The organism is Mycobacterium szulgai (genome assembly GCF_002116635.1).
GTDB lineage: Bacteria > Actinomycetota > Actinomycetes > Mycobacteriales > Mycobacteriaceae > Mycobacterium > Mycobacterium szulgai.
This window is the reverse complement of sequence record NZ_LQPW01000134.1, coordinates 1-105,844: the sequence shown is the minus strand read 5'-3', so window position 1 is coordinate 105,844 and position 105,844 is coordinate 1. Positions and strand designations below refer to the sequence as shown.

Genomic DNA, 105,844 nt, shown 5'->3' with positions numbered 1-105,844 from the left:
GCGGTGCGGCCGCCGGCCAGCCCGGTTTGGGTGGCCATAGCGGCAACGGCATCCCCGACGGCCATCCAGGCGCTGACGCCAAGGCGGGAGGCGTCGGCCCGAACGGCACCGCCGGGCACTCCGGAATTCCTGGCTAACCCGCTCGAAAAGGCCTTGAACAGGGCATTAGCGGTTACCAACGTGGTTAGAGTTCGGCGCTACTAAAGGCTCACCTACGACGTGAGCCGGAACCCTGCGCCGCCGTCGTGCGATAGACACTCCAGCTATCGCGCGCGGCCACACCGGCGTCGACGTCCAGCATCGACGCCGAGCCGGTTCTCGAGCCTGCCGTTACGTTGTAGTCGCTCCTCCGGCGGCGGGGCCGCCGGCCACTGCCCGGGCACTGTCGCGAAGCAGCACAAACCGCTCGTAGGTGCTGACCTTCCGCTGGATTGAGCGCAACAGCGGTGCGGCCCGCTCGTCGCGGATGTTGGTCGCAAAGTCGAGCCCGGATCCGACTACGTCGCTGGCCCAAGATATTTCGGTAAGAAACAGCGCGCGCGCCCAGTCCAGGTTAGACAATGGCACTCTTCCGCCGATGGCGTCCTTCAATCGGCCTATCAGCGCGTCGAATTCGCCGGTTGTAGACAAGCCGACGAGCGGAGCCATCAGCGTGTCGGCCCTAGCCGCCGAACCCCAGTATTCGTTGAGTCCATGGAGCATGAGCAAGCGCTCATCCTCGGTGAGATCGATAGCGACGAGATCAGATTCAGTCATGAACATTCCAGTCTTTGCTTTAGTTCGCCACAATCTTTGCGTTGTCGCGGAGCCTGCCGTTACCTTGTAGTCGCTCCTCCGGCGGCGGGGCCGCCGGCCACTGCCCGGGCACTGTCGCGAAGCAGCACAAAGCGCTTGTAGGTGCTGACCTTCCGCTGGATTGAGCGCAACAGCGGCGCGGCCCGCTCGTCGCGGATGTTGGTCGCGAAGTCGAGCCCGGATCCGACTACGTCGCTAGCCCAAGATATTTCGGTGAGAAAGAGCGCGCGCGCCCAGTCGAGGTCACAGAGGGGCTCCCTGCTTTCCACACTCTCTATCAGTCGCTGAAGTAATGCGCGAAATTCTTCAATGGTGGACAAGCCGACGAGCGGAGCCATCATGGGCATAGCCCGGTGCGCCGAACCGCGATACTCATTGAGACCGTGAATGATGAGCATGCGCTCATCCGCACTGAGGTCAACCGCGCCAAGTTCTGATTCAGTCATGAACATTCCAGTCTTTGCTTTAGTTCGCCACAATCTTTGCGTTGTCGCGGAGCAAGTTGTACCGCCGCGGGGTTACGGTCTTGCGCTGGACCGAGCGCACCAATTCCACCGCGTCCTCATCGCGAAATCTGGTCGCGAAGTCAAGACCGGAACCGACTAGATCACTGGCCCAGGAGATTTCGGCGAGAAACAGCGCACGCGACCAGTCGAGCTCGGAGAGCGGTTGTCCGTTGTCGATGGCCTCGAGCAATCGCCACACCAGGGCGCGGAATTCGTCATCGCTAGAAGCGCCGAGCGATGACGAGAGGAAAGGTACGGCCCGTTTTGCCGCCCCGAAGTACTCGTTCAAAGCTTCGACCATGAATCGGCGTTCATCGTCATCGAGATCGATGGCGACGAGGGGAATGTCGGTCACGAGTGAGTGTCTCCTCTCAGAGGCTCGTAGAGTCACTGTGCCCCGGTAAATTCATCGAGATCGGGCAGTTCGTCTTTGCCGAAAACCGGCAGGCCGTGGTGACTGTGAGGCGGCTGCACTGGGTGCGGGATGGATTCAGGCGGCAGCGGACCGCCGCCGAAACCCCGGGGAAGCGGTTCCACCGGAACCGGCGCGGGTCTGCCGGGTGGCTCAACCGGCCGTGGCGCAGTAGTACCTGCCGCGCGCGGAAACGCATCCTGAAGTTCGCCGCGCGGTATCGAGGTGACCCTAATGGGCACCTTGTCGTCCACGTACGCTTGAAACCTCTTCGGCCGGTATACCGTTCCGGCATCAAGTGCTTTCGGATCGCGAATTATGAGCACGTTCGTTTTCGGATCGTAGAGAGCGGGCGCCCCGTCCGAGGTGCGCCCGATGACGAGACTGCCTGGGTCCTCGAAGTTTCGCCGGAACATGTCTTTGACGATGTCAGCCAACTCCTCCCTCGTCGCTCCTCCCCAGAATTCTCCGAGGTGCTTGTCAGCATGCCCGTAGGCAATCTTCTCCGCGGCCCTAGTCAGCGGATCACTACTCCAGCCACCGGGTGGAGGTTGCGGCTCGACTTTCGGCCGTTGTGGAATCGGAGTGCGGAAGTCAACCGGGCGTACCGCGGGCTTGGGCCCACCGTGCTGGAAAGTGATACTGGCGATTCCGGCGACGGCACCGGTGATACGAGCTGCGATCTGTCGGTCCAAGCCGACCAGTTGCCTGCGCGCAAATCAATGTCGGCTAGTAGCGCCTCCGCATCGGCTCGCCGGGCCGCTTGTTCGGCAGCTGTGCTCCAAACCAATTGATCGGTCAACGACAGGTCTTCGCCGACCACGAAGCCCGCAGCATGGGCATCCTCGACCGCATACTGCATACGGGAGCGGGATGCATACAACTCCGTCGCAGCGATGCGCGCAACTTTGACCGCCATCACCAGCTGCTCGCGCACCCCGCTGACGATCGCTTCATCGGCGAAGGTGCGAGACCGCAACCTCTCAGCGGCTTCACCCTGCCAATCGATCGATACCGAATCCCGCCGAATTTGGTCGAATGCCGCATAGCACCGCGAGCCGGCGTCCTGCCAATAAGCGGCCGCATCAGTGAGATGCTCGATGGGCCAAGACATCAGCTCGGAAAGACTCGGAAGCGCACCTACAACCGCCATAGCTAGGCGTCCCCTACAACTACCGTGGCCAACTCGTCAGCAGCGCTCAGTTCATTGCGGACATAGCGGCTATCGGCCTCGGCGACTTCCAAAGCGCGGGCGCGCGCCTGAACGACCAGTGCTGTCTTAAAAGCCGCGATGTCGGCGTTGGCAGCCCTCACCGCAGCCGAACTGGCCTGGCACGACAAGCCCAACAGGGACGGGGACGTACCACCGCTCAGGTCGCCGATAAGTGCGTGCCAGCGACTCGACATCACCTGCAGCGCAGTGGTATCGACGCGCAACACTTGATTCACGCCAGGGAGCGTAAATGTCGCGGTCCGCTTGCGCTATTCACTAATGGCTCGCCGGCAACGTCAGCCGGAACCGTGCGCCGCCATCGTGCGGTAGGCACTCCAGCTCGCCACCGTGTGCACGGGCCAGCGCCCGCGCGATCGGCAAGCCCAGGCCCGCCCCGCCGTGATCGCGGGCACGTCCGGCATCCAGGCGCACCAAACGTTCGAAGATGCGGCCATGTTCGCCGTCGGGGACGCCGGGCCCGGTATCGGTAACGGTGAGTTCGACGGCAGCCCCCCGCGTGCCCAGATCGATGATGATGGCTCCACCCGGCGGCGTATACCTGCGGGCATTGTCGAGCAGGTTGGACAGAATCTGGGCCACCCGGGTGGGATCGGCCGCGACCGTCAGGTTGGTCAGGCCAGTTCGGGCAACGCTTAGCTGCGGTGCCAGCATGGCCGTTCGCTGCACCTCGGCGTCGACGATCGCGCCCAGGTCGGTCTGTCGAATATCCAGTGGCAGCCCCGCATCGATCCGGCTGAGATCGAGCATGTCGGCGACCAGCCGTCCGGCGCGCCGGGCGTCGGATTGCAGCAAGCTAGCGCGCCGGTATTGACCACGCGCCTCGGGATCGGACTCGTGCTGACCGGCGCTCGCAGCGAGTTGTTCGGCAGCGGCCTGGATGCCCGCGATCGGCGTGCGCAACTCGTGGGCCGCGTCCACCAGGAACTGCCGGGTCGCGGCCTCGGCGCGTTGTGCGGCTTGCGCAGCCTGCTGGGCACGTAGTTCGGAGTGTTCCAGCGCGTCCAGCATTCCATCGAAAGCTCTTGCGGCACGGCCAAGTTCGGTGTCGGTGCGATCTGGACGCAGGCGGCGACCGCGATCGCCGGTGGTGATGTCTTGGGCCAGCGCGGTGAGCCGGTCCAGCGGCCGCAGCGCGGCCCGGCTGACCGCGACTAACAGCACGGCCGCCACTATCAGGGTCACCAACCCCGCGGCGAACATCAGTTGCCGCAGTTGACGGGTTACTTGAGTGGTCTGTGTGGTGTCGGCGACCAGGATGACTCGGGAACCCTCCGGCAAATGATGCACCACAGCGGTTGCCGTGGCGTCCGGCGGCAATCCGGGTGGCGGCCCCGGTGGAGGTAGCGGCGGCGGGCCGGGTGGCCGGCCCGGTGGAAGCGGAGGCGGGTAGCCGGGCAACACCGGAACGGCTGGGCCGGCCTGGGTATCGGGACTGATGCTGCGATCGCCGTAGGTGTTGCCGTCGGCGGTGACCAGGAGCGCCCGCACACTGCCGCCGTTGAGTTGAGCGGCCAGCAACTCGGGTGGCGTGTTGGCGGCGCTCAACGCATCCGCGCGCGATGTGGCCGCCAGCAGCCGATCGTGCAGACTTCGCCGGGCCTGCAATCCCAGGCTCACGTCGATGGTGAAACCGAGCACCACCAGCAGCAGTGCCAACAGCGCAATCACCATCAGCACCACCCGGCGCTGCAGCGACGGGGTGCGAGTCGCCGACTCCGGCGTCATGAGCGCTGCGGTTGCAATCGGTAGCCCAGGCCGCGCACGGTGTGCAGAATCCGCGGCCCGTGCGCCTCGAGCTTGCGTCGCAAACTGCTGACGTGGACCTGCACCAGGTTGGGGTCATACGCGTCATATCCCCACACCGCGTTGAGGATCTGGCCGGCGCTGACGATCCGGCCGCGTTGCTCCACCAGGAAATGCAGCAACCGCAATTCGGTGGCGGTCAAGTCCAACCGGTGTCCGTCGCGCGCGGCCACACCAGCGTCGACGTCCAGCATCAGATCGCCCATTTGAATCACTTGCGGCAACCGGCCCCGACGACGCAACACCGCCCCGACCCGCGACACCAGTTCGGCGAGTTCGAACGGTTTGACGACGTAGTCGTCGGCTCCGCCGTCGAGGCCCCGTAACCGGTCCGGCAGACCGTCGCGGGCGGTGATCAACACGATGCCGATGTCGGCCCACTCACGGATGACGTCGATGAGCGCGAAGCCGTCCCGGCCGGGCAACATCACGTCGAGCACCACCAGGTCCGGCCGCATCCCTTCCAGAACTTCTTCCAGTCCTGTTCCATCGCAGCGCGTTTCGGTGTGATAGCCACCATCGGCCAACGCCTCGCTGACCATTTCACGGATCGTCTCGGAATCCTCGACGACCAGAACCCGGGGTGCACCGACACTGAATTGATCGACGCGAGCGCCGGCCGACCGTGCGCGCGAACCATCGGTCATGGCTTCATTGTTAACGCCTTGTTCTGAGATATGCCTGAAGCAGGCTAGTTTCTTCATTACTCAAGTCCGACGACGTGGGGATAGACATGACTTCAGGTAACACCAACCCGCCCCCACCACCCATTTCCAGCCGGCGCCATTCCACCGGGGTAGTGGTCGGTGCGGGGGTACTGGGGTTGGCGATCGGCGCGCTCGTCACATTCGTATTGACCGGGCTGACTCTGAAGGTTCGCGTCGAGCTGCCCCCGCCTCCCTACCCGCAATTGTCAACGGCGCCGGTGAGCTATCCCCCGCCCCAACCCGGCCCGTCGACAACCGCACCCATCCCCGCTCCGGGTGGCTTGCCGGCACCGCCGGCGCCGCCGTTGCCGCCGCGCTGACTGGATCTTCTTCAGATCCACTTCAAGTTCGCTCTCTACGGTCACCTGCATGACCACGGAAAACACCGATACCAATCCGAATATCGGCACCCCGGCCGCAGACCAAGGCGCCGTCGCCAATCCCGCACCGGTCATAGCGCCAGACCGTCCGCGCCGCCGACACTCCACATCCGCACTCGTTGGTGCTGGAGTGGGCGGCGTGATCGTCGGCGCACTCGGTAGTGCGGCGACGTCGCTTTTCCTGTGGGTTTTCGCGTTCGGGCCGCCTCCGCCCCCGGGCCCGATGGGTCCGGGTGGGCCGCAGATGGCCTGGCATCACGGGCCGCCACCCGGAGTGGGCATGCCGCCAGGACCCATGCAGGGCGGACCGCCTCCAATGCCCGGTGCCCCGGGAGGCCCTGCGTTCCGGTTTGGCCCGCCCCCGGGCATGCCCGGTGCTGGCCGTCCGCCCATGGCACCGCCGCCGGGAGCACCTGGTCAGGGACCTGGCGGCCCGGCAGCACCGGCGCCGACGCCACCGGCTAGTACTCCAGGAACTCCAGGAACCCCGGGAACGCCACCCAGGTAAGCGCCCGAGGTGAACGCTTGTTTATGATTGTAAACATGCGTTCACCTCAATCGGACGATCGAACAGCGCGAGCACGGATCCGCGACGAGGCGCTACGGCTGTTCGCTGAACGCGGTCCCGCCGCGGTCACGATGCGCGACATCGCGGCCGCGGCGGGCGTGTCTGCACCCTTGTTGATCCGGCATTACGGCTCAAAAGATGGGTTGATCGAGGCGGTCGACGCACACGTCGTCGCGACCTTCGAGGCGCTGCTGACCAACATCACCGAGCAGACCGCCGGGCTCGACCAGGACGCAGTGCCCAGCCTGCTCGACGGCCTGGCCACCCTTTTGCCGCCGGAGTCCGCGATTCCGGCGTATCTGAGCCGGATGCTGATCGAGGGCGGTCCGGCAGGATCGGCCCTCTTCGAGCGCCTGTTTCGGCTGAGTGAACAAACTCTCGACGAGATGGTTGCCGCCGGAACCGCAAGTGCCGGATCGGATTCGGCGGTACGGGCGGCCTTCCTGCTGGTTAATGATCTGGCGGTGCTGACGTTGCGCCCCCGGTTAGCCGAAGTACTCGGCGTCGATCCGCTTTCGGAGGCGGGAATGCGGCGCTGGGCCGGCGAGGTGTTCGCGATCTACCGCGACGGCCTCGTCAGCACCTGACGTACGGAATAAGGGAGGCAAGGATGTCACGATTGGCTACGACCGGCGCACGGCTGCTGCGGTCCCGTCCGCTCGTGCGCGCCCCGATCTGGATCTATAAGGCGCGCGCCGGCGCGCTGCTCGGGTCTCGGACATTGATGCTCGAACACATCGGTCGCAAGTCGGGTGCACGACGCAATGCCGTTTTGGAAGTCGTCGATCACCCCGCTCCCGACACTTACGTCGTGGCGTCGGGCTTCGGACGAAAAGCTCAGTGGTTCCGCAACATTCAGGCCAACCCGCGCGTGCGCGTCTACGCCGGCAGCCACCGGCCCGTCCCGGCCACCGCACGGGTTCTCGATCAGGAACAGGTCGACCGCGTACTGGCGAGCTATCGCAGCCGCCATGCTGGTTGGTGGGAACGGTTCAAACCAGTGCTCGAGCAGACGCTCGGTACTCCGATCACCGACAGTGGAGCGCCACTGCCGATGGTCGAGCTGCGCCTGGTCTAGTGGCGATCGCAAGCGCGGCGCAGCCGGGCGCCGCGGGTCGCCACCATCGAGACCAGTGGCGATCGCAAGCGCGGCGCAGCCGGGCACCACTAGTCGCGCTCGGGCCCTTGCACCGTCATCAGCGCATACGTCGTCAGAAATGACGCCGCGGGAAGGGCATTGACCACTTTGTCGCGCACCCGGATGTGCGCGGCCACGGCCAAGACGAAGTACAACGTCAGCATCGCCGTGGTCAACCTGGCCAGTAGAGGGAACCGGCCAACCGACAACAAACCGATCGCCGAGAAGACCTTTACCACGGGCAGGACCGGGCGGACGGCTTCCGGAACTCCCAGATCGTCCAAGGTCTTGGCGATATACGAAAGCGGTATCGCGCATGCCACCGCATCGCCGACCTGAAAAACAGCAAGTGCCGCATAGGTTTTCGGTGAAGTCAGAGCGCTCATCGGCGAAGCCTATTGACTCAGCTCGGGCGGTGCTCCAAAGGCGCCATCGACCGGTTTGCGGGAGAACACGTCTGTCTTTGCCCCACTGACGGGCGGGGTCTGGGCGATCGCGGGATCGGAGTCCGTGGAAAACCAGTCGGCGACCTCGGCATCGTCATCGTCGGAGGCATGCTTTGGGACGTCATCGACCGGCGACGGCTCGAACCGGAATACACCGTCCTCACCCGGTGTGCCGAGCAGCCGGGTGAACCCTTGCAACGCCGCACTGAAATCGCTGGGAACTACCCACACCTTGTTTGCGTCACCGCGCGCCATCTCCGGCAGCGTCTGCAGGTACTGATAGGCGAGCATTTCCGGGGTCGGACGACCGGCCTTGATCGCGGCAAACGTCTTTTCAATGGCCTTGGCCTGCCCCTGGGCCCGCAGATAAGCGGCCGCTCGTTCTCCCTGCGCGCGCAGCACCCGGGACTGCCGGTCGGCTTCGGCGCTCAGGATCGCGGCCTGCTTGGCCCCCTCAGCGGCCAGGATCTGGGACGTCTTCTGACCCTCCGCCTGCATGATCGCCGCCTGCCGGGTGCCCTCAGCCGTCAGAATCATCGCGCGCTTTTCCCGGTCGGCCTTCATCTGCTTTTCCATCGAGGCCTGAATCGACGGCGGCGGGTCGATGCTGCGCAGCTCCACACGCGCGACCCGCAGGCCCCACCGGCCCGTCGCCTCGTCGAGCACGCCACGCAATTGAGCGTTGATCTGGTCACGAGAGGTCAGCGTCTGCTCCAGCGTCATGCCGCCGACGACGTTACGCAGCGTGGTGGTGGTGAGCTGTTCCACGCCCACGATGTAGTTGCTGATCTCATAGACGGCCGCCTGCGGGACCGTGACCTGGAAATAGACCACGGTGTCGATGTTCAGGGTCAGGTTGTCCTCGGTGATCACCGGCTGCGGCGGGAACGACACCACCCGTTCGCGCAGGTCCACTCTCGCGCGGACGCGGTCGATGAAAGGCACCAACAACGTCAGCTGGCCGCTAACCGTGCGGCTGTATCTGCCCAGCCGTTCGATCACCGCGGCCTCGGCCTGCGGGATAAGCGCAACCGATTTAGCCACCACGACGATCGCAAAGATCACCAGGACGGCCAGCAACACTAAACCAGCTACCGCACCTTGCACGGGAGTTCCTTTCTCGAAGCACTATCCGTTTTTGAAGACCACGGCGGTGGCGCCGTCGATGTGCACGACGGTTACCTGCTGGCCGGGCTCGTATACATCACCCTCGTTCAGCGGGCGCGCTGTCCACACCTGACCGTCGAGCTTCACCTGGCCCTCATCGCGGGCCACCCGATCAAGCACCAACGCGTTCTTGCCCTCCAGCGCCTTGACTCCCATCAGGACTCCCTTGGCCGGAGTCAGCCGTCTGCGCAACGTGGGCCGCACCAGTACCAGCAGCAGCAGCGAGACGATGAGAAATACCAGCCCGTCAGCCCATACCGGCCAATCCATCAACCAGCTGCTTCCGGCCGCCGCCAGGGCACCGCCGCCGAGCATCAACAAGAACATGTCGCCGGTGAGCGCCTCCGCACCGGCCAGCACCAACGCCGCGATCAACCAAATCAGCGCCACGGACATGCGCACAGGATACGCGTGATCCGCCACGATGGCGGCGAGCAACTACACTGCGAGATCATGTGGTGTCCCAGTGTTTCGCTGTCGATGTGGGCCAACGCCTGGCTCGCGGGCAAGGCTGCGCCCGACGACATTTTGGACGCGCTATCTCTTTGGGCCCCAACACAATCCGTGACCGCATACGACGCCGTGGCTGCAGGTCACACCGGACTGCCGTGGCCCGACGTGCACGACGTCGGCACCGTGTCACTATTGCAGACCCTGCGTGCCGCAGTGGGACGCAATGCGCTGTCCGAACCGGGACGGCTGCGCGGGACGATCAACGTCGTATTGCCGGTGCCCGGCGACGTCCGTGGGCTTTTTGCCGGAACGCAGTTCGAGCGCGACGCTCTGGCCGCAGGTGAGGCGGTGATCATCACCAATCCTGATGATCCCGGCAGCGCAATCGGGCTTGTCCCGGAGTTCTCCTACAGCGATCTCGACGAAACCGACGCAACCGCCGACGGGGAGCTGAACCTGCCCGAATTGTCCGCTCTGTCTTGGATCGTGTACTCCCTGCCCGGCGCGCCGGTACTCGACCACCACGAACTCGGCGATGCCGAATACGCACTGCGGTCAGCCGTTCGCTCGGCGGCCGATGCGTTGAGCGCCATCGGGCTGGGATCGGCAGCCACCGATGTCGCCAATCCGCGCGGCCTGGTCGAACAGCTGCTGGAATCCTCACGGCAACACCCGATTCCCGACCATGCCCCATCGCGCGCAATGCGGGTGCTCGAGAACGCCGCACACGTCGACGCGATTATCACCGTCAGCGCCGGGTTGAGCCGATCACCCGGCTCGAATGTGCTGCAATCCGCCTCGCAAGGTCAGATTGCCACCGATGCGCTCCGGCCGCTGACCGCCGTGGTGCGCTCGGCACGGATGGCCGCAATCACCGCGATCCTGCACTCGGCGTGGGCCGACTGATCTCGGCTTCTCGCGCCACGCAGTGCGGCGGACGACACGGCTGGCCGTCCACACTGGCAAGGCAGCCGGGCACCGGATCGTGGCCTTGCACCCGCAAAGGCTCACGCCCGTAACGCAGTTCGTCGACCAAATCGGCGGCCAGGCGGGCGAACCGCCGATCGGCATTGGGTGTCCCGGCCCGGGCGAACTTCATGTCCAGGGCCTCGGCCTGCAATCGCAGTTCGTGGTCGAGGTCCCACACCACTTCGATGTGGTCGGCGACAAATCCTATGGGACAGACGATTACAGCATCGGTGCCCGCGTCGGATAACGCCTGGAGGTGGTCGGCAACATCGGGTTCCAGCCACGGGACCTGCGGCGGCCCCGAGCGAGACTGCCAGACCAAGTCGTATTCGGCACAACCGGCAGCGGCGGCGACCAGCCTTGCGGCATAACCTACTTGGCGGCTGTACAGATTAGGGCCACAGCGCTGATCGGCGGCCAGCGGAATCGAATGTGCGGTGAACACCAACCGGGCATCGGGCGGTACCCGGCAGGCAGCGGCCGCCACGGCGTCGGCGAACATCTCGACGAAGAGCGGATGGTCGAAATACGGTCGCAGCTTGACCATTTCAGGCGCTTGCGAGCCGGCCGCCGCACGTGCTCGCGCAATGTCCTCGACGTACTGTGTGCAGCTGGAATAGCCACTCCACGCCGACGTAGTGAACACCGCGGCACGGCGAACACCGTTGTCTCGCATAGCCGCAACGGCGTCTTCGACGTAGGGTGCCCAATTGCGGTTGCCGAAGTAGACCGGCAGCTGCTGTTCGGCTTCCAGCTCGGCGATCAGCGCGCGGTTGATTCCGTTGATCGGTGATACCCCACCGAAATGCAGGTAGTGCTCGGCCACCGCATCCAGCCGCTCGGGCGGCACGTTTCTGCCGCGGGTGACGTTATCCAGGAACGGCCGCACCTGCTCGGGCCCCTCGGGGCCGCCGAAGGACAGCAGCAGGATCGCATCAAACTCCATGCGAGTTAGAGCAACTGCGTGTGTGCGCCGCCGTCGGCGAAGATGATGTCGCCGGTGGTGGCCGGCAGCCAGTCCGAAAGCAGTGCGCACACCGTCTTGGCGACCGGCGTCGGGTCTTTCATGTTCCAGCCGACCGGAGCGCGCTGATCCCAGCCCTCTTCGAGTAGCTGTATTTGCGCGCCCGCCTCCTCGCCGAGTGCGCCTCCGACGATAGCGGCCATGGCCAGCGTCCGGATCGGTCCTGCGGCAACAAGATTCGAGCGCACACCGTATTTGCCGGCCTCGCGTGCCACGAAGCGGTTCACCGACTCCAGCGCGCTCTTGGCGACCGTCATCCAGTTGTAGGCCGGCATCGCCCGGCTCGGGTCGAAGTCCATGCCGACAATGGAGCCCCCGGAGTTCATGATCGGCAGCGTCGCTTTGGCCAGGGATGCGTAGGAGTAGGCGGAGATATGGATGCCCTTGGAGACGTCCTCGTAAGGCGCATCGAAGAACGGGTTGATGCCCATGCCGGTCTGCGGCATAAAGCCGATCGAGTGCACCACGCCGTCCAGCTTGTTGCCCTCACCGATGACTTCGGTCACCCGGCCGGCCAGGCTGGCCAGGTGCTCTTCGTTCTGCACGTCGAGTTCGATGAGCGGCGCCTTCTCCGGCAGCCGGTCCACGATGCGCTGGATCAGCCGCAACCGGTCGAATCCGGTCAACACCAGTTGGGCGCCCTGTTCCTGGGCCACCCGCGCGATGTGGAAAGCGATCGACGAGTCGGTGATGATCCCGCTGACGAGGATCCGTTTGCCTTCGAGCAGTCCTGCCATGTCCGTCCTTGCTTTTCGTTAGTGGCCCATACCCATGCCGCCATCGACCGGGATGACCGCACCGGAGATGTAACTCGCGTCCTCCGAAGCCAAGAAGCTGACCACGCCGGCGACCTCGGCGGCGGTGCCAACCCGCTTCGCCGGGATGAATTCCAATGCCCCCGCCTGAATCCGCTCGTCCAGTGCGCGCGTCATATCCGTGTCGATGTAGCCCGGGGCAACCACATTCGCGGTCACGTTGACCTTCGACAGCTCCCGCGCGATCGAGCGGGCCATGCCGATCACACCGGCCTTGGAGGCGGCGTAGTTGGCCTGGTTGCCGATGCCCCAGCTACCGGAGACCGAACCGATGAAGATCAATCGGCCGAACTTCTTTCGCTGCATGCTGCGCGATGCGCGCTGAGCCACCCGGAACGCCCCGGTGAGGTTGGCATCGATGACCTTCTCGAAGCGCTCCTCGGTCATCCGAATGAGGAACGCGTCCGCAGACAGGCCGGCATTGGACACCAGGACCTCGACCGGACCCTGGTGTTCCTCGACCTCTTTGAAAGCGCGGTCGACGGCGTCGTTGTCGGTGACGTCACACTCGACGCCGAACAGTCCCTCGGGCGCTCCCGATCCGCGGTGCGTGACGGCAACCTTGTGGCCGTCGGCGGCCAGCCGCTGCGCGATCGCCAAACCGATCCCCCGGTTTCCGCCGGTGACCAGTACTGAACGGGAGACGAATGCGGGTTTGCCGCCATCGGTGGCTGTGTCAGTCACCCCGACAACCTATCGTCTTGGCGCCGCAGCGCCGAAATCGGCTCCCGCTCACTACCCGCGCGAATGTAACGTGGCTGCGACATCGGGCTGCCGATTTCGCAGTGGCGTTACGCTGGCGCGGACTGTCGGTCGGTGTCGGCACACTTTCGCCATGACTGACCCATTTCTGGGCAGCGAGGCCATAGCATCCGGTGCATTAACCCCCTATGAGCTGCGCAGTCGCTATGTTGCGCTGCATCGGGACATATACCTGCCACGCGCCGTCGAGCTGACGCCGATATTGCGTGCAAAGGCGTGCTGGCTGCGTTCGCGGCGGCGCGGCATCCTCGCTGGCTTCTCAGCCGCTGCCCTACACCGTGCCAAATGGATCGACGCGACGCTGCCCGCGGCGATCATCGACACCAACCGCCGCCCGGCCACCGGCGTACAGGTTTGGGAGGAGCGCATCGGCGACGACGAGATCACCCTGATCGACGGCATACGCGTGACCACCCCACCCCGGACCGCGCTTGACCTCGCCAGGAGATGTCAGCTCGGCCTCGCTGTCACCGCTGTCGACGCACTCATGCAGGCGACCGACCTCAAGCTGGTCGAGGTCGAACTCTTGATGGACCGCTATGCCGGTCGACGGGGAATGAAGGCCGCCAGAGCCGCCCTCGAATTGGTAGACGGCGGGGCGCAGTCGCCAAAGGAAACCTGGCTGCGCCTGCTATTGCGGAAGGCTGGATTTCCCCCGCCGCAGACACAGATCGCGGTGCGCAACGTATGGGGTTGGGCGGAAGCGTATTTGGATATGGGCTGGGAGGAGATCAAAGTCGCGGTCGAGTACGACGGCGATCATCATCGGTCCAGCCGCTACCAATACGCAAAGGACATCCGCCGCCTGGAAAAGCTCGAAGCCATGGGCTGGATCGTCGTCCGGGTCATCGCCGAAGACCATCCGACCGACATCATCCGCCGGGTCCACGAGGCGCGAGCGCGACGAGCGTAACGGTGCTGCGAAAATCCGGGTCGGATGTCGCGGTGGCGTTACGCTCGCCGAGCAAGGCTAGGTCGGCAAGCGGCGGTTGATCAGCAGCGCGGCCAGGCCCGCGAGCGCCAGAACCAGCGCACCGAGCCGCAGCCAGCCCACACTCGCGTCACCCTTGATCGTCTCGTAGCCGATCTGCTGTTGCAGCGACGCGTAGACAGCCTTCAGCTCCGCCAGGGTCGCAGCGTTGTAGGAATTGCCGCCGGACAGCTGAGCGACCTTCTTCATCGTCTCGTCGTCGACGGGCACCGGCTGGCGCTGGTCGTTGATTTCGACGAAACCATAGGGGGTGCCGAACGAGATAGTCGAGATCGGCACGCCCTGGTCCTTGGCGGTGCGCGCGGCGGTGTAGGCGCCCTTGGGGTTGTCCGGGTTGGTCGGCATCGTCTCCTTGCCGTCCGAGAACAACACGATGCGCGCCGGCGGCGGTGTGTCGCCGCCACCAATGACCGCGCCGACGGTCGCGATGGCCTGCAGAGCGGTGAAAATGGCCTCGCCGGTCGCGGTGCGGTCGGCGAACTGCAGCTTGTCGAGTGCGGCCTTGGTCGCATCACGGTTGGTCGTCGGCGACACCAGCACCGTCGCAGTCCCCGCATAGGCGATGAGGCCGAGGTTGATACCCGGGGTCAGCTCGCCGGCGAACTGCTTGGCGGCCTCCTGCGCGGCGGCCATCCGATTGGGCTCGACATCGGTGGCCCGCATCGACTGCGACACGTCGATCACCAGCATCACCACCGCGCGGTTGCGCGGAATGCGGACGTCGTTCGTCGGCCCGGCCATCGCGATGGTGAACAACACCAGCGCCAGGGTCAACAGAATCGCCGGGATATGCCGCCACCGCGAGGGGCGCTTGGGCGCCACGCTCTCCAGCAATTCCATGTTGGCGAACCGCAACATACGTCGTTGCCGGGCGAGCTGCAGCACGATGTAAAGCGCGATCAGCCCGGCGACGGCGAAAAGAAACAGAAAGAACCACGAGTGTTCGAAGCCGGACAGCGTCATCGGCCCGAGCAACGGCAACGTCATAACAGACCCGTCATCCTGTTTGTGCCTGTCCTGTTTGTATCCGTCACCGGCGCCCCGCCATTGCCCCGCGCCGGCGGGAGGAGACGAAACGCACGATGTCGCCGATCCAGTCGCGGTCGGTGCGAAGTGTCATCACCGGCGCGCCGCAACCGCGAATTGTGCGGGCCACGTCGGCACGGTGCGCCGCGGCGGCTCTGGCGAAGTCGGTCTGCAACTGGGCGTCGATGGTGAATTCGCGAACCGCCCCGGACTCGGCGTCCTGCAGGACCACGTCGCCGATGTCGGGCAATTCGACGTCGCGCGGATCGAGGACCTCGATGGCCAGCACCTCGTGGCGGGCCGCGATCGCGCGCAGTGGCCGCATCCAGTTGATCGGCCCGAGAAAGTCGCTGATGATCACGGCCATCCCGCGACGGCGTTCCGGCCGGCGCAGCGCGTCGATGGTGGCGGCCAAGTCGCCACGTACCCCCGTGGGCGCCTTGGGAGTGGTCGCGATGGTACGCAACATGGTGTGCACATGCTCTCGACCCGAACGCGCCGGAACGCGAATGGTGTTGGCGCCGTTGGAAATCAGCGCGCCGAGTCGGTTGCCACCGCCCACGTTGAGGAAGGAGATGGCCGCCGCGGCCGCCACCGCCAGGTCGCGCTTCTCACAGACGGCGGTGCCGAAGTCCAGGCTGGCCGACATGTCGACCACCAGCCAGGTCTCCAGCTCGCGGTCGGCGATCATCTGCCGGACATGCGGATGGGTGGTCCGCGCGGTAACCGCCCAGTCCATCCGGCGCACGTCGTCACCGGGTTGGTAAAGCCGCGACTCCCCCGGCTCCGAACCCGGGCCGGGAATCAGGCCGAGGTGATCACCGTGCAGGATGCCATCCAGTTTGCGGCTGACGGTGAGCTCCAGGGTGCGCAGCGCCGCCGCGAGCTTCGGATCGTCGATGGTGCCGCGGAGCATCGACGGCGGATGCACGACGGCCGGGGTCTTAGAATCTGTCACCGACCGCCAGCCGCCACCGTGGCGCCCTGCATCACCGGAGCCACCGAATGTCCCTGCTGCGGAACGGCATTCACCTGCGGCATGGCGACCGTCTGCAGCACCCGGTTGATCACGATCTCCGACGAGATCTCGTCGGCCAGCGCGTCGTAGGTGAGCACCAACCGGTGCCGGAGCACGTCGGGAATGACGTCGATGACGTCCTGCGGGATGACGTAGTCACGCCCGCGGACCAGCGCGAGCGCCCGGGAAGCCGCGATGATGCCCAGCGAGGCGCGCGGCGAGGCGCCGAACGCGATCCAGGCCTTGACGTCGTTCATACCCAGCTGCTCGGGGTGGCGGGTCGCGGTGACGACGCGAACCACATAGTCCACCAGCGCGTGGTGCACGAAGCAATTGGCCGCAACACCTTGCAGCCGCAGCAGATCGCCGGTGTTGAGGATCTGCTTGGCCTGCGGTGGGGTGACACCCATCCGGTAGATGATCTCCCGCTCTTCTTCGGGCGACGGGTAGCCGACGTTGATCTTGAACAGGAAACGGTCGCGCTGCGCTTCGGGCAGCGGGTAAACGCCTTCCTGCTCGATCGGGTTCTGCGTCGCCATCACCAGGAACGGGCTGGGCAACGGGAAGGTCTTGCCCCCGATCGACACGTGCCGTTCGGCCATGACCTCGAGCAGCGCGGACTGCACCTTCGCCGGCGCACGGTTGATCTCGTCGGCGAGCAGGAAGTTGACCACCACCGGGCCCAGCTCGGTGTCGAACTCCTCCTTGCCCTGCCGGTAGATGCGAGTACCGACGATGTCGGTGGGCACCAGGTCGGGCGTGAACTGGATCCGGGCAAACGTCCCGCCGACCACGCGCGCAAAGGTCTCGACCGCCAGCGTCTTGGCGACGCCGGGAACACCTTCCAGCAGCACGTGTCCCTTGGCGAGCAGGCCGACCAGCATCCGCTCCACAAGTTGGTCCTGACCCACGATGATCCGCTTGACCTCGAAGATCGCCCGTTCCAGGGTGTGTACCTCGGCGGCCAGCCCGTCGGCGCCACCCGACGGTGCCTCATGAGCCGGCGGGCCCGACTGCCCACCCGGACCCGGGTAACCGCCACCTGCTGATGTCATCAATAACCCTCCACAGCTCATTTGGACACGACTGCCAACACGACAAATGTCACCGGGCAGCGACGTGCCCGGGTTCAACTATTCCAGGCCTGTGGGATTCCGTCGACGCCGCCATCCCCGCCTGGCAAATCAGACCCAGGGTCAGTAGTCGATGATCCGAGTCACGAATGGCGTCATACCGGACTTGCGCACCGGACTGATAGTGACCTTGCCGGCGCTTCCCGACGCCTCCAGCATCTGGCCGTTGCCGAGGTACATGGTGACGTGCTGGCTGCCGTTGGGGCCGTAGAAGATGAGGTCGCCGCGCCTGGCCTGCGAAGGCGGGATGTGCTTGCCGGCGTTGTACTGGTCGCCGGAAAACCGCGGGATCAGCACGCCTACCCCAGCGAATGCGTAGCGCATCAGGCCCGAGCAGTCGAAGCCGACGGTGCCCGCACCGGAGTCAACGCCCTTACTGGGACCTTCCAGCGTGCCCCCGCCCCAGGAATACGGCACGCCCATCTGTGAGCCGGCTCGCCGGATCACGTATTCGATGGCCTGCCTGCCGTTGGCTCGCGGAATCCGGCTCGGGCCGGTGTTGCCGCCGCCGGGAGCCGCGGCGGGAGCGGTCGGACCGCCGAGACCCAGCCCACTGAGGAACTGCCGGCCCAGATCGATCGTGGTTTGGGTGGCCTGCGCGGTGGCCTGCAGCGAGGCGTTGGCGACGGCCAGCGGATCTCCCGGGGCGCCTGCACTGACCGCTGCCGGCAGGGTGGGATCCCATTCGCCGGGATCAGCGTCGGCCGGAGCGGCCACAGCGATCACGAGCCCGGCTACCAACCCCAGAACCAAGGGAGTGATCCGGGCTAGGTTGGTCAGGCGAAATCGGTTGTGGCGCATAAGACCTCGTTAATACTCGATATAGCGAACCACGAAGGGTGTCATGCCGCTGGTGCGCACCGGCGCGGTACGCACTTTCAAACCGATGTCGGGCGCCTCGAGCATCTGACCGTCGCCGAGGTAGATCGTCACGTGCTGGCTACCACCGGGGCCGTAGAAGATGACATCGCCACGGCGCATCTGCGACGTCGGGATCTTGCGGCCCAGGTTGTACTGCGAACCGGAGTAGTGCGGCAGCTTGATGCCCACTCCGGCGAACGAGTACAGAACAAGACCCGAGCAGTCGAAGCCGGTGATGTTGGCCCCGGAGTCGATTCCGTGGCTGGGGCCGGCCGCGTTGCCACCGCCCCAGGAATAAGGAACGCCGATCTGGGACATGCCGCGCCGGATCACATACTCGGAAGCCTGCCGCCCGTACACCCGTGGAATCCGGCTAGGGGTGGCAGCGGTGGGGGCCGCATTGGTGATGCCGGTGTCGGTGGGCTTGAGGATGCCCAGCTGCTGCAGGAAATTGCGCCCCATTTGAGCGGTGACCTGCGCCGAGGTCGCCGAATACCCGAGCACCTGGTTGACGACCGCAATCGGGTCGCCCGGAATGTTGGCGCTGGGGATCTGCGGCAGCGTGGGGTCCCAACCGTCCCAGTGGCGGCCTCCGCCCGGGCCCGATCCCGTATCCCACATGTTCGGCGGCATGCCCTGTCCGCCGGAGGAGGTCCAGGCCACGAGTTTGGCCGCTTGGAGTTTGGCTTCGGCCTCGTCGCGTTCGGCAGCCAGTCGGTTGACCTCGTCGCGCTGCTGGTCGAACGTGCGCTGCGTGTCGGTCAGCGCCGCGACGGCGGCGTCTTGACTGGACTTCGCATCGGCGGCGGCCTTGTCAGCCTTCTCCTTGGCCAGCCGCGCCGCCGATTCCTTATTCACCTGCTCAGTCCGGGCCCGCTGCAAATTGGTCATCACCGTCTGCGCGCTGGCGGTCAGAGCCCGGGTCGCGGTCGCCGCGGCGATCATGTCATCGGGGCTCTTGGCGGTGAGATAGCTGTCCGACGGACCGTTCATATAGGTGGCGGCCGCAAACGTGTTGAACCGGCGCTGCGCCGCGGCGATCGCGTCGTTGGCGTCCTTGACCGACTGCTGGCTCACCTCGAGCGCGTGTTGGGCTTCGGTGGCGTTTTCCCGCGCGGTCTCGACAGCGACCATGGCCTTGTTGACGCTCTCCTGCTCCGTCTGCACCGCAGCACTGAGGTCTTCCAAGCGCTGGTTGGCCTTGGCGACATTGGCTATCAGGACGGCCATTGCGTCGGCATTCGGGTCCGCGTGCACCAACCCGGGTGTGCCCATCAGCAGGGCGATGCTCACGACCGAAGGAATCGCCGGGCGCACAAACCTGGCAGCCGTTCGCGAAGCGGAGCTGCGGCGGGTCCGTCTCATTCGCTCGGGTCTCCTATGGGCTCAAAAATGGACGGACAGCGCCAGTTTTCACTGAATAGCGCCAAAGGCATCACAAGCATCATTTGCACCGTACGTCACAACTGACGCTAAAGAAACGTATGTCACAAAGTGCACCCGGGACGTGCAATGAATGTGACCGAACGGTTATCTAAATAGTTTGCCGAAACAGGCGGCACGCTGGTGCGGCGACACCAGCATCAGTGGTTTTACCTGGTTAGATGTCCGTCTTCGGCTCTTCTGCCGCGACTGTGGCGGTTTCCGATGATGTTGCTGGCTGCCTACTGCGCAGCTGCCGGAAGCGGGTGCCGACGGCCGCTGCCAACACACCAATCAGTACGAAAATGGTGAACGCAGTCCAGGGAAACTCTGGCGTAGTCAACTCATTCAAAAAGTTCTGCGCCGAGTGCACCGCGTTGCCCGTCTTGGAATGGTCCTCTCCTGCTTCCAGCGTGACCCGCGGGTAGTGCGTGCTGTAGCTGCCGACGTAGCTGGGGCTCAGCGCCAGGACAGTGGCGTCGGGATAGTCGGCGCCGACGACGGTGGCGATATCGCGCAGGGGTGTGTCGTTGGGCGGGTTGTGGTCGAGCAGGACGATCTTGAGGTCGATGCCGTGGTCGTGCGCCTCGTGGACTACCCCGAGCAATCCCGGCACATCTGCCGGTGGTGCGCTTACGCCGACCGCGGCGACTTGCGACTTGACCGCGTTTATGTCGACGTCTTGCGGAATGTATGCCGGCAGAAACGGAATGATCTGGGGTTCATGGCCGGTCATCGCGTCGCTCCTCCAACTGAATTAACAAGCACCGTACCTGTCGCCCCGCGCGCTACTTCCGCGACATATCAGCCAGGTACACGACTCGCCGACGCGGGAGTGCGTGGCTTATGTCTCGGCGGCACGGCGCGGCGCCCGGATTGAAGGGTTTGCAAGATGCGCTCCTTAGAGAAGACTGACAATCTGCGCGTGCCGCACAATGCAGGACAAGCGTACTGTTAAAGTGGCTCGAGCATTCGAAGGCAATCGAAGCATCCGTCGGCACGGCCCGTCGACGGAAGAACTTAATCCTGGGAGTTGATGTGACTAGCAAAGATTCGGAGAATTCGTTCGGAGCCCGTGACACCCTGAAGGTCGGTGACAAGAGCTACGAGATCTATCGTCTCGACGCCGTCCCCAATACCGAGAAACTCCCCTACAGTCTCAAGGTCCTCGCCGAAAACCTGCTGCGCAACGAGGACGGCAGCAACATCACCAAAGACCACATCGAGGCGATCGCGAACTGGGACCCCAACGCGGAACCCAGCATTGAGATTCAGTACACGCCCGCCCGTGTCGTGATGCAGGACTTCACCGGCGTGCCCTGCATCGTCGACCTGGCCACCATGCGTGAGGCCATTGGTGATCTAGGCGGCAAGGCTGAGAAGGTCAACCCGCTGGCGCCGGCCGACCTGGTGATCGACCACTCGGTGATCGCCGACCTGTTCGGCCGGGCGGACGCCTTCGAGCGCAACGTCGAGATCGAGTACGAGCGCAATGGTGAGCGCTACCAGTTCCTGCGCTGGGGGCAGGGCGCTTTCCGCGACTTCAAGGTGGTGCCGCCGGGCACCGGCATCGTGCACCAGGTGAACATCGAGTACCTGGCCAGCGTCGTGATGGACCGTGATGGCGTCGCTTACCCCGACACGGTCGTGGGCACCGACAGCCACACCACGATGGTCAACGGCCTGGGCGTGCTGGGCTGGGGCGTGGGCGGCATCGAGGCCGAGGCCGCGATGCTCGGCCAGCCGGTGTCGATGCTCATCCCGCGGGTGGTCGGCTTCAAGCTCACCGGTGAGATCCAGCCGGGCGTCACCGCCACCGACGTAGTGCTGACCGTCACCGAGATGCTGCGCAAGCACGGGGTGGTGGGCAAGTTCGTCGAGTTCTATGGTCAGGGCGTGGCCGAGGTACCACTGGCCAACCGCGCCACCCTGGGCAACATGAGCCCCGAATTCGGTTCCACCGCAGCGATTTTCCCGATCGACGAAGAGACCATCTCGTATCTGAAGTTCACCGGACGCAGCGAGGAACAGCTGGCCCTGGTCGAGGCGTACGCCAAGGAGCAAGGCCTCTGGCACAACCCGGAGCACGAGCCGGCCTTCTCCGAATACCTGGAGCTCGACTTGTCCGACGTGGTCCCATCGATCGCCGGACCGAAACGCCCCCAGGACCGCATCTCGTTGTCGGACGCCAAAGCTACTTTCCGCGAACAGATTTGCGATTACGTCGGGGACGACCCGGACAAGAAGGAGTACTCGAAGCTCGACGAGACAGTCGACGAGTCCTTCCCGGCCAGCGACCCCGGCCAGCCGTCGAACGGCCATGCCGACGACCACGCCGACAAGGTCGAATCTGCGGCTGCGCACGCCAAAGGCCGGGTGAGCAACCCGATTACGGTGAAGTCCGAGGAATACGGCGAATTCGAGCTCGACCACGGCGCGGTGGTGATCGCCGCGGTCACGTCGTGCACCAACACCTCGAACCCCGAGGTGATGCTGGGCGCAGCGCTGTTGGCCCGCAACGCCGTCGAGAAGGGTCTGGCGTCCAAGCCGTGGGTGAAGACCACCATGGCCCCGGGCTCGCAGGTGGTCAACGACTACTACGATAAGGCCGGCCTGTGGCCTTATCTGGAGAAGCTCGGCTTCTACCTCGTCGGCTACGGCTGCACCACGTGCATCGGCAACTCGGGCCCGCTGCCTGAGGAGATCTCAAAAGCGGTAAACGACAACGACCTTTCGGTCGCGGCCGTGCTCTCTGGCAACCGCAACTTCGAGGGCCGGATCAACCCCGACGTGAAGATGAACTACCTGGCGTCGCCGCCGTTGGTCGTGGCCTACGCGCTCGCCGGAACCATGGACTTCGACTTCGACTCCGAGCCGCTGGGCGTAGATAAGGAAGGCAAAGATGTCTACTTGAAGGACATCTGGCCGTCGCAGAAGGACGTGTCCGACACCATCGCCTCGGCGATCAACCAGGAGATGTTCACCAAGAACTACGCCGACGTGTTCAAGGGCGACGAGCGGTGGCAGAACCTGCCGACGCCCAGCGGCAACACCTTTGAGTGGGACCCGGATTCGACGTATGTGCGCAAGCCTCCGTACTTCGAGGGAATGTCCGCTGACCCTGAGCCGGTCAAAGACATCAAAGGCGCCCGGGTACTGGCGCTACTCGGGGATTCGGTCACCACCGACCACATCTCCCCCGCCGGTGCCATCAAGCCGGAGACGCCGGCAGCGAAGTACCTTGACGAGCACGGGGTACAACGGAAGGACTACAACTCCTTCGGTTCCCGGCGCGGCAACCACGAGGTGATGATTCGCGGCACGTTCGCCAACATCCGGCTGCGCAACCAACTGCTCGACGACGTATCCGGCGGGTACACCCGCGACTTCACCAAAGATGATGCCCCGCAGGCGTTCATCTACGACGCGGCGCAAAACTATGCCGAGCAAGGCATTCCGCTGGTGGTCCTTGGCGGCAAGGAGTACGGGTCGGGCTCGTCGCGCGACTGGGCGGCCAAAGGCACTCTGCTGCTGGGGGTTCGAGCGGTGATCACCGAGTCGTTCGAGCGCATCCACCGGTCCAACCTGATCGGCATGGGCGTCATCCCGCTGCAATTCCCCGAGGGCAAATCCGCCAAGGAGCTGGGTCTGGACGGCACCGAGGTGTTCGACATCACCGGTATCGAGGAGATCAACAACGGCAAGACTCCCAAGACGGTGAAGGTCAAGGCCAGCAAGGACGGTAGCGATCCGATCGAGTTCGACGCGGTGGTGCGCATCGACACCCCGGGTGAAGCGGACTACTACCGCAACGGCGGCATTTTGCAGTACGTGCTGCGCAACATGCTGAAGTCCTAACCGGCTTCCCGTGCCGAAAGTCAGCGAGGACCATCTGGCGGCTCGCCGCCGCCAGATCCTCGACGGCGCTCGCCGATGCTTTGCCGAACACGGCTACGACAGAGCCACGGTCCGGCGGCTCGAGCAGGCGATCGGAATGTCGCGCGGCGCGATCTTCCACCATTTCCGCGACAAGGACGCGCTGTTCTTCGCGCTGGCCCATGAGGATGCCGAGCGGATGGCCGACGTTGCCGCCCGCGAGGGACTCATCCAGGTGATGCGCGACATGCTGGCCGCTCCAGAACAGTTCGACTGGCTGGCCACCCGATTGGAGATCGCCCGCAAGCTGCGCAACGATCCCGAGTTCAGCCGCGGCTGGGCGGAGCGTTCGGCGGACCTGGCCGCGGCGACGCACGATCGGCTGCGCCGGCAGAAAGAGGCACACCGGGTGCGCGAGGACGTGCCCGGTGACGTGCTGCAGTCCTACCTGGAACTGGTGCTGGACGGATTGGTGGCCCGACTGGCGTCCGGCGAAGACCCGCGGCGGCTTTCAGCGGTCCTCGATCTGGTGGAGAACTCGGTGCGGCGCAGCTAGATTCGGCTAGCGCGGCCTGGCTCGGTGGTTGGGGCCGCCGCGACTACGCATCGTGGTACCCGACTCGCGCAGCATGCTGTGCACCGATCCGTAGGACCGGCCAGTGGTGGCAGCAAGGTTGCGGATGCTGGCGCCGCCTTCGTAGGCATTGCGCAACTCGCGCATCAGCTGATCGCGCGTCTTCTTCGACTTACGCATGGCACTTAGCGTAAGAACCCGGCGCCCCGGACGGGCCGCTTTCGCTCGAAAACCCGGTACCTCAGGCCAGCTCGATGAGGTCCCGGTACTCGTCGGACCAATAGTCTTCGGTGCCGTCGGGTAGCAGCACCACGCGTTGCGGGTCGAGCGCCTCTGCCGCGCCGGGGTCGTGCGTCACCAACACCACCGCGCCCTGATAGCTGCGCAATGCGTCGAGCACCTGCTCACGCGACGCCGGATCGAGGTTGTTGGTCGGTTCGTCGAGCAGCAGCACATTAGCGGTGGACGCCACCAATCCGGCCAGCGCGAGCCGGGTCTTCTCGCCGCCGGACAGGGTGCCCGCGGGCTGGTCGAGCTGTGGGCCGCTGAACATGAACGCACCCAGCAGGCCCCGCAGGTCCTGTTCACCGGATTCAGGTGCGGCGTGCCGGATGTTCTGCCACACGGTGTCGTCGTTGTCGAGCGTGTCGTGCTCCTGCGCGAAATACCCGATGCGCAAGCCGTGCCCGGGTTCTAGGGCACCGGTGTCGGGTTGCTCGACGCCGGCCAGCAATCGCAACAGCGTGGTCTTGCCGGCTCCGTTGAGTCCCAGGACCACCACGCGGGAACCACGGTCGATGGCCAGATCGACGCCGGTGAACACTTCGAGCGATCCGAACGTCTTACTCAAGCCCTTGGCCACCAGCGGGACGCGGCCACACGGGGCCGGGGTGGGGAACTTGATCCGTGCCACCTTGTCGGCGACGCGCTCCTCGTCCAACGCGGCCATCATGCGGTCCGCGCGGCGCAACATGTTCTGTGCCGCAACGGCTTTGGTGGCTTTGGCACCCAGCTTGGCGGCCTGGGTGCGAAGTGCGGCGGCTTTGCGTTCGGCGTTGGCGCGTTCCCGACGGCGACGCTGTTCGTCGGTGGCCCGTGCGTCGAGGTACTTCTGCCAGCCCATGTTGTAGACGTCCATCTCGCCCCGGACCGCGTCCAAGAACCAGACCCGGTTGACCACATCGCCGATCAGGTCGACGTTGTGGCTGATCATCACCAGTCCGCCATTATGTGTCCGCAGAAAGTCACGCAGCCAGCCAACCGAATCCGCGTCGAGGTGGTTGGTCGGCTCGTCGAGCAGCAAAGTCGTGGAAGAACCTGCGCCGGTATCCGATGCGGCGAACAGGATGCGTGCCAGCTCGACCCGGCGGCGCTGGCCGCCGGACAGGGTGCGCAGTTGCTGGGTCAGCACCCGTTCGGGCAGACCGAGGCTCGCACAGATGCGGCCCGCCTCGCTTTCGGCGCCGTAGCCGCCCAGCGCGACGAAGCGCTCTTCGAGTTGACCGTAGCGGCGGATGGCGCGATCGCGGGCGTCGTCGTCGGCAACCTCGGCCATCAACGCCTGCTGCTTCTCCAGATCGGTCAGCAGCACGTCGAGTCCGCGCGCCGACAGCACCCGGTCGCGGGCCAGCACCTCAAGATCGCCCTCTTTGGGATCCTGTGGCAGATAACCGATTTCACCGTTGCGAGTGACCGAACCCGCGTACGGTTGGCCCTCCCCGGCCAGGATGCGCAGCGTCGTGGTTTTGCCAGCACCGTTGCGCCCGACCAGCCCGATCCGGTCACCGGGCTGGATACGCAGGTCCGGGCCATCGGGCGAGAGCAGGATGCGCGCGCCAGCGCGGACCTCGAGGTCCGTGGCCGTGATCACGATCGTGCTCCCTTGCTGATTACTTATCGTCGGTGAATGCCGGCGGACGCCTCTCTGCGCGCGCGGCAACGGCTTCTTCGAAGTTCGCGGTCAGCAGCCGGACGAAAAGCTGACCCAGGCCCTCGGCCTGCATATGCCCTTCCAAGCTGGCGGCGTCCAGTCCACTCCACAGCGTACGTTTGGTCAACTCAATTCCCGGACGGGAGAACGCCGCCATCCGGGCCGCGATCGCGTAGCAGGTGTCCAGCAGCTGGCCTTCGGGCACCTGACACGACACCAGCCCGATCCGCTCGGCTTCCTCGGCGCTGACATCGCGACCGGTCAGCATGATCTCGAACGCGCGCGATGATCCGATGGCCCTGGGCAGCAGATAGCTCAGCCCCAGCTCGCTGGCGGTCAGCCCGTTGTTGATGCCGGCGGCGCGGAAATAGGCGGTGGTCGAGGCCACTCGGATGTCGGCGGCCAGCGCCAGGCACAGCCCGCCGCCGATGGCGGGGCCGTTGACGGCGGCGATCACGGGTTGGTGAAGCCGCCGGAGCGCGAGGATGACGTCGTCAAGCAGCTCCATGGACCGCAGCGCATACGTGGGCCGGGTCAAATCTTCGACGTGCGGCACGGCGCCCGCGGATTTGTGGTCGGCACCGGAAGAAAACCCGCGACCAGCCCCGGTCAGCACCACCACCCGGACGGCGTTGTCGTAATTGACTCGATCCAGCGCCTCCTTCAGCGGCACCATGACGTCGAAGGCCATGGAGTTCATCCGCTCGGGCCGATTAAGGGTGATCAGCGCAATCTCGGGCCGGGGATTCTCAACGAGGACCAAACTCACGCTGGAAACGGTAGCCCAAGGGCCAGGGATCGACCCTATTCGGCGGGTGCGCCCGCGTCTTCCGGGACGTCGTAGTCCTTGAGCTGCTGGATGAGGTCCTCCAGCGCCGCGGGAGGAAGCGCGCCGGCCTGATTGAACAGCAGCTGGCCCTTCTTGAAGGCCATCAGCGTCGGGATGGACCGGATCTGGGCGGCCGCTGCCAGCTCCTGCTCGGCTTCGGTGTCCACCTTGGCGAACACCACGTCGGGGTGCTTCTCCGAGGACGCCTGGAAGGTCGGCGCGAAGGCACGGCACGGGCCACACCAGGATGCCCAGAAATCGACGAGCACCATGTCGTTGCCATTGACGGTTTCGTTGAACTGCGCGGCAGTGAGGTCTTGGGTAGTCACGCCAGCCCTAACGACAGACGGCGCTGTTCTTGTTCCCCACCGGTCATAACAGGCCCCGCTGAGCCGCCGGCGGGTCGACGGCGAACTTGTATGCACGCAGCTGCCGGACCAGATCACCCATGACCGACGGGTTCGCGATGCCGGCTTGTTTGAACACCAGCTTGCCCCGCTTGAAGGCCATCAGCGTGGGCAACAACTTGACCCCGGCGAGCTGCACCAGGTCCGTCTCGGTTTCGTAGTTCACCTTGCCGTGCACGACGTCGAAGTGTTTGTCCGACGAGCCCTCGTAGGTGGGGGTGAACACTTCGCACGGGCCACACAGCGGCGCCCAGAAGTAGACCAGCACATTCTCATTGGCGTCGATGGTGTGCTGGAAAACCGCTGCCGTGAGGTCTCGGGTACCCACGACGAGGAGCCTACGACGTCAGCGGGAGGACGTCGCCGCAGCCCGCCAGGACCGGTTGGTCAATAGCCGCATGCCGTTGAGCGCAACCAGCACGGTGGATCCTTCGTGACCGGCCACCCCCAGCGGGAGCGGCAAGTGCCCGAACAGATCCCACAACACCAGGACGCTGATGAAGGTGGCTGCGATGGCGAGATTGGCCGTCACCACCCGCCGTGCCTGCCGGGCCAGTCCGATGATCGTCGGGATGGTGTGCAGTTCGTCGCGCACGGTGACGCCGTCGGCGGTCTGCAGGGTGAGGTCGGCCCCGGCACCCATGGCGATGGAGGTGCGGGCCGCGGCCATGGCAGGGGCGTCGTTGACGCCGTCGCCGACGACGAGCACCCGGTGTCCGCCGGCTTCGAGGGCCCGGACCGCCTCCACCTTCTGCTCGGGCAGCAGCGCCGCTCGGACGTCGGTGATTCCGGCGTGCTGGGCGACGCGCCGGGCCGCGCGCCCGTTGTCACCGGTCAGCAGCACCGGCGCAGCCGAGGTCAACGCGGTCAGCGAAGCCACCGAGCGCGCGGCGTCCGGCCGAACCTGATCGGTGAGTCCGAGCAGGCCCACCGCTATCCCGTCGACCAGGACGATGGCGGCGGTGGCACCGGCCTCCTCGATGTGCGCCAGCTCGGGCGGCGGGGTACCCCGGTAGCTGTGCGGGCTACATACCTCGACGAACTCACACCCGACGGTGGCGCGCACCCCACGGCCCGGCAGGGCGCGGAAATCCTCGGCGGGCAGGATCGCGATGCCTCGGCTGCGAGCTTCCTCCACGATGGCCCGCCCCAGCGGGTGCTCGCTGGATTGCTCTGCGGCAGCGGCCAATTGGAGGAGACGGTGGCTGTCGACCGTGTCGGGGTCAAGTGGCTGCAGAGTCGTCAGCCGCGGGATGCCGCAAGTCAGGGTGCCCGTTTTATCCAGCGCCACGATGCTGGTGCCGGCGAGGTGCTCCACGACGACGGCGGATTTGACGAGGACCCCATGCCGGCCCGCGTTGGCGATCGCCGAAAGCAGCGGCGGCATGGTGGCCAGTACCACCGCACAGGGCGAAGCCACGATCATGAAAGTCATGGCACGCAACAAGACCTGCTGCGGATGAGCACCCATCGTCAGCGGGATGACGATGAGGGCTAGCGTTGCCGTCACCATGCCCAATGAGTAGCGCTGCTCGATCTTTTCGATGAACAGCTGAGTCTTGGCTTTGGTAGCCGAGGCTTCGGCGACCAGCTCGACGATTCGTGCCACTACGGTCTGTGACGGGTCGCGAGCCACGACCAGCTGCAGTACACCCGATCCGTTCAGGGTGCCGGCGAACACCTCATCCCCAGTTTCCTTGGCCACCGGCATCGATTCGCCGGTGATCGAGCGCTGATCCACCTCCGAGGCCCCGGACAACACCAGGCCGTCGGCGGGTATCCGCTCCCCCGGCCGCACCACCACGTGGTCGCCGATCGTCAGCTCGCCGGCCGGGACGACCCGTTCGGTACCGTCGTATTCGATCAGCACGGCCTGATCCGGCGCGAGATCCAGCAGCCCCTTGACCGAGTCGGCGGTGTGTTTGGTCGCAACGTCGTCGAGTGCACCGGACGTCGCGAAGATGACGATAAGCAGTGCGCCGTCGAAGATCTGCCCGATCGCGACCGCACCGATGGCGGCGACGATCATCAGCAGGTCGACGTCGAGGGCCTTGTTGCGCAACGCCTGTGCACCTGCCCATGCCGAACCCCAGCCGCCGGCCAGATAACAGCTGAGATACAGCGTCCACCAGACGGTTTGGGGCGCACCGTTGCATTGCGCTGCCAGCCCGGCCAAAAACAGCGCGAGTGCGGCTGCCGCCCAGCGCACCGACATCACCGACCACAGCGCCGCCCGCCAACTCAAAGGCCGGGGAATTGTACTGGGAACGCGGTCGAAAGAAGCCTCGTAAGCGGTCACTTCGAGAGCGGTCAAGGTCATTCCGGCGGCCTCACAGGGGGGTGGGACTTCCTCAGGATGAACCGAGTCTAGGGACGCAGCGATCCCCGGAAATCTCGATTGCGTTGCGGTATGCGATTGAATTGGTCACTGGCACAAGGCAAGCGGCCGACGCCCGGTTTGAGGTCGACCCAGCCGCTCGTCGGGGCAGAACGCAGCCGACTGAATTTACGCATGCGCAATGAAAATTCATTTTGAAATGGGTTTGACAAATCGAAAACCAGGGTGGCCGAAAAGGGATAAGATTTTTCGGTCGCTGGCGCTTCACTGGGGAGGTTCGGGATGTCATTCTTGCTCGCAAATACGGACGCTGTGTCTCAGGCGGCCGGAAATCTGGCCCGCATCGGCTCGGCGATCAGCGCCGCCAACTCGGCAGCGGCAGCGCAGACGACCGGCGTGGCAGCCGCGGCCGCGGATGAGGTGTCGGCCGCCGTCGCGGCAGTGTTCGGTGCACACGGCCAGAACTTCCAGGCGGTCAGCGCAGACGTCGCCGCCTTCCACGAGCAGTTCGTCCGCAATGTATTCGGCGGCGCTCAGGCCTACGCTGCCGCGGAGGCCACCAACTTCGGGATCTTCCAGCCGATCGCCGATCTGATCAACGCGCCCGCCCTGGCGGCGTTCAACCGGCCGTTCATCGGTAACGGCGCTGACGGCACCGCGGCGAACCCGAACGGCCAGGCCGGCGGAATCCTATTCGGCAATGGCGGCAATGGCTTCTCGTCGGGTACCGCCGGGGTCAACGGCGGCAGCGGCGGGGGCGCTGGGTTGTTCGGCAACGGCGGCAAGGGCGGTACCGGCGGTGCGGGCGCGAACGGCGGCAACGGCGGCTGGGGCGGAGTGTTCTACGGCAACGGTGGTGCCGGCGGCACCAGCGGTGGCGGCGGCGGGGCCGGCGGCATCGGCGGGTCCGCATTCCTGGTCGGGTCTGGCGGCTTCGGCGGTATCAGCCCCAACGGCATGGGAGCCGGCGGCGCCGGCGGCAGCGGCGGAGTTCTGTACGGCAACGGCGGCGACGGCGGCAGCAGCTTCCTCGGCGGCGGTGGCGACGGCGGGAAGGCCTACCTGCTGGGCGGCGGTGGTAACGGTGGCGACGCCCTCTCCGACGGCAGGGCCGGGGCCGGCGGCAACGCGGGTCTGTTGTTCGGCAGCGCCGGCTTCGGCGGTACCGGGTTCTCCAACGCCGACGGCGGTGCCGGCGGCCAGGGCGGACTGTTCAGCAATGGCGGGGCGGGTGGCAGTGGCGGGCCGCTGGCCGGAAACGGCGGCAACGGCGGCAACGCGATATTGATCGGCAACGGCGGCGCCGGCGGCCACGCTGGAATCGGCGGTACCCCCGGTACCGGTGGCACGGGCGGGCTGCTCTTCGGCCAGCGCGGCGCCAACGGCTAGTAATAGCAGGTAAACGCGTCGTAACGGTGGTTACGGTTGCGTACGTTTTCCCCACTCGTAGACACTAGGCCCCGTTACGGGCCGATCCACGTGAGTGAAGGGAACCGCATTGGGGCATTACATCGCCAACGTCCGCGATCTCGAGTTCAACCTGTTTGAGGTGCTTGAGGTAGGCGCCGTTCTCGGCGAGGGCCGCTACAGCGATCTCGATATCGACACCGCCCGCACGATATTGGCCGAGGCCGCTCGCCTGGCCGAAGGCCCGATCGCCGAGTCCTTCGCCTTCGCCGATCGCAACCCACCGGTGTTCGATCCGGCAACACACTCCATCAGCGTGCCGGACGAGTTGGTCAAGACGGTGCAGGCGATCAAGGATGCCGAGTGGTGGCGCCTGGGCCTGGCCGAGGAGATCGGCGGCATGCCCGCGCCGCCACCCCTCACCTGGGCCGTCAACGAAATGATCTACTGCGCCAATCCGTCGGCGTGCTTCTATCTGCTCGGCCCCGTCATGGCCAATGCGCTTTACATCGAAGGCAATGAGCAGCAACGCAAGTGGGCGGCGATGGGCATCGAGCGTGACTGGCAGTCCACCATGGTGCTCACCGAACCCGATGCCGGCTCCGATGTGGGTGCAGCGCGCGCCAAGGCCATCGAACAGCCCGATGGCACCTGGCACATCGAGGGGGTGAAGCGGTTCATCTCCGGCGGCGACGTCGGCGACACCACCGAGAACATCTTCCATCTCGTCCTGGCCCGGCCCGAAGGCGCCGGCCCGGGTACCAAGGGATTGAGCCTGTTCTACGTTCCCAATTACCTTTTCGATCCCGAGACGTTGGAACTCGGTCCGCGTAACGGCGTGTATGTGACCGGGCTGGAACACAAGATGGGGCTGAAGTCCTCCCCCACCTGCGAGCTGACGTTCGGCGCCACTGACGTGCCGGCCGTCGGCTACCTGGTCGGCGACGTGCACAACGGGATCGCGCAGATGTTCACGATCATCGAGCACGCTCGCATGACGATCGGCGTCAAGTCGTCGGGCACGCTGTCCACGGGATATCTGAACGCGCTGGCGTACGCGAAGGAGCGGATCCAGGGTGCCGACCTGACCCAGATGACCGACAAGACCGCGCCGCGGGTCACGATCATGGCCCACCCCGACGTGCGTCGCAGCCTGATGACCCAGAAGGCCTACGCCGAAGGGCTGCGGGCGCTGTATCTGTATGCCGCCGCGCACCAGGATGCTGCAGTGGCGCAACGCGTTTCGGGCGCGGACCCCGATCTGGCGCACCGCGTCGACGATCTACTGCTGCCCGTGGTCAAAGGCGTGGGCTCGGAACGGGCCTACGAAATCCTGACCGAGTCGCTGCAGACCCTGGGCGGCTCCGGCTTCCTGGTCGACTACCCGATCGAGCAGTACATCCGCGACGCCAAGATTGATTCGCTCTACGAGGGCACCACGGCCATCCAGGCGCTGGACTTCTTCTTCCGCAAGATCATCCGCGACCACGGCCAGGCCCTGCAGCACGTGACGGCTCAGATCAGCCGGACCATTGAGAACATCGATGAATCACTTAAGCCGGAAGCCGAGCTGCTGCAAACCGCACTGGACGATTGCACGGCGATGACCGGTGCGCTGACGGGATATCTGATGTCGGCCGCGCAGAATCCCACCGAGATCTACAAAGTGGGCCTCGGGTCGGTGCGGTATCTGCTGGCGGTCGGTGACCTGCTCATCGGCTGGGGGCTGCTGGCGCAGGCCGATGTTGCCCGTGCCGCCCTCGCCAACGGGCCGTCCGGCAGCGATGAAGCGTTTTATCAAGGCAAGGTCGCGGTCGCTTCGTTCTTCGCCAAGAACATGCTGCCGAAGCTGGGCGGGGTGCGGGCCGTCGTCGAATCCATCGACGACGAGATCATGCGCGTCTCCGAAGACGCCTTCTGAGGGTTCGACACGGCAATCCGGTGAGCGCAGTTAGCGCCGGGGAAGCTTGTGGTGTAGCGGATTGGTAATCATCTGCGGCCGCGGAGATACCGCAGGCGGCAGGCGGTCAACGACGTCGGGTACATCGGCGGTGCCGCGGGTGCGGTCGTGTAGCCGCATCGCGGCGGTAGGGCCGAGGCCGACCATGGGCGCGGTAGGAATCCTCCTGGCTACGCCGGCGCAGTGCGGGCAGGGGGCGCTGTCGGGAACGGCCGCCATCGGATGCCGCTCGGCAAATTTTGGGCAGCCCCCCGCGCAGCGGTACACATAACTCGGCATGTGGGCGACTATAAAGCCTTAGCGCCGGGCGCGGGCTTCCAGAAGATCATCAGCGCCATCACAGTTAGCGCTCAACTTTGAGTGAAACGGTCGTCATGCGTATCCCGTCGATTGTCGTGAGCGACCAGAGAGTGAAATGTGCCCGAACTGCTTTTTCCCCTGGACTCGAGTAAGAAATTCAATGAACAACGGATAATCGGCCACAATCGTTGGCATCCAGATATTCCGCCAGCTGTTACCGTCAAGCGTGATTCCACGTTCCGTGCACATTGCCGCGAGTGGTTTGACGGAGCCATCCACAATGACGATTCCGCCGAGGACATCCTCAATGCTCCGCTAACGGGCGTGCATTGCCTGTCCGGCCCCTTCGCAATCGAGGGCGCCGAACCGGGTGACCTGCTTATTGTCGACATCCTGGATATCGGCCCCATTCCTCAGGAGGACTCGGGCCCCGCTGGCGGGGCAGGGCTGGGGCTATACGGGAATTTTCGCAACACTCAACGGCGGTGGCTTCCTCACCGATCATTTTCCCGACGCCTACAAGGCGATTTGGGACTTCACCGGACAATGCGCGACATCTCGGCATGTTCCGGGGGTCAAGTACACCGGTATCGTGCATCCCGGCCTAATGGGAACGGCCCCATCCGCGCAGCTACTGGCGAAGTGGAACAAGCGCGAGGGTGCGCTCATAGCGACGGACCCCAACCGAGTGCCGCCCCTGGCATTGCCGCCGGAACCCCGGGACGCCATTCTGGGAACGCTGGCCGGCGACGAATTCGACCGTGTGGCTGCCGAAGCGGCCCGCACCGCTCCGCCCCGCGAAAACGGGGGAAACCAAGACATCAAAAACCTCACCAAAGGCACCAGAATCTTCTATCCGGTTTTCGTGCCCGGCGCGAACCTATCGTTCGGCGACCTCCACTTCTCGCAGGGTGACGGAGAAATCACCTTCTGCGGTGCGATCGAAATGGGCGGGTTCATCGACTTGCATGTCGACGTCATAAAAGGCGGGATGGATATCTATGGGGTGTACGAAAACGCGATATTTGTGCCGGGAAATACCGATCCCCAATATTCGCAGTGGATCGCCTTTTCGGGCACTTCGGTTACCCTCGATGGCGAACAAAAATATCTCGACTCCGACCTCGCATACAAACGGGCGTGCCTGCACGCGATCGACTATTTGACCAAATTCGGTTACAGCCCCGAGCAAGCCTATCTACTTCTTGGATCGGCTCCCATTGAGGGCCGCCTATCCGGGGTAGTGGACATCCCGAATTCGTGTGCGACCGTGTATATTCCAACAGCAATTTTCGATTTTCCGGTGACTCCGTCTGCCGCTGGGCCGCATCGAATCGATCCCGGCATCGGGGCGCCCCATGCCAGCTTCACCGACGGCAGGAAGCCATGATCGGCGCAATTCAGACGGTGAAGCCGAGCGCCCGTAGTTGCTCGCGCCCATCCTCGGTGATCTTGTCCGGGCCCCACGGCGGGTTCCAGACCCAATTGATCCGAATCTCATCGACCAGACCACTGCCGACCAGCGCGCTGCGCGACTGGTCCTCGATCACATCGGTCAGCGGGCACGCGGCCGAGGTCAGGGTCATATCGATGAGCGCGACGGTTCCCTCGTCGCCCTCTTCGACATTCAAGCCGTAGACCAGACCGAGGTCGACCACGTTGATCCCCAGCTCGGGGTCGACGACGTCGCGCATCGCCTCCTCGACGTCGGCCAGGAATTCCTCGTCGGGTGCGGCGGTTTCGCTCATTTATCGACCTCCTCGAGGGCTTGAGCCAGGGCATCTTTGAAAGCCATCCAGCCGAGCAGCGCACATTTGACCCGCGCCGGGTATTTGGCCACTCCTGCGAACGCTACTCCGTCACCGAGGACTTCCTCGTCGCCCTGCACGGTTCCGCGCGAGGAGATCATCTCGGTGAAGGCGTCGAGGGTTTTCAGCGCTTCTGGCACCGTTTTGCCGATCACCTGCTGGGTCAACACCGAGGTGGCCGCCTGGCTGATCGAACAGCCCTGCCCGTCATAAGAGACATCTTCGATGATCTCGCCGTCGTCTGACAGCGCAACTCTCAACGTGACTTCGTCGCCGCAGACCGGGTTGACGTGATACACCTGCGCGCCGAACGGCTCCCGCAAGCCGCGGTGCTGTGGATGTTTGTAGTGATCGAGGATCACGTCCTGGTAGATGTTTTCCAGCCGCAAAGTCATTCTCTCCCAAAGAAATCCAGCGATCGACGCACACCGGCCACCAGCCGGTCCACTTCATCGGCAGTGTTGTACACCGCGAACGAGGCGCGTGCGGTGGCCGCCAGACCGAACCTGCGGTGCAGCGGCAAGGCGCAGTGATGTCCGACCCGCACCGCCACGCCGTCGTCGTCGAGCACCTGCCCCACGTCGTGGGCGTGCACGCCGTCGACGATGAACGAGACCGGCGAGCCGCGGTCCTGCATTTCGGCGGGCCCGATGATGCGCACACCGTCGATACCGGACAAGCCTTCGATGGTCTGGGCCACCAGCTCGCGCTCGTGGGCCTCGACGGCGTCCATGCCGATGGCGTCCAGGTAGCGAGCCGCGGCGGCCAGCGCAACCACCTGTGACGTCATCGGAGTGCCGGCCTCGAACCGTTGTGGGGCGGGCGCGTAGGTAGACGCTTCCATGGTCACCGTCTCGATCATCGACCCGCCGGTGAGGAACGGGGGCATTTTGTCGATGAGTTCACGCCGGCCGTACAGCACGCCGATTCCGTTGGGGCCCAGCATCTTATGGCCGGAGAAGGCGGCGAAGTCGACTTCGAGTTCGTGGAAGTCGACCGGCTGGTGCGGCACCGACTGGCAGGCGTCCAGCACGGTCAGCGCGCCGACTTCTCTGGCGCGGCCGACGAGCTCGGCGACTGGCGCCAGCGCACCGGTCACATTCGAATGATGGCTGAAGGCAACGACTTTGACGCGACCATCGAGTTGCACGCTGTCCAGGTCGATGCGTCCGTCTTCGCTGACGCCGTACCAGCGCAGGGTGGCCCCGGTACGGCGGGCCAGCTCCTGCCACGGGATCAGGTTGGCGTGATGCTCGAGTTCGGTGGTGACGATGACATCGCCCGGACCGACCGGACGCTCGAAACGGCTGTCTCCCAACACGTATGACACCAGATTGAGCGATTCGGTGGCGTTCTTGGTGAACACCAGCTCGTCGCTGTCGGCACCGACGAATGCCGCAATGTCGGCACGACCCTGCTCGTAAGCGTCGGTCGCCTCTTCCATCAATTGGTGTGCGCCGCGATGCACACCGCCGTTGGAGGTGACCAGAAACTCGCGTTCGGCGTCGAGGACTTGCAGTGGACGCTGCGACGTCGCGCCGGAATCGAGGTACGCCAACTGGTTTCCGCCGCGCATGACCCGCTTCAGGATCGGGAAATCCGCCCGGATCGCCGCGAGGTCCAGTGGAGTCACTTGCGCGGTCACGTCAGGCTCCGTCAAACTTTCTCAGCCGCCGCTTGCGTGAAGCGCTCGTAGCCGTTCTGTTCGAGTTCGTCGGCCAGCTCGGGCCCACCGGATTCGGCGATGCGGCCCCCGACGAAGACGTGTACGAATTCCGGATGGATGTAACGCAGGATGCGGGTGTAGTGGGTGATCAGCAGGAGGCCGCCATGCTCGGCTTCGGCATACCGATTGACGCCCTCGCTGACCACCCGCAGCGCGTCGACGTCCAACCCGGAGTCGGTCTCATCCAGGATGGCGATCTTGGGCTTCAGCAGTTCCAGCTGCAAAATCTCGTGGCGCTTCTTCTCACCGCCGGAGAAGCCCTCGTTGACGTTGCGTTCGGCGAAGGCCGGGTCGATGTCGAGTGCGCCCATCGCCGCCTTGACCTCTTTAACCCAGTGCCGCAGCTTGGGGGCCTCACCCCGGATCGCGGTGGCCGCCGAACGCAAGAAGTTCGACACCGAAACGCCGGGCACCTCGACGGGATACTGCATGGCCAGAAACAGGCCGGCACGCGCCCGTTCATCGATGCTCATCGCCAGCACGTCAGCGCCGTCCAGCGTGATCGATCCGGACGTCACCTGGTACTTGGGATGGCCCGCGATGGCGTACGACAGGGTGGACTTGCCGGAGCCGTTGGGACCCATCAAGGCATGCGTCTCACCGGATTTCACGGTCAGGTCGACACCCTTGAGGATGGGTATCTCACGCTCTCCTTCGGCGGCGTTGGGATTGTCAACACTGACGTGCAGGTCCTTGATTTCCAGAGTCGTCATGAGGCTGCTGATCTCGATTCCGTTGCCTTTGATTCGGTGATGGCCAGTTCGTGTTCGATGGCTGTGGCGAGGCGTTCGCGAACCTCGGGCACCGCGATTTTGGAGATGATCTCGCCGAAGAAGCCGCGGATCACCAGTCGGCGGGCTTGTTCTTCGGGGATGCCGCGGGAACGCAGATAGAACAGTTGCTCGTCATCGAAACGCCCAGTGGCACTGGCGTGTCCGGCCCCGGCGATCTCGCCGGTCTCGATCTCGAGGTTGGGCACCGAGTCGGCGCGGGCACCGTCGGTGAGGACCAGGTTGCGGTTCACCTCGAAGGTGTCGGTACCGGTGGCCTCGGCGCGGATCAGCACGTCGCCGATCCAGACGGTGTGCGCGTCGGGCAGCGATGACGCCGGATCTCCTTGCAGCGCACCCTTATACAAGACGTTGGACTTGCAGTCGGGGTACGCATGGTCGACCAGTAGCCGGGACTCGAGGTGCTGGCCGTCGTCGGCGAAGTACAGACCCAGCAGTTCGGCGTCTCCCCCGCTCGCGGTGAACCGGACGTTGGCCGTCAGCCGGACCACTTCGCCGCCCAGCGTGACAGCGACGTGGCGCAGCACCGCATCCTTGCCCAGCCGGGCGTGCTGCGCGCTGAGGTGGACGGTGTCGTCGGCCCAGTCGGCAATCCACACCACGGTGAGCCGGGCGGCGTCGTCGACGACGAATTCGACGTTGTCGGCATAGGTTCCGCTGCCGCGGTTGTCGATGACGACGACGGCCTCGCCGAGTTCCTCGACCCGGATTTGCAGATGTCCGTATGCCACCGCACCTTCGCCAGGGCCGGTGACGGCGATGTTCACCGGTTCGACGACCTGGGTGTCGCGACCGACCGTGACCACCGTCGCGGAATTGAACGACGAAAACGACTGGGCTGCAACCCGGTCGGCAGGTACGCCGGCTTGTCCCAGCCGCTGGTCGCCACGGCGGACGGTTTCGGTCTGGACACCGGGGTGCTCGCTCACGGTGATCTGCGCCGTGCCGGTGGTCTTGGCGGAGCCGTCGTGCAGCCCACGCAATCGCTTCAGCGGGGTGAACCGCCAGAGCTCGTCGCGGCCATGCGGAACCTCGAACGCGTCAACATCAAAGGAGGCAAACAGCTCGCCCTTATTGAGTGCGGTAGCGGTCATCCGACCGCGCCCTCCATCTGCAGCTCGATCAGCCGGTTGAGTTCCAGGGCGTACTCCATGGGGAGTTCCTTGGCGATCGGCTCGACGAAGCCGCGCACCACCATCGCCATGGCCTCGTCCTCGGTCAGCCCGCGGCTCATCAGGTAGAAGAGCTGGTTCTCGCTGACCTTGGACACGGTGGCCTCGTGACCCATGGTGACGTCATCCTCGCGGATGTCGACATACGGGTAGGTGTCGCTGCGGCTGATCGTATCGACAAGCAGCGCATCGCATTTCACGCTCGACTTGGAACCGTGTGCGCCCTTGTTCACTTGCACCAGCCCCCGGTAGGAGGTGCGGCCACCGCCGCGCGCCACCGACTTGGACACGATGTTGCTCGACGTGTTGGGCGCGAGGTGCAGCATCTTGGCACCGGTGTCCTGGTGCTGGTCCTCTCCGGCGAACGCCACCGACAGCACCTCGCCCTTGGCGTGCTCACCGGTCATCCAGACCGCCGGGTACTTCATGGTCACCTTGGACCCGATGTTGCCGTCGATCCACTCCATAGTGGCGCCGGCCTCGGCCCGGGCGCGCTTGGTGACCAGGTTGTAGACGTTGTTCGACCAGTTCTGGATCGTCGTGTAACGACAACGGCCACCGGGCTTCACGATGATCTCGACCACCGCGGAGTGCAGCGAATCCGACTTGTAGATAGGCGCGGTACAGCCCTCCACATAATGGACGTAAGCGTTCTCGTCCACAATGATCAGAGTTCGCTCGAACTGGCCCATATTCTCGGTGTTGATCCGGAAGTAGGCCTGCAGCGGGATGTCGACGTGCACGCCCGGCGGGACGTAGATGAAGCTGCCGCCTGACCACACGGCGGTGTTCAGCGCGGAGAATTTGTTGTCGCCGGCCGGGATAACGGTGCCGAAGTATTGCTTGAAAATCTCGGGGTGTTGCCGCAATCCCGTGTCGGTGTCTAGGAAGATGACGCCCTGGGCTTCCAAGTCTTCCCGGATCTGGTGGTAGACCACCTCGGATTCGTACTGGGCGGCTACGCCGGCGACCAGCCGCTGCTTCTCCGCCTCCGGGATGCCCAGCCGGTCATAGGTGTTCTTGATGTCCTCCGGCAAATCATCCCAAGATGCGGCCTGCTTCTCGGTTGAGCGCACGAAGTACTTGATGTTGTCGAAGTCGATGCCTTCGAGGTTGGAGCCCCAGTTGGGCATCGGCTTGCGGTCGAAGATCCGCAACGCCTTGAGCCGGGTCTGCAGCATCCAGTCGGGCTCATTCTTCTTCGACGAGATATCGCGGACCACCGCCTCGGACAACCCACGCTGCGCGCTGGCGCCCGCGACGTCGGAGTCCGCCCAGCCATAGCCGTACTTACCCAGCGAAGCTATCGCCTCTTCCTGGGTCAGCGGCTCAGCGACGGTCTTGCTGGCCTCGAGTGTCATGTGGACGCTCCTCTGGTGCTCGTTGTGTCCGGGCGCGGGCTGGGCGCCCCACTTGGTGGCATTGCGAGTGGCACGTGGGTGGTGCAGGCACAGTCGCCGTTGACGATGGTCGCCAAGCGCTGCACGTGTGTTCCGAGCACCTCGGCCATGGCCTGTTGCTCGGCTTCGCACAACTCGGGAAATTCCTCGGCTACATGCGACACCGGGCAGTGGTGCTGGCAGATTTGCACACCGTGGATCGGTCCGCCCACCCGGGTCGTGCTGGCGACGTAGCCGGCGTCGGTCAGCGCACCGGCGATCCGCTCGGCCGCGGCCTCCACCGCTGCGTCTTCCGGGCCGTCGGCAACGTCGACACCGGCCAGGATGGCGTCGATGCGACGCCGCGCGAACGTGCGCACCGCGTCCTCGCCGCCGATTTCCCGTAATTGCCGGATGGCCGCGGCCGCCAGATCGTCGTAGGAATGGTCGAGCTTTGCCCGCCCGTGAGACGTCAGGCGGTAGCGCTTGGCCGGACGCCCACGCCCCACCTGCTGCCATGACGCTGCCGCCGCGGATTCGGCGTCACCGGCATCGATCAGAGCGTCGAGGTGACGGCGGACGCCGGCGGCCGATAGACCCAGCCGCTCACCGATCTCGGAAGCAGTGATCGATCCGGATTCCAGCAGTAGCCGCACGATGGCGCGGCGGGTGTGACCATCCGTTCCGGCAGCAGCGGCTGCAGGCACAGCAGCATCCAGCTCGGATTGGATTTTCACAACACCAGTGTGACGCAATTCCAGCGCTCGGTCTAGGAAGGGTGCCCTCACGTGACGAGCGCAACAGCGGTCCCGCGGGTGCAGCTAGTCTGCTTTGATGGCAGCCCGCCACCACACGCTGAGCTTGTCGATCGCCAGCTTGCACGGCGACGAGCAGACAGTGGGCTCGCCACTCAATCCAGCCGAACTCACTGCGCTGCGGCGCACCCGCCTGTTCGGCGCGACGGGCACCGTGCTGATGGCGATCGGCGCGCTCGGCGCCGGAGCCAGACCGGTCGTCCAAGACCCCACCTTCGGCGTCCGGCTGCTCAACCTGCCGTCGCGCATCCAGACCGTCTCGCTGACGATGACCACAACCGGCGCGGTGATGATGGCGCTGGCCTGGTTGATGCTGGGCCGGTTCGCGCTGGGCAAGCGGCGGATGTCGCGCGGGGACCTCGACCGCACCCTGCTGTTGTGGATATTGCCGCTGCTGATCGCGCCGCCGATGTACAGCAAGGACGTGTACTCCTACCTGGCCCAGAGCGAGATCTCACTGCAAGGCCTTGATCCCTACCGGGTGGGCCCGGCGTCCGGCCTGGGGCTTGGCCATGTATTCACCCTTTCGGTGCCCAGCTTGTGGCGGGAGACCCCGGCGCCGTACGGTCCGCTGTTCTTGTGGATCGGGCGCGGCATTTCCGCACTGACCGGGGAGAACATCGTCGCGGCCGTGCTGTGCCACCGTTTGGTGGTGCTGATCGGTGTGGGGTTGATCGTGTGGGCGACGCCGCGGCTTGCGCGACGCTGCGGCGTCGCTGAAGTAAGTGCCCTGTGGCTGGGTGCGGCCAACCCGTTGCTGATCATGCACCTGGTTGCCGGAATCCATAACGAGGCACTGATGCTCGGCCTGATGCTCACCGGCGCCGAATTCGCGCTGCGCGGCATCGATTCTGAGCACCTGCGGCCCTCATCGTGGCGACCCGGCCCGGATTGGGAACCGCTGGGCATGTTGCTGGGCGGCTCGATCCTGATCGTGCTGTCGTCGCAGGTGAAGCTACCTTCGATGCTGGCATTGGGTTTCGTCACGATGGCCCTGGCCTTCCGCTGCGGGGGCAACCTCAAGGCGCTGCTGCTGGCCGGCGGCGGCATGGCCGGGCTATCGCTGGCGGTGATGGCCGCCGTCGGCTGGGCCAGCGGACTCGGGTTTGGCTGGATGTACACCCTGGGCACCGCCAACGTGGTGCGCAGCTGGATGTCGCCACCGACACTGCTGGCCCTGGGCACCGGGCAGGTGGGCATCCTGCTGGGTCTGGGCGATCACACCACCGCGGTGCTGTCGCTGACCCGTGCCATCGGCGTGCTGATCATCATGGTGATGGTGTGCTGGCTGTTGCTGGCGGTGTTTCGCGGCCGGCTGCACCCGATCGGCGGCCTCGGTGTCGCCCTGGGGCTGACGGTTTTGCTGTTTCCGGTCGTGCAGCCCTGGTACCTGCTGTGGGCGATCATCCCGTTGGCCGCGTGGGCGACCCGGACCGGGTTCCGGGTGGCGGCGATCATCGTCACGCTCATCGTGGGGATCTTCGGCCCGACGGCCAACGGCGATCGCTTCGCGTTATTCCAAATCGTGGACGCCACGCTGGCCAGTGCCCTGATCGTGGTGGTGCTCATCGCGCTGACCTACCACCAGCTGCCATGGCGCCGATTGCCGGAGGAAAACGACGAACCGAATCAGCCCGTCGTGGTGCCCGCCGCCGAGATGCCGGACACCCCGCAGGCCACCCCTCGTTCGAAGGCGGCGCCCGACGCCTACGCTGACTCGACGTGAGCCGCGCCGACGACGATGCAGTGGGGGCACCTCCCGCTTGCGGGGGACGAAGCGTTGAGGAGGAGCGGCGCCCGTGACTTCGCCCGACCAGTCCCCCGAGGTCGTTGTTCGGCTGCGCGGGGTGTGTAAGCAGTACGGAGCCGTCACGGCAGTTTCTGGCCTCGATCTGGAAGTGCATGCCGCCGAAGTCATGGCCCTGCTGGGCCCCAACGGCGCCGGTAAAACCACAACCGTCGAGATGTGCGAGGGCTTCGTCCGTCCGGATGCGGGCACTATCGAGGTGCTCGGGCTGGACCCCATCCGGGACAACGCCCGGCTGCGCGCACGCATCGGCGTGATGCTGCAGGGCGGCGGCGGTTATCCGGCGGCACGCGCCGGGGAAATGCTGAAACTGGTCGCGGCCTACGCCGCCGACCCGCTGGATCCCGATTGGCTACTGGACACTCTGGGCCTGACCGAAGCGGCCCGCACCACTTATCGACGGCTCTCCGGTGGCCAGCAACAACGGCTGGCGCTGGCCTGTGCACTGGTCGGCCGTCCCGAACTGGTGTTCCTCGACGAGCCCACCGCGGGGATGGATGCGCACGCCCGACTGCTGGTGTGGGAGCTGATCGATGCACTGCGCCGCGACGGTGTCACCGTGGTGTTGACCACCCATCAGCTCAAAGAGGCCGAAGAACTCGCCGACCGGCTGGTCATCATCGACCACGGGGTGACCGTGGCCGCCGGAACACCGACAGAATTGATGCGAAGCGGCGCCAAAGACCAGTTGCGGTTCACCGCGCCGCCGCGGCTCGACCTGTCGTTGTTGGCCGCCGCTTTGCCGGAGGACTACAAGGCCACCGAGGTGACGCCGGGCGAGTATCTGGTCGAAGGCCCGGTCGACCCCCAGGTGCTGGCGACGGTTACCGCATGGTGCGCGCGGATCGACGTACTGGCCACCGACATGCGCGTCGAGCAGCGCAGCCTCGAGGATGTGTTCCTGGATCTCACCGGCAGGAAGTTGCGATCGTGACCGACGTGTTCCCCGCGGGAACGTTCGCCCCCGACCCGCGCCCCAATGCGGTCCCCAGGATGCTGGCCGCGCAGTTCGGCCTGGAGCTCAAGCTGCTGCTGCGTAACGGCGAGCAACTACTGCTGACCATGTTCATCCCGATCACGCTGCTGGTCGGGCTCACGCTGCTGCCGCTCGGGTCGTTCGGAACGCACCGCGCCGCGACCTTCGTTCCGGTCATCATGGCGCTGGCAGTGGTGTCCACCGCGTTCACCGGCCAGGCCATCGCGGTCGCGTTCGACCGCCGGTATGGGGCTCTGAAGCGACTCGGAGCGACTCCGCTGCCGGTTTGGGGCATCATCGCGGGCAAGTCGCTGGCGGTGGTAGCCGTCGTGTTTCTGCAGGCAATCATCTTGGGCAGCATCGGGTTTGCACTGGGTTGGCGGCCGGCGGCGGCGGCACTGGCACTGGGTGCGGCGGTCATCGCGTTGGGCACCGCGGGATTCGCGGCACTGGGCCTGCTGCTGGGCGGCACGTTGCGCGCCGAGATCGTCCTGGCCGTCGCCAACCTGATGTGGTTCGTCTTCGCCGGGTTCGGCGCCTTGACGCTCGAGACCGACATGATCCCGGCCTCGGTCAAATGGCTTTCCCGGTTGACGCCGTCGGGCGCGCTGACCGAGGCGCTGTCGCAGGCGATGATCCTGTCGGTGGACTGGTTCGGGATCGTCGTTCTGGCCGTGTGGGGCGCGCTGGCCACACTGGCCGCGCGGCGCTGGTTCCGGTTCACCTGAGTCGGTTGCCGTTGATTGCCGTTCGCGACACATAACCGAGGCACACAACGCGCCGGCGCGGGTGTGCCTCGTTTATGACTCGGCGCGCCGCCCGCTTCTACTACGTGACGTAGTTGTCGTTACGATCGGGCGGTGCCCGTCGGACGAGTGCTGCTGCGGTTGGTGGACCTGCTCCCCGACCCGAGTCTGCGCGTCCAGCGGATGGTGGCCGCGGCCGTCATCCTGACCCAAGGCGGTATCGCCGTTACAGGTGCGATCGTGCGGGTCACCGCCTCGGGCCTGGGCTGCCCGACCTGGCCGCAATGTTTCCCGGGCAGCTTCACACCCGTGGCCGTCGCCGAGGTTCCGCGCATCCACCAGGCCGTCGAGTTCGGCAACCGCATGGTCACGTTCGCGGTAGTCATCACCGCGGCGCTGGCCGTGCTGGCCGTCACCCGGGCCCGCCGACGCACCGAGGTCCTGATCTATGCGTGGCTGATGCCGGCCTCGACGGTCGTGCAGGCGATCATCGGCGGCGTCACCGTTCGCACCGGGTTGCTGTGGTGGACGGTAGCCATCCACCTGCTGGCCTCGATGACGATGGTGTGGCTGTCAGTGCTGCTTTACGTCAAGGTCGGCGAGCCCGACGACGGGGTCGTGCATGAGCGGGCTGCCAAGCCACTGCGGGTGCTGACTGCGCTGAGCGCCGCGAATCTTGCGGCGGTACTCGTGACGGGCACCCTGGTGACTGCGGCCGGTCCGCACGCAGGTGACAAGAGCCCCAGCCGAACCGTGCCACGTCTCATGGTCGAGATCACCACCCTGGTCCACATGCACTCGTCGCTGCTGGTGTCGTATTTCGCGCTGCTGGTCGGGCTGGGATTCGGCCTACTGGCGGTGCACGCCGCCCGGGCGATCAGGGTCCGGCTCGCCGTGCTGCTCGCGTTGGTTGTCGCGCAGGCCGGGGTCGGCACCGTGCAGTTCTACACCGGTGTGCCCGCCGCGTTGGTCGCGGTGCACGTCGCCGGCGCCGCCGCCTGTACGGCGGCCACCGCAGCGCTGTGGGCATCGATGCGGGAGCGGGGACCCCGCGAATTGAACCAGCCTGACGCCCCGCCTCCGGGCGCCGCAGGGGGACAACCGTTCCGCCGAACGGTGGACTCCAACTAGCTACGGCTAGCGGATATATTTCCGCCGTTCGTAGGGCGAGACTGGTTATGGCCAACTTCACACCACCAGCCGTCATGTGCGGCCATGAGGTCAGGAACACCCATGAGCGTCAATCTATTAGCGATTAACCAGACGGCACTTGACGAGCGGGCTGTTCCACTGGCGCGAACGCAGTTGGGCGTGTGGCTGGCACAGCAGACGGACTTTTCCACCAGCACCGACCGGGCTACCCCGGCAGTGTCGGTTCCGCAGTCGTTCAGCGAGCAAGTGGCTCGTGCCCCCGAGGCCATCGCGCTGGTCTCCAACGGCACCTCATGGACCTACCGCGAGCTCGAGGAAGCCGCCAACAGACTCGCCCACCTCGTCGCCGCACACAGCGCCGGCCCTGGCGCTGTGATCGCTTTGATGTTTGAACCGTCGGCCCAGGCAATCATCGCGATGCTGGCGGTGCTGAAAACCGGTGCGACCTATCTGCCCATCGACCCGGCACTTTCGGATGCCGAGGTGGCGTTCCTGCTCGACGACGCCGCTCCCAAAGCGGCTATCACCGTCACGACCCAGGCCGGCCGGCTGGCCCACCACGACCTACCCGTCATCGATATCAACGACCCGGTCATCAATACCTCCTACCCCACCCATGCCCTACCCCATCCCAACCCCGACAACGTCGCCTACATCCTGTATCCGTCGGTTGCGACCGGAAGCCCCAGAGGGTTAGCAGTCACCCACCACAACATCGCTAGCCAGAACCCTTCCGACCATCGCTCGATCTGGGAGATTTGGGGCGGTTTCCTGCGCACGCACGCCTAATCGCCGAAGCCGTATCGACGCGAGAACGGGCCGAGGTCCAGCCGCTCCAAAGCGGATTCGACACACAGCGCGAACTCTCGCTGGGCCAGATCACGCGCGCGTGCGTCCAGTCGCCGCCAGCCCAGCGACGGATCCACCAATTGCAGCTCCAGCAATCGCTCGCCGACGAGATGCACTCGCGCGTGGAGCAACTCTTCGACGTGCACGCCCGCCTGTATGGCCGCGGCGGCCAGCGCTGCGGCCCCCACATCCCAGAGCTCGAAGTCGGCCTCACCCTGATGCAGCCTGTCTTCGTGCGCGACAAACGCGTGCGACGGCTTGCCGCCGAGGAATATCAACACGGCCTCGGGAGCCGAACCACTCTGCAGCGAAACCCCGCGGCCGGCACCCTGCAGATCGGCAATGTGGGCCGCGGCCGTGGACCGTTCACTGAAACGCCTTGTGCCAGTTCCTATTTCAGGACCGACAAAAATATGACCGGCGCTGGGCAGCCGAACCGGCCGCCCGGGCGCGTACACCTCGACGGGCACCGTGGGCACTCCCTGTTCCGCCAGATCGCTCAGATAGCGCCGGTTGGCGTTCCAGGCGACGGCGGCGGGCGCGTTCAGCAGATTCTGCACCCCGGTGCTCCAGGCCAGGAATTCCTCGAGGCGTGCCGCGTAGTCGCGGGGCGCCCGCAGGATCACCAAGTGGGCGCGGTCGCTCTCCGGGTCGTCCCAGGACAGCCAACGCGCATGCAGTCCGCGCTGACGCAGAGCGCCGACGAGACCCGCGTCGTCGCCGTCACCAGCGACTTGCCGTGTCCAACCCGCCAACGCGATGCGCGGGTGGAAGATGTCCGGCCGGGCGAGCTTCATGCTCGGGCATGATAGCCAGGTGCACGCAATCGAAGTCACCGAAACCGGCGGTCCCGAGGTCCTGCGCTACGTGGAGCGGCCACAGCCCGAGCCCGGCCACGGCGAGCTGCTGATCAGGGCCGAGGCAATTGGCGTCAACTTCATCGACACCTACTTCCGTTCTGGCCAATATCCGCGGGAGCTGCCCTTCGTCATCGGCTCGGAGATATGCGGCACCCTGGCAGCTGTAGGTGACGGCGTCGACGGATTCAATGTGGGCGAGCGGGTGGTCAGCGCCTCGGCGAATGGTGGCTACGCCGAATTCGCTACTGCCCCGGCCTCTTTGACCGCAAAGGTGCCAGACGCCGTTAGCTCCGAGGTGGCGGCCTCGGTACTGCTCAAAGGGCTGACGGCGCATTACCTGCTGAAGTCGGTGTATCCCGTGCAAAGTGGTGACACGGCGCTGGTGCACGCCGGCGCCGGCGGCGTCGGACTCATCCTCACGCAATGGGCCACGCATCTCGGTGTCCGGGTGATCACCACCGTCTCGACCGCCGACAAGGAGCGTCTGTCCCGACGGGCCGGCGCCGACGAGGTGCTGCCCTACCCCGAGGATGCCGGCGAGTTCGGCGCCAAGATCCGCGAGCTGACTGCAGGCGTCGGTGTGCAAGTCGTGTACGACGGCGTCGGCGCTACGACATTCGACGCCAGCCTGGCCAGCCTGGCCGTGCGCGGTACGTTGGCGTTGTTCGGCGCCTCCAGCGGGGCCGTTGCGCCGATCGATCCGCAACGCCTCAACGCGGCGGGCTCGGTGTACCTGACTCGTCCGTCACTATTCCACTTCATTCGCACCGCCGACGAGTTCGCTTGGCGGGCAGGCGAATTGTTCGACATCATCGGCAGCGGCGCCGTCACCATCGAAGTCGGCGGCCGCTATCCGCTGTCGGAAGCGGCCGGCGCGCACCAAGATTTGCAGGGTCGCAAGACGACCGGATCGCTGGTGTTGCTGCCTTAGCCCTCTTGTCCCCACAAGCGACCGTCCTTGCCGCCGCTACCGTTGGTACCGGACTCGAGGACAACCCCGCCGTGGCCGCCGTTACCGATCCACCCGCCATGGCCGCCGTCGCCCCCTGGCCCAGACCGATTTTGCCGCCGGCGCCGCCGTTGCCGATCAGCCGAGCGTTGCCGCCGCGGCCGCCGCTTTCCTGGCCGCCCCAGCTGCCCGTAGCGTCGCCGCCGGCGCCGCCATTACCAATCAGCCCGGCGGTCCCGCCCTGCCCGCGGAATCCGCCGGGTCCACTCGCGCAGTACCCGCCGTAACCGCCGGCTCCGCCGGCGCCGAATAGTCCGATGGCGTCGCCGCCCGCGCCACCGGCGCCGCCCGCGCTGTTACCGGTGATGTCCGACCGGGTCCCGAACCCACCGGCCCCTCCGTGACCACCGTTGCCGAGCAGCCAGCCCGCGGTGCCGCCACGACCACCGCTCCAGCCGGCGGCGGCGGGTCCCGCCCGTGCCGCCGTTGCCGATCAGGCGGGCGTTGCCGCCGTCGCCGCCCGAATTCCAGGTGCTGTCGCCGCCAGCGCCCCCGTCACCGAGCAATCCGCCGGTGCCTCCGTGTCCGCCGAGTCCTGAGCTGACTTTGCCGATGCCTCCGGCTCCGCCCGCGCCGCCGCGGCCGAACAGCCCGACGGAATCTCCACCGGCACCGCCTGCGCCACTCGTGGATTCGAACTTGGTGCCCCCGCCACCTGCTCCGCCACTCCTGCCATCGCCGACCAGTAACCCACCAGTGCACCCCGACCTCCGGCGCCGCCGGTCACACCGCGGGCGCCGGCCCCACCGCGCCCACCGTTGCCGATCAATCCGACGTTGCCACCATTGCCCGCAACCCCGTTAGCGGTGGCGGCGTCACCGCAGCTACCGCCATTGCCGAACAGCAAGCCGCCATGTCGCCGTTGCGTCCGGGCGCTCCGTCAGCTCCATTGCCGACGAGCGGACGACCCAGCCACGTCTGAGTAGGCGCATTGATCGCACTCAACAGCAGCTGCAGCGGGTCGGCATTGGCGGCTTCCGCGGCCGCATAGGCGCCGGCGCCGGCGCTCAGTGCCCGCACGAACTCTTGGTGAAATTGCGCTGCCTGCGCACTAACCGCGGGATAGGCCCGAGCGTTGGCGGTGAACAGCTCGGCAAGTGCCGACGACACCTCATCAGCGGCAGCGGCCGCCACCTCGGTTGTCGGTACCACCGCCTCCAGATTTGGCGGCATTGAGTGACGAACCGACACCCGCCAGTTCGGTGGCCGCCGTTGCCAGCAGATCCACGGTGACGGTCAGCCAAGTCATGGCTAGGAACCTCTCGGTCGGCGTATTGATACGCCAGACACTGGCTGAGAGACGTTGAGCAAAACCTGTGCAGCGGATGAATGGCTGGATCTAGGTGAGATCCGGTGCGGGGGTCAGAACAGCGTTGGCAGCGCGATCGCGGAGTCAACTGCCAATGCGCAGAACACCAGCGCGAGGTAATTATTGGACTGCAGAAACAGCCGCAGCGGCTTCACCGGCTCGCCCGCGCGAACGCCGGTGTAAAGCTGGTGAGCCATCGCCAGGAACCACAACCCGCCCACCAGCGCCACGGCCGCGTACAGCCACCCGGTGGCCAGCGTCAGCACCAGCGTCGCCGCCACGGTCAGCCAGGTGTAGATCAGGATGTGCTTGGTGACCTGACGCTCGGTGGCCACGGCCGGCAACATCGGCACGCCGGCCGCTTTGTAGTCCTCCTTGTACCGCATGGCCAACGCCCAGGTATGCGGCGGAGTCCAGAAGAAGATGATCGCGAACATCACCAGCGCCGGCCAGGTGATCGTCCCGGTGATGGCCGACCACCCGATCATCACCGGCATGCAGCCAGCCGCGCCGCCCCACACCACGTTTTGCGACGTGCGCCGCTTGAGCAGCAACGTGTAGACGAATACATAAAACGCGATGGTCGCCACGGCGAGCAGCCCGGACAACAGGTTGGTGGTCCACCACAGCCAGAAGAACGAGCCGACGCTCAACACCAGGCCCAGCACCAGGGCGTTTCTGGTCGGCACCGCGGCGCGGGCCAGCGGCCGCCGCGCGGTTCGCTTCATCACCTTGTCGATATCGGCGTCGGCGACACAGTTGAGCGTATTGGCGCCCGCGGCGGCCATCATTCCGCCGATCAGGGTGTTGAGGATGAGCAGTGGGTGAACGGCGCCTCGATGGGCGAGCAACATGGCCGGTATCGCGGTGACTAAGAGCAGCTCGATCACGCGAGGCTTGGTCAACGCCAGATAAGCCAGGACCGTACTGGTCATTCGGCCCGGCGCGACGCGCCCGCGAACGCTCACGCATTAACTCCTCGGGGATTGCAGCCGCGCGCAGCTTCTACTACGCACGATGGTAGACCGCACGACCCCGGCCTCGGCGCCGCAGGGTCGATTCCGCAGCGATTTTTCCCCATTCCGGCACTGATGCAAAGCGCGGGTGGCCGGCAGGTTACTTTTCACGGGGGCTTCGGTGGGTACCCCCCATCTGGGCCTGCAGGCACCCGCAATCCCGCACTAGGGTGGGATTGATCAGTTTGATGACTCCGGACCTTAAGGACTGAGGACTGAATTTAGTGACCACACTCGAAGAGATCTCCGCGTTAACTCAACCGCGCCATCCCGACGACTGGACCGAGATCGATTCGGCTGCGGTCGACACCATCCGGGTGCTGGCCGCCGACGCCGTACAAAAGGTCGGTAATGGTCACCCCGGAACGGCGATGAGCCTGGCTCCGCTGGCGTACACCCTGTTTCAGCGCGCCATGCGCCACGATCCCAGCGACCCGCACTGGCTGGGCCGCGACCGGTTCGTGCTGTCTTGCGGTCACAGTAGCCTGACCCTGTACCTGCAGCTCTACCTCGGCGGCTTCGGTCTGGAACTGTCCGACATCGAGGCGCTGCGCACGTGGGGGTCCAAAACCCCGGGTCACCCGGAATTCCGGCACACCAAGGGAGTCGAGATCACCACCGGCCCACTCGGCCAGGGGTTGGCGTCGGCGGTGGGCATGGCGATGGCAGCGCGCTACGAGCGCGGCCTGTTCGACCCGGACGCGGAGCCCGGGACCAGCCCCTTCGATCACCACATCTACGTGATCGCCTCCGACGGCGACATCGAAGAAGGAGTTACCTCCGAGGCGTCGTCGCTGGCGGCGGTCCAGCAGCTGGGCAACCTCATCGTGTTCTACGACCACAACCAGATCTCGATCGAGGACGACACCGATATCGCGCTGTGTGAGGACACCGCCGCCCGCTACCGCGCCTACGGCTGGCACGTACAAGAGATCGAGGGCGGCGAAAACGTCGTCGGCATCGAGGAAGCCATCGCCAACGCACTGGCGGAGACCGGCCGGCCGTCGTTCATCTCGCTGCGCACGATCATCGGCTTTCCGGCACCCAACCTGATGAACACCGGCAAGGCGCACGGCGCGGCGCTGGGTGACGAAGAGGTTGCGGAGGTCAAAAAGATCCTCGGCTTCGACCCGGACAAGAATTTCGAGGTGCGCGACGAGGTGATCGCGCACACCCGCAAGCTGGTGGACCGCGGCAAGGAAGCGCACGAAAAATGGCAGTCGGAATTCGACGCCTGGGCGCAACGCGAACCGGAGCGCAAGGCGCTGCTGGATCGACTGACGGCCGAAGAGCTACCGGACGGCTGGGACGCCGACCTGCCGCACTGGGAACCGGGGTCCAAAGCGCTGGCCACCCGCGCCGCGTCGGGTGAAGTGCTGTCCGCGGTGGGGCCGAAGCTACCCGAGCTGTGGGGTGGCTCCGCCGACCTGGCGGGCAGCAACAACACCACCATGAAGGGCGTGGATTCGTTTGGCCCACCGTCGATTTCGACCAAGGACTACAACGCGAGCTGGTACGGCCGCACGCTGCACTTCGGGGTCCGCGAACACGCGATGGGCGCCATCCTGTCCGGGATCGTGCTGCACGGCCCCACCCGCGCCTACGGCGGCACGTTCCTGCAGTTCTCCGACTACATGCGTCCGGCGGTGCGCCTTGCCTCGCTGATGGACATCGACACCATCTATGTGTGGACGCACGACTCGGTCGGCTTGGGCGAGGACGGCCCTACCCACCAGCCGATCGAACACCTTTCGGCGCTGCGCGCGATCCCCAACCTGTCGGTGGTACGCCCGGCCGACGCCAATGAGACGGCCTACGCCTGGCACACAATCCTGGCGCGCGGCAACGGAAGTGGACCGGTCGGGTTGATACTGACCCGCCAAGGCGTGCCGGTACTGGAAGGCACCAACGCCGAAGGGGTGGCCCGCGGGGGCTACATACTCGGCGACGACGGCGGCGACGAGCCCGACGTCGTGCTCATCGGCACCGGTTCCGAGGTGCAGCTCGCCGTCGAGGCGCAGAAGTTGTTGGCGGATAAGGACATCATCGCGCGGGTGGTATCGATGCCCTGCGTGGAGTGGTTCGAATCCCAGCCCTACGAGTACCGCGACAGTGTGCTCCCGCCCTCGGTTTCGGCCCGGGTGGCCGTCGAGGCCGGAGTCGCACAGTCCTGGCACAAGCTGGTCGGCGACACCGGCAAGATCGTGTCGATCGAGCACTACGGCGAGTCGGCCGATTACAAGACTTTGTTCCGCGAGTACGGCTTCACACCCGAGGCCGTTGCTGCCGCCGCGGAAGAAGCACTCGATAACTGAGAAAAGGTGATTGAGATGACCCAGAACCCCAACCTTGCCGCATTGAGCGCCGCGGGGGTATCGGTTTGGCTGGACGACTTATCGCGGGACCGGATCAAATCCGGAAACCTGCAAGAACTGATCGACACCAAGAGTGTCGTCGGGGTGACGACCAACCCGTCGATCTTCCAGAAGGCACTCGCCGATAGCGACGTATACAACGACCAGGTCTCCGAACTGGCCGAGCGCGGTGCCGACGTGGACGCCACGATTCGCACCGTCACCACCGACGACGTGCGCAACGCCTGTGACGTCTTGCGGCCGCAGTGGGAGTCCTCCGACGGCGTCGACGGCCGGGTTTCAATCGAGGTCGACCCGCGGCTGGCGCACGACACCAACAAGACCGTTCAGCAAGCGATCGAGCTGTGGAAGATCGTCGACCGGCCCAACCTGTTCATCAAGATCCCGGCCACAGAGGCCGGCTTGCCGGCTATCACTTCCGTTCTGGCGGAAGGGATTTCGGTCAATGTCACGCTGATCTTCTCCGTTGAGCGGCATCGCGCGGTGATGGACGCCTATTTGGCCGGTCTTGAGAAGGCTCGCGAAGCCGGCCACGACCTGTCCAAGATCCACTCGGTAGCTTCGTTTTTCGTCTCGCGGGTGGACACCGAAATCGACAAGCGGCTGGAACGCAACGCCTCGCAGGAGGCGCTGGCACTGCGCGGACAGGCCGGTGTCGCAAACGCTCGGCTGGCCTATGCGGCGTACCAGGAAGTCTTCGAGGGCGGCGATCGCTACCAGGCGCTCAAGGCCGCCGGGGGCAGGGTGCAGCGACCACTGTGGGCGTCCACCGGCGTCAAGAACCCGGACTATTCCGACACCCTCTACGTCACCGAGCTGGTCGCGCCGCACACGGTGAACACCATGCCGGAGAAGACGATTGACGCCGTTGCCGACCACGGTGTAGTCACCGGCGACACCGTCAGCGGCACCGGTTCGGATGCCCAGCAGCTGTTCGACAAGCTCGAGGCGGTCGGCATCGATCTGCGCGACGTGTTCATCGTTCTCGAAAACGAAGGCGTGGAGAAGTTTGAGGCGTCCTGGAACGAGCTGCTCGAGGAGACCCAGGCGCAGCTCGATTCCGCCACCAAATGAACGCCGCAGCTGCCCGTAGCTCCAATACCGCCCAGTGGCACAACCCGTTGCGAGACAAGCTGGATAAGCGGCTGCCCCGAATCGCCGGCTCGTGCGGCATGGTGATTTTCGGCGTCACCGGCGACCTGGCCCGCAAGAAGGTGATGCCGGCGGTCTATGACCTGGCCAACCGCGGCCTACTGCCGCCGACCTTCGCCCTGGTCGGATTCGCCCGGCGGGACTGGGAGACCCAGGATTTCGCCAAGGTGGTCTATCAAGCCGTCAAGGAGCACTGCCGCACCCCGTTTCGGCAGGAGAACTGGGATCGGCTGGCCGAGGGGTTCCGTTTCGTACCAGGCTCATTCGACGACGACGAGGCGTACGCACGGCTCGCCGAGACACTGGAAAAGCTGGATGCCGAACGCGGCACCGGCGGCAACCACGCCTTCTATCTGGCGATCCCGCCCAAATCTTTTCCGGTGGTATGTGCACAGCTGCACAGATCGGGCCTGGCCCGACCGCAGGGCGACAGGTGGAGTCGGGTGGTTATCGAGAAGCCGTTCGGCCACGACCTGGACAGCGCCCGCGACTTGAACAAGGCGGTCAATGCGGTATTCCCGGAGGAAGCGGTCTTCCGCATCGACCACTACCTGGGCAAAGAGACAGTGCAGAACATCCTGGCACTGCGGTTCGCCAACCAGTTGTTCGACCCGATCTGGAACGCGCATTACGTCGATCATGTGCAGATCACCATGGCCGAAGACATCGGGCTGGGCGGCCGGGCCGGCTACTACGACGGCATCGGCGCGGCGCGCGATGTCATCCAGAACCACCTGATGCAACTGCTGGCGCTGACGGCGATGGAAGAGCCGGTCAGCTTCAAACCGTCGGCGTTGCAGGCCGAGAAGATCAAGGTGCTTTCGGCGACTCAACTCGCCGAGCCACTCGAGGAGACCACTAGCCGCGGGCAATACGCCGCCGGCTGGCAGGGCGGGGAGAAAGTCGTCGGGTTGCTGGACGAGGAGGGGTTCGCCGAGGACTCCACCACGGAGACGTTCGCGGCCATCACACTGGAGGTCGACACCCGCCGCTGGGCGGGTGTGCCGTTCTATCTGCGTACCGGAAAACGCTTGGGCCGCAGGGTGACCGAGATCGCTCTGGTTTTCAAGCGTGCCCCGCACCTGCCCTTCGACGCGACCATGACCGACGAGCTGGGCACCAACGCCATGGTCATCCGGGTGCAGCCCGACGAGGGGATCACATTGCGGTTCGGCTCCAAGGTGCCGGGCAGCGCGATGGAAGTTCGCGACGTCAACATGGACTTTTCTTACGGCTCGGCGTTCGCCGAGGATTCACCAGAAGCCTACGAGCGGCTGATACTTGACGTGCTGCTGGGCGAGCCGTCCCTGTTTCCGGTCAACGCGGAGGTCGAATTGGCTTGGGAAATACTCGATCCCGCCCTTGACTACTGGGCGTCAAACGGCAAGCCGGACCCCTATGAAGCGGGTACCTGGGGACCGGAGTCCGCGTTTGAAATGCTGCGGCGCACCGGCCGGGAATGGCGGCGGCCATGAGCCGCGCCGGCGACGATGCAGCGCGCGGCAATGCTGAGGAGCGGCGCAAATGATCCGCACAGGCGACCGTAACGAGGAGCGCCGCTGATGATTGTCGATCTGCCTGACACCACCACCACCGCGGTCAACAAGAAGCTCGACGAGCTACGCGAAAAGATCGGTGCCGTCACGATGGGACGGGTACTGACGCTGATCATCGCCCCGGACAGCGACGCCGTGCTCGAAGAGTCCATCGAAGCGGCCAACGATGCCAGCCACGAACACCCCAGCCGCATCATCGTCACGATGAGAGGCGACCCGTACGCCGACGAGGCCCGGCTGGACGCGCAACTACGCGTAGGCGCGGACGCCGGCGCCGGCGAGGTTGTGGTGCTGCGACTTTCGGGCCCGCTGGCCGGCCACGCCGACAGCGTCGTCACCCCCTTCCTGCTACCCGACATCCCGGTGGTGGCCTGGTGGCCGGACATCGCACCGGCCGTGCCGGCCCAGGACCCGTTGGGCAAGTTGGCGATTCGGCGCATCACCGACGCCACCAACGGCGTCGATCCCCTGTCGGCGATCAAGAGCCGACTACCCGGTTACACGGCCGGCGACACCGACCTGGCATGGAGCCGCATTACCTACTGGCGAGCGCTGCTGACTTCCGCGGTAGACCAGCCGCCGCACGAGCCGATCGATTCGGCGCTCGTGTCGGGCCTGAGATCCGAACCGGCACTTGACATCCTGGCGGGCTGGCTGGCCAGCCGGATCGACGGCCCGGTGCGGCGGGCGGTGGGCGAACTGAAAGTCGAGCTGGAGCGCAAGAGCGAGACGATTGTGCTGAGCCGGCCGCAGGAGGGCCGCACTGCCACCCTGCGCCGGACCGCGCGGCCGGATGCCCTGGTTCCGTTGGCGCGCAGGGTAACCGGTGAGTGCCTGGCCGAGGACCTGCGCCGGCTGGATCCAGACGAAATCTACTTCGCCGCGCTCGAAGGCATCAAGAAAGTGCAGTACGTGTGAGCACCGACATCCAAACCTTTCCAGACACCAAAACCTTGGTCGAGGCTGCCGGCAACCGCTTGATCGACGCGATCGGGGCCGCCGTTGCCGCACGAGGCCGAGCGTTGATCGTCCTCACCGGTGGAGGCAACGGCAACGCGCTGATGAGCTACCTCGCGGGCCAGGGATCACGCGTCGACTGGTCCAAGGTGCATCTGTTCTGGGGCGACGAGCGCTACGTCTCCGAAGACGACGACGAGCGCAACGAGAAGCAGGCGCGTGCGGCCTTGCTCGACCACATCGATATCCCGTCGAGTCAGGTGCATCCCATGGCCTCCAGCGACGGCGAATTCGGCACCGACATAGATGCCGCGGCACTGGCCTACGAGCAGGTACTGGCCGCTAACGCGGAGCCGGGCAATCCCGCACCCGATTTCGATGTGCACCTGTTGGGCATGGGTCCCGAGGGCCACATCAACTCGTTGTTCCCCGACACCCCGGCAGTGCGTGAGACAACCCGCTTGGTGGTCGCGGTGGAAGACTCCCCCAAACCGCCACCCCAACGAATCACCTTGACACTGCCCGCGGTTCGGCGTTCTCGAGCGGTGTGGCTGCTGGTGTCGGGTGCGGGCAAGGCCGACGCGGTGGCCGCCGCTGTCGGCGGCGCCGACCCGGTTTCACTGCCGGCCGCCGGAGCCGTCGGGCGCGAGAACACGCTGTGGCTGTTGGACGCTGAGGCCGCTTCCAGGCTTCCCGGCTAATCGCCGAGCGTCACGCTCGGCGATACCATGACCTCATGGCAGACAAGACCGTGCGCAGCACGCCCGTGCGAAGCCGCGTGAAGACCCTCACCCAGGCGGCATTGAACGCTGACCGCACCGTGGAGCAGGTCGAAGATGTCCTCGACGGCCTGGGCAAAACCATGGTCGAGCTGAACAGCTCGCTGGCGGCCCTCAACGCCACGGTCGAACGCCTCGAGGGCGGCCTGGATCATCTCGAGGGCACGCTGCAAAGCCTGGACAATCTGGCGAAGCGGCTCATCGTGCTGGTCGAACCGGTGGAGGCGATCGTCGAACGGATCGACTACATCGTGGGCCTGGGTGAAACGGTGATGACGCCGCTCTCGGCCACCGAGCACGTGGTGCGCGGCGTCATGGACAGACTGCGAAACCGCACGGCGCAGTAGTCGGTGACGGGCACCTCCCCGCTTCGATCCGCCTTACGCCGAGTGAACCGGTCCGCCAAAGGACCTCGGCGTTTTCCCTGACTACCGGTGCCGGCCCAGATCGGCGGCGTACCCTGGGCCGACCGGCCGCGCGGGGTCGACTACTACTTGCGGCGCCCGTGGTTACCGGGATTCGCTGACCAAAAACGTTTGGAATTGCCACATATCGGCATCGGCTAGCTCACTGCCGCCATTGAAAGGGTCGACGAAGTTCTTCAGCGGCGACCAGTCGACCGGCTGCGATATGAACGGACCGAGGTAGGGCATCGCGTGTTCCAGAACGAAACGGTGCGGCAGGTCGTCGGGCAGGCAGACACCGCGCTCGGGTTGCTCGATCGCGTATTGCACCGCCGCAAGCAATCCCGCGGCGACTTGGACCGTGGTCGCGTTCTGGTGTGGCACGAGTTCCCGGGACTCATCGATGTCGAGCAACGAACCGATCCACCAACTACCGAACGGGTGGCCCATCAGCAAGCAACCTAGTTCGTCGCGCCCGCTGATGATGTCGTCGCCCATGATGCGGTGTTTGGGCTGCAGCACGTAGTTGCGCATGTGCATCTCATGCAGGCTCGCAATGGCGGCATCGGCCGGGCAGTAGGCATAGTGCACTGTCGGCCGGTACACCACGATGCCGCCGGTTTCCACGGTGAGCGATTCCGAGATCGAGAACGCCTCTCCGTGTCTGATCACCATGCCGACGATGTCGCCCGACGGCACCCACGATCGTACCCAGGTACGGCAGCCGGGCCGGGCCAGACAGATCTGATTGCCTGGACCGCGATCATGGGTCTGGGCCCCCGGCGGCAAGGTGCGTTCGTGTGTGCCCCAACCCATTTCAGCGGGTGCGATGCCCTCTTCATAGAAGCCCTCGACCGACCAGGTATTGACGAATTCGTTGACCCGCTTGGGTTCTGCGCTGATCTGGGTATCGCGTTCGGAAATATGGATCACGGCGACGTTCAGGTGCTGCGCCAGACGGTTGTAGGTGCCGGTTCGCCTGGCCGCCTCGACGAGGTCACGTCCCCGCCCCGCGGTAGCCCGCTCGGCCAGCCACAGATCGGCGATGTCGTCGAGTGCCGCCTTCACGAAGTGCGATACCAGGCCAGGATTGGCGCCATGGTCGAGAACCGCCGTTGGCCCCTTGTTGCCACCCCATGTGGCATACATGTCACGCAGCGCCATCTGTCGTGCGTAGAGAGTCCGCTGCACCGGCGGTTCGGTGCCGAAACCCGCATAGGGATCCCATAATTCGACCGATGCGTTGACGTAACGGACACCATGTGAGTGACACCAGTCGAGTAGCGCCGCGGTCTCGAGGTTCCAGGCCAGGTCGACGATAAGGTCTCCGGGGCCGACGTGCTCGGCGAATATTCGGGCGTAATTGTCCTTGGTGATCCGCTGCTGCAAGAAGTGAGCACCTTGGTCCTTGACCCAGCGCGCGTCATCGCCCGGATCGCCGAAATCGATAACGGTGTAATTGCCCGGATCGAGCGGCACATGTTTGAACAGCAGCGGCAGTGTGCATCGCGAGACGCTGCCAAGACCGATGACGAGGACGCGGCCAGGGACAAAACTCACAGCGAGCAAACCTCTTCCAGGTGCTCGGCGCTCTCAGGCTGTTCACTAACCGGTATGCAATGCAGCGGCAGCGGTTCGAAACCATTGAACGCCGCGCTGCAGTAGACACTCGTATAAGCACCGGCACTGAGCATTGCCAGGACATCGCCCGGTTGGAGGCCAAGGGGAAGCTGGTACTTGTTGCGTTCGTACATGATGTCGGCACTGTCGCACGTCGGGCCGGCCAGAACCACTGGGCCGCTGCGGCTTTCGTCGCGGTTGGTAACGATGCGATAGCGAATGGCCTCGTCTAACGTCTCGGCCAAGCCGCCGAACACACCCACGTCGATGTACACCCAGCGTTCGTCGTCTTCATATCCTTTGCGCGACGCCAAGATGACTTCGCTGAAGAGCACACCGGCGTCACCGACGATGTAGCGGCCGGGTTCCACCATCAGCCGCGGCAGCCCAGCCGGAAAGCGAGCCCCGAGTGCGTCCCGAATGGCCTTGCCATAGACCGCGATCGGCGGAATCTTGTCGACATACTGGGCAGGGAATCCGCCGCCCAAATTGATCAGGTCGAGGTTGAGCCCCGCCGCGGCGGCACGGTCGAACACCTTGCGGACCCGCCTAAGCGCTTTCCCCCACTGCGAGACGTCACCCTGCTGGGATCCGACGTGAAAACTCACGCCGCGCGGATTGAGGCCGAGGTCACGGGCCCGTACCAGGAGATCGGCGGCCATATCGGAGGCACAGCCGAACTTTCGGCTCAGTGGCCATTGCGCCCCCTGCCCTGAGGTGAGAATCCGGCAGAAGACGTCGCTGCCCGGCGCTTCCTCGGCGACCTTTTCCACCTCGCCGCAGCTGTCCACGGCAAACAACCTGACCCCGCGCTGGAATGCGAACCGGATGTCGCTGCGCTTTTTTGTCGTGTTGCCGTAGGACAGCGATTCGGGTCGCGCACCAAGGCGCAGACACAGCTCCACCTCCGCCGGGCTCGCCACATCAAAGCAGGACCCGAGCCGGGCCAGCAACGCGATCACTTCGGGCTGCGGATTGGCCTTGACCGCGTAATAGATATCCGCGTGCGGAAGCTCTTTGGCCAGCGCCCGGTACCGCGCTGCGACGACATCAAGATCCAGGATCAGACACGGCGTGACCGGTGTTTTCTGACTCACATACTCGGCCATCCGTGGGCTCAACGAGCCCGTCGGCCAACGCTTCTCGCACCAACCCGGGGTACGGACCGACCTTGATGTCAATTCAATCGTCATATAAGCGAGATACTCCTGAGGCGGCGGGAGTAGTCAAACGACTACCAGATTGGGTATGGTAGTCACATGACTACCAAATCGGCAACCCCGGCCCGGAAGATGCCTAAGGGGCGCGAACGGATGGTGGCTGCAATCCTGGACGCCGCCAGCGACTTGTTCGCCGAGCGCGGCCCGGCAGCGACATCCATCCGAGACATCGCCACTCGCTCAAAAGTCAACCAGGGGTTGGTGTTTCGTTACATCGGCAATAAGGAGCAGCTGGTCGGTGCGGTGCTCGAACACCTGGGCACGAATATGGCCGAGGTGCTGCACTCCGAGGCGCCCGCCGACGTCGTCGACCGGGCCGTGGATCTACACATGCGGGTCTTGGCCCGCACGCTGCTCGACGGCTATCCGGCCGACCAGCTGCAGAAATCCTTCCCGACCGTCAACCAGCTCCTCGACAATGTGCGTCCGCGCCATGACAGCGACGCGAGCGCCAGGATCGCAGTCGCCAATGCGCTTGCGCTGCAATTCGGTTGGCGGCTATTCGAACCCGTGCTGCGCAAAGCCACCGGCATCGACGACCTGAGCGAGGCCGAACTGCGGCAGGTCATAGGAGCCGAGCTGTCCCGGATCGTCGAACCGCATCGTCCGAAAGCCCGACGGGCACGTGCAGCACGCTGACCGCCGGAGCCGCGTTGGCGTGAAAGTGCGCCACCATCGATGAGGGACAGCAGCCGAAAACCGGTGTTGATGATCTTGTTCGCCACCCTGATGGCCTCGACGGGCGACGGCGTTTCGATAGTTGCCTTTCCCTGGCTGGTATTGCAACGACAAGACAGCGCGGGCCAGGCGTCGATCGTTGCCTGTGCGGCCGCGTTGCCCCTGCTGTTCTCTACGCTGATTGCCGGCACCGCGGTGGACTACTTCGGCCGCCGACGGGTTTCGCTGGTCTCCGATTTCTTGTCCGGTACCTCGGTGGCCGCCGTTCCGACTATCGCGTGGCTGTTCGGCGGCAGCGCGGTCAATGCCGCAGTGCTGGCTGTGTTGGCGGCGTGCACCGCCGCCTTCGGCCCAGCGGGAATGACGGCGCGCGACTCGATGCTGCCCGAGGCCGCCGCGCAGGCGGGCTGGTCGCTGGACCGGGTTAACAGCAGCTACGAGGCGATCATCAACCTGGCCTTCATCGTGGGTCCGGGGATGGGCGGCTTGATGATCGCCACAGTCGGCGGCGTCACCACGATGTGGATCACCGCCGCGACGTTCGCCGCGTCCATCCTCACCACGGCCCCATTACGGCTGGACGGCGCCGACAAGCCGAGTCATACGACGCGTCCACAAGGGCTGGCGTCCGGCATCACCGAGGGGCTGCGTTTCGTCTGGAGGCTGCGGGTGCTGCGCGCGCTGGCACTCATTGATCTGTGCGTCACCTCGCTGTACCTGCCAATAGAGAGCGTGCTGTTTCCGAAGTACTTCACCGACCGGCACCAGCCCGCCCAGCTGGGTTGGGTATTGATGTCACTCGCCGTTGGTGGTCTGGCAGGGGCAGTGGGCTACGCGGTGTTGTCGAAGCAGATGCGCCGGCGTCCGGTGATGCTGGTCGCGACGCTGACTCTGGGTGTGGCGATGGCGGCGATCTCAGTGCTACCGCCGTTGCCGGTTATCCTGCTGCTCTGCGCGGTGATCGGGCTGGTCTACGGGCCCATGCGGCCGATCTACAACTTCGTGATGCAGACCCGGGCCCCGCGCCAGCTGCGCGGCCGGGTGGTCGGGGTGATGACCTCGCTGCCCTACGCCGCAGGCCCGCTGGGCCTATTGCTGGCCGGTCCGTTGACCGACGCGGCAGGACTTACCACGACATTCCTGGCGCTGTCGGTGCCGATCACGCTGACCGGCCTGATTGCTTGCGCGCTGCCTTCGCTGCGCGAATTGGACCGCCCGTCCCCCGAGGCGAGCCGCCCGGCACCGGTTGTCGCGGTCTGTTGAGCCGCACTGTCACCCACTGTTTCTCAGCGCGCTGGCCAGTCCATTCATCGTCAGCAGGATGCCACGCTGCACCAATTCGTCGTCTTCACCGCCGCGATAACGGCGCAACAACTCCACCTGCAGGTGATTCAGCGGCTCCAGATATGGGAACCGGTTGAACACCGAACGCGCCAGCGCCGGATTGTCGGCCAGCAGGTCATCCTCGCCGGTGATCCGCTTGTACATTGCGATGGTTCGGTGATGCTCGTCGACGATCTTGTCAAAAACCCTGCGCCGCAACGATTCGTCGGCCACCAGCTCGGAGTAGTGCGCGGCCAGACCCAGGTCGCTCTTGGCCAGCACCTGCGCCATGTTGGAAAGCACGCTGCGGAAGAAGGGCCAGCGCTGATATAGCTCGTGCAGCGTTGCCAGCCGTTCTTCTTCGCTGTCCGAGCCTGCCCCTATCCACTGCTCAAACGCCGTACCGGTGCCGTACCAGCCCGGCAGCATCACTCGCGACTGGCTCCAGGCCAGCACCCAGGGGATCGCGCGCAGGTCCGAGATCGACTCGGTCGGTTTCCGTGACGTCGGCCGGCTACCGATATTCAGCGACCCGATCTCGCTGACCGGTGTGGAAGCCTTGAAGTACTCGACGAAACCCGGTGTGTCATGGACCAATTCGGCGTAAGAACGCTGCGCCAGGGTGGCCACCTCGTCGAGAACCGCATACGCCGGCTCGGCCGCCTCCCCGAGGCCCTCGACATCCAGCAGCGTCGATTCCAGGGTGGCCGCCAACAGGCTCTCCAGATTGCGCCGCGCCACCTGCGGCTCGGCGTACTTGGCGGCGATCACCTCACCCTGCTCGGTGAGACGCAGCGAGCCGTTCACCGCTCCGGGTGGCTGCGCCAGGATGGCCTGATAACTCGGCCCCCCGCCGCGCCCGACGGTACCGCCGCGACCATGGAAGAGCCGCAACCGGATTCCGTTCTTGCGGGCGGTTTCCACCAGTGCGAGTTCGGCGCGGTAGACCGCCCAGTTGGCGGCGAGATACCCCCCGTCCTTGTTGGAATCGGAGTACCCGAGCATCACCTCTTGAGATTCTCCACGGGCCGCGACGAGCGCCCGGTACAGCGGAAGTTCCAGCATCGCCTGCAGAATGGTCGCGCCGTTGTGCAGATCGTCGATCGTCTCGAACAGCGGCGAGATGCCAACCGGACAATACGGTTCATCGCCGGAGGCGTCCAGCAGGCCGCCCTCTTTCAGCAGGATCGCCGCTTCCAGCATGTCCGATACCGATCGGCACATGGAGATCACATAGTTGGGAACGGCTGCGGGACCGTATGTTTCGACCGCATGGGTGGCGGCTGCGATGATGTCCAGCTCGCTTCGGGCCAGGTCGGAGAGGCGCGCCCGGTCGCCGATCAGTGGACGGCGGGTGCTGAGTTCGGCGACCAGCAGCTCGACGCGCTGTTCTTCGGGCAGCGAACTGTAGTCCGGGTGCACACCGGCCCAGGCCAGCAGCTCGCCGACCACCTCCTCGTGCACGTCGGAGTTCTGCCGCATATCCAGGCCGGACAAGTGGAAACCGAAGACGTGCACGCCTTCTCGCAGCAAGGCCAGCCGGTCGTCGGCCAGCAGCGCGCTGCCGTGCATACGTAGCGACGCATCGATGACGTCGAGATCGCTCCGCAATTCGGCGGGCGTGGCATACCGCGACAGGCCCAGATCGAGCAGATGCTGCGGTTGCTGATCCAGAATTTCGTTGGCCGTCGCGCTCAAGCGGGCGCGGATCACCCGCAGCGCGCGCCGGTACGGCTCGTCGGCACGGGCGTTGTCCTCGCATCCCTGGGCCAGTGCGGCCAGCTCGTCGGTCACCTTCAGCAGCCGCGACGACATCGACAACTCCTGCTCGAGTTGGTCGAGTTCGGCCAGGTAGTGCGACAGCGCGGTGAACGCCGCGCCGCCGGAGGCCAGCCGTACCACGTCGGCGGTGACGTTCGGGTTTCCGTCGCGGTCTCCCCCGATCCAGGAGCCGGGCTGCAGGATAGGCCCGGACAGCAGATCGGCCTCCGGCCAGCGTTGCCGCAGGGCCTGCCGCACTTCGGCGTTGACCTGCGGAATCACCTCGAAGAACGCCGACGGGTACAACCGCAGCCCGACGGCGATCTCGTCACTGATCTGCAGTCGGGAAAGCCGGATCAGGGCGGTCTGCCACAAGGTCAGCACCTGGCGGCGCAACTCCGATTCGACGGGACGGCCGTCAGCGGTCTCGGTGTGCCCCTCCGCGTGCAGCCGCATCAATTCGGTGATGCGGTGCTGGGTGACGAACACGGTGCGCCGCCGGGTTTCGGTGGGATGTGCGGTGATGACCGGAGAAACCAGCGCACCTTTGAGGGCCTCGGCAACGGTGTCCGAATCCAGTTCGGCGCCATCAAGTTTCAGGTAGGTCGCGGCCAGGCTCGAGTCTTGCGGCGGCTCACCGGCGGCGACGTGAACACCGCGGCGGCGCTCTCGGTGGATGTCCTCGGCGACGTTGGCCAGCAATGCGAAATGCGTGAACGCGCGGATGACCGGCAGCGCCTGATGGATATCGATGCCGTCGAACATGCGCGACATTTCGGTGCGGTCGATCTCGGAGCGCCGCACCCGAAAAGATTCCACCCGAGCCCGCTCAACGAGTTCGAACACCTCGTCGCCGTTCTGCTCACGGATGGTGTCGCCGAGGATGGCGCCGAGCAATCTGATGTCGGCGCGCATCGGCTCGGTCGCCTCGCGTCCGACTTTCGTCCGGTGGACGTCGCCGATGGGTTCCAGTGCGCTGTCGGGAGCCTCAACCATGTGACCCAGTATCGGTGCCGATCGGATACTTCGCTCCTTCTGGTAGGTCAGCGACCGACGCACGAGGGCGGTCGGTTGTTCCGGGAAACGCCAAAACCTCATCGCGAACTGGCTACCGTGTAGCCACCTGTCGAGATCCATGTTCGGGCTTGGGAAGGGACGGCGATGTCGTACGTTTTGGCTGCACCGGAGATGTTTACAGCGTCGGCCACGGACTTAGAACGCCTGGGCTCGGCTTTAAGCGCGGCAAATCTGGCAGCAGCGCTTCCGACTACCAGTGTGCTGAGGGCCGGAGCGGATGAGGTGTCGTCAGCGGTGGCGTCGCTGTTCTCCGGGCACGCGCAGGCATATCAAGTGCTGAGCACTCAAGTTTCGACATTTCATAAACAGTTCACACAGGCACTGAGTAGCGCCGGAGGAGCGTATGCAAGCGCTGAGGCGGCCGCCGCCTCACCCATGCAGGACCTGCTCAACGCGGTCAATGCACCCGCCCAGACGCTGTTCGGGCGGCCGCTGATCGGCGACGGCGCGGCAGGCACCGCCTCGAACCCCAACGGAGGGGCGGGCGGATTGCTCTACGGCAATGGTGGTCACGGCTGGGACAGCACCACGGCGAAGGTGGCCGGCGGCCGGGGCGGCGACGCCGGCCTGATCGGAGCCGGCGGGGCCGGCGGGACCGGCGGCGCCAGTGCGGCCGGCGGCAGCGGCGGCCACGGCGGAGTGCTGTACGGCAACGGCGGCGCCGGCGGCAACGGCGGCAACGGGTTGACCTCCCCAACCGCCTCAATCAACGGCGGCAACGGCGGTAACGGCGGCGCCGCCGGACTACTCGGCAACGGCGGTAGCGGCGGCGCCGGCGGCGTCGGTCGGCTGGACTTGTCCACTGCCAGCGCCGGGGTCGGCGGCAACGGTGGCAATGGCGGTACCGCCGGACTGCTGCAGGGCATCGCCGGAATCGGTGGACAAGGTGGCGCCGGCGGCGACAACGGCATCCTGATCGGAGGCACCGGCGGCACGGGCGGCAACGGTGGCGCCGCCGGGTTGTTCGGTGACGGCGGTGCCGGCGGGGCCGGCGGCGCGGCCGGGAACGGCAACACCGGTGCCCTCTCCGGCTTTGGCGGTACCGGGGGCCACGGCGGCGCCGGCGGGACGGGCGGGATGCTATACGGCCACGGCGGCGCCGGCGGTTCCGGCGGCGCCGGTGGGGCCGGCGGTACCTTCCTCGGCAGCGGCGGCACCGGTGGCGTTGGTGGTAACGGCGGCAATGCCGGACTGTTCGGCGACGGGGGGACGGGCGGAACGAGCGGACAAGGTGGCGCCGCCACCAGCGGCTCGGGCATCGGCGGTGCCGGCGGGACCGGTGGATCTGGCGGCGCCGGCGGGATCCTGTCCGGCAACGGTGGGACCGGTGGAGCGGGCAATGCCGGCGGCAAGGCCGCGGGCAATACGGGCACCGGCGGAGCCGGCGGAGCCGGCGGGACCGGTGGTGTCGCCGGGATGCTGTACGGCAATGGCGGCGCCGGCGGGATCGGAGGGACCGGCGGCGCTGCTCCGGGCAATAACGGTGTTGGCGGGAGCGGTGGAGTCGGCGGGGCCGGCGGTGACGCCCAGCTGATCGGCGCCGGCGGCACCGGTGGCGTAGGCGGCGCCGCGGGCGAGGCTGTCAACAGCAGTCAAAGCGCAACCGGCGGGAGCGGCGGCAACGGAGGCACAGGCGGGTTGCTGTACGGCAATGGCGGCAATGGGGGCGGCGGCGGCCAGGGCGCGATCAACGTCGGTGCCGGCGGCAACGGCGGCAACGGCGGCAACGCTCGACAGATCGGTAACGGCGGCAACGGCGGCACGGGCGGCTCCGGTGCTCCCGGCGGCGTCGGCGGCAACGGCGGACAGTTGTTCGGCACGCCCGGAGCGCCGGGGTAGACCCCAACCCCCGTCAGATCGCGATCAACCGGCCGTCAGCGTCAGCGGTATTTGATCAGCAGAGCCATACCGATGATGCTGACCAGCCAGATGCCGGTGATGAACAGCGTCAACCGGTCCAGGTTCTTCTCCACCACGGTGGAACCAGACAGGCTTGACTGCACGCCGCCGCCGAACAGCGTCGACAGACCGCCACCCTTGGCGCGGTGCAGCAGCACCAGCAACACCACCAGCACGCTGGTGACCACCAAGGTGATCTGCAGAGCCAATTCCATGACCGGCAGCCTACCAAGCCCGGGCAGCGGTCCTGCTGACCGCGACGAGAATGCGCCCGTTCAGCCATCCGATAGCCAAGTGGAATGCGCTTTGTGAAACGGGAATTATGCAATCCGCTTTTCGAATAGTGGGCGGCCTTCCCGAGCAGCCGATGGCTTGTAAAAATTTTGTACATCGCCGCACTGCAGCTGGGGTGCCGCGCGGGCCCGGCTGTCCAAGCTTTGTACATAGCGACGGTCATTCATCAAATTGCCCCACGAAATTAAAATCATTCACCAAAGATATTGTTGATCGTGGCGATACTCCGTGGGATTTATGGTCCGGCAAAAGTAATAGCCGGTCCTCGGAAAGGGTGTCGCTAACGACAAAGAGCCCGAGTCGCCTGGACCCCTGAGTTCAACACAAGTCACACGCCCGCACCGGGCCTACATGAGTTCCGGCGTGGCGTTCGGCCGCGCCCAGCTGGGCCGCATACACCGCACCCGACCAAGGAGGCATCGAGCAATGTTCACCGATTTTGCGATGTTACCGCCGGAAATCAACTCCCAGTTGATCTACACCGGCCCGGGGTCGGTCTCACTGCGGGCCGCCGCCAAGAGCTGGGCGCGGGTTTCCACCGAATTGCAGGCCACCGCGCAGGGCTACAGATCGGTGATATCGGAGCTCACCAGTTTCCAGTGGCAGGGTCCGTCGGCGATGGCGATGATCGCCGCAGCGGTCCCCTATATCGAGTGGCTCGATGCCACCTCCGCGCACGCCCAGCAGACTGCCGTGCAGGCTACGACGGCCGCGCTGGCATACGAGCAGGCTTTCGAGATGACCGTGCCACCGGAGGCTGTCGCGGCCAACCGCGCGCAGCTGATGTGGCTGATCGCAACGAACTTCTTCGGTCAACACGCGACGGCGATCGCCGCCACGGAGTTCGCTTATGCGCAGATGTGGGCCACGGATGCCATCGCGATGCACGACTACGCCGGAACCTCCTTGGCCGCAATGACATTGACGCCATTCACCTCCCCACAGCAGACGACCAACCCAGCCGGCCTGCCGGCGCAGGCCACGGCAGTTGCCCAAGCCACTGCGGGCGCCGTCGCCGACGACGGCAACTGGATCGGGGACCTGCTCATAGAGATCGGGACGTTACTCATACCGATCGCACCCGAGCTGACGCCATTTCTCGTCGGGGCAGGCGAATTCATCAACGCGTTGCCGATGCCCTCTATCGTCAGCGACGATTTCACCTTCCTCGACGGCATCATGGCTTTCTACGCAACGATCAGCTCGATCAACAACATCAATTCGATGGGTACCGGGCTCATTGGGGCGGAGAAGAATTTGGGCATCCTGGGCGCCGCCGCAGCTCCGGCGGCCGACGCCCTGCCCAGCGAGCTCGGACCACTGACGAATTCGGTCAAGACCATCGCCGATGCGGTGTCCCGGGGCGGGCTGGGCAGCGGACTTGGCGAGGTATCCGCGACATTGCGTGGCTCCGGTTACGTCGGGCAAATGTCGGTGCCGCCTTCGTGGACCGCGCCCGGGGTCAACCCGGTAAGGGCATTACAGGGCACCCCGATGACGACGCTGCCGGCCGGCGACGTTGCCGCGCCAGGGGTGCCGGGGATGCCGGGGCTGGCTCAAACGGGGACCGGACGCGGTGGCGTCGTGCCCCGGTACGGTGTTACGCCCAGGGTGATGTCACGCCCACTCGCGGGCGGGTGACCGCCGGCCGGCAGCGGCGGGGCGCCTAGGGCAGCGGCCCACCGGCGGCGATGGCCGCCAGCGTGGCGAATTGCTCCCCGTCCAGGGATGCGCCTCCGACCAGGCCGCCATCGATGTCGTTTTGGCCGACAAGCTCGCCGACGTTCTTCGCGTTCACCGAGCCGCCGTAAAGCACCCGCACCGATTCAGCAATCTCCGATGAGGCCAGCGATGCCAACTCCTGCCGGATGGCCGCGCACACTTCTTGGGCGTCCGCTGCGCTGGCGACGCGCCCGGTGCCGATCGCCCAGACCGGCTCGTAGGCGATGACGACCTGGGAGATCTGCTCGGCCGACAATCCGGCCAGCGAGCCACGTAGCTGTTCGACGTTGTGGGACACGTGGTTTCCGGCCTCGCGCACCTCGAGGTGCTCCCCGATGCAGACGATCGGCGTCAGCTCGTGCTTGAGCGCGGCCTTGGCCTTGGCGGACACCAGTGTGTCGTCCTCGTTGTGATACGTGCGCCGCTCGGAGTGCCCCACGACCACGAAGCTGCAGCCCAGTTTGGCCAGGAACGCACCGCTGATTTCACCGGTATAGGCGCCGGAGTCGTGTTGGGAAAGATCCTGGGCACCATAGGTCAGCCGCAGCTTGTCGCCGTCGACCAGGGTCTGCACGCTGCGCAGGTCGGTGAACGGCGGGATCACCGTCACATCGACCTTGTCGTAGTACTTGTCCGGCAACGAGAACGCGATTTTTTGCACCAGCGCGATCGCCTCGAAATGGTTGAGGTTCATCTTCCAGTTGCCGGCGATCAGTGGCTTGCGGCTCACGAATTCTCCTCCCCCATTTTTTGGTCGGGCTGCTCGCGGCCAAGCACCTGAATGCCCGGAAGCGCTTTGCCCTCAAGGTATTCCAGCGATGCGCCGCCGCCAGTCGAGATGTGCGAGAACGAACCCTCCGAGATGCCGAGGGCCCGCACCGCGGCCGCCGAGTCGCCGCCGCCGACCACGCTGAAAGCTCCCTTGCCGGTCGCGGTGACGATCGCCTCGGCCACACCCCTGGTACCCGCGGCATAAGCCGGGAATTCGAACACGCCCATCGGCCCGTTCCAGAAGACGGTCTGGGCGTTGGACAACAGCTTGGCGAACCGCTTGACCGAGCCCGGCCCGATGTCCAGGCCCATCAAGTCGTCCGGGATGGCGCCTGCTTCCACGGTCTGGGGTGGCGATTCGGCGTCGAACTTCTCGGTCACCACGATGTCGACCGGTAGCCGCAGCACGTCGTGGTAAGTGTCCAGTAACCTGCGGCAGGTGTCGATCATCTCGGTCTCCAGCAGCGACTTGCCCACCGAAAACCCTTGTGCCGCCAGGAAAGTGAAGCACATGCCGCCGCCGATCACGATGCTGTCGGCTTTGGTGGCCAGCGACTCGATAACGCCGAGCTTGTCCGACACCTTCGACCCGCCGAGCACCACCGCATAAGGCCGCTCGGTGGAACTGGTCAACTGCTCGAGCACCTTGATTTCGTCGGCAACCAATTTTCCGGCGTAGTGCGGCAGCAGCGTCGCGATGTCGTAGACCGAGGCTTGCTTGCGGTGCACCACGCCGAAGCCGTCGGATACGAAAGCGCCTCCCGGGCTGACCAATTCGGCCAGCTGTTCAGCCAGCGCAAGGCGCTGGCCGTCGTCTTTGCTGGTTTCGCGCTTGTCGAAGCGGATGTTCTCCAGCAGTAGGACGTCGCCGTCAGTCAGGCCTTCGGCGCGGGCAAGCGCGTCAGTGCCCACGACATCACCTGCCAACTGCACGTGCCGGCCCAGTTGCTCGCCGAGCGCCGCGGCGACCGGCGCCAACGACAGCTTCGGGTCGGGCCCGTCCTTGGGACGTCCCAGGTGAGCGGCGATAACCACCCGGGCGCCGGCGTCCAGCAGCGCTTTCAGCGTCGGCACCGATGCGGTGATCCGGCCGGGGTCGGTGATCGCGCCGTCCTCGTCTAGCGGGACATTGAGATCGGAGCGCACCAGCACGCTGCGACCCGCAACACCTTCGGCGACAAGGTCTTTGAGAGTTGGGATGGTCACGGTTAGAGCGACTTGCCGACCAGCGCGACCAGATCGATGAGCCGGTTGGAGTAACCCCACTCGTTGTCGTACCAGGACACCACTTTGGCCTGGTTGGCGATCACCTTGGTCAGGCCCGAATCGAAGATCGAGCTGTGCGGGTCGGTGACGATGTCACTGGAGACGATCGGCGCGTCGTAGTACTTCAAGATGCCCTTCATCGGGCCGTCGGCGGCGGCCTTCATCGCCGCATTGATCTCCTCGGCACTGGCCGACTTGGACAACTCCGCGGTCAGGTCGGTGACCGAGCCGGTGGGGATCGGAACCCGCAGCGCGTAACCGTCCAGTTTGCCCTTGAGGTTGGGCATCACCAGGCCGATGGCCTTGGCCGCGCCGGTGGAGGTGGGCACGATGTTGAGCGCCGCGGCCCGAGCCCGGCGCAGATCCTTGTGCGGGCCGTCCTGCAGGTTCTGGTCCTGGGTGTAGGCGTGAATGGTGGTCATCAGACCTCTGACGATGCCGAACTCGTCGTCGAGCACTTTCGCCAGCGGTGCAAGGCAGTTCGTGGTGCACGAGGCGTTGGAGATGATGTTCTGGCTGCCGTCGTACTTGTCGTCGTTGACGCCCAGCACGATGGTGATGTCCTCGTCGGTGGCAGGCGCAGAGATGATCACCTTCTTGGCGCCGGCGTCCAGATGGCCTTTTGCCTTCGCCGCGTTGGTGAACAAGCCGGTGGATTCGACGACGACGTCGACGCCCAAGTCGCCCCACGGGAGTGCGGCAGGGCCTTCCCTGACTTCGAGCGCCTTGATCTTGTGGGGCCCGACGACAATGGTGTCTCCGCCTTCGAGGCTGACGTCGTAAGGCAGCCGGCCCAGGATGGAGTCGAATTTGAGCAGGTGCGCCAACGTGTTGTTGTCGGTGATGTCGTTGACGGCGATTACCTCGATGTCAGCCCCCGCAAAACCGGGACCCTGCTCCTTCTGGGCCAATAGGGCCCGGTAGAAGTTGCGTCCGATTCGACCAAACCCATTGATGCCTACCCGGACCGTCACTTGTCTCTCCCTCGTGGTCTTCGGTTGAACAACTGCTGGCCGTCAGCCTAGATGAGCCGACCAAACCGCGACCGGGCTGGGCAGAAATGGTTGAAGGGCACCGACGGACGTATGTGACAACCATCCGTGATGCCCTTCTGAGCGAAACCTTATGTGATTCACCAAAGGCCCCGCGGTTAAACCGCCGCGGTGTGGCGCAAAGCACACCCCGAACCGGCCACGTAAGGCGCTGTGACAGCGAGCTATTGGCAGAATCGACCGCCTGAGCAGGCAACAAGAGCAGCCGGCAGAGTCCGCCGGCGGGTTTTATCCGGTTTATCCGGCTATCGCGGGCCAAACGTCACCATTTGGAAACGGCACGGTGCGGCGCGTGTTGAGTATCACGTCGGCGGCTAACAATTGGGCGGTCGTCAAGCAGCGACGTCGGTAAGACGCGGTGCTGCGTGGCCACATGAACGCGGAATAGGTGAGCGCGAATAAAAGGAGTTGACGTTGATGACGATCTTTGATCGATTCAACTTCAAAGTCATTGCTGCCGGCGCCGGCTTGTGCGGCGCTGCGATCTCGCTGAGCCCTGTTGCGGGGGCCACTCCGCTGATAACGGGCGGCGGATACGCGTGCATGCAAGGAATGTCGGGAGAGGGTGCACCCGCCGCGGGTGCCCCGGCAGCCGGCGGCGGAGGCGCAGGTGCGGCAGGTGGGCCGGCAATGTGCTGTGCCTACGGCGGTGCGGGCGGCGGCGGCGGAGCGGGAACCGGCGGCGCCGGAGGTGGCGCGACACCCGGCGGCGGAGCCACACCTGGCGGTGGGCCGGCGGCCGCCGGCACGTGCGCTCCAGGCGCCGCTCCACTCACCGACATGTCAGGCGTTCCGATGGTGGTGCCCGGGCCGGGCGGTGCAGCGGTGCCGGCGGGTGCCCCGCTGATTGCGGTTGTACCGGAAGTTGCACCAGTTCCAGGTGTTGCCCCCGTCCCGGCCGTCGCCCCGGTTCCGGCCGTCGCCCCGGTCCCGGCCGTCGCGCCGGTGCCGGCTGTCGCCCCAGTACCAGCGGTGGCGCCTATCCCAGCGGTGGCGCCCATTCCAGCGGTGGCGCCTATCCCCGCGGTGGCCCCCATCCCCGGCGTCGCCCCGATCCCGGCGGTCGCGCCGGTGCCGGCCGTCGCCCCCATACCGGGTGTCGCCCCCGTCCCGGCCGCCGTACCGGTGCCGGCGGGAGCTGCCGTAGCCCCCGTGCTGCCTGCTGGTACTCCGTTGGTGGTCCTCGGCGGTGCGGGTGCACCGCTGCCCGCCGGCGCGCCAATCATCGACATGTCCAAGGCCGGGAAGGAGCCGACGAGTCCGGCTCCGGCCGGCGGGCCCGCGCCTGGCCAGCCCATTTCGCCCGGACCTACGGGTGCGGCGGGCTGAGGCGGATCACCGGGGTTGACCGGCTAGCGCTTGCGCGACCAGCGCAGCGCCGACTCGGCCGCGTAGTAGCCGCTCAAGCCATGGATTCCGGCCCCCGGCGGTGCCGACTGGGAACAGAGGTAGACCCCGGGCACCCCGATCGCGTAGGGGTCAAGGGCTATGCGCGGCCGGAAGATTACCTGCAGCCGGTCATTGGCACCGCCGATTATGTCGCCGCCGATGTAGCTGGGGTTATAGGCCTGTAACTCGGCGGTGGATTTGCTAACCGATGCGACGACACGGTCCCGGAACCCGGGGGCGAACCGCTCGATCTGGTTCACCACAGCGGCGGTGGCGTCGCCGGTGTAGCCGAACGGCACGTGCGCGTAGGCGTAGATCGGGTTGATATTGCTCGCCGAGCGCGACGGGTCGGCTAGGTACTGCTGGCCCAGCAGGACGAACGGTCGTTGCACCATATTTCCTTGTGCGCGCTGGCGTTCGGTGTCGGCAATCTCGGAGAACGTGCCGCCCAGGTGAACGGTGCCGGCGCGCCCGCAGTCGGGATTGGTCCACGGAATATCACCCTCGATGGCGAAGTCCACCTTGAACGCCGAGGACCCCTCGCGGTAGCGCAGATACGAACGCCTGATCCGGCTGGGCATGCAATCGCCGTAAATCGCCAGCACCTGAGCCGGGCTGAGGTCGAGCAGGACGATGTCGACGTCGGGAATGTCGCGGCGGCAGCTGACGGTGACGCCGGTGGCGACGTCTACGCCGTGCGCCTCCAGGGCGGCACCGAGCGCCCGGGCGATCGATCCCGATCCGCCCTGCGCGACGGGCCAGCCGTAACGGTGGCCGCTGGCCAGGATCATCAACCCGAGCGAGGCGGTCAGCGGGCGGTCCAGCCGGGTGTAGACGTGCGCGGCCGCGCCGCCGTACAGCGCACGCGCCTGCTCGGTACGAAACCAGCGCGCCAGGAACGTGGCCGGCAGCACCGCACGGGGACCGAACCGGGCCAGCCGGATCGGGTGGCGCGGAATGTTGATCACCGGGCGAAGCAGGTCGGCGGCCAGCTCATCGAATCCTTCAGCAAGGTCGCCGACGGCCAGCCGCCACCGTTTGCCATCGGATCCCATTCGCGCCGCGGTCGCCTCGATCGACTGGAACAGCACACCGGCGGTGCCGTCATCGAGCGGGTGCGCGCAGTCGATTTCCGGCCACTGCCACCTCAGCCCGTAGCTTTGCAGGTCGATCTCCTGCCAGAACGGTGAACCCACGCCCAGCGGATGAAACGCCGAGCAGTGGTCGTGAATAACCCCGGGCACCGTCAATTCACCCGACCGCGCTCCCCCACCGATGGTGTCACGCGCCTCCAGCACCTGTACGTCAATACCGTTGCGTGCCAGGTGGATCGCCGCGGCCAGGCCGTTGGGTCCGGCACCTACGACAACCGCTTTGGTCATGATTCTCCGTGCAGAGCAGGTTGCGTCGTAAGGTGGACCGGGAACTCGTCACCCGGCTCGGGCCACGGCTGACGCGACGCCATGTCCGCGATGGTGACATAGCCCGCCTCGATCAATCCGGTCTTGGCGTCAAGGATGCGGTACCACTGCTTCTGAATATGGATCGGTTGGCCCTCCAAGACGATGACGCGAAGGTCGCCGTCCTCGAAGTTGCACCGGCGCTGTACCGCCTCAAGCAGCTGCTCGTTGTGCAGGTGACCTTCACCGAAGTTCCACCCGACCAGGGGTCCGGCGACAATCTCGCCCTCGCGGACCTTGTAGTCGGCCTCGTTGCTGATCGCTCGCGGTAACAGGCCATTGAGCGCCCGGCCATGGATATGCATCGCGCGGAACGCGCCCACCTTGTCCGCCATTACTTCGGCGGTCTCCGGGCCGTAGAGCCGGGCCAGCTGATTGACAACGAGCGCAGAGCTTTTAACCACGTCGGCATCGACCTTTTCCTCCGCGCCCGCCCGGAAGCACCACAGGCTGGTCGCCCAATTGCCGGCGTAGTAGCGCATCGCCGGCAGGAACGAAATCTTCTCGGGGAACATGTTTCCCGCGATTACGACGGCCACCGCGACGATAATGATGGCCAGCAGCAGCGGCGATCGAAGGTCGGTCGCCTTGATGGCGCCGTAGTGTCCGAATAGGTAGAACAGCGAGAAGATAAAGAACACGTTCCACTCCAACGGAACTCCCATCGGGAGATTGGAAATGATGTTGAGGTGGAAGATCACCATGAACCCGATGAGGAACCACCGCCACGGTTGATCGCCGGCGACGAACACCAGAACCGTCGGGACGATGAATTCCGCCGTGGTGCCCCCGACATGGGCCATCACCTTCGGCAACCAGGTGGGCCGTAGGTCGTTGATGTGGTCGCGGTAGAGCATGTGCTTTATCGGGTTGAACAGCTTGGGCCGCAACAGCGCGTTGTTGCTAGTCATCACTGCTACCACGTAAGGGAAATGGTGGTTGAGCTTCGAAGTCGCCGCCCCCCACCACAGGCAAAGCATGATGATCTTGAATGCCGCGATCTGATCGATGAACGGGAAGAAGAACACGAACAATTTGAGCCAGTAGTGCTCGCCGCGCGCGGCTAAGAAAATGGTTTTGTCGCGCAGACCCAGTAGCGCCAGCGACACGATGAGCGGGATCACCACGACGGGGTTGATCAGACCGACGTCACCGGTACCGGTGACCGAGCCGCCATGCCCGGGTGACAGCAGTGCCCACACCGCGCTGATCAACACGATTGCATAGAGGCCGACATCGACGACGGTACGCGAATCGCCGCGAGTAAAGGGGACCTTATCGGGCCACGCCGGTAGCCGAATTGTCTTGGGCCGCAACCAGTATAGAACCCCGCCGATCGGCGGCATGAACCGTCCGGTCAGCGGCCCGGACCCGCAGCCAAGGCCCAGCACCTCGAACAGCAGCGTGAAGACAATGACTTTCTGGTAGACGATCGGTTGTGTCCACCAGTCGGCGATGCGGCTCAGTCCCCCCAGCCCGGGTGTCAGCGAGATGATCGCGGCTGGGACCACGACGTAGAGGCCGATCTTCAGCAGATAGAGCAGATACACCGCATACGGTGTCCCGAAGCCGTGTTCAGCCCAGTGCCGCGTCACGACCTGTAGTCGCGCTGCCCGCGGCAGCGTCGGCCAGGTGCCGTGATCAACGTCCGGAAGTTCCGGTGACATGAATCCCATGGCGGCCTCGTTCCCGATAGGTGTGAAACCAGCTAGTCAATAAACTCTATTCGGAACCACAAGGCCGGCGGTCGATCGGAAACACTCGGGCGCTAGCCCGGGTGCATCCGGCCGCCGGTCAGCTCGGCAGGGCGCGATCATCGGTGTGCGGCGCGCCTACGCGAATGACATCCTGCGCGACCCCTCATTACGCGCGAATGCTTCCTCGGCGCTGCCGCCACACCAGATTCCTTGCGGTCCTAACGGATCCCCAGACCGCGCCCTCCGAGAGATCGGGGGAACCTCGTCCTAGCCATCAGGCGGAAACCGTCGCTGCAGGCAATCGATCAGCCTCTTGAGAGTTTGGCGGTCCCGCTCGTTGATGCCCGTCGGGCGCCGAAGGCCACAGGCGTAGTCACTGTGGCCGACGGCTTCAGAGAGGGCCTTGGCCCTCAGGTATTGGTCGATCCCGCGGTTCGTCCGGCGGCAGATCTGGCCGAGCACGCGCAGCAGGTAGTCCGTCTGGCGGTGATCGCCGGTGGCTGCTGGCTGGTCCATCTGCGCATCTCTCGACTAGGTGTTGCGGTGTGGGCATAGCTAACGCGCCGAAGCCGCTGGGCACCATATGCGCCGACGATGAAGCTCACCAGCGCTTTTGTGCGCGCAGCATGAAGACGGGCTAGTTGGCCGCGCGCAGCACTCCCGGAGCCATCCACCGGCAGACCTCCAACGCCATCTGCACCTTGAATGCGGCGTCGGGATCGTCGAGGTCCTGTCCGCACAGCTCCATCGCCTGGGCTATCCGGTACTGAATGGTGTTGCGGTGCAAGGTCATTGCCTCGGCGGCCGCAACATAGCTGCGGTTGCGGACCAGAAATTCGCGCAACGTCTCGCGTAGCCAGCCATTGCGTTCGTTGTCAACGCTGAGATCACCCAGCACATCGGCCACGAAGCGCCGCAACTCGTCGACGTCGCCGGCCATCAGCGCTATGGGCGCGAGATCACGAAAGAAAACGACTCGGTCTGCGGTCATGCCGCTGTCGGTACCGCTGCCGCCACCACTTCGGCCGCCCGCCAGAGCCACCGCCTTCACTCGTTCGGCCTGCATCAACGATGCCCGGAATCCGTGCAGTCCCTCTTGCACTCGGCCGCACGCCAGGCGCGCTCGGATGCCGGCGGATTCGAATGCCGTACGCAGTTTCGCCGGCTCCAGGGCGCGGCCGTCACGCACTGAGAACCACATTCGGGCCTCGTGTTCGTCGGTCGGTACCAGCAACGAATTGCCCAACGCGCCCAGCTCCGCGGCCAGCAACGAGCGCACCGAGTCGAAAATCGCCACCACCTCACCGGCGGGCACCGTCGCGTCCACCCACACCACCGCCGCGAGGTGTACGCCGTCCAACCGATAGCGCAGGGCCCGCTCCGCACGGGGCACGTCGACCGGGTTACCCGAAAGCACCTCGCCGACCCACCGCTGCTGCAGGCCGCTGCGACGGCTCAGCCAGCGATCGTGCTCATACTCATAGGCGACGATCAGCTGGTCGGCCACCGAGTCCACCAAGCGGGCGGAGCGATTCACCAGCTCGATGAGCGTGGGCACCCGCACCGCCGGCTCCAGAGACGACACCTGCTGCATCGCCACCTCCAGGAACCTCGCGTGTCCCAGCCGGTGCGCCCGCACCAGGCCGGACAGCGGCACATCTCGCTGCGCAGCCGCCCGCACGTACGCCAGCGCGGCCGCAGGGGCCTCGACCAGGGACGCCGGCACATCGCGATCCAGATAGTGGATGGCCGCGACGATGTTCTCGGTCAGGCTTGCCCGCCACAAGTCGGTCATCCGGGTGTCGTAATTCAGACCCTGAATCTCGGCCTTCATCTCGTCGAACAATTCGCCGATGAAGTCGTCGCGAATCAGCTGCATGTGCCGGGCGATCACCGATATGGGCCCGTAACCAACTTCGGCCACGTGACCCACTGTGCCCGCCAGTGCGGCTACGCGTGGGACTTTCGCCCGTGTTGCGGGGGGTGCCGATTGCGGTCGCTACGATCGAGTGACTCGACGGCAAGGGGGCCTCAGTGAGCGACAGCCCAGATAGCCCGGTTAATGACGACATCGGGAAATTCGACCCAGGCTTGACCCAGCGCATGATCAGCGTCATGCGCCCGGTGTTGAAGACGTATTTCCGCTCCGAGGTGCATGGCTTGGATTCGTTCCCACCGGGCGGAGCGCTGGTCGTGGCCAACCATTCCGGCGGCATGTTCCCGATGGACGTCCCGATCTTCAGCGTCGACTTCTACGACCAGCTCGGCTATGACCGCCCGGTCTACACACTGAGCCACGACATCTTGTTCATGGGCGTCACCGGCCCGCTGTTCAGGCGCGTCGGCTATATCCGGGCCACTCGCGACAATGCCGCCAAGGCGCTGCGCACCGGCGGTGTGGTGGTGGTCTTTCCCGGTGGTGACTACGACGCGTACCGGCCCACCTTTTCGGAGAACGTCATCGACTTCAACGGCCGCAAAGGTTATGTCCGGACCGCGATCGAAGCCGGAGTACCCATTGTTCCTGCAGTGTCCGTCGGCGGGCAGGAAACGCAACTCTACCTATCCCGCGGCACCTGGCTGGCCGAGCGACTCGGCCTGAAACGCCTGATCCGCAGCGACATCCTGCCGCTGTCGTTCGGCTTTCCGTTCGGGTTCAGCGCCGCCATCCCGCCCAACGTGCCACTGCCCACCAAGATCGTGATGCAGGTGCTGGAACCGATCGACATCGCCAAGGAATTCGGTGACGACCCGGACGTCGACGAAGTCGACGAGCATGTGCGGGCGGTGATGCAGCAGGGACTCAATGAGCTTGCCGCCAAACGACGTTTCCCGATTCTGGGCTGAGCCATGGCATCTCGCATCAGTGACATCCTCGGGCTGATCACCACCATGCGGCGCGCCCGAATGATCGCGCCCATGCGACCGGACAAGTATGTCAAGATCGCCGCCGCAATGCGCCGCGAAGGCATGGGCTTCACGTCGGGTTTCGCCGGTGCGGCCCAACGCTGCCCGGACAAGCCGGGGTTTATCGACGAACTCGGCATGCTCACCTGGCGGCAACTCGAAGAGCGCAGCAACGCCTTTGCCGCCGCGCTGCAGGGGTTGCCGGGCGGAGCGCCGCGGGTGGTCGGGATCATGTGCCGCAATCATCGCGGCTTCGTCGATTCCCTATTGGCGGCCAACAGGATTGGCGCCGACATTCTGCTGCTCAACACCTCGTTCGCGGGCCCGGCGCTGGCCGACGTGGTGGCGCGGGAAAATGTCGATACCGTCGTCTACGACGAGGAGTTCACCGCCACGGTGGATCGCGCACTGGCCGACCGGCCCCACGCCACCCGCATTGTCGCGTGGTCCGATCGGCCGCACGAATTGACCGTGGAGAAGCTCATCGCCGCCCACACCGGGCAACGGCCGCAACGTTCCGGCGGCGCGGGAAACAAGGGCAAAGTAATCCTGTTGACTTCGGGCACCACTGGAACACCCAAGGGCGCCAAGCACTCTGGCGGTGGCGGCGGCATCGGCACCCTCAAGGCGATCCTGGATCGTACGCCGTGGCGGGCCGAGGAACCCATTGTGATCGTGGCGCCGATGTTCCACGCGTGGGGGTTCTCACAGTTGGTGCTGGCGTCGTCGCTGGCCTGCACTGTGGTCACCCGTCGCAAATTCGACCCGGAAGCCACCCTGGACCTCATCGACCGCTACCAGGCGACCGGCCTTGCGGTAGTGCCGGTCATGTTCGACCGCATCATGGAACTACCCGACGACGTGCGGAACCGCTACAGCGGCAAGACATTACGCTTCGCCGCAGCATCCGGCTCCCGGATGCGCCCCGACGTCGTCATCGCGTTCATGGACCAGTTCGGCGACGTGATTTACAACAACTACAACGCCACCGAGGCCGGAATGATCGCCACCGCTACCCCCGCCGACCTGCGTGCCGCGCCCGACACCGCGGGCAAACCGGCCGACGGGACCGAAATCCGCATCCTGGACTCCGAATTGAACGAAGTCCCGGTCGGCGAGGTCGGGAGCATCTACGTCCGCAACGAAACCCAGTTCGACGGCTACACCTCGGGTACCACCAAAGACTTTTACGCGGGGTTCATGTCGTCGGGCGACGTCGGCTACCTCGATCACAACGGCCGGCTGTTCGTCGTCGGCCGCGACGACGAAATGATCGTCTCCGGGGGCGAGAACATCTATCCGATCGAAGTGGAGAAGACCCTGGCCACGCACCCAGAGGTGGCCGAAGCCACCGTGATCGGCGTGGACGACGAGGAGTATGGCCAGCGACTCGCGGCATTCGTGGTGCTCGAACCCGGCGGCTCGGCTACTGCAGACACTCTCAAACAACATGTCCGGGAGAACCTGGCCAACTACAAGGTGCCTCGTGAGATTACGGTTCTCGACGAGCTTCCCCGCGGCAGCACCGGCAAAATCCTGCGCGCCGAATTGAAATCACAGGTCGGCGGCGCATGAGGGGCCGGCGACTGCTACGCCTGGCCCGGCGGCAGGCATTTACGCCCAGACCGCTGACGCGAGCCACCGTTGAAGTTCTCAACGCCGCGAACGGATTACGCCCGTTGAGCCGTAACCCTTACGCGGCGGTTCTGGTGTTCTGGTTCGGCTGGCCCACCTCGGAGGTGCCGGGTCTGTACGCCACCGCCTCCGCGCTGGACGCCGTGCGCCGCGGCCGCCGTGGCGATTTCGCCGGCGCGAAAGGGAAAGCGGCACTGGGACTGACGGCCGCGCCCTGGGTCATCCTGGCGGTGATCCGCTACCGCGGCACCGTTACCCCCGGTCCGGTTTTGGAAGCCGGGCTGACCGAGCAACTCGGTCCCGACTACACCGAGGAGCTCAAGGAGCTACCGACCGAACCCACACGTGTCGGCAGGCGCAACGTCCCACTGCGCAGCACGGTCGCCCGCCGGCGCTTCGTGGACAAGCAGAATGTCGTGCGCTACGGGCCGCACGGACGGGCCAACCTGGCCGACATCTGGCGCCGACGCGACCTGCCGCGCGACGGCAAGGCGCCGGTGCTGCTACAGGTACCCGGCGGCGCGTGGATGATCGGGTGGCGACGCCCGCAGGCGTATCCGCTGATGGGCCATTTGGTTTCACGCGGATGGGTATGCGTTTCGATGAACTACCGCGTCTCGCCGCTGCACACCTGGCCCGACCACATCGTCGACGTCAAACGCGCACTGGCCTGGGTCAAGGACAACATTGCGGCTTACGGTGGCGACCCGAATTTCGTTGCGATCAGCGGCGGTTCGGCCGGCGGCCACTTGTCTGCATTGGCCGCATTGACGGCCAACGACCCCAAGTTCCAGCCGGGCTTCGAAGAGGCCGACACCTCCGTGGCGGCGGCAGTCCCGTTCTACGGCCGCTACGACTGGTTTTCCACCGAGGCCGTCGGGCGCGCCCAGTTCGTCGAGGTACTCGGAAGAATGGTGGTCAAACAGAAGCTCAGTACGCATCGCCACATCTATGTCGATGCCTCGCCGATCCAGTATGTAAAGCCCGACGCCCCACCGTTTTTTGTGCTGCACGGAACCGACGACTCGCTCATTCCGGTGGTTGAGGCCCGCGAGTTCGTCGACGAATTGCGCACGGTGTCGAAGGCGCCGGTCGCCTACGCCGAACTGCCCAACGCCCAGCACGCTTTCGACATCTTCGGATCGCCGCGAGCACACACGGCCGCCGACGCGGTGGCCCGGTTTTTGTCCTGGGTGTACGTGAAGAACCCGCCCGGCAGTTAGGCGCGCGTCTGGCTTGATAGCCGCCGAAATCCCTTGCGCCACTTTCGTTTCATGGGTCTCAGGGTAGGCGTTTTTGTCGGTAGGCCTTCGTATTGTTTGCGGCATGGGTTCGAGTACGCGCGAGGAGATCGTCGAGGTCTTCGACGCACTCGACTATGAGTTGGATCGCTTGTGCGGGTTGACCTTTGACGTGTTGACCACACCGGAGCGGTTGCGGGCGCTGGAACGTCTGGAACGGGTGGCGCGCCGGCTGCCGGTGCCCGGGCATACCTTGATCAATCAGATCGGCGAGCAATCTTCTGAGGAAGAGCTCGGCGGCACGTTGCGGGTGGCCCTGGCTGACCGGTTGCACATCACCCGGGCCGAGGCCGGCCGGCGCATTGCCGAGGCCGCGGATCTGGGTGAGCGCCGCGCTATGACGGGTGAGCCGCTGTCGCCGCAGTTGACCGCGACCGCGACCGCCCAGCGCGACGGGCTGATCGGCGACGGGCATGTCAAGGTGATCCGCGATTTCCTGCGCGGGCTGCCCGCCGCGATCGATCTGGGTACCCGCGTGGCCGCCGAAACCCAGCTGGCCCAGCTGGGCGCCAGCCGGCGCCCCGACGATCTGGCCGGACTGGCCACACAGCTGATGGATTGGCTTAACCCCGACGGCAACTACACCGACGAGGACCGCGCCCGCAAACGCGGGCTTACCCTGGGCAAGCAGGAACACGACGGCATGTCGCGCCTGAGCGGCTATGTGGATCCCGAGCTGCGGGCCACCCTGGAAGCCGTCGAAGCCAAACTGGCCGCTCCGGGGATGTGTAACCGCGACGACGAAGCCCCGGTGGTCGATGACGAGCCCTCCGCAGAAGCGGCGCGCCGCGACCTGCGGTCCAAACCCCAGCGTTTCCATGACGGGTTGCTCGCCGGGCTGCGCGCGCTGTTGATGTCCGGGGAGCTGGGTCAGCACAACGGCTTACCGGCCTCGATCATCGTCACCACCACGCTCAAGGACTTAGAGGCTGCGGCCGGGTGCGGCCTTACCGGCGGCGGCACCATCCTGCCCATGTCCGACGTCATCCGCCTGGGCCGTCAGGCCAACCATTACTTGGCGATTTTCGACGAGGGCAAGCCCCTGGCGCTGTATCACACGAAGCGTCTGGCCTCCCCGGCGCAGCGAATTGTCTTGTACGCCAAGGACCGCGGCTGTTCGGCGCCGGGCTGCAATACACCGGGGTACTACTGCGAAGTGCACCACTGCACCCCCTATGCCCAGTGCCGCAGCACCGACATCGACCAGCTCACCTTCGCCTGCGGCGGACATCACCCGCTGGCCGAAAAGGGCTGGGCCACCCGCAAAAACGCCCACGGCGACACCGAATGGATCCCCCCACCCCACCTCGACCACGGCCAGCCCAGGACCAACAGCTTCCATCACCCCGAAAAGCTGCTGGCGCCAGATGACGAAGACGACCCGTAGCCCGCGACTGCGTTGCCTAGAACGCTGCGTTGCCTAGAACGCTGCGTTGCCTAGAGCGCTTCGGCGGCGCGCTCGAGTTCGACCAGAGCCGGCTCGATGAGATCGGCCATCTCGTCGATGTCGTTGGCGACCTCGGGTGTCGTCACGAAACCGAAGTCCAAGTGTTCCTGGTAGGAGAAGCAGGTGATGTTCAGTGCCACGTCCATGACGGGGGGCCCGAGCGGCACCAACGACTCCAGCCTGGCGCCGGCCATGTACAACGGGATCGGTGGCCCGGGAACATTGGAGATCACCAGGTTGATTGGGGCCAGGTTGTGCGAGAGTCCGGTAGCCGTATAGGCGCGGGCAGCCAGTTGCAGCAGGCCGGGCGGCGTGGTTTCGGTAAGCCCCATGATCTGATGCGCCGACAACGCTTTGGCCATCTCCTTGGCGCTCTGCGTGCTTTCGTGAATGGCACGCAGCCGCTCGGCCGGATCCTCCACGTCGGTGGCAAGCGACGCCGTCATCGAACTGATCTGATTGCCGACGTCCTCCTTGGTCTCGTCGGTGCGGGTGGAGACCGGGATCTGGGTGATCAGCGGCTTCGTGGGCAGCTCGTTGCGCTTGAGCAGGTATTCGCGGGCTGCCCCGGCCACTAGCGCGAGCACGACGTCGTTGAGTTTGACGCCGAAGGCATCCTTGACGGCCTTGGCCCGCGCCAAGTCGACGCGGGTTCCGCTGATCCTGCGGTGCGGGGAGACCGACGCGTTGAACCGGGTCTTCGGCGCGTCGAAGTATCGCGGCGGCTTGCTGCGCACGCCGAGGACCGCGATCTGCTGGCGCACGGTCTGCTCCAGCAATCTGGCGATGCGGAACGGCGTCATGATCCCGACGTTGATCAGCGCGCTGATGGCACGACGTTCCAGGCCCGGGATTTGGAATCCCACCAGCGATCCCACCTTCTCCGTTTGCGGCGGTCGTGGTTCCGGCGTTATGTCCAACAGGATTTCGCCCAGCCCCGCACCGGAAACCCCGTCGACGATGGCGTGATGCATCTTGGTCAGCGTGGCGAAACGGCCGCCCTCGACACCCTCGATGACCCACAGCTCCCACAACGGCCGGGAGCGGTCCAGCTTGTAGGACATCAACCGGCCGACGAGCTCCTCGAGTTCGCGCCGGCCTCCGGGCGCTGGAACGCCGATTCGACGGACGTGATAGTCGACGTCGAGCTCCTCGTCCTCGACGAACCACGGGCGGTCCAGGCCCAGCGGGGCGCCCGTCACCCGCCAGCGCAACTGCGGCACCTCGGCAAGTCGCTCGTTGATCAGTTCGCGGAGTCGATGAAAGCTGTAGTCGGCCGCGTCAGTGGGATCGCATACGGCCAGTGCACCCACGTGCATATGCCAGCCTGCTGTCTCTGCCGACCAAAACGCCGCATCAACGCTCGAGAGCCGCTTCATGCCATGAACCGTAGCCCCGAACGGCTGGCCGCGGGAAGGCGGTTAGCTACGCGGCACTAGGTCGTTAGGCATCTTCGAGCAGGTCTGGGGTCACCGCCGACTCAGTGTCCGGGATACCCTCAACCTTGGCCTTGCGATCGGCCATCGACAACAATCGCCGAATACGCCCTGCCACAGCATCTTTCGTCATCGGCGGGTCGGCGAGCCGGCCCAGCTCCTCCAGCGACGCCTGGCGGTGCTCAACCCGCAACTTGCCGGCTGAAGCCAGGTGTTCGGGCACCGTATCGCCCAGGATCTCCAGCGCCCGCTCCACCCGGGCGGCCGCCGCTACCGCGGCCCGCGCCGAACGGCGCAGATTCGCGTCGTCGAAGTTGGCCAGCCGGTTGGCCGTAGCCCGCACCTCGCGGCGCATCCGGCGCTCCTCCCAGATCAGCCTGGTGTCCTGCGCCCCCATTCGGGTCAGCAATGCACCGATCGCCTCACCGTCGCGCACCACCACCCGATCGGCGCCACGCACCTCTCGAGCCTTTGCGCTGACTCCCAGCCGGCGTGCGGCACCCACCAGGGCCAGCGCCGCTTCCGGCCCGGGACAACTGACCTCCAGCGCCGACGAGCGTCCCGGCTCGGTCAGGGACCCGTGCGCCAAAAACGCGCCCCGCCAGGCGGCTTCGGCGTCGCCGATGCTGCCGCCGACAACCTGGGCCGGCAGACCACGCACCGGCCGACCCCGCATGTCAAGTAGTCCGGTCTGACGGGCCAGCGCCTCACCGTCATTGGCGACCCGCAGGACATACCGGGTGCTCTTGCGAACCCCGCTCGCCGACAACACATGCACCACCGCGTTGTAGCCGTACAGGTCGAAGATGTCCTTGCGCAACCGGCGGGCGATGCTGCCCAGGTCGACCTCGGCCTCCACCACCACACGGCCGGCCACGATGTGCAAACCGCCGGCGAACCTCAGCAGAGACGTGACCTCGGCGCGGCGCGCACTGACCGATTTGACTACCAGACGGCTCAGCTCGTCCTTGACTTCGGTCGTCATCGCCACGCGTCGTCACCCCTTGGTCGTCCACCGTCCATCGGCCGCTCTGCCGTGGCCGTCACCGGAGGCGTCGCCGGGTCTTTCTCGCCGACCCTGTCACGCGCCCGCACCCCGTCCAGCACGGCTGCCAGCTTGCCCGGGTCATGTAAAGGTGTACCAGGTCGGGCCACGTCCGCGAAGTGGACCTCGGCATGGAGCAAGGTGGCGGTACGGCGCAGTTGCTCGCGCTCCCGATCGCTGGGCACTCGCTCGGCGTCGATGATGATCTCGTCCACGGTGAATTCCGGCGCGTGCTGAGCCAGTACGTGCAGATGGCGCTCCACCGAAAAGCCCGCCGTCTCCCCCGGCTCGGCCACCAGGTTGAGCACCAGCGCCTTGCGGGCGGTGGTGCTTTGCAGCGCCGTGAGCAACCCCGGCACCAGCACGTGCGGGATCACGCTGGTGAACCACGACCCGGGCCCCAACACCACCAGGTCGGCGGCCATGATGGCGTCGACCGCCTGGCGGGTCGCGGGCGGGTCTGCCGGCAGCAATCGCACCCGTCGCACCTTGCCAGGTGTGCTGGCAATCGCCACCTGACCCCGGATCAGGCGGAACATTCGCGGGTCGGACTCAAGGCCGGATACGTCGGCCTCGATCTGCAGCGCGATCGGGCACATCGGCAGCACCCGGCCCTTGACGCCCAGGATGCGTCCGAGCTCGTCGAGGGCCGCGACCGGATCGGCCAGCACCTCGTTGAGGCCGGCCAGCAACAGATTGCCGATCGGGTGCCCGGCCAGCACGCCGCTACCCCCGAATCGGTGCTGCATGATGGTTGCCCACAACCGGCCGTAGGGGCTGTCGGATGCCAACGCCGCCAAAGCCATTCGCAGATCCCCCGGCGGGACCACGTCCAACTCGCTGCGCAGCCGGCCGGACGAGCCGCCGTCATCGGCGACGGTGACAACGGCGGTGACGTAGGGAGTGAGCCGACGGGCCGCGGATAGCGTCGCGTACAAACCGTGTCCGCCACCCATGGCGACAATGCTGTCCGTCATTCGCGACCCAGATCCCGGTGTAGTACCCGTACCGACAATTGCGGATTGGATCCCAACAGCCCCATCAGGGCCTCAGCGATCGCCACGCTGCGATGCTTGCCGCCGGTACATCCGATGGCGACCGTCATGTATCGCTTCCCCTCCCGGCGGTAGCCGTCGACAACCAGGGATAGCAATCGATGGTAAGTCTGCAGGAACTCAGCCGCGCCGGGCTGGCCCAGCACGTAGTCGCGGACAGCCGGTTGCTGCCCGGTAAGCGGGCGCAATTCGTCAACCCAGTGCGGGTTGGGCAGGAATCGCACGTCCATGACCATGTCGGCGTCCATCGGCAGTCCGTACTTGAAGCCGAAGGACTCCACGGTGACGCTCGTCGTCGCACCTCCGTTTCCGCCGAACGCACGCTCGATGCTTTCCCGCAGCCCCCGCACCGACAGCGTGGACGTGTCGATGATCAGGTCTGCGGTGGCGCGAACCTGCGCGAGCATCCGGCGCTCGGCGGCAATGCCCTCGGCCAGGGTCTGCTGGCCCTGCAGCGGATGGCTGCGCCGATTCTGTTCGTAGCGGCGCACCAACATGTCGTCGGAGGCCTCCATGAACACCACTCGCGGAGTGATGTTGCGGGTAGCCAGTTCGTTGCGCACCTCGTCGAGGTCGCCGGTGAACCCGCGCGACCGCACGTCCATCACCACCGCCAGCTGCGTGATTCGGGAGCCGGCCGCCAATCCGAAATCCACCATGCGGGTGATCAGCTGGGGCGGCAAATTGTCCGCGACATACCAACCCAGGTCTTCGAGCACTTTGGCCGCCGTGCCGCGCCCGGCCCCGGATAACCCGGTGACCAGAACGACGTCGATACCGGCGGGAACGTCTTCGCTGGTCATGCTTCGGCTCCGGGGGCTCCGGGGGCTCCCGAGGCTGCTGAGGCTTCGGGACGCAACGCCTCGAGGACAGCCGCGGCCGTGGCGACGCCGATGCCCGGGACGGCGGTGATCTGGTCGACGGTGGCCTCCTTGAGGCGGGCTATGGATCCGAAGTGGGTGACCAGCGCCTTGCGCCGATGCTCGCCGAGCCCGGGCACCGAGTCGAGGGCCGACGCCGTCATCCGCTTTGATCGTTTGCTGCGATGGTAGGCGATGGCGAATCGGTGCGCTTCGTCGCGCACCCGTTGCAACAGATAGAGCCCCTCGCTGTTGCGCGGCATGATGATTGGATCCGGCTCCGAGGGCACCCACACCTCTTCCAGGCGCTTGGCCAGGCCGATCACCGCGACGTCGGTGATGCCGAGCTCGTCGAGCACGGCTTTGGCAGCATTGACCTGCGGTGCGCCGCCGTCGACTACGTAGAGATTCGGCGGATAGGCGAATCGGCGCGATTTCCCTTCGGCGGAAAGCAGATTCGGATCGCTCTGGTCGCTTAGATGTCGATAGAACCGCCGGCGGGTGACTTCGGCGATGGAGGCCACGTCGTCGGAGCGGCCGTGCCCGGCGGCTTCCCGGATGCCGAAGTGGCGATAGTCCGATTTGCGCGGCAGGCCGTCCTCGAATACCACCAGGGAGCCCACCACATCGGTGCCCTGCACGTGGCTGATGTCGACACATTCGATTCGCAGTGGTGCGTCGGCCAGACCCAACGCATCCTGAATATTCTGCAGCGCAGCGGATCTGGCATTGAAGTCACCGGCCCGCTTCAGCTTGTGTTGCTGCAGAGCCTCTTTCGCATTGCGTTGCACGGTTTCGGCGAGGGCACGTTTGTCGCCGCGGCGCGGCACCCGCAACGCGACCCGCGCACCGCGCAGGTTCGACAACCAGCTGGCCAACTCCTCTGAGTTGGACGGCAGACACGGCACGAGAACCTCGCGCGGAACCGGGTTGACGGCTTCGTCGGCGGCGCCACCGAGTTCGGCCTGGTCCCCGTAGAACTGCGTGAGGAACTGCTCGACCAACTGCTCCTCGCCGGATTCACCTGGGCCCCCGGGCTTTTCGACGATCCAGCCGCGCTGGCCACGAACCCGGCCGCCGCGGACGTGGAACACTTGCACCGCCGCTTCGAGTTCATCGTCGGCGAAGGCCACCACATCTGCGTCGGTGCCGTCGCCGAACACGACGGCCTGCTTCTCCATGGCGCGCTTGAGGGCGCCGAGGTCGTCACGGAGGCGGGCGGCGCGCTCGAAATCTAGTTGGTCCGACGCGGCCTGCATCTGCTGTTCGAGTTCGCGGGCGAAGCGGTCGGTTTTGCCGGACAGGAAGTCGCAGAAATCTGTCACGATCTGCCGATGCTGTTCGGCGTTGACCCGGCCGATGCAGGGAGCCGAGCATTTGTCGATGTAGCCAAGTAGGCAGGGGCGGTCGATCTGGTTGTGCCGCTTGAATACTCCCGCCGAGCAGGTGCGCGCCGGAAACACCCGGGTAAGCAGATCCAGCGTTTCGCGGATCGCCCACGCGTGGGAGTAGGGCCCGAAATACCGCACCCCCTTACGTCGGGGACCGCGATAGACCATCAACCGGGGAAACTCCTCGTTGAGGGTGACCGCCAGCACCGGATACGACTTGTCGTCGCGGTAGCGGACGTTGAAGCGCGGATCGAACTCCTTGATCCAGTTGTACTCCAGCTGCAGAGCTTCGACTTCGGTGTTGACCACCGTCCACTCGACCTTGGCCGCCGTGGTCACCATCTGCCGGGTGCGTGGGTGCAGGCTCGCGACGTCGGCGAAGTATGACGTCAGCCTGCTGCGCAGGCTCTTGGCCTTGCCGACGTAGACGACGCGCCCATATTGGTCCCGGAATCGGTACACGCCAGGCTCGACCGGGATGGACCCCGGCGCGGGGCGATACGTAGCGGGATCTGGCACGTATCCAGGCTAATGGTCGCTCCGACAACGCCTAGCGCGGTGGTGTTCGCCGGGCACGCCCGGTCACGAAACGCTGTCCCAATGTTGGTAGGGCGCATCGGGGATGCAGAAGCCTATATACAAGGAAGTGCCTGGGGCTGGGGCGCCGTTGACGGCGAGGCAACCACCAAATCCAGTGCTGATCTGGCCATTGGGCTGGTAACTGAAATCCTGCGACGGCCAATTGGAACAGGGCTGGAGGAACACGTCGCGATGCTCCCAGGGTCTCGTGAGGCACTCCCCGGGAAAGGCCACGCTTTCCTGCTCGTCGCCGGTGGACGTCCAACGCTGGGAGTCCGCACCGTTGCAGGGGTTGATGACTACCGGGGTGAACCAATCCCCGCTGGGACCGTCCAGACAGAAATCGCCCAATCCGCTTTTCAGTTGGACCGGTTCGTCGGCCTGCGCCTGGGCAGCGCTGAGTACCGCCATACTCGTCGCTGCGCCGAATACGACGAGGGTCCGGCGAACCACGCCCAACAACCGAGCCCTGGTCATGGAACGCTGTCCCAACCCTGATCGATATTGCCGTCGCAGAAGCGCGTAGAAACCCAAGTCCCCGGGTCCGGCCCGCCGAGCACGGTAAGACACCCGCTCAGATCACCGGTGACCTGCCCGTTGGGCTGAATCGTCCATTTTTGGGTGAACCAATTCAGGCAGCCCTGCAGGTGCGAGACCCAACTCTCTCCCGGCTCTGACAAGCAATTCCCGGGAAAGGCCACGCTTTCAAGCTGACCGTCCGGGGTGAGGTTCCAGCGCTGAAAATCCGTCCCATTGCAGGGGTTGATCACTATCGGGGTGAACCAACTACCACTCGGGGCATCCAGACAAAAATCGCCCATTCGGCTCTTCAACTGGATGGGGCCGTCGGCGTGTGCGGTGCCAGCGCTGAACGCGGCGACACCGAGCATTGTGCTGACTGCGGCAAGGGCCCGGCACACCCGGGTCATCAATGGCGATCCACTCATTTCGGCGGCCATCGTTGCATCTCGTTCCAGCCGATGCATCTCGTCCGGCGCTACTTTCGTGCGCATGCGGCCGGCGCTAAGTGGCGCGTTGTTCTCTTCGACGCCAAATATGCTGTGGCACTTTATGATTAGCGACGATCTCCTGAGTTTGTGGATTTCCTGTGGCTTGACTGGCTGAAGGTCGGCCGCATGCCGTCCGGCTCGCCAGCGTAGGCGCTGAGCTTCCGCAGATGAGCCGGCAAAACCCGGTGCCCAACTCCTGGAAACCGGAACAACAATGTCGTATCGTCGGTCGCGTCAGGGCCTTCAGCCTTTTGCAATTCACCTCGAGTCGTACCCACAGAAAGCAGGGTTGATGACGAAACCGTTGATTGCCCCGACCAGAGTGCTGCGGGATTATTTTTCCAGTTCGCTGGTGTGGGAGGATTTTCTGGCCCAAGGCGGCTTCGTCGAAGGCGATATCGTCATCGCCACCCCCGTCAAGTCCGGCACGACGTGGACCCAGCGGATAATCCAGCAGATATTGCGCAATGGGGCCGAGGACGACGGAAGTCTGTCGGACAGCTCCCCATGGCTCGATTCCACCTGGGGCAATCACGCCCAGATGCTTCAAAAGCTCAAGCAACAGCGCGAAGCCGGCGTCCGCCGCGTCGTCAAATCGCATCTGCCGGCGGACGCCCTACCGATTGCCCCCGAGGCGCGGTACGTGTTTGTCGGCAGAAATGGCAAGGACACCGGAATCAGCTTTCACAATATGATCTGCAACTATTCCGAGTCGACGATGTCGATGATCAACCGGCTCCATGCCCAGTGGTCGGGCGACGCTACGCCGTTGGTGATTCCCGAGGACATGCAGGCATTCTTCGACCTGTGGCTGGAAACAGACGGCTATGGCTGTTGCGATCTGTTTGACCTGGTGCAGTCGTGGTGGCAGCTGCGCGATGAGCCAAATGTGCTGCTGCTGCACTACCAAGAGCTCAAAGACGACTTAGCGGGCCAAATCGTACGGCTGGCAGAATTTTTGGGCATCGATCCCGCGTCGCTGCGCACAGACGTCATTGTCGAGCATTGCTCGTTCGACTACATGAGCGGTCGAGCGGAAAAGATGGCTCCGTTCAACGGACAACACATGTCCAGCGCCAAAGCCTTCTTCCACAAAGGGCCCAACCGCGATTACCGCAGCGAGCTCACGGCGGAACAAGTTGCACGCTTCGACGAGGTTGCCCAGCAAAAGCTTGGTACGCAGTGCGCCCGCTGGCTGGAAACCGGCAAACTTTCCGCCACCGGCTAGCCGGGACGTTTTTACGCGGCCGCGAGGCTGTCCGGCGGGGCCAGCTCGTCGAGGTCTTCGTACCAGTCGCGTTGGACCAAAATCCCGTCGGCGATGCGTTGCAAAGCGGCGTCGAAATCCGCTTGGTCAGGCTGATCGGTGAAGCCAGGTGACAGGGTGAGATTGTCGACCAGCCACCCCCGGATGACGGTAGACACCGCGTCGACTTGCCGCAGCCCGTCGGGGGCGAGCGATAGTTGGTCGCCGTCGCGGGATACGTAACCCGTTTGGACCAGACGGTCGAAGACAGGTTCGAGGACTTGCCGGGGTAGGTGGAGGTGTGAGGCGATGTCGGTGAGTCGTGCCGCCTCGAAGAATCGCTGGTACTGGTAAATGCGCAGCACGCCCCACAGCCCGGCGACGTCGAGCTCACAACCGGGTTGCTTGGCGATATCGTCCAATTGCAATCTGGGTGCTTCGTCCAGCACGCGCCCGACCGCGATTTCCAAGACGTCTTCGGGAGATTTAATTCTCGGCACGGCGAACCCGTCTCCGAGGCAGCTGGGGCTGTCGTGGATTCCGGTCAGTGGTGCCTCGCGCAAGAACAACGCAAGAACGAATCCCACCAGGGCGATAAAGGCGGCATAGAGGAACACTTGCGCCAACGACCCGGCATAAGCCCGAACAATCGGAGCGGCAATGTGCTGCGGCAGTTGATGTATGGCAGTTGGCGAATGCATGGCCGCTGCGGGCAGGCCGGCCGACGTCAATGCCGAACCTATTCGGGCGCTGAGGAAGTTCGCGAATAGTGCACCGAAAATTGCGGCGCCAAATGCACCACCCACCAAGCGGAAGAATGTCACACCCGAGGTGGCGATGCCCAGGTCTTCGAAACAGGAGGTGTTCTGCACGATCAGGATGAGCACCTGCATCGAGAAACCGATTCCGGCGCCCAGGATCACCAGGTAGCAGAACTGCACCGGCCACGGCGTCGTCTCATCCATTCGCGCCATCAGCAAGAAGCCGACAGCCATCAGTGCCGTCCCCGCAAGCGGAAAGATCTTGTAGCGGCCGGTCCGGCCGACCAGAATGCCCGCCGCCAGCGACGTGGTCAGCAATCCCACCACCATGGGCAACGTGCGCAGACCGGAGGTGGTTGCCGAGACGCCGTCGACGTAGCGCAGATACATGGGCACGAAGGTCAGCGCGCCAAGCATCGCGAATCCGACCAGCAACGACAGGATGGAGCAGACCGAAAACACTGGGCTGCGAAATAGCCGGGGCGGCAGGATGCCAGCGGCGGCACGGCTTTCCACGCCGACGAACACGACCAGGCCCACCGTGGCGCCGACGAACAACGCGATAATCGGCGCCGAGCCCCACGCGTAGGTGGTACCTCCCCAACTCGCGGCCATGATCAATGCCGTGGTGGCCAGGGCGATCACCAAGATCCCGAAGTAGTCGATAGCCGGTTTGGAGCGACGGGGCAACGCGGGGATGGCTACGGCGGCCACTGTGAGAACCGCTATGGAAGTGGGCACGTTGACCCAGAACGCCCAGCGCCAATTCAGGTAGTCGGCGAAGAATCCGCCGAATAACGGCCCCGCCACCGTAGCGACCCCAAATACCGCCCCGAGGATGCCCTGATAGCCGCCCCGGTCGCGGAGCGGAAACACCTCACCTACCAGTGCGGAGGCCGTCACTGAAGTGGCACCCGCGCCGATGCCCTGCACCATCCGAGAGATCGCCAGCATCGCCATGCTGCCAGACATGGCACACAACACCGAGCCGACCAAGAAGACCACGACGGCGATTTGCAGCACCTGCTTGCGGCCCAGTAGGTCACCGAGTTTGCCGGCGGCCGGGACAACCACGATGCCTCCGAGCAGATAGGCAGCGACAGCCCATGATTGCTGACCGGAGTCGCCGAGGTCGTCCGCGATCGTCGGTAATGCAGGCACGACCATCGCCTGGTCCATGGCCGCAACCAAGACCCCTAGCGCAAGCGCCGCGAATATGACATTGCGGCGTACGGACGTGATCGAATCGCCGGGCGAACGAGGATCGGCAGAGGCGGTTGCCGATACGGTCGGGATCGTCATTGTCTGAGCTCCCGTCGAAGGTCGGGCCCCGCGCGAGGCCCGGGTCTATTTTGTGGCCTCAAGAGCATTGCGCCAAGTACTGCTCAGAATATTTTTCTCAAAGCTTGTCGCCGGTGATTTCCGGCTTCTTATGGCACTGCGGGAGCCTGTCTATTTGCGTTCGCCATTTCCGGCCGCGTCATCGGCGAGCACTCGGTGTGCTCAGCGGAGTCCTGGTTTCCGGAATATCGCTCGTGCCGGGCTACCATGCCTTTGCGGTGCGCCGACCAGCTTGGCCGCTGCCGGCGTCCATGGTTGTTCGGCTTGTCAGCACCGCCACGACATTGCAGCGATGTCGTGGCATCCTGGCTTCCGCGAGCATTGCAATCCGTGAGGCGTCGCCCGCATGCTTTCAACGGATGCATTTGGTCGCGTGCGCGGGTTCACGACAAGGCCGCGACCAACTCACCGACGGTGTGATTCGCCTCAAGAGGGTGGCGCAACTTGCCCTCGGGATTGAGTGTGTACACATTTCGACGACCAATCCTTTTTTTGCTCAGATATCCCTCTTCGGTCAAATCCGTCAGAATCGCCTGCACAGATCGCTCGCTAATACCGATCCGCAGCGCGAACTCACGCGCGGTGAGCGGCGGGCCCGATGACACACACAGCAGCACATGGCCATGGTTGGTAAGGAATGTCCAGCTTCGCCCTTCGTGTTCGACAGCATTGGAAAAGAAGCCGCTCGGGCCGTCGGAACTCATCAGTCGATGATACATGATTTCTTTTTCATGTATATTTATTCGCAAAGTAGAGGTCGTGTCTTAGGACTGGCGGAATAGTTTCGCCGTGTCGCCGCGGCCGGCCGCGAACCGGCGAGAGCGACGCCCTGGGGGCCTCGGTGGGTCGGCCGACGTGTGGCTTGCTGCCCAGCGCGCCGGTCCGCAACCGGCCCTAAACCGTCGATCCGTTTAGCGAATTGATTTGCGCGAATCACTTTGTACTATTATGTGGGAATGGCAACTGCGCGCAGTGCTCAGACCGGCTACGCGACCGTCAAGCAACCAACCACCGGCAGCGGATGGACCTTCTTGACCAATCATGCCCACGTCCTGCTGTGCCTGGCAGAGGGCGAGGCCTATACGGCTCGAGAGCTTGCCGCTCGGGTCGGTATCACCGAACGCGCTGTGCAGGCGATTCTGGCCGACCTGACTGAGAGCGGTTATCTGCGCAAGTCGAAGGTGGGTCGGCGCAACGTCTATGGCGTCAACCTGCGTGGCCGTTTGCGTCACCCGGTCGAATCCAAGCACACCGTCGGCGACTTGATTGCGGCGTTGACCTGAGCGGCGTGCGCTGAGGTCAACGGCGGGTCGTGATGTGCGCGCGGCATCGATGCGATGCCGCGCGCACTCGTCGATGTCGATGTGTCAGACGACTTCCAGCAGGTAAGTGTCGCGTTCACGTTCAGTGATGTCGCCGACGATTCCGCAAGTCCGGATGTGTCCGTCGGCGGAATCGCTGACCACGCTGATGATCGCGGTCTGCCCTCTGTCGACGGCGCGGGCCAGAGCCGGCGACTTGGCCAGCAGGGAAGTTCCGATGTGCGCCATGTGGATGCGTGTCAACTCCTCGACCCGGCAGGCACCGGCACCCCGCTGCGCCAGAGACGACATCGCGTTCTCGACGACAGCGCGGGTTGCTCCATCGGGGATGTCGACGTTGTTCCAGGAATTCAGGGCCGTTTGCATCGCCGCGCAGTGGGCGTGCCCCAAGACCACGATCAGCGGGACTTCCAGTGTGTCGACGGCATATTCGATCGTTGCGAGTACACCTGCGTCGATCACATGGCCCCAGGTACTGACGTCGATGAAAGTGCCCCGGCTTTGACCGAACACCAAATCGCTGGTCATCTTGTCATCCGAGCACCGAAAGACCGCAGCAAGCGGCGCTTGCCCGCGAGTGGCCGGTGTTGGCTGTGAGCCAAGCATTGCGGAGAATTCCCTATTGCCGTCACGCAGGCGCTGCCATGCGATTGAGGGTTCGAACATGAGTGTTTCCTTTCTGGTTGGGGTTTAGGTGAAGTACTCGGGTCGGCTGACGTAGGTGTCGGTGACGAACATGACGCCCGGTGAGGCATCGAGTAGCCGGCGCAGTCCCGCCACCAGGGGTTCGATCTTGACGTCGGGCACGACGGTGATCAGCATTTCGAGCGTGGCTTGCTGGTTGAACAGCAGCCGTCCCTGGTGGTATCCGTGGTGACCGAGTCCGGACACGCCGGACACGCTGGTGAAACCTTTGGCGCCGGCGCTGCGAAACTGTTCGCGAACTGCCGGTGCGTCTTCGCCGGCAACGACCACTTCTATCTTGGTCATTTTGGTCAAACCGTTCAGTGGCATGGGATTCCTTCCTCATCGGTGTCGCGTTGGTCGTTGGTCGCGTCGTGTAGGTCCCAGCGTCGCCAGCCGCCGCGCGTCCAGCGCTGCCAAGGTTGGCCGGGCTGTTCTCGTGCCGCTAGGCTCACCCAGTCGTTGCCGAAGAGGTTCTGCAGCAAAGGGTTTCGTTCGACAATCGCGTCGATGCGCTGCAGCGGCGCCTGGATCACGGTCAGCAATCGCATGGGTTCGTGTCCAAACGACTGCCCGTCGGTGACGGACTGGCGGGGCAATCCGAGCTGAAGGTCGCCACCGTGCCCAGCCAGCACTCCCGCGCCGGCGACGACGTTGTGGATGGTTTTGGTTCCAGCGCCGAATAATTCGGGTGCGACGGTGGAGAAGTAATACTGGCAGTTGATCCATTGAGCGACCACCATGGGCGCGGTCAGGATTGTTTCCAGGGCGCTGCCATCCGGATCCACGGCCGCTTCATAGGAGTGAAGGAAGGTCCGGCGGTGCAAGTCGATTTCCCGTGTGACGGCGCGCGGCGCGACGATGAAGGCGGCGTTGCCCGCCAATCCCCATTCGGGAAACACCTGGGCCCAGTCGGTCGACCGGGCAGCGACGTGGCGGGCTGCATCAGAGGCCGAGGGATCGGCGGGCCCTCCGGGCAGCACCGGGCATCGTTCGGCGGCCAATGTCGCCCCAGCCACGCCGAGATCGGCTGTAAGGGAGGCTAGTTCGGTCTTGTGGCTGTCGGGGATCAGGTGCTGGTCCAGTATTGCGATTTGATCGGTGGCGGTGTCGTGTTGTGCGGCGACGAACCAGGTGTCGGGCCCGATGGTGATGCCGCGGGTGCGCAATTCTTTACGCACATCGGCGCTGTTGAGGATGGCCGCGGCGGTTCGGGCGTTAGGACCGCCGGCTTGTCCGCCACAAGCACCACAGTCCAGTGCGGCCTGATACGGATTGTTCTCGGTTGTGCTGCCGTGGCCGCACAGCACGATCAGTCTGGCGAAATTCTCGGTCAGGCCCATGGTGGTCAGGGCGACTTGAGCGAACAGCGCTCGATGATCCAGTGAGACCGTCTCATTGACCGACAAAACGGTGGGAGCCGGTGGCTGCAGCCGGTCACGTACCCGGCGGCGCAATGTTCCAGCGCCCCCCGGGTAGAAGGTTTTCGCCGCAGCCCATGGGCCGGCAGCCCACCCTGTCGCCTCGGCAAGCACGAATGGGGCCATGAGCTCCGACTTCGCTGCGTGGAACGCTGTTTCGGCGCCGGCAATGATGGCCGCGCCGGTTCGGCGGCGGCGCGCCTGGTGGCCAGTCGACGGCGCCGGTTGTTCAGACACGTTGTGGTCCGGGCGGATGAGCACCGGGCAAAGGTCGCTCGGCGCTCCGCCGAGCAGATCTGTGAACCGGACAGCAACTGCGAAAAACCCTGCAAATCCATAGGTTTCGTAGTCACCGAGCGACTCGATGCAGCGGCGCAGCCCTTCGGATCGGGTGTCGATGCAACAGACGAGCTGGGCTTTGGGCCGCCGCGGACTCTGATCAGCACAGGGCCCGCTGAGCGCGGCCAACAATCCGTCTCGGTAATGCGCCTCGTAAGCTTGTTGCCACACTACGGGACGCGCGCTGGCCGGCAGTGCCGACAGAATGCGCGCCACGGCGCCAAGGCTGTCGTCGTTGACGCCGTCGAATCGCAGGTTCTGGACCAGACTCACGGCGCGGTCGCGCGCAGAAGGAATATTCGACCGCTGCGGTTTGCGCTTCCTGTCTTGCAGGTCTGATCCCGAGTTTGACAACAGTGCCGATTCGTAGGCCAGCCGCACAGCGAGGTAGTCGAGCAGACTCAGGCCCGCTTGGCGGCCGGCGTACCACCGAATGTGCGCCGCCCAGCCCGGAAGTCGCGTCAGATGCGCTTGCAGGTAGGTGATCCGCTCGTCATCGGCGACCAGCAACTGCGACAGCGCGGCGATCGCAGCGTCTTCGGCTTGTTCGGGCAGCCTGCGCAGTACGGTGCGCACGGCACGCGGCAGCGTGTGGTCGTCGGCAGCCAAAAGCCGCCAGGCACAATAGAATCCGTTCGCGCGGCGTGGCATCGGCCAGCCGGTTGCCGACGACCCCAGAAATGCGGCACACCATTTCGCGGCTTGCGCGTCGACAAGTTCTGCGACCTCCGGCACGATTTCTTCGCTGCGGGTGAGGTTGCGGCGCTGCGGCGCAGCGACGGGTGCGCCAGTAAGGAGATCCGCGCGCAAGAGTTGAGATGGAGTCATCGCTTGTGCACCTAGCTGCACCGGTGGGCCGTCGAGCAGTGCCGGGTACCGCAGTCGCAGCGTGCTTTCCAGATCCGCATCGGTGATGCGTCCGCTGCGGTACAAGCCGCGAAACGCCGATTCGTCGAGCACGCCTAGGGTTCCGTAGAGATCGCCAACCCGACCGATCGCTTGTTCGAACGGCATCGACTCAAGCCCCGCCAACGGGTTGACAGCGATGAAGGTTTCCAGGGGGTAGTGGGTAGGGAGGATTCGCGCGGCCACAGTGATGTCACTACGCAGCTGGGCCCGGCGTGTCTCGAGCGACGGCTCGTCGATCACGGTGGTCACTGGTTTACTCCTGTCAGTTGGCGCGTTACTGGGTTGGGCACTGGCAAGGGGGCAGGACGGTATGGGCGCGTGTGGGCAGGACGTGCCGCGGGGACGTATCCGGCACTGAGCGCTCTGACATACACGATGTTGTGCAAGCGCGCGGCCCGGTCGGCTAGAGGACCCCGCGACAGGATGGCCAGCGCGCTGAGCAGCACCGCCACTGCGCAGATGGCCACCGGCGCGATCGACGGCGCTGCGACGGGCGGCAGATCCGGAGCCAGGAAGCCCGTCACCGCGCTCACCAGACCGACGTAGCCCAGGGCTGCCAGCATCATCGCCGCAGCTCCGGCCAGGACGGCCGGCGTGCGGGGGCATCGGGCCAACCAGCCGCCCAGAGCAACGGCCGCAGTCGCCCAGGCGAAGACCAGCAGCGCGGCCGCCGAGCCGTGGCCATCCCCGGATATCGGTATGAGAGCGGTGGCGGCACCCAGGGCGCCGGCGGGCAGCAGGATCGCCCCGACCCTGATCGCGCGGCGACGGACTGTGCTCAATAATGGCGGGGCCGGGCGGGCAGCCTTCCGGCGCCACTGGGCAACCGCAGAACCCGACGATAGGAATAGGGTCGCTTTGTAAAAGCCATGGCCCACAAGGTGAATGACCGCTGCCGCCGACATGCCCAGTCCACAGGTCATGATCATGAAGCCCATTTGCGCCATCGTGGAATACACCAGCGAGCCTTTGATATCTGGCTTAGTGAGCATGACGACTGCGCCGTAGGCGACGCTGAGGGCGCCCGCCGTGAAGGCCATCACCATGGCCCCCGCCGACCCGCTGACGATCGGGCTCAGCCGTACCAGAAGTACCCCTCCGGCATTGACCACGCCGGCGTGCAGCAGCGCCGAAACCGGGGTCGGCGCGGCCAAAGTGGCAGGTAACCATTTGTGGAAAGGCAATTGTGCGGAGCGCGACAACGCAGCAAAGACGATGAGCGTTGCACTAGTCAGATGCGTCGGCGTGGGCTGGGCGAATCGGCCGAGCTCCAAGCTCCGCAGTTCGACATTGCCCAGTTGAGCGGTCAGCAGTCCTACCGCCAGCCATAAGGCGATGTCGCCCAGCAGGAATGCTTGGCCAGTACGGCGCACCCCCAAGCGGGCGGCCGGCAATTGCCAGTACGTCGCCAATAGCAGGCACAGCGCAGTCCCGGCTACCGTCCAACAAACGGCAAGCCCGATAAGAGTTCCTGACGTCATCAGCCCCGCTGATGCCGAGGTGAGCAAGCCCGCACCCGCGACGAACCAGCCCAGCCGCTCGTCGCCGGCTAGATAACGAACCGCGAACATTTGCACCACTGCGCTGACTCCGTAGACCAAGAACAGCAAAACGGCGCCGAGCCGGGTTGTGGTGATGTCTGCAACCAGTGCGCCATGCCCGGTCCGCAGCGTCGCCGATACCGGACCATGGAACCAGACCTCGAGAGCCAACACGGCCGCCGCCAGGAAGCCGAAACCACTGGCCGCGACGCCCATGCGCGCTGCGGCCCGACCGAACCGCGGCCCGGCCAATCCTGCGAACAGTGCGGCAACGAGCGGAGTTATCAACGCGGCAAGCAAGAGGGCACTCACTGGCGATCACCGCAGCTCATGCGTGAAGTGGTAGACATGCGAAACAAATTACATGTTTTTAAATACGTGTGTCAAGCATCGTGAAATACAGTTCATAATCTCGTCCCGCGACGCGCTTGTGAACACGGCGAGCCAGCCGGGCTGCCAGAAGGCCGACATGCCCCGGTGCCTGCCCAAGCCGACAACAGTCACGCTCGATCACTCATACGCGATTCATATGAAACTTGATTGCCGAAAAATTTTTCGTTATGTAGCGTTCGTGCCATAGACCAGCGCACTCTCCGAGGAGACGACCATGGATCTCGACCGCATCACCCACCCGCTGAGATTGGCCAGAGGGTCACATCAGCCGGGATCGGGCAAAGGATGCGCAATGAACGTGATCTCCTACATCTATGGCGATCGCGTGGTCACGGATTACCCGGCGTGCTCTGCTCGCCCCCTGGCCGCATTCGTGCAGTCGTGTAACGACCTCCTGGCCGGCCCCAGCGGTTACCTGTCACCCGAAGACAGCTTGGTAGCACTGGAATTGGGCTGGCAGACAGTCGGAACCTCCGGAACTGAACCCAGCGTCATTCACGCGTGGGTGGCCGAGTTACTCACCAACCCGACCTGGGGAGTGGTTCAATACGCCAAGCTCAGCTCGACCAAGGCCATCTACGACATCGCTGAACTACACCGACTCGCAGCACGGAGCCAACAGCCAACGCAGTCGGATTGGGAAAATGCCTACTCTGCCGCCGTGGCGGAATCGCGCAGCTATGATGGCGCGGGCCACCCGGCCGGAACTCACGCGCTACGCAGCGCATACGAGTCCACCGCGTTGGCCGATGATCATCACCAAGGCACCGTCGATGCAGTGACTGGAAGCGCGCTGCGCGCACACGCGTTCGCGACCGGCAGTGCGGCATCGGCGCGATTCGCCGCAATCACCCATGACGCCATCGCATCCTGGCGTCAGCTCGCCTCAGTCCGCTCGGCCGGTGGAGCCTCGTCGACGCTGACCAGCGACCGCGCTCACGAACTCGTCTCAACAACGCCTTGACCCCTCCCCGTGTGAGAGCCACGACATGACGACGAAATTTCTCCTCGTGACGATTGCCCCAACGACCGGCAGCGGTCTCCCCCTCCCGGCACCGGTTGCCTGCGCAGCGGTGCCGTCGACGGACAGTGTCTATATCTATGCGGACGAGGACGGGGAAGTTGGAACCTGGATCATCAGGAGCACCTGCGGGCCAGACCGCATCGCCTACGTGACGACTGGACCAGGAAAGAGTTTCGCCGCCTCGCTAGTTGACGGCCGCTTCACCGTTACAAGAATGGTGCCCGGGGGGCTGACGTGCCCTCCGTATTTTGTCGGCGACAACGCCTCCTACTTCGATGGCGGCACGTATCCGGTTATCGCTACTCAATGGTGGGACCCCGTGACACTTACCGGAGAGGTCGCTTTCTTGGAAAGCGACGCGCCCTGCGGCCTTCATGACCGACGCGACACCTTTACGCTTACCCAGGTCGGCGAGTAGCGCCACAGGGCGGGATCACTATGCAAAACGATTGCGTGACAAGAAAATCGTGGCACAAGACGTTTTTCGGCATCGATCGGGTGCCCGGTCGGAGTCGCATCCGGAAGCAGCGGCACCAGATATGAACGGCGGGAACGTCAACGGCGCTTCCGTCGCCTCGTGTCAATGCACGAAAACAGAGGAAGTCGAGCCAGACAACTCAAGGTCACCGGCCCCGGCTGACGAGTCGCTGACCCGCCGGTCGCTGCTCAGATACACTGCGGTGCTTGCGTTCACCGCAGGTTTTGTCAATGCCGCAGCGCTATTGATGCTGGCTTTTCCGGTAGGAAACCTTACCGGTGTTACCACCCAGCTGGGCATGACCACCGCCCATCCGTGGCGCTACGAAGAACATATGCTCGTGGCGATCTTGCTAGGGTTCTTCGCGGGAGCATTTGTGGCCGGAGCACTTCTGGGGATGCCGAAATCAGCAACGGGCACGCGCCATGCGGTCGTATTGACAAGCGAAGCAGTGTTATTGCTGCTGGCCGCAACGGGACTCGAGCACAGCGCGCTCAGATCGTTCCTCAGCACAATCGGTGTCGAGCAGACAACGCTTCCAGCTCTGTTCGCCGCCGCGGCGCTCGGTTTGCAGAATGGACTTACTTCAAGTATTCGTCAGATAGCAGTCCGCACAACGCACTTCACGGGTACTGTAACTGACCTCGGGCTAATGCTTGGTCGAGCTCGTCGACACGGACTCGAAAAGTGGAAAGCGGCTATCCTTTTAGCCACGCTATTGCTTTTTCTAGCCGGCGGCGCAACGGGACTGGTGACCGCTGTTCGGTTCGGCGGCCACGCCCTCGCCCTGCCAGCTGCCATATGCCTGACCGTAGCAGGCATGCAGGTAGCCCGCGGCCGTACGTTGACCACACGTGATTCGTCTTGCATTTGACTTAGAAATCAACGTTCCCATCGGGCGACGGTACGAGGTCTGGCCGGTAGCGGCCGAGCAGCGAGCGCACGGTGTCCATGGCGGTGACGGCACGCTCCTTGTCAACGGCCTGAATCGCCATCACCGGGATGTACTCATCGTCGGGCAGGTCGACACGTGCCCACCGACTGCCGCCGGGAAACGACACCCCGGCCACAGCGGACCACGGTATTAGCCTGTCTCCCAACAGGTTACGAACCAGCAGACCGGAAGCTCCCACCCGCAGCCGGGGCCGCGTGAACAGCAACACAGCTCCGGCGATGACCAGCCCCAGCGCAGCCATCGCCACCTGATCGGCGGTCTGGAAGATCACCCCGCTGGACCTCACTTTGAGCAGCAGTCCCACCGCGATGTGTGCGGCGGCGATCACAAACGCTGCGATATAAGCGAACAGCGGTGTCAGGCGGGGACGCAGTTCGGCGTCCCATTCCGGCGGCCTCGTCACGACTGTGCGCGCAGATCACGCAGAGTCAGGGCGGTAGCCAGAGCCGCTGCGGTTGCTTGGGCGCCCTTGTCCTCCGCCGATGTGGGAAGCCCCGCGCGATCGAGCGCCTGCTCCTCGGTGTTGGTGGTCAACACGCCGTTGCCCACCGGCGTGGACTCGTCGAGGGAGACCCGGGTCAACCCCTGGGTCACCGCGTCGCAGACGTAGTCGAAATGCGGTGTCTCACCCCGGATCACCACACCGAGTGCGACGACGGCGTCATGGCTGCGCGCCAATTCCTGCACCACCACCGGAATCTCGATGGCTCCTAGCACACGCACCACCGTTGGACTGGGGATGCCCGAGTCGGCGGCCACCTTGAGGGCACCGGCCAGGAGCGCGTCACATACTTCGGTGTGCCAGGTACTGGCCACGATGGCCAATTGCACATCCGCAGCATCGAGCACCGGCATCTCCGGCACCCCAGCGCCACCGCTCATAGGGCTCCGCCGAACTCGCCTGGCAAATGCACAGATTCGTGGAAATCATCCAGACCGGTCAGGTCATGGCCCATCCGGTCGCGCTTGGTCATCAGGTACCGGATGTTGTCGGCGTTGACGCGCACCGGCAGCGGCACCCGCTCGATGATGTGCAGACCGTAGCCGTCCAGACCCACCCGCTTGGCCGGGTTGTTGGTCAGTAGCCGCATCGACCGCACTCCGAGGTCGACCAGTATCTGGGCCCCGATCCCGTAGTCGCGGGCGTCGGCGGGCAGGCCCAGCTTGAGGTTGGCGTCAACAGTGTCGTCCCCGGCGTCTTGGAGCTGGTAGGCCTGCAGCTTGTGCAGCAGACCGATGCCGCGGCCCTCATGACCGCGCATGTAGAGCACCACCCCGCGGCCCTCACGCGCCACCATCGCCATCGCGGCATCCAACTGCGGCCCGCAGTCACAGCGCCGCGAGCCGAACACGTCGCCGGTCAAACACTCCGAGTGCACCCGCACCAGCACGTCATCACCCTCGACGGTGGCCCCGGCGATTTCGCCACGCACCAGCGCCACGTGCTCGACGTCCTCGTAGATGCTGGTGTAGCCGATCGCGCGGAACTCCCCGTGACGAGTGGGGATGCGCGCCTCGGCGACCCGCTCGATGTGCTTTTCGTGCTTGCGCCGCCAGGAGATCAAATCTGCGATGGTGATCATCGCCAGCCCGTGCTCGTCGGCAAAGACCCGCAACTCATCGGTCTGGGCCATCGACCCCTCGTC

General features: G+C 65.2%; 97 protein-coding genes and 5 pseudogenes. 38 read left to right on the top strand and 64 right to left on the bottom strand.

Going from position 1 to position 105,844, the window contains the following annotated elements; genetic code table 11:
- Positions 1–330 precede the first annotated feature (330 nt).
- The 8 genes from AWC27_RS19245 to AWC27_RS19210 all read right to left on the bottom strand — a co-directional run bounded on the left by AWC27_RS19245 (position 331) and on the right by AWC27_RS19210 (position 5,397).
- Positions 331–756 (bottom strand): hypothetical protein, encoded by a 426-nt coding sequence (locus tag AWC27_RS19245; RefSeq protein ID WP_139837092.1) that lies wholly within the window; start codon positions 754–756, stop codon positions 331–333.
- Between the two features lie 59 nt (positions 757–815).
- On the bottom strand, positions 816–1,241 hold the full coding sequence (locus AWC27_RS19240; RefSeq protein WP_139837091.1) for a hypothetical protein: 426 nt from the start codon (positions 1,239–1,241) through the stop codon (positions 816–818).
- 19 nt (positions 1,242–1,260) lie between these two features.
- Complete coding sequence (locus AWC27_RS19235) at positions 1,261–1,656, bottom strand: hypothetical protein (protein ID WP_085671939.1); 396 nt, start codon at positions 1,654–1,656, stop codon at positions 1,261–1,263.
- A gap of 32 nt (positions 1,657–1,688) precedes the next feature.
- Positions 1,689–2,150, bottom strand: coding sequence for a hypothetical protein (locus AWC27_RS19230; RefSeq protein ID WP_139837090.1), 462 nt, complete (start codon positions 2,148–2,150; stop codon positions 1,689–1,691).
- Positions 2,151–2,230: 80 nt separating this feature from the next.
- The gene (locus AWC27_RS19225; protein WP_085671937.1) at positions 2,231–2,866 is read right to left on the bottom strand and encodes a hypothetical protein; all 636 of its coding nucleotides are present in this window, start codon (positions 2,864–2,866) and stop codon (positions 2,231–2,233) included.
- Positions 2,867–2,868: 2 nt separating this feature from the next.
- Positions 2,869–3,162 (bottom strand): hypothetical protein, encoded by a 294-nt coding sequence (locus AWC27_RS19220; RefSeq protein ID WP_245847266.1) that lies wholly within the window; start codon positions 3,160–3,162, stop codon positions 2,869–2,871.
- 40 nt (positions 3,163–3,202) lie between these two features.
- Positions 3,203–4,672, bottom strand: coding sequence for a sensor histidine kinase (locus AWC27_RS19215; RefSeq protein ID WP_085671936.1), 1,470 nt, complete (start codon positions 4,670–4,672; stop codon positions 3,203–3,205).
- Positions 4,669–5,397, bottom strand: a complete 729-nt coding sequence (locus tag AWC27_RS19210) for a response regulator transcription factor (protein ID WP_085671935.1) — start codon at positions 5,395–5,397, stop codon at positions 4,669–4,671. Before AWC27_RS19210 ends, AWC27_RS19215 begins: the two co-directional genes overlap by 4 nt.
- Positions 5,398–5,483: 86 nt before the next feature.
- On the opposite strand from AWC27_RS19210, the gene AWC27_RS30355 reads away from it, so the two are divergent.
- From AWC27_RS30355 to AWC27_RS19195, 4 genes are read left to right on the top strand one after another with little or no spacing between them, the layout of a single operon-like run.
- The gene (locus AWC27_RS30355; protein WP_139837089.1) at positions 5,484–5,777 is read left to right on the top strand and encodes a hypothetical protein; all 294 of its coding nucleotides are present in this window, start codon (positions 5,484–5,486) and stop codon (positions 5,775–5,777) included.
- A 49-nt stretch (positions 5,778–5,826) separates the two neighbouring features.
- The gene (locus AWC27_RS19205; protein ID WP_211281671.1) at positions 5,827–6,345 is read left to right on the top strand and encodes a hypothetical protein; all 519 of its coding nucleotides are present in this window, start codon (positions 5,827–5,829) and stop codon (positions 6,343–6,345) included.
- Positions 6,346–6,380: 35 nt separating this feature from the next.
- Positions 6,381–6,992 carry a TetR/AcrR family transcriptional regulator gene (locus AWC27_RS19200; protein WP_085671934.1) on the top strand — a complete coding sequence of 204 codons (612 nt, stop codon included), beginning with the start codon at positions 6,381–6,383 and terminating at the stop codon, positions 6,990–6,992.
- Positions 6,993–7,015: 23 nt separating this feature from the next.
- Positions 7,016–7,483 carry a nitroreductase family deazaflavin-dependent oxidoreductase gene (locus AWC27_RS19195; RefSeq protein ID WP_085671933.1) on the top strand — a complete coding sequence of 156 codons (468 nt, stop codon included), beginning with the start codon at positions 7,016–7,018 and terminating at the stop codon, positions 7,481–7,483.
- Positions 7,484–7,572: 89 nt separating this feature from the next.
- Here the strand turns inward: AWC27_RS19195 and AWC27_RS19190 are convergent, their stop codons facing one another.
- The 3 genes from AWC27_RS19190 to AWC27_RS19180 are packed head-to-tail and all read right to left on the bottom strand — an operon-like array spanning position 7,573 to position 9,552.
- Positions 7,573–7,929 carry a DoxX family protein gene (locus AWC27_RS19190; protein WP_085671932.1) on the bottom strand — a complete coding sequence of 119 codons (357 nt, stop codon included), beginning with the start codon at positions 7,927–7,929 and terminating at the stop codon, positions 7,573–7,575.
- A 9-nt stretch (positions 7,930–7,938) separates the two neighbouring features.
- A complete protein-coding gene (locus AWC27_RS19185) occupies positions 7,939–9,096 on the bottom strand; it encodes an SPFH domain-containing protein (protein WP_085671931.1) in 1,158 nt (385 codons plus the stop codon).
- A gap of 21 nt (positions 9,097–9,117) precedes the next feature.
- Complete coding sequence (locus AWC27_RS19180; protein ID WP_085671950.1) at positions 9,118–9,552, bottom strand: NfeD family protein; 435 nt, start codon at positions 9,550–9,552, stop codon at positions 9,118–9,120.
- A 57-nt stretch (positions 9,553–9,609) separates the two neighbouring features.
- Here AWC27_RS19180 and AWC27_RS19175 point away from each other — a divergent pair, with 57 nt between their 5' ends.
- Positions 9,610–10,515 carry a hypothetical protein gene (locus AWC27_RS19175; protein ID WP_085671949.1) on the top strand — a complete coding sequence of 302 codons (906 nt, stop codon included), beginning with the start codon at positions 9,610–9,612 and terminating at the stop codon, positions 10,513–10,515.
- On the opposite strand, the gene AWC27_RS19170 is transcribed toward AWC27_RS19175, so the two are convergent.
- Genes AWC27_RS19170 through fabG1 form a run of 3 tightly spaced genes read right to left on the bottom strand, consistent with a single transcriptional unit; the run spans position 10,481 to position 13,101 of the window.
- On the bottom strand, positions 10,481–11,524 hold the full coding sequence (locus AWC27_RS19170; protein WP_085671930.1) for a ferrochelatase: 1,044 nt from the start codon (positions 11,522–11,524) through the stop codon (positions 10,481–10,483). The genes AWC27_RS19175 and AWC27_RS19170 overlap by 35 nt on opposite strands.
- A gap of 5 nt (positions 11,525–11,529) precedes the next feature.
- Positions 11,530–12,339, bottom strand: coding sequence for an NADH-dependent enoyl-ACP reductase InhA (gene inhA, locus AWC27_RS19165; protein WP_085671929.1), 810 nt, complete (start codon positions 12,337–12,339; stop codon positions 11,530–11,532).
- 18 nt (positions 12,340–12,357) lie between these two features.
- Complete coding sequence (gene fabG1, locus AWC27_RS19160; RefSeq protein ID WP_083114092.1) at positions 12,358–13,101, bottom strand: 3-oxoacyl-ACP reductase FabG1; 744 nt, start codon at positions 13,099–13,101, stop codon at positions 12,358–12,360.
- 151 nt (positions 13,102–13,252) lie between these two features.
- Between fabG1 and AWC27_RS19155 the strand changes: the two genes are divergently transcribed.
- On the top strand, positions 13,253–14,092 hold the full coding sequence (locus AWC27_RS19155) for a DUF559 domain-containing protein (protein WP_085671928.1): 840 nt from the start codon (positions 13,253–13,255) through the stop codon (positions 14,090–14,092).
- Between the two features lie 57 nt (positions 14,093–14,149).
- Here the strand turns inward: AWC27_RS19155 and AWC27_RS19150 are convergent, their stop codons facing one another.
- The 6 genes from AWC27_RS19150 to AWC27_RS19125 form a co-directional block, all read right to left on the bottom strand.
- Positions 14,150–15,157, bottom strand: a complete 1,008-nt coding sequence (locus tag AWC27_RS19150) for a VWA domain-containing protein (RefSeq protein ID WP_085671927.1) — start codon at positions 15,155–15,157, stop codon at positions 14,150–14,152.
- A gap of 43 nt (positions 15,158–15,200) precedes the next feature.
- Positions 15,201–16,154, bottom strand: a complete 954-nt coding sequence (locus tag AWC27_RS19145) for a DUF58 domain-containing protein (RefSeq protein WP_139801714.1) — start codon at positions 16,152–16,154, stop codon at positions 15,201–15,203.
- Positions 16,151–17,269: a chaperone MoxR1 gene (moxR1, locus tag AWC27_RS19140; RefSeq protein WP_085671926.1), complete on the bottom strand. Its 1,119-nt coding sequence runs from the start codon at positions 17,267–17,269 to the stop codon at positions 16,151–16,153. Before moxR1 ends, AWC27_RS19145 begins: the two co-directional genes overlap by 4 nt.
- 141 nt (positions 17,270–17,410) lie before the next feature.
- Complete coding sequence (gene ripB / locus AWC27_RS19135) at positions 17,411–18,148, bottom strand: NlpC/P60 family peptidoglycan endopeptidase RipB (protein ID WP_085671925.1); 738 nt, start codon at positions 18,146–18,148, stop codon at positions 17,411–17,413.
- 9 nt (positions 18,149–18,157) lie between these two features.
- On the bottom strand, positions 18,158–19,573 hold the full coding sequence (gene ripA, locus AWC27_RS19130; RefSeq protein WP_085671924.1) for an NlpC/P60 family peptidoglycan endopeptidase RipA: 1,416 nt from the start codon (positions 19,571–19,573) through the stop codon (positions 18,158–18,160).
- A gap of 235 nt (positions 19,574–19,808) precedes the next feature.
- Positions 19,809–20,366, bottom strand: coding sequence for an Rv1476 family membrane protein (locus AWC27_RS19125; protein ID WP_085671923.1), 558 nt, complete (start codon positions 20,364–20,366; stop codon positions 19,809–19,811).
- A gap of 302 nt (positions 20,367–20,668) precedes the next feature.
- Between AWC27_RS19125 and AWC27_RS19120 the strand changes: the two genes are divergently transcribed.
- Together AWC27_RS19120 and AWC27_RS19115 are read left to right on the top strand one after the other, a co-directional pair.
- Positions 20,669–23,488 carry an aconitate hydratase gene (locus tag AWC27_RS19120; RefSeq protein WP_139837088.1) on the top strand — a complete coding sequence of 940 codons (2,820 nt, stop codon included), beginning with the start codon at positions 20,669–20,671 and terminating at the stop codon, positions 23,486–23,488.
- Between the two features lie 10 nt (positions 23,489–23,498).
- Positions 23,499–24,062, top strand: a complete 564-nt coding sequence (locus AWC27_RS19115; RefSeq protein ID WP_085671921.1) for a TetR/AcrR family transcriptional regulator — start codon at positions 23,499–23,501, stop codon at positions 24,060–24,062.
- A 6-nt stretch (positions 24,063–24,068) separates the two neighbouring features.
- Here the strand turns inward: AWC27_RS19115 and AWC27_RS19110 are convergent, their stop codons facing one another.
- The 6 genes and pseudogenes from AWC27_RS19110 to AWC27_RS19085 all read right to left on the bottom strand — a co-directional run bounded on the left by AWC27_RS19110 (position 24,069) and on the right by AWC27_RS19085 (position 29,566).
- Positions 24,069–24,260 (bottom strand): helix-turn-helix domain-containing protein, encoded by a 192-nt coding sequence (locus tag AWC27_RS19110; protein ID WP_083114100.1) that lies wholly within the window; start codon positions 24,258–24,260, stop codon positions 24,069–24,071.
- A gap of 61 nt (positions 24,261–24,321) precedes the next feature.
- On the bottom strand, positions 24,322–25,950 hold the full coding sequence (locus AWC27_RS19105) for an ABC-F family ATP-binding cassette domain-containing protein (protein WP_085671920.1): 1,629 nt from the start codon (positions 25,948–25,950) through the stop codon (positions 24,322–24,324).
- 19 nt (positions 25,951–25,969) lie between these two features.
- Positions 25,970–26,818: an enoyl-CoA hydratase gene (locus AWC27_RS19100; RefSeq protein ID WP_211281672.1), complete on the bottom strand. Its 849-nt coding sequence runs from the start codon at positions 26,816–26,818 to the stop codon at positions 25,970–25,972.
- On the bottom strand, positions 26,815–27,168 hold the full coding sequence (gene trxA / locus AWC27_RS19095) for a thioredoxin (RefSeq protein WP_085671918.1): 354 nt from the start codon (positions 27,166–27,168) through the stop codon (positions 26,815–26,817). Before trxA ends, AWC27_RS19100 begins: the two co-directional genes overlap by 4 nt.
- Positions 27,165–27,574, bottom strand: a pseudogene (locus AWC27_RS19090) (thioredoxin family protein). Before AWC27_RS19090 ends, trxA begins: the two are co-directional and overlap by 4 nt.
- 18 nt (positions 27,575–27,592) lie before the next feature.
- A complete protein-coding gene (locus tag AWC27_RS19085) occupies positions 27,593–29,566 on the bottom strand; it encodes a heavy metal translocating P-type ATPase (RefSeq protein WP_085671916.1) in 1,974 nt (657 codons plus the stop codon).
- Between the two features lie 300 nt (positions 29,567–29,866).
- On the opposite strand from AWC27_RS19085, the gene AWC27_RS32835 reads away from it, so the two are divergent.
- Positions 29,867–30,973 carry a PE family protein gene (locus AWC27_RS32835; RefSeq protein WP_085671915.1) on the top strand — a complete coding sequence of 369 codons (1,107 nt, stop codon included), beginning with the start codon at positions 29,867–29,869 and terminating at the stop codon, positions 30,971–30,973.
- Between the two features lie 109 nt (positions 30,974–31,082).
- The gene (locus tag AWC27_RS19075; RefSeq protein WP_085671948.1) at positions 31,083–32,912 is read left to right on the top strand and encodes an acyl-CoA dehydrogenase; all 1,830 of its coding nucleotides are present in this window, start codon (positions 31,083–31,085) and stop codon (positions 32,910–32,912) included.
- Positions 32,913–32,942: 30 nt separating this feature from the next.
- Here the strand turns inward: AWC27_RS19075 and AWC27_RS19070 are convergent, their stop codons facing one another.
- On the bottom strand, positions 32,943–33,230 hold the full coding sequence (locus tag AWC27_RS19070; protein ID WP_085671914.1) for a zinc ribbon domain-containing protein: 288 nt from the start codon (positions 33,228–33,230) through the stop codon (positions 32,943–32,945).
- A 138-nt stretch (positions 33,231–33,368) separates the two neighbouring features.
- Here AWC27_RS19070 and fmdA point away from each other — a divergent pair.
- Positions 33,369–34,641: pseudogene (fmdA, locus tag AWC27_RS19065) on the top strand (formamidase).
- A 10-nt stretch (positions 34,642–34,651) separates the two neighbouring features.
- Here the strand turns inward: fmdA and AWC27_RS19060 are convergent.
- The 7 genes and pseudogenes from AWC27_RS19060 to AWC27_RS19030 form a co-directional block, all read right to left on the bottom strand.
- Positions 34,652–34,999, bottom strand: coding sequence for a metal-sulfur cluster assembly factor (locus AWC27_RS19060; RefSeq protein ID WP_083114109.1), 348 nt, complete (start codon positions 34,997–34,999; stop codon positions 34,652–34,654).
- Positions 34,977–35,454 (bottom strand): annotated as a pseudogene (gene sufU / locus AWC27_RS19055) (Fe-S cluster assembly sulfur transfer protein SufU); the annotation flags it as partial. The gene AWC27_RS19060 and the pseudogene sufU, both read right to left, overlap by 23 nt.
- Complete coding sequence (locus AWC27_RS19050) at positions 35,451–36,704, bottom strand: cysteine desulfurase (protein WP_085671912.1); 1,254 nt, start codon at positions 36,702–36,704, stop codon at positions 35,451–35,453. The pseudogene sufU and the gene AWC27_RS19050, both read right to left, overlap by 4 nt.
- 11 nt (positions 36,705–36,715) lie before the next feature.
- Positions 36,716–37,498, bottom strand: coding sequence for a Fe-S cluster assembly ATPase SufC (gene sufC / locus AWC27_RS19045; RefSeq protein ID WP_085671911.1), 783 nt, complete (start codon positions 37,496–37,498; stop codon positions 36,716–36,718).
- On the bottom strand, positions 37,495–38,670 hold the full coding sequence (gene sufD / locus AWC27_RS19040; RefSeq protein WP_085671910.1) for a Fe-S cluster assembly protein SufD: 1,176 nt from the start codon (positions 38,668–38,670) through the stop codon (positions 37,495–37,497). Before sufD ends, sufC begins: the two co-directional genes overlap by 4 nt.
- Positions 38,667–40,109 carry a Fe-S cluster assembly protein SufB gene (sufB, locus tag AWC27_RS19035; RefSeq protein WP_085671909.1) on the bottom strand — a complete coding sequence of 481 codons (1,443 nt, stop codon included), beginning with the start codon at positions 40,107–40,109 and terminating at the stop codon, positions 38,667–38,669. The genes sufD and sufB overlap by 4 nt, the downstream gene beginning before the upstream one ends.
- On the bottom strand, positions 40,106–40,915 hold the full coding sequence (locus AWC27_RS19030) for a helix-turn-helix transcriptional regulator (RefSeq protein ID WP_085671908.1): 810 nt from the start codon (positions 40,913–40,915) through the stop codon (positions 40,106–40,108). Before AWC27_RS19030 ends, sufB begins: the two co-directional genes overlap by 4 nt.
- 46 nt (positions 40,916–40,961) lie before the next feature.
- On the opposite strand from AWC27_RS19030, the gene mptB reads away from it, so the two are divergent.
- From mptB to AWC27_RS19005, 6 genes and pseudogenes are all read left to right on the top strand, one after another.
- Positions 40,962–42,668, top strand: coding sequence for a polyprenol phosphomannose-dependent alpha 1,6 mannosyltransferase MptB (gene mptB / locus AWC27_RS19025; protein ID WP_085671907.1), 1,707 nt, complete (start codon positions 40,962–40,964; stop codon positions 42,666–42,668).
- A pseudogene (locus AWC27_RS32260) lies at positions 42,662–42,745 on the top strand (16S rRNA (guanine(966)-N(2))-methyltransferase RsmD); the annotation flags it as partial. The gene mptB and the pseudogene AWC27_RS32260, both read left to right, overlap by 7 nt.
- Entirely contained in the window at positions 42,742–43,683 is a 942-nt protein-coding gene (locus AWC27_RS19020) for an ABC transporter ATP-binding protein (protein WP_085671906.1), read from the top strand. The pseudogene AWC27_RS32260 and the gene AWC27_RS19020, both read left to right, overlap by 4 nt.
- 59 nt (positions 43,684–43,742) lie before the next feature.
- Positions 43,743–44,453 carry an ABC transporter permease gene (locus AWC27_RS19015; RefSeq protein ID WP_245847274.1) on the top strand — a complete coding sequence of 237 codons (711 nt, stop codon included), beginning with the start codon at positions 43,743–43,745 and terminating at the stop codon, positions 44,451–44,453.
- Positions 44,454–44,654: 201 nt separating this feature from the next.
- On the top strand, positions 44,655–45,602 hold the full coding sequence (locus AWC27_RS19010; protein WP_245847271.1) for a COX15/CtaA family protein: 948 nt from the start codon (positions 44,655–44,657) through the stop codon (positions 45,600–45,602).
- Positions 45,603–45,704: 102 nt separating this feature from the next.
- Complete coding sequence (locus AWC27_RS19005) at positions 45,705–46,412, top strand: AMP-binding protein (RefSeq protein WP_169726824.1); 708 nt, start codon at positions 45,705–45,707, stop codon at positions 46,410–46,412.
- Here the strand turns inward: AWC27_RS19005 and AWC27_RS19000 are convergent.
- On the bottom strand, positions 46,409–47,269 hold the full coding sequence (locus AWC27_RS19000; protein WP_085671903.1) for a hypothetical protein: 861 nt from the start codon (positions 47,267–47,269) through the stop codon (positions 46,409–46,411). The two genes, AWC27_RS19005 and AWC27_RS19000, sit on opposite strands and share 4 nt — an antisense overlap.
- Positions 47,270–47,288: 19 nt before the next feature.
- Between AWC27_RS19000 and AWC27_RS18995 the strand changes: the two genes are divergently transcribed.
- Positions 47,289–48,263 (top strand): quinone oxidoreductase family protein, encoded by a 975-nt coding sequence (locus AWC27_RS18995; RefSeq protein WP_085671947.1) that lies wholly within the window; start codon positions 47,289–47,291, stop codon positions 48,261–48,263.
- On the opposite strand, the pseudogene AWC27_RS33265 reads toward AWC27_RS18995, so the two are convergent.
- Positions 48,260–49,590: pseudogene (locus AWC27_RS33265) on the bottom strand (PE family protein). The gene AWC27_RS18995 and the pseudogene AWC27_RS33265 sit on opposite strands and share 4 nt — an antisense overlap.
- A gap of 113 nt (positions 49,591–49,703) precedes the next feature.
- Entirely contained in the window at positions 49,704–50,618 is a 915-nt protein-coding gene (locus tag AWC27_RS18985; protein ID WP_085671902.1) for a heme o synthase, read from the bottom strand.
- 272 nt (positions 50,619–50,890) lie between these two features.
- Between AWC27_RS18985 and tkt the strand changes: the two genes are divergently transcribed.
- The 6 genes from tkt to AWC27_RS18955 all read left to right on the top strand — a co-directional run bounded on the left by tkt (position 50,891) and on the right by AWC27_RS18955 (position 57,832).
- A complete protein-coding gene (gene tkt / locus AWC27_RS18980; RefSeq protein ID WP_085671901.1) occupies positions 50,891–52,981 on the top strand; it encodes a transketolase in 2,091 nt (696 codons plus the stop codon).
- A 15-nt stretch (positions 52,982–52,996) separates the two neighbouring features.
- Positions 52,997–54,115: a transaldolase gene (gene tal / locus AWC27_RS18975; RefSeq protein WP_085671900.1), complete on the top strand. Its 1,119-nt coding sequence runs from the start codon at positions 52,997–52,999 to the stop codon at positions 54,113–54,115.
- Complete coding sequence (zwf, locus tag AWC27_RS18970; protein WP_085671899.1) at positions 54,112–55,668, top strand: glucose-6-phosphate dehydrogenase; 1,557 nt, start codon at positions 54,112–54,114, stop codon at positions 55,666–55,668. Before tal ends, zwf begins: the two co-directional genes overlap by 4 nt.
- Positions 55,669–55,755: 87 nt before the next feature.
- A complete protein-coding gene (gene opcA / locus AWC27_RS18965) occupies positions 55,756–56,667 on the top strand; it encodes a glucose-6-phosphate dehydrogenase assembly protein OpcA (RefSeq protein WP_085671898.1) in 912 nt (303 codons plus the stop codon).
- Positions 56,664–57,407: a 6-phosphogluconolactonase gene (gene pgl / locus AWC27_RS18960; protein WP_085671897.1), complete on the top strand. Its 744-nt coding sequence runs from the start codon at positions 56,664–56,666 to the stop codon at positions 57,405–57,407. The genes opcA and pgl overlap by 4 nt, the downstream gene beginning before the upstream one ends.
- Positions 57,408–57,442: 35 nt before the next feature.
- Positions 57,443–57,832, top strand: coding sequence for an ATPase (locus tag AWC27_RS18955; protein WP_085671896.1), 390 nt, complete (start codon positions 57,443–57,445; stop codon positions 57,830–57,832).
- A 162-nt stretch (positions 57,833–57,994) separates the two neighbouring features.
- On the opposite strand, the gene AWC27_RS18950 is transcribed toward AWC27_RS18955, so the two are convergent.
- On the bottom strand, positions 57,995–59,449 hold the full coding sequence (locus tag AWC27_RS18950; RefSeq protein WP_085671895.1) for a saccharopine dehydrogenase C-terminal domain-containing protein: 1,455 nt from the start codon (positions 59,447–59,449) through the stop codon (positions 57,995–57,997).
- Entirely contained in the window at positions 59,446–60,606 is a 1,161-nt protein-coding gene (locus AWC27_RS18945) for a type III PLP-dependent enzyme (RefSeq protein WP_211281670.1), read from the bottom strand. Before AWC27_RS18945 ends, AWC27_RS18950 begins: the two co-directional genes overlap by 4 nt.
- A gap of 162 nt (positions 60,607–60,768) precedes the next feature.
- On the opposite strand from AWC27_RS18945, the gene AWC27_RS18940 reads away from it, so the two are divergent.
- Together AWC27_RS18940 and tap are read left to right on the top strand one after the other, a co-directional pair.
- On the top strand, positions 60,769–61,368 hold the full coding sequence (locus AWC27_RS18940; protein WP_085671894.1) for a TetR/AcrR family transcriptional regulator: 600 nt from the start codon (positions 60,769–60,771) through the stop codon (positions 61,366–61,368).
- 39 nt (positions 61,369–61,407) lie between these two features.
- Positions 61,408–62,670: a multidrug efflux MFS transporter Tap gene (gene tap, locus AWC27_RS18935; protein WP_085671893.1), complete on the top strand. Its 1,263-nt coding sequence runs from the start codon at positions 61,408–61,410 to the stop codon at positions 62,668–62,670.
- Positions 62,671–62,679: 9 nt separating this feature from the next.
- Here the strand turns inward: tap and ppc are convergent, their stop codons facing one another.
- A complete protein-coding gene (gene ppc, locus AWC27_RS18930) occupies positions 62,680–65,487 on the bottom strand; it encodes a phosphoenolpyruvate carboxylase (protein ID WP_085671945.1) in 2,808 nt (935 codons plus the stop codon).
- 165 nt (positions 65,488–65,652) lie between these two features.
- Here ppc and AWC27_RS18925 point away from each other — a divergent pair, with 165 nt between their 5' ends.
- On the top strand, positions 65,653–67,407 hold the full coding sequence (locus AWC27_RS18925; RefSeq protein ID WP_085671892.1) for a PE family protein: 1,755 nt from the start codon (positions 65,653–65,655) through the stop codon (positions 67,405–67,407).
- A gap of 41 nt (positions 67,408–67,448) precedes the next feature.
- Here AWC27_RS18925 and secG read toward each other — a convergent pair whose 3' ends face one another.
- Complete coding sequence (gene secG / locus AWC27_RS18920) at positions 67,449–67,682, bottom strand: preprotein translocase subunit SecG (RefSeq protein WP_067408932.1); 234 nt, start codon at positions 67,680–67,682, stop codon at positions 67,449–67,451.
- 505 nt (positions 67,683–68,187) lie between these two features.
- On the opposite strand from secG, the gene AWC27_RS18915 reads away from it, so the two are divergent.
- Entirely contained in the window at positions 68,188–69,402 is a 1,215-nt protein-coding gene (locus AWC27_RS18915; protein WP_085671891.1) for a PPE family protein, read from the top strand.
- Between the two features lie 25 nt (positions 69,403–69,427).
- On the opposite strand, the gene tpiA is transcribed toward AWC27_RS18915, so the two are convergent.
- The 3 genes from tpiA to gap are packed head-to-tail and all read right to left on the bottom strand — an operon-like array spanning position 69,428 to position 72,494.
- Positions 69,428–70,213, bottom strand: coding sequence for a triose-phosphate isomerase (tpiA, locus tag AWC27_RS18910; protein WP_085671890.1), 786 nt, complete (start codon positions 70,211–70,213; stop codon positions 69,428–69,430).
- Positions 70,210–71,460, bottom strand: a complete 1,251-nt coding sequence (locus tag AWC27_RS18905) for a phosphoglycerate kinase (protein ID WP_085671889.1) — start codon at positions 71,458–71,460, stop codon at positions 70,210–70,212. The genes tpiA and AWC27_RS18905 overlap by 4 nt, the downstream gene beginning before the upstream one ends.
- A 2-nt stretch (positions 71,461–71,462) precedes the next feature.
- A complete protein-coding gene (gene gap / locus AWC27_RS18900; protein ID WP_085671888.1) occupies positions 71,463–72,494 on the bottom strand; it encodes a type I glyceraldehyde-3-phosphate dehydrogenase in 1,032 nt (343 codons plus the stop codon).
- Between the two features lie 495 nt (positions 72,495–72,989).
- Between gap and AWC27_RS18895 the strand changes: the two genes are divergently transcribed.
- Complete coding sequence (locus AWC27_RS18895) at positions 72,990–73,901, top strand: hypothetical protein (RefSeq protein ID WP_085671887.1); 912 nt, start codon at positions 72,990–72,992, stop codon at positions 73,899–73,901.
- A 23-nt stretch (positions 73,902–73,924) separates the two neighbouring features.
- Here AWC27_RS18895 and AWC27_RS18890 read toward each other — a convergent pair whose 3' ends face one another.
- The 4 genes from AWC27_RS18890 to AWC27_RS18875 all read right to left on the bottom strand — a co-directional run bounded on the left by AWC27_RS18890 (position 73,925) and on the right by AWC27_RS18875 (position 79,042).
- The gene (locus tag AWC27_RS18890) at positions 73,925–75,343 is read right to left on the bottom strand and encodes a phytoene desaturase family protein (RefSeq protein ID WP_085671886.1); all 1,419 of its coding nucleotides are present in this window, start codon (positions 75,341–75,343) and stop codon (positions 73,925–73,927) included.
- On the bottom strand, positions 75,340–77,097 hold the full coding sequence (locus tag AWC27_RS18885) for a DUF3556 domain-containing protein (RefSeq protein WP_085671885.1): 1,758 nt from the start codon (positions 77,095–77,097) through the stop codon (positions 75,340–75,342). Before AWC27_RS18885 ends, AWC27_RS18890 begins: the two co-directional genes overlap by 4 nt.
- Before the next feature lie 288 nt (positions 77,098–77,385).
- Positions 77,386–77,634, bottom strand: coding sequence for a hypothetical protein (locus AWC27_RS18880; protein WP_085671884.1), 249 nt, complete (start codon positions 77,632–77,634; stop codon positions 77,386–77,388).
- A 121-nt stretch (positions 77,635–77,755) separates the two neighbouring features.
- Positions 77,756–79,042, bottom strand: a complete 1,287-nt coding sequence (locus AWC27_RS18875) for a PucR family transcriptional regulator (RefSeq protein ID WP_085671883.1) — start codon at positions 79,040–79,042, stop codon at positions 77,756–77,758.
- Between the two features lie 179 nt (positions 79,043–79,221).
- Here AWC27_RS18875 and AWC27_RS18870 point away from each other — a divergent pair, with 179 nt between their 5' ends.
- The 4 genes from AWC27_RS18870 (at position 79,222) to AWC27_RS18855 (ending at position 84,348) form a co-directional block, all read left to right on the top strand.
- Positions 79,222–79,965: a lysophospholipid acyltransferase family protein gene (locus tag AWC27_RS18870; RefSeq protein ID WP_139837093.1), complete on the top strand. Its 744-nt coding sequence runs from the start codon at positions 79,222–79,224 to the stop codon at positions 79,963–79,965.
- Between the two features lie 3 nt (positions 79,966–79,968).
- Positions 79,969–81,600 (top strand): acyl-CoA ligase FadD12, encoded by a 1,632-nt coding sequence (fadD12, locus tag AWC27_RS18865; RefSeq protein ID WP_085671881.1) that lies wholly within the window; start codon positions 79,969–79,971, stop codon positions 81,598–81,600.
- Entirely contained in the window at positions 81,597–82,883 is a 1,287-nt protein-coding gene (locus AWC27_RS18860; RefSeq protein WP_085671880.1) for an alpha/beta hydrolase, read from the top strand. Before fadD12 ends, AWC27_RS18860 begins: the two co-directional genes overlap by 4 nt.
- Before the next feature lie 103 nt (positions 82,884–82,986).
- Positions 82,987–84,348 (top strand): HNH endonuclease signature motif containing protein, encoded by a 1,362-nt coding sequence (locus AWC27_RS18855; RefSeq protein ID WP_085671879.1) that lies wholly within the window; start codon positions 82,987–82,989, stop codon positions 84,346–84,348.
- Positions 84,349–84,398: 50 nt separating this feature from the next.
- On the opposite strand, the gene AWC27_RS18850 is transcribed toward AWC27_RS18855, so the two are convergent.
- The 7 genes from AWC27_RS18850 to AWC27_RS18820 form a co-directional block, all read right to left on the bottom strand.
- Complete coding sequence (locus tag AWC27_RS18850; RefSeq protein WP_085671878.1) at positions 84,399–85,787, bottom strand: WS/DGAT/MGAT family O-acyltransferase; 1,389 nt, start codon at positions 85,785–85,787, stop codon at positions 84,399–84,401.
- Between the two features lie 64 nt (positions 85,788–85,851).
- On the bottom strand, positions 85,852–86,829 hold the full coding sequence (gene whiA / locus AWC27_RS18845; protein WP_085671944.1) for a DNA-binding protein WhiA: 978 nt from the start codon (positions 86,827–86,829) through the stop codon (positions 85,852–85,854).
- Positions 86,826–87,866 (bottom strand): uridine diphosphate-N-acetylglucosamine-binding protein YvcK, encoded by a 1,041-nt coding sequence (yvcK, locus tag AWC27_RS18840; protein ID WP_085671877.1) that lies wholly within the window; start codon positions 87,864–87,866, stop codon positions 86,826–86,828. Before yvcK ends, whiA begins: the two co-directional genes overlap by 4 nt.
- Positions 87,863–88,747 carry an RNase adapter RapZ gene (rapZ, locus tag AWC27_RS18835; protein ID WP_083113972.1) on the bottom strand — a complete coding sequence of 295 codons (885 nt, stop codon included), beginning with the start codon at positions 88,745–88,747 and terminating at the stop codon, positions 87,863–87,865. The genes yvcK and rapZ overlap by 4 nt, the downstream gene beginning before the upstream one ends.
- On the bottom strand, positions 88,744–90,714 hold the full coding sequence (gene uvrC, locus AWC27_RS18830) for an excinuclease ABC subunit UvrC (protein WP_085671876.1): 1,971 nt from the start codon (positions 90,712–90,714) through the stop codon (positions 88,744–88,746). The genes rapZ and uvrC overlap by 4 nt, the downstream gene beginning before the upstream one ends.
- 63 nt (positions 90,715–90,777) lie before the next feature.
- On the bottom strand, positions 90,778–91,251 hold the full coding sequence (locus AWC27_RS18825) for an Rv1419 family lectin (RefSeq protein WP_085671875.1): 474 nt from the start codon (positions 91,249–91,251) through the stop codon (positions 90,778–90,780).
- Positions 91,248–91,721, bottom strand: coding sequence for an Rv1419 family lectin (locus AWC27_RS18820; protein ID WP_085671943.1), 474 nt, complete (start codon positions 91,719–91,721; stop codon positions 91,248–91,250). The genes AWC27_RS18825 and AWC27_RS18820 overlap by 4 nt, the downstream gene beginning before the upstream one ends.
- Positions 91,722–92,076: 355 nt before the next feature.
- On the opposite strand from AWC27_RS18820, the gene AWC27_RS18815 reads away from it, so the two are divergent.
- Positions 92,077–93,012: a sulfotransferase domain-containing protein gene (locus AWC27_RS18815; RefSeq protein ID WP_085671874.1), complete on the top strand. Its 936-nt coding sequence runs from the start codon at positions 92,077–92,079 to the stop codon at positions 93,010–93,012.
- An 11-nt stretch (positions 93,013–93,023) separates the two neighbouring features.
- Here the strand turns inward: AWC27_RS18815 and AWC27_RS18810 are convergent, their stop codons facing one another.
- Both AWC27_RS18810 and AWC27_RS18805 read right to left on the bottom strand, forming a co-directional pair.
- On the bottom strand, positions 93,024–95,093 hold the full coding sequence (locus AWC27_RS18810) for an MDR family MFS transporter (RefSeq protein WP_085671873.1): 2,070 nt from the start codon (positions 95,091–95,093) through the stop codon (positions 93,024–93,026).
- Between the two features lie 422 nt (positions 95,094–95,515).
- Positions 95,516–95,836 (bottom strand): helix-turn-helix transcriptional regulator, encoded by a 321-nt coding sequence (locus AWC27_RS18805; RefSeq protein ID WP_085671872.1) that lies wholly within the window; start codon positions 95,834–95,836, stop codon positions 95,516–95,518.
- Positions 95,837–96,088: 252 nt separating this feature from the next.
- Here AWC27_RS18805 and AWC27_RS18800 point away from each other — a divergent pair, with 252 nt between their 5' ends.
- Positions 96,089–96,415 (top strand): helix-turn-helix transcriptional regulator, encoded by a 327-nt coding sequence (locus AWC27_RS18800; RefSeq protein WP_085671871.1) that lies wholly within the window; start codon positions 96,089–96,091, stop codon positions 96,413–96,415.
- A gap of 84 nt (positions 96,416–96,499) precedes the next feature.
- Here AWC27_RS18800 and AWC27_RS18795 read toward each other — a convergent pair whose 3' ends face one another.
- From AWC27_RS18795 to AWC27_RS31615, 4 genes are all read right to left on the bottom strand, one after another.
- Positions 96,500–97,060, bottom strand: a complete 561-nt coding sequence (locus tag AWC27_RS18795; RefSeq protein WP_281255922.1) for a carbonic anhydrase — start codon at positions 97,058–97,060, stop codon at positions 96,500–96,502.
- Positions 97,061–97,144: 84 nt separating this feature from the next.
- Positions 97,145–97,444, bottom strand: coding sequence for a P-II family nitrogen regulator (locus AWC27_RS18790; protein ID WP_245847262.1), 300 nt, complete (start codon positions 97,442–97,444; stop codon positions 97,145–97,147).
- A gap of 14 nt (positions 97,445–97,458) precedes the next feature.
- Positions 97,459–100,056 (bottom strand): DUF2309 domain-containing protein, encoded by a 2,598-nt coding sequence (locus AWC27_RS18785; protein ID WP_085671868.1) that lies wholly within the window; start codon positions 100,054–100,056, stop codon positions 97,459–97,461.
- Complete coding sequence (locus AWC27_RS31615; protein WP_085671867.1) at positions 100,053–101,660, bottom strand: proton-conducting transporter transmembrane domain-containing protein; 1,608 nt, start codon at positions 101,658–101,660, stop codon at positions 100,053–100,055. Before AWC27_RS31615 ends, AWC27_RS18785 begins: the two co-directional genes overlap by 4 nt.
- Positions 101,661–102,033: 373 nt before the next feature.
- Between AWC27_RS31615 and AWC27_RS18775 the strand changes: the two genes are divergently transcribed.
- From AWC27_RS18775 to AWC27_RS18765, 3 genes are all read left to right on the top strand, one after another.
- Positions 102,034–102,705 carry a hypothetical protein gene (locus tag AWC27_RS18775; RefSeq protein ID WP_085671866.1) on the top strand — a complete coding sequence of 224 codons (672 nt, stop codon included), beginning with the start codon at positions 102,034–102,036 and terminating at the stop codon, positions 102,703–102,705.
- A gap of 25 nt (positions 102,706–102,730) precedes the next feature.
- A complete protein-coding gene (locus tag AWC27_RS18770; RefSeq protein ID WP_085671865.1) occupies positions 102,731–103,183 on the top strand; it encodes a hypothetical protein in 453 nt (150 codons plus the stop codon).
- Between the two features lie 121 nt (positions 103,184–103,304).
- Positions 103,305–104,117, top strand: a complete 813-nt coding sequence (locus AWC27_RS18765) for a YoaK family protein (protein WP_085671864.1) — start codon at positions 103,305–103,307, stop codon at positions 104,115–104,117.
- 1 nt (position 104,118) lies between these two features.
- Here the strand turns inward: AWC27_RS18765 and AWC27_RS18760 are convergent, their stop codons facing one another.
- The 3 genes from AWC27_RS18760 to ribA all read right to left on the bottom strand — a co-directional run.
- On the bottom strand, positions 104,119–104,601 hold the full coding sequence (locus tag AWC27_RS18760; RefSeq protein WP_085671863.1) for a PH domain-containing protein: 483 nt from the start codon (positions 104,599–104,601) through the stop codon (positions 104,119–104,121).
- On the bottom strand, positions 104,598–105,080 hold the full coding sequence (ribH, locus tag AWC27_RS18755) for a 6,7-dimethyl-8-ribityllumazine synthase (RefSeq protein WP_085671862.1): 483 nt from the start codon (positions 105,078–105,080) through the stop codon (positions 104,598–104,600). Before ribH ends, AWC27_RS18760 begins: the two co-directional genes overlap by 4 nt.
- Positions 105,077–105,844: GTP cyclohydrolase II (gene ribA / locus AWC27_RS18750; protein WP_139837085.1), on the bottom strand; the 768-nt coding region annotated here is incomplete at its 5' end. The genes ribH and ribA, both read right to left, overlap by 4 nt.

Bases quoted from the DNA above. Each gene is read 5' to 3' on its own strand.
- AWC27_RS19245 (WP_139837092.1), bottom strand. From the start codon at position 756: ATGACTGAATCTGATCTCGTCGCTATCGATCTCACCGAGGATGAGCGC.
- AWC27_RS19240 (WP_139837091.1), bottom strand. From the start codon at position 1,241: ATGACTGAATCAGAACTTGGCGCGGTTGACCTCAGTGCGGATGAGCGC.
- AWC27_RS19225 (WP_085671937.1), bottom strand. From the start codon at position 2,866: ATGGCGGTTGTAGGTGCGCTTCCGAGTCTTTCCGAGCTGATGTCTTGG.
- AWC27_RS19215 (WP_085671936.1), bottom strand. From the start codon at position 4,672: ATGACGCCGGAGTCGGCGACTCGCACCCCGTCGCTGCAGCGCCGGGTG.
- AWC27_RS19210 (WP_085671935.1), bottom strand. From the start codon at position 5,397: ATGACCGATGGTTCGCGCGCACGGTCGGCCGGCGCTCGCGTCGATCAA.
- AWC27_RS30355 (WP_139837089.1), top strand. From the start codon at position 5,484: ATGACTTCAGGTAACACCAACCCGCCCCCACCACCCATTTCCAGCCGG.
- AWC27_RS19205 (WP_211281671.1), top strand. From the start codon at position 5,827: ATGACCACGGAAAACACCGATACCAATCCGAATATCGGCACCCCGGCC.
- AWC27_RS19200 (WP_085671934.1), top strand. From the start codon at position 6,381: ATGCGTTCACCTCAATCGGACGATCGAACAGCGCGAGCACGGATCCGC.
- AWC27_RS19195 (WP_085671933.1), top strand. From the start codon at position 7,016: ATGTCACGATTGGCTACGACCGGCGCACGGCTGCTGCGGTCCCGTCCG.
- AWC27_RS19190 (WP_085671932.1), bottom strand. From the start codon at position 7,929: ATGAGCGCTCTGACTTCACCGAAAACCTATGCGGCACTTGCTGTTTTT.
- AWC27_RS19180 (WP_085671950.1), bottom strand. From the start codon at position 9,552: ATGTCCGTGGCGCTGATTTGGTTGATCGCGGCGTTGGTGCTGGCCGGT.
- AWC27_RS19175 (WP_085671949.1), top strand. From the start codon at position 9,610: ATGTGGTGTCCCAGTGTTTCGCTGTCGATGTGGGCCAACGCCTGGCTC.
- AWC27_RS19170 (WP_085671930.1), bottom strand. From the start codon at position 11,524: ATGGAGTTTGATGCGATCCTGCTGCTGTCCTTCGGCGGCCCCGAGGGG.
- inhA (WP_085671929.1), bottom strand. From the start codon at position 12,339: ATGGCAGGACTGCTCGAAGGCAAACGGATCCTCGTCAGCGGGATCATC.
- AWC27_RS19155 (WP_085671928.1), top strand. From the start codon at position 13,253: ATGACTGACCCATTTCTGGGCAGCGAGGCCATAGCATCCGGTGCATTA.
- AWC27_RS19150 (WP_085671927.1), bottom strand. From the start codon at position 15,157: ATGACGTTGCCGTTGCTCGGGCCGATGACGCTGTCCGGCTTCGAACAC.
- moxR1 (WP_085671926.1), bottom strand. From the start codon at position 17,269: ATGACATCAGCAGGTGGCGGTTACCCGGGTCCGGGTGGGCAGTCGGGC.
- ripB (WP_085671925.1), bottom strand. From the start codon at position 18,148: ATGCGCCACAACCGATTTCGCCTGACCAACCTAGCCCGGATCACTCCC.
- ripA (WP_085671924.1), bottom strand. From the start codon at position 19,573: ATGAGACGGACCCGCCGCAGCTCCGCTTCGCGAACGGCTGCCAGGTTT.
- AWC27_RS19125 (WP_085671923.1), bottom strand. From the start codon at position 20,366: ATGACCGGCCATGAACCCCAGATCATTCCGTTTCTGCCGGCATACATT.
- AWC27_RS19110 (WP_083114100.1), bottom strand. From the start codon at position 24,260: ATGCGTAAGTCGAAGAAGACGCGCGATCAGCTGATGCGCGAGTTGCGC.
- AWC27_RS19085 (WP_085671916.1), bottom strand. From the start codon at position 29,566: ATGACCTTGACCGCTCTCGAAGTGACCGCTTACGAGGCTTCTTTCGAC.
- AWC27_RS32835 (WP_085671915.1), top strand. From the start codon at position 29,867: ATGTCATTCTTGCTCGCAAATACGGACGCTGTGTCTCAGGCGGCCGGA.
- AWC27_RS19070 (WP_085671914.1), bottom strand. From the start codon at position 33,230: ATGCCGAGTTATGTGTACCGCTGCGCGGGGGGCTGCCCAAAATTTGCC.
- AWC27_RS19060 (WP_083114109.1), bottom strand. From the start codon at position 34,999: ATGAGCGAAACCGCCGCACCCGACGAGGAATTCCTGGCCGACGTCGAG.
- sufC (WP_085671911.1), bottom strand. From the start codon at position 37,498: ATGACGACTCTGGAAATCAAGGACCTGCACGTCAGTGTTGACAATCCC.
- sufD (WP_085671910.1), bottom strand. From the start codon at position 38,670: ATGACCGCTACCGCACTCAATAAGGGCGAGCTGTTTGCCTCCTTTGAT.
- sufB (WP_085671909.1), bottom strand. From the start codon at position 40,109: ATGACACTCGAGGCCAGCAAGACCGTCGCTGAGCCGCTGACCCAGGAA.
- mptB (WP_085671907.1), top strand. From the start codon at position 40,962: ATGGCAGCCCGCCACCACACGCTGAGCTTGTCGATCGCCAGCTTGCAC.
- AWC27_RS19015 (WP_245847274.1), top strand. From the start codon at position 43,743: ATGCTGGCCGCGCAGTTCGGCCTGGAGCTCAAGCTGCTGCTGCGTAAC.
- AWC27_RS19010 (WP_245847271.1), top strand. From the start codon at position 44,655: ATGGTGGCCGCGGCCGTCATCCTGACCCAAGGCGGTATCGCCGTTACA.
- AWC27_RS19005 (WP_169726824.1), top strand. From the start codon at position 45,705: ATGAGCGTCAATCTATTAGCGATTAACCAGACGGCACTTGACGAGCGG.
- AWC27_RS19000 (WP_085671903.1), bottom strand. From the start codon at position 47,269: ATGAAGCTCGCCCGGCCGGACATCTTCCACCCGCGCATCGCGTTGGCG.
- tal (WP_085671900.1), top strand. From the start codon at position 52,997: ATGACCCAGAACCCCAACCTTGCCGCATTGAGCGCCGCGGGGGTATCG.
- zwf (WP_085671899.1), top strand. From the start codon at position 54,112: ATGAACGCCGCAGCTGCCCGTAGCTCCAATACCGCCCAGTGGCACAAC.
- opcA (WP_085671898.1), top strand. From the start codon at position 55,756: ATGATTGTCGATCTGCCTGACACCACCACCACCGCGGTCAACAAGAAG.
- AWC27_RS18955 (WP_085671896.1), top strand. From the start codon at position 57,443: ATGGCAGACAAGACCGTGCGCAGCACGCCCGTGCGAAGCCGCGTGAAG.
- AWC27_RS18940 (WP_085671894.1), top strand. From the start codon at position 60,769: ATGACTACCAAATCGGCAACCCCGGCCCGGAAGATGCCTAAGGGGCGC.
- tap (WP_085671893.1), top strand. From the start codon at position 61,408: ATGAGGGACAGCAGCCGAAAACCGGTGTTGATGATCTTGTTCGCCACC.
- ppc (WP_085671945.1), bottom strand. From the start codon at position 65,487: ATGGTTGAGGCTCCCGACAGCGCACTGGAACCCATCGGCGACGTCCAC.
- AWC27_RS18925 (WP_085671892.1), top strand. From the start codon at position 65,653: ATGTCGTACGTTTTGGCTGCACCGGAGATGTTTACAGCGTCGGCCACG.
- secG (WP_067408932.1), bottom strand. From the start codon at position 67,682: ATGGAATTGGCTCTGCAGATCACCTTGGTGGTCACCAGCGTGCTGGTG.
- AWC27_RS18915 (WP_085671891.1), top strand. From the start codon at position 68,188: ATGTTCACCGATTTTGCGATGTTACCGCCGGAAATCAACTCCCAGTTG.
- AWC27_RS18895 (WP_085671887.1), top strand. From the start codon at position 72,990: ATGACGATCTTTGATCGATTCAACTTCAAAGTCATTGCTGCCGGCGCC.
- AWC27_RS18890 (WP_085671886.1), bottom strand. From the start codon at position 75,343: ATGACCAAAGCGGTTGTCGTAGGTGCCGGACCCAACGGCCTGGCCGCG.
- AWC27_RS18885 (WP_085671885.1), bottom strand. From the start codon at position 77,097: ATGGGATTCATGTCACCGGAACTTCCGGACGTTGATCACGGCACCTGG.
- AWC27_RS18880 (WP_085671884.1), bottom strand. From the start codon at position 77,634: ATGGACCAGCCAGCAGCCACCGGCGATCACCGCCAGACGGACTACCTG.
- AWC27_RS18870 (WP_139837093.1), top strand. From the start codon at position 79,222: ATGATCAGCGTCATGCGCCCGGTGTTGAAGACGTATTTCCGCTCCGAG.
- fadD12 (WP_085671881.1), top strand. From the start codon at position 79,969: ATGGCATCTCGCATCAGTGACATCCTCGGGCTGATCACCACCATGCGG.
- AWC27_RS18860 (WP_085671880.1), top strand. From the start codon at position 81,597: ATGAGGGGCCGGCGACTGCTACGCCTGGCCCGGCGGCAGGCATTTACG.
- AWC27_RS18855 (WP_085671879.1), top strand. From the start codon at position 82,987: ATGGGTTCGAGTACGCGCGAGGAGATCGTCGAGGTCTTCGACGCACTC.
- AWC27_RS18850 (WP_085671878.1), bottom strand. From the start codon at position 85,787: ATGAAGCGGCTCTCGAGCGTTGATGCGGCGTTTTGGTCGGCAGAGACA.
- whiA (WP_085671944.1), bottom strand. From the start codon at position 86,829: ATGACGACCGAAGTCAAGGACGAGCTGAGCCGTCTGGTAGTCAAATCG.
- yvcK (WP_085671877.1), bottom strand. From the start codon at position 87,866: ATGACGGACAGCATTGTCGCCATGGGTGGCGGACACGGTTTGTACGCG.
- rapZ (WP_083113972.1), bottom strand. From the start codon at position 88,747: ATGACCAGCGAAGACGTTCCCGCCGGTATCGACGTCGTTCTGGTCACC.
- AWC27_RS18825 (WP_085671875.1), bottom strand. From the start codon at position 91,251: ATGACCAGGGCTCGGTTGTTGGGCGTGGTTCGCCGGACCCTCGTCGTA.
- AWC27_RS18820 (WP_085671943.1), bottom strand. From the start codon at position 91,721: ATGAGTGGATCGCCATTGATGACCCGGGTGTGCCGGGCCCTTGCCGCA.
- AWC27_RS18815 (WP_085671874.1), top strand. From the start codon at position 92,077: ATGACGAAACCGTTGATTGCCCCGACCAGAGTGCTGCGGGATTATTTT.
- AWC27_RS18810 (WP_085671873.1), bottom strand. From the start codon at position 95,093: ATGACGATCCCGACCGTATCGGCAACCGCCTCTGCCGATCCTCGTTCG.
- AWC27_RS18805 (WP_085671872.1), bottom strand. From the start codon at position 95,836: ATGAGTTCCGACGGCCCGAGCGGCTTCTTTTCCAATGCTGTCGAACAC.
- AWC27_RS18800 (WP_085671871.1), top strand. From the start codon at position 96,089: ATGGCAACTGCGCGCAGTGCTCAGACCGGCTACGCGACCGTCAAGCAA.
- AWC27_RS18795 (WP_281255922.1), bottom strand. From the start codon at position 97,060: ATGCTTGGCTCACAGCCAACACCGGCCACTCGCGGGCAAGCGCCGCTT.
- AWC27_RS18790 (WP_245847262.1), bottom strand. From the start codon at position 97,444: ATGACCAAGATAGAAGTGGTCGTTGCCGGCGAAGACGCACCGGCAGTT.
- AWC27_RS18775 (WP_085671866.1), top strand. From the start codon at position 102,034: ATGAACGTGATCTCCTACATCTATGGCGATCGCGTGGTCACGGATTAC.
- AWC27_RS18770 (WP_085671865.1), top strand. From the start codon at position 102,731: ATGACGACGAAATTTCTCCTCGTGACGATTGCCCCAACGACCGGCAGC.
- AWC27_RS18765 (WP_085671864.1), top strand. From the start codon at position 103,305: ATGAACGGCGGGAACGTCAACGGCGCTTCCGTCGCCTCGTGTCAATGC.
- ribH (WP_085671862.1), bottom strand. From the start codon at position 105,080: ATGAGCGGTGGCGCTGGGGTGCCGGAGATGCCGGTGCTCGATGCTGCG.